Source organism: Uliginosibacterium sp. sgz301328 (assembly GCF_041807905.1).
Classification (GTDB): domain Bacteria; phylum Pseudomonadota; class Gammaproteobacteria; order Burkholderiales; family Rhodocyclaceae; genus JBGVSA01.
Map to the genome: position 1 here is coordinate 113,416 of NZ_JBGVSA010000002.1, position 115,046 is coordinate 228,461.

The window sequence follows — 115,046 nt, forward strand, 5'->3', positions numbered from 1 at the left end:
CCGGGCTCTTCGACGACGATGCTCAGCATGGAGTTTCCTTCTGGGTCGCTCGCTGGATGCATCGCCGCGTGCGCGTCTGCTTCGCGCACCGTATGTCCACTGGCATTGAGGGGTGCAGTGGTCTCCAATGAAACATCCGCGAGCAGGGCTGGTTGGTGAGGCAGATGATCGTGGAGGGATGCTGCCATACCAGAATGGAAGTGCCGTTTAACGGCTCTCAACCGTTTATGAAGCCGTTGTGAACCGGGCAGCACAGAGAAAGGGGGTGGTGGTGTCGGAAAACTCCGTGGCGCAACCTGGGCTGAAGATCGGCGTACTGCAATTCGATGCTGTGGTAGGGGACATTGCCGGCAATGCCGCCCGCATTCATGCGGCTGCCGTCGATGCGCGCAAGGCGGGCGCCGGCCTGCTGCTGACGCCCGAACTGGCGTTATGCGGCTACCCGCCCGACGATCTGCTATTGCGCGAGGCGTTCCTGCGCCGCTGCGAGCACGAGCTGGGTTTGCTGGCAATGGATTGCCAAGGCATCGACGTGGTGGTCGGACATCCCTGTCGCGATGGCGACCTGCGCTACAACGCGGCGTCCGTCCTGCGCGACGGCAAGGTGCTGGCGCGCTATCACAAGCATCGGTTGCCCAACTACGGCGTCTTCGACGAGGCGCGCTACTTCGCCTCGGGTGATGCACCGTGTGTATTCGAATCGCATGGCATGCGGATCGGAATCAACATCTGCGCCGACATCTGGGACGAGGGGGCGGCAGACGCGGCGCGCGAAGCGGGGGCCGAGCTATTGCTGGTACTCAATGCGTCGCCCTACCACGTCGGCAAGCTCGCGCAACGTCTGGCTGTGCTGGGAGAGTGCGTGGACCGCACGGGCATTCCCGCGCTGTACTGCAACCTCGTCGGCGGGCAGGACGATCTGCTCTTCGACGGTGGCTCGTTCGCGCTCCACCGCGACGGGACGCAGGTCTTCCAGGCTGCGCAGTTCGTCGACACGCTCGAATACGTCACCTACGCCGATGGCATGCTTGCAGGATCGGGTGACGAAGGGTCCGCGACCGAAGAGGCGGAGATCTACGCCGCGCTGGTTCTCGGCTTGCGCGACCACGTTGCCAAGAACAGTTTCGAGCACGTGTTGCTCGGTCTGTCCGGTGCGCTGGATTCGGCGCTGGCCCTGTGCGTGGCGGTCGATGCGGTGGGCGCGGCACGCGTGCACGCGCTGCTGGCGCCAGTGCCTGCAGATGCGCATGCCGCGGCGGCGGATGCCGCCTTGCATGCGGAACGCCTTGGCGTGCGATGCGATCCGCTGCCCCTGGAGCCGATGCTGCGCGTGTTCGACCGGATGCTCACGCAATGGACGCCAGCCCGCGCCGGGTTCGACTCCATGCCGTCCCTGCAGGCGCGCGCCCACGGCGCCAGCCTGAGCGCGCTGGCGCACCATCGTGGCGCGCTGCTTCTGTCGTACTCGACCAAGACCACGCTGGCGTTGGGCGTGCCGGGCGTGTATCACGAAACCGCCAGCGATTTCGCGTTGTTCAAGGACGTTTCGCTGAGTTGCGCGCAGCGGCTCGTCGCCTATCGCGCTGGCATATCGTCAGACGTGCCCGCCCGGATGCAGGGGCGCCAGCCAGCCGGTCTGCCAATGGTGGCCGGTGGCGTGGCCACGCTCGATGACATCATCCAGGCGTACTTGCAGTTCGAAGAAGGCCCGGCGCAGATCGTTGCCAGCGGCGTGCCGCCGGAGGATCTTCGCGCCGTGCTGGCGATGTTGCGGCAGGGCGAGCGCAACGGTGGTCGCCTGCCGCCAGGGCCATGCATCACGCGTCGCGGCTTCGGTCGCGGATGGCGCATGCCCCAGACACACGGGTTCGGGGCGTATCCCCCGTAGCCGGGCAGCGACAGGATATCGGCGAGGTTCGCGGGTTGCTCTCGCAGCCTTCGGCCCGACTGCGCTGAGAACCGGACTCGAGCTCGGCTATACTCGCGGACGAGTTTCCCTTTCGTCTCGACACCGGGGCGAAGCGCCCATTTTCCACGGAGAACGCAGTGAAAAAGATCGAAGCCGTCATCAAGCCCTTCAAACTCGACGAAGTGCGCGAGGCGCTGTCCGAAGTCGGCGTGACCGGCCTGACGGTGACCGAAGTCAAGGGCTTCGGCCGCCAGAAGGGCCACACGGAGCTGTATCGCGGCGCCGAGTACGTGGTCGACTTCCTGCCCAAGATCAAGATCGAGGTCGTCCTGGCCGACGGCATCGTGGAGCAGGCCATCGAAGCCATCCTGAAGTCGGCCCGTACCGGCAAGATCGGTGACGGCAAGATCTTCGTCACGCCGATCGAGCAGGTCATCCGCATCCGCACGGGCGAGCAGGGCGAATCCGCCGTCTGATCCCCGGGGGCGAGACCGTCGCCCCGACGAAGCGGTCCGCGCGTCATGCCGGACCGCCGCTCGCAAGCCGTATTACAGGTACGGAGCCAGTACGCTCATCATCGGCCGATCCACGCCATTGAGCGGTTCGAGCGTGAACATGTATTCCCCCCACCACGGGCCGCCGGCCCACCAGCTCCAACCCATCCAGACGTCGCCGTTGTCGCGCAGAAACCCGAGCAGATCGGTGATTGCGGCGCGGCAGGTGGGATTGTCCCCGCCCGCGAATTCGGCCAGAAAACCCCGCTTGCCATGAGCGCGCAGCCAGGCTGTGACCTCCGCCACGCGCTGCGAGCCGGTCGTTGCGCTGGAACAGGTCGAACGTGTGCCGGACGCGTCGCCGTCCAGATACTGATGCAGCTCGAACGCCATGTTGTTGGCCGGATCGGTGATGGCCAGCATGGTCGTGCCGTTGGGTGTGCCGTAGCTGCCGGTCTTGAGCCAACTGTGGGCGTTGCTCCAGTCGGTGCCCGGGACCAGGACGAGGTTGTTCGCCCCCGTGGCGCGGATCGTGGACAGCGCATCATTGGCTACCGCGGCCCAGGTTTCACCCGCGATGCCATGGGGCTCATTCATCAGGCCGAAGATCACGCGCGGATTGTCGCGGTAGTGCTCGGCCAACCGTCGCCAGAAATCCGGCAGCGCCGTGGTCGGCACGCCCGCGCTGCCGATGAGCTGGCCGCCATAGCGCGCGTAATTGTGCGGATCGAGGATCACGCGCATGCCGGCCGCCGTCGCGGGCGCGACAATCGCGTCGATGCATGCCAGTTCGTTGTCCGACAGCGCGCCGCCGATGGTGGGCTGGAGTCGTTCCCATCGGAACGGGATGCGCACCACCTTCATGCCTTCGGCGAGGTAATAGTCGACTTCTCTCTGGTTCGGGTAGATGTACCGGTAGCCGTAGGCATCGCCCACGCTGCCGAACTCTCCGCCGGCCAGATTCACGCCGTGCAGAAAGGTGGGCTGTTCGGCTGGCTCAGCTTGGCCGGGCGACTCGACCAACGCCGGTTCCGATGATGACGCACTGGTCGCGACCGACGGCGCGCTGGAAGACAACGCCGGCTCATTGGCGACGGCATCGGGCGTGCAGCCGCCCTGCGACGACGCCACCGAGGATGACGCCGAACTGGAACTCATGTCGGCCGCGCCGCCTCCGGCGCCTCCACCACCGCACGCGGCCAGCGCGAGCGACAGCGTCGTCATCGATGCGATGCGCGCAATTGCATGGGGAGGTGTCGGGAACTGCATGGCGTGCCTGCCGGAAGATCAGATCAATGCGCAAATATCGGGCGATTCCGCAGAGACTGAAAGTGCTACACGAAAATCTCACGTTTCATGCTGGCGGCATGAAAAAAGTGACGCCGATCAGCGACGGCCTGCACGCAGAAGGACGATGAGGGCGCCAGCGCCACCATCGGGGACGCGGGCCTGCGCATAGGCCAATACGTCGTCATAGTTCATCAGCCAGCCGGCCACCAGCCCCTTGAGCACGGGCTCCTTGCCGGGCGAGCCCAGACCCTTGCCGTGCACGATGCGCACGCAGCGCACGTCGCGCTTGCGGCAAAGCCCCATGAAGGCCGCCAGCATGTCGCGGGCCTGATCGCGGTTGGCGCCGTGCAGGTCGATTTCCTCCTGCACCACCCAGCGGCCGCGACGCAGGTCGCGCAGCATGGAGCGGGGCAGGTTGTCGCGCAGGTAGGCCAGTTCGTCACCCCCTTCCAGGCGCAGTTCGAGCGGCGTCGGCGCGTAGATCGACTCTGCCAGTGCGGCCTGTTCGTCCAGCTCGCGTTGCACGGGTAGCGGGCGCGGCTTGGGCGGCTCCAGCGTGACGCGATCGGTGGTGATCGGGGTGACGCCCTGCAGCGCTTGCGAGAACAGGCGTTGATCCGGATTGCCCGGTGCCGCGGGCGTGTCTTCGAACCACGAACTCGGCAGGTTCAACTCATTGCGCCGCGGCGCGGGAGCCTCCGGTTCCGGCTCGGCCTTGGGGCGGGGGCGCGGAATGGGCGGCGGCGCAGGCCTGGCGATCTCGATGCGCTGATTGTCGCGCAGCCGATTCGCGCCTGCGGTGGCTTGGCGGAAGGCGGCCACGTCATCGTCGGGCAGCGGGCGCGACGCGGCCGGCGCTGCCTTCAGGCGGCGCTTGATCTCTGCGAGGGGGACGCGTTTGTTGTTCGACACGATGGCGAGAGTGTACGCAAAAAGGGCCGCAGTGCGTCACTGCGGCCCCATGTGTGATGCAACGCCAGCGGCGGATCGCCGCCGCGCTGGCTTACTTCAGCGTGGTCAGGTAGCGCTCCGCGTCGAGCGCGGCCATGCAGCCCGTTCCGGCGCTGGTCACGGCCTGGCGATAGACGTGGTCCTGCACGTCGCCTGCGGCGAACACGCCTTCGATACTGGTCTGCGTGGCGTTGCCGTCGCGGCCGCCCTGCGTGACGAGATAGCCGGTCTCATCCATTTCGAGCTGGCCCTTGAAGATGTCGGTGTTCGGTGCGTGGCCGATGGCGATGAATACGCCGCGCAGCGTCACGTCCTTGGTCGCTCCCGACTTGACGTTCTTGACGCGCGCGCCGGTCACGCCCGAGGCGTCGCCCAGCACTTCGTCGAGGGTGGAATCCAGTTCCAGGGCGATGCGGCCTTCCTTCACGCGTTCCATCAGCTTGTCGACCATGATCGCTTCGGCGCGGAATTTGTCGCGACGATGGATCAGGGTGACCTTGCTGGCGATGTTGGCCAGGTACAGCGCTTCTTCCACGGCGGTGTTGCCGCCACCGACCACAGCGACTTCCTGGTTCTTGTAGAAGAAGCCGTCGCAGGTTGCGCACGCCGATACACCACGGCCGGCGAATTGCTCCTCAGACGGCAGGCCAAGGTATTTGGCGGTCGCGCCCGTGGCGATGATCAATGCGTCGCACGTGTAGGTGCCAGCGTCGCCGATCAGGGCGAACGGGCGTTGGTTGAGTTTCGCCGTATGGATGTGATCGAAGATCATCTCGGTGTTGAAGCGGCGGGCGTGCTTTTCGAAGCGCGCCATCAGGTCGGGGCCCATCACGCCGTCGGCATCCGCCGGCCAGTTGTCGACCTCGGTCGTCGTCATGAGCTGGCCGCCCTGCGCCAGGCCCGTGATCAGGACCGGCTTGAGGTTGGCGCGAGCGGCGTACACGGCGGCCGAATAACCCGCCGGGCCGGAGCCCAGGATGATGAGGGAATGGTGCTGGCTGGCATTGCTCATGATCTTTTTTCCTGCCTTCTGCAAAGGGACTCGAGAATTATATCCGACGACAACTTGGTGAATTTATAGCTTGAGACTATCGAACGCATAGGGCACTAATCAGTGGAATTGCCCAGAAGTGCAATTCGATGACGAATGCTGTTAAAAATTCCGTCATCACGATTCCAATTTCCCTATACTCCACGAAAAACAACAAAAACGAGTCAATTGCGATTCATCCGCTGGGCCCCAGCAACGGAGGAATAGATGCAGCCCAACACCGTTTCGGTGACCGCCCTGAAGACACTCTCGTTCTTCCAGGGTATTGCGAATGAACGGCTCGAAGCCATCGCCCGTGTCGCCATGCTGCGACGCGTGACGCGTGGCACGGCCGTGGTCCTGGCAGGCGACGACACGGACTACGTGTATTTCGTGCTCAACGGAAGCCTGAAGGTGGTGGTCAGCGACGAAGACGGGCGTGAGGTGATCCTGACCATGCTCGGCCAGGGAGACATCTTCGGCGAAATGAGCGTGGTCGACGAAGAACCCCGTTCGGCCACCGTCAGCGCGGTATCGCCCGGGGACTTGGTGATGATTGCGCAGGCCGACTTCCGCCGCATTCTCGAAGAGAACTTCGACATCAGCCTGCGCATCATGGGCAATCTTGCCCGCCGCCTGCGCGAAGCCGATCGCAAGATCGAAAGCCTGGCGCTGATGGATGTGTACGGCCGCGTGGCGCGCCTGTTGCTCGACATGGCAGAGAACACGCCGGAAGAGACCATCGTGCGCAAGAAAATCTCGAAGCAGGACATCGCCAAGATGATTGGCGCCTCGCGCGAGATGGTGTCGCGCGTGATGAAGGACCTGCAGAACCGCGGGCTCATCGAAGAGACCGAGCGCGGCGTCATCCTGCACGAGCACATCAGCGAAGTCTGACTGTCTGCCGATAGTCATGAAGATGCCGCCGCTTCGGCCGGCAGGCAGGGGCAATGGTAAGCGCGCGCTATAATCGCGCGTTCCCATTTTCAGCCGCGCCTATCCCACGCATGTTCTTCCGCGCGAGTCCCCGCCAGCCCGCCCAGCCACTGCCCGACAAGATCGCTTCGCTTGTGCGCGAGGCGCGCTGGCTGCTTCTCGGTGCCATGGGCGCCTATATCGCGATGATCCTGTTCGGCTACAACAAGGCCGACCCGGGATGGTCGCACGCAGTCGCCACCAACGCCGTCACCAATCCGGGCGGACGCTTCGGGGCCTGGCTCGCCGACGTCATGCTGCTGCTGTTCGGCGTGTCGGCGTGGTGGTGGGTGGTCTTCCTCGTATGGGGGCTGGCCATCGGCCATCATCGCTTCCATCACGAGATGAACGGCGACAAGCGCTCTTTCTTCATCGTCGTGGCCGGCTTCCTGGTGCTGATGCTGACCAGTTGCGGGCTGGAAGCGGTGCGCTTCTATTCCCATCAGTTCGCCTTGCCCGGCCAGCCGGGCGGCGTGGTCGGCGCCGAAATCGGCGAACTGTTCGTGCGTTATCTCGGCTTCACCGGCGGCACCTTGCTGATGCTGGCGCTGTGGGCCGGCGGGCTGTCGCTGTTCGGCAATTTCTCGTGGCTGTCGGCGGTTGAAAAGCTCGGCCATGCGCTCGAACGCGCCGGCCTGTGGGTCGTGGGGCAGGCCGGAGCCTGGCAGGATCGCCGCGCCGGCCAGCAGGTGGCCGTCAAGCGCGAAGAAAAGGTCAAGAAAGAACGCAAGAAGCGCGAAGACGCACCGCCCGTCGAAATCCACATCGAGCCCGTGCGCATCGAGCCGGTGATGAAGTCCGAGCGCGTCGAAAAAGAGCGCCAGCAAGTGTTGTTCGCTGACATGGCGACCGGTGCGCTGCCGGCGCTGTCACTGCTCGACGAGCCCAAGAACGACGTCGAGCCGCCGTCCGTTGAGTCGCTGGAGTACACCTCGCGCCTCATCGAACGCAAGCTGGCCGACTTCGGCGTGGAAGTAAAAGTGCTGTCGGCCTATCCGGGCCCGGTCATCACGCGCTACGAGATCGAACCGGCCGTGGGCGTGAAGGGTTCGCAGATCGTCAACCTCGTCAAGGACCTGGCCCGCGCGCTGTCGGTGATGAGCATCCGCGTGGTCGAGACCATCCCCGGCAAGAGCTGCATGGGGCTGGAAATTCCGAACCCGAAACGGCAGACCGTGCGCCTGTCCGAAATCATCGGCTCGCAGGTCTACCACAACATGGCCTCGCCGCTGACCGTGGCGCTGGGCAAGGACATCGCCGGCAATCCGGTGGTGGCCGACCTGGCCAAGATGCCTCACTTGCTGGTGGCCGGTACGACCGGCTCCGGCAAGTCGGTGGGTATCAACGCCATGATCCTGTCGCTGCTCTACAAGGCCGAAGCCGACAAGGTCCGCCTGATCCTGATCGACCCGAAGATGCTCGAACTGTCGGTGTACGAAGGCATTCCGCACCTGCTCGCGCCGGTGGTCACCGACATGAAACACGCCGCGCATGCGCTCAACTGGTGCGTGGGCGAAATGGAGCGCCGCTACAAACTGATGTCGGCGATGGGCGTGCGCAACCTGGCCGGCTACAACAAGGTCATCCAGGAGGCCGAAAAGGCCGGCACGCCCAAGACCAACCCGTTCAGCATCACGCCCGACAGCCCCGAACCCCTGGGCACCATGCCGATGATCGTGGTGGTCATCGACGAACTGGCCGACCTGATGATGGTGGTCGGCAAGAAGGTCGAAGAACTCATCGCCCGTCTGGCGCAAAAGGCGCGCGCGGCAGGTGTCCACCTCGTGCTGGCCACGCAGCGTCCGTCGGTGGATGTCATCACCGGCCTCATCAAGGCCAACATCCCGACGCGCATGGCCTTCCAGGTGTCGAGCAAGATCGATTCGCGCACCATCCTCGACCAGCAGGGCGCCGAATCGCTGCTCGGCATGGGCGACATGCTCTACCTCGCACCGGGCACCGGCCTGCCGACACGTGTGCACGGTGCCTTCGTCGATGACGGTGAAGTGCACAAGGTGGTCGAACATCTCAAGGCCGTGGGCGGCGAGCCGGACTACATCGAAGGCATTCTCTCCGGCGGCGGCGAAGACGGCGAAGGCAATTTCCTCGGCGCTGCCGATGGCGGCGACGCCGGTGACGGCGAGGCCGATCCGCTCTACGACCAGGCTGTCGACATCGTCACCAAAACGCGGCGTCCGTCGATTTCGCTGGTGCAGCGCCACCTGCGCATCGGCTACAACCGCGCTGCCCGCCTGATCGAACAAATGGAGCGTTCCGGAGTCGTATCGGCCATGAGCGCCAACGGCAACCGCGAAGTGATCGCGCCGCCGCCGCGCGAGGAGTAACCGGACGCGGCGCGAACGCTCAACGCGCCGCTTCACATGTCGGGTCCGGCGCATGGGCATGGTCGTTGCAGACCGTGCCTACGGCGTGCAGGTCCGCACATCGACTGGATGACTATGTATCGCAAACTGATCGCACTGATGTGCGCCGCGCTGCCCCTGACGGCAGCGCATGCTTCGGACTCGCTCGACCAGCTGCGGCAGTTCCTCTCCAACACCCGCACGGCGCGTGCAAATTTCGAGCAGAGCGTCGTGCTGCGCAATGGCAAGCCGGGTCAGCAGGCGTCGGGCAACATGCTGCTGCAGCGCCCGGGCAAATTCCGCTGGACTTACGAAAAGCCCTACAGCCAGTTGATCGTCGGCGACGGCACCAAACTGTGGTCGTACGACAAGGACCTGAACCAGGTCGTCGTAAAAGCCATGGGCCAGGCGCTCGGCGCCAGTCCGGCCGCGTTACTGGCGGGCGATAACGCGCTGGACAAGAACTTCGAGTTGTCGGATGCGGGCGAGGCCGACGGACTGGCGTGGCTCGACGCCAAGCCCAAGACCAACGAAGCGGGCTTCCAGCACGTGCGCATGGGCTTCAAGGGCGGCCTGCCGCAAGCCATGGAAGTGCAGGACGCCTTTGGTCAGACGACGCGTCTGCGCTTCACCTCCTTCGAGCGCAACCCATCGCTGCCGGCCGATTCGTTCCGCTTCACGCCGCCGAAGGGCGCCGACGTCGTCGGCGAATAACATCAGACACAGACAACGCTCGATGGACGACCTCTTTTCCGCCCAGGCCCCCGCCGGCCGCGTACCGCTGGCCGAATTGCTGCGTCCGGCCACGCTCGATGACGTCATCGGCCAGTCGCATCTGCTCGGCGAAGGCAAGCCGCTGCGGCTGGCGTTCCAGTCGGGCAAGCCGCATTCGATGATCCTGTGGGGGCCGCCCGGCGTGGGCAAGACCACCATCGCGCGGCTGACGGCCAACGCATTCGGCAGCGCCTTCATCGCTTTGTCGGCCGTATTTGCGGGCGTGAAAGACATCCGCGCCTCGATGGAGCAGGCGGAACAGACGCTGGCTACCAGCGGTCGCCACACGCTGCTGTTCGTCGACGAAATCCACCGCTTCAACAAGTCGCAGCAGGACGCCTTGCTGCCTTACGTCGAATCCGGTCTGGTGACCTTCATCGGCGCGACGACCGAGAACCCGTCGTTCGAAGTGAACGCCGCATTGCTCTCGCGCGCACAGGTCTACGTGCTGAAGAGCCTGACCGACGACGAACTCCGCCAACTGCTCTCGCGCGCACAAGAAAAAGCCCTGACGCATCTCGAATTCGACGATGCCGCGGTCACAACGCTGGTGGGCTACGCCGACGGCGATGCGAGACGCTTCCTCAATCTGCTCGAACAGACCGACACCGCGTCGCGCGCGGCCGGCGTGGCGCGCATCGATGCTCACTTTGTCGAAAACGCGCTGACGCTCAACGCGCGCCGTTTCGACAAGGGGGGCGACAACTTCTACGATCAGATCTCGGCCCTGCACAAATCCGTGCGCGGCTCGAATCCGGACGGTGCGTTGTACTGGCTGTGCCGCATGCTCGACGGCGGTGCGGACCCGCGCTACCTGGCGCGGCGCATCGTGCGCATGGCGTGGGAAGACATCGGCCTGGCCGACCCGCGCGCCATGCAGATCGCCAACGACGCGGCGCTTACCTACGAGCGTCTCGGCTCGCCGGAAGGCGAACTGGCGCTGGGGCAGGCCGTCATCTACCTTGCCGTGGCAGCCAAGAGCAATGCCGGCTATATGGCTTTTAACGAGGCGATGGCTTTCGTACGGCAGGACAAATCGCGCGAAGTGCCCGTGCATCTGCGCAACGCGCCGACCAAGCTCATGAAGGAGCTCGGTTACGGGCACGCTTATCGCTACGCCCACGACGAGCCCCACGCCTACGCGGCGGGCGAAACATACTTGCCGGACGGTATCGAAGATCCGGCCTGGTATCAGCCGGTGCCGCGCGGGCTGGAAAGCAAGATCGCCGAAAAAATGGCTTTCCTGCGCAAGCTCGACGACGAAGCCGGCAAGGGTTGAAGCCACGTCGTCATGTGACGACTTCCCCCGGAGGTTCAGCATGAGCAATTCCCCCTCGCTGCGCAGCTATGCGTATGTTCTGGCCGTGCCCGATCTGGTGCGTACCGCGGAGTACTTCCGCGACGTACTCGGTGTTGTTCCCGAATGGCAGGATGGCGACAACTGGCAGGCGCTCGCGCGCGACGGCGTGCGGGTGATGCTCGGTCACTGTCCGGACGCCTTGCCGCCGCGCGACCTGGGCGATCACAGTTACTTCGCTTACCTGCATGTCGACGACATCGATGCGCTGCACGCCGAACTACTGGGGCGCGGCGCACTCATTCGCCAGTCGCCGACCGACAAACCCTGGGGCATGCGCGAGATGGCGCTTGAGACGCCCGATGGGCATCGATTGATGGTGGGGCAGGAAATCCGCTAATCCGTTTTGGTGGGGCGGGGCGAGAAGCGTCATCCGCCCTCCGTATCTGGAAACCGATGGGACTCAGGAGTTTTCGGTTTCCATTCTGATGAGCACGGTCGGACGCAAATCGAGAGCCCCAATCAGGGCGTACAGACAGCGGATGACGCGCCGCTCGTCTGATGAGAACGCCGCCCCTGCATTGCACCGGGGGCGGCATTTTTCGCTGAACAGCGCCTAGGGCGTAAACCAGTAGCGGGTCAGGTGGAAGAAGATCGGCGCCGAAAATGCCAGCGAGTCCAACCGATCAAGCACGCCCCCGTGCCCGGGAATGCCATTGCCCCAATCCTTGGCCCCGAGCGAGCGTTTGACTGCAGAGAGAATCAGCCCGCCAAAGAAACCCGTAATCACGACGACCAGCGACAGCGCGCAGGCTTGCCAGGCCGTGAACGGGGTGACGCCGTGCAGTGCCGCGCCGACCAGTGTTGCCAGCACGCCTCCGCCGATGAGCCCTTCCCAGGTTTTGTTGGGGCTAAGGATCGGTGCAACTTTGCTTTTGCCAAAGAGCTTGCCGCACACGTATTGCAGGACGTCGGATAGTTGAGCCACGAGCAGGAAGTAGACCAGCAGCGTGCCGTTGGCGGTGTCGTACCCCGCAATCGGCAGGAAAAGCAGGGCGGGGATGTGGCTGACGCCGTAAACGCAGACCATGATCGCCCATTGGATCTTCGCGCAGCGTGAAAGATAGTCCTCCGTATCCTGTGCAAGCGTGCTTGCCGTCGGCAGCAGGAAGAAGCCATACACCGGCAGCAATATGGAAAACAGCCCGTACCAATCCATGGCAACAAGCGCGAATTGCACCGGGATGGCAACGAAAAACGCGCTGAACATCGCAAGCCTGTCTCCGGGGCGGGTCGGCGTCAGAGACAGAAATTCCCTCAATGCCAGGAACGAGGCAATCGCAAACAAGGCGGTGGCCGTCGTTCGCCCTATGGCAATAAAAGGCAGCGTGACTGCCACCAATATCCACCATGCATTGATGCGCTGGTTGAGGTTGACCACCGTGGCGTTGTCACCGCCTGCCTTCCAGGCAATGGCGCGACCGATGAGCGTGGCCATGGAGAGGAAAGCAACGATGCCAAATGCGAGCGACCAGAACGGCGTATTGATCATTTCGGGGATGACGAAAATTGATGTGGCGCCAACTCGCAGACCGCTTGTCGTGCGCGTGTGAGAAATGCCGGCTTCGATTCTTCTGCAATCCGCGACAGCGCTGCGCCGAAATGCACGCGATTGATCAGCGGCAGGACGAGCAGAGACCCCTTGGGAAGGGTGCGGTTGGGATTTTCCAGATAGGTCGGAACGAGTGCGATGCGCGGGAACTCCTCAGCCAATCGGAAAATTCCACTCTTGAACTCATCGGGCAATGCACCGTTGTGACGCGTGCCCTCCGGAAAGAAGATCAGCGAAGCGCCTTCTTGCAGGGCCTGGCGTACCGGGGCCAGGGCGTCCTCCCCAACCTTGCCATGGCGGTTAATAAAAACGACGTTCAGCACGCGTTCTGCGATCCAGCGTCGTATCCGCCCGTTCCCCCAGTAGTCCATGGCCGCCACCGGTCGTACGCGCATACGCCACCGCAACGGCAGCGCGGCAAGCAAGACCACTGTATCGAGATGACTGGAATGATTGGCGAAGAAGATGGCCTGTGCGGTGGTCGTGCTGACGCCGTTGGCGGGGACGGCGCCCACCAGCAACCGTACCAACGAGCACAGCAATTCTCGTGCGACGAGCTCCGAACGGGGACGAGGATTCATGCGTCTACTTTTCCCTTTTGTGGCGATGCGCGTGCCCGGCTGCGCCGTTCCGTACGTCAGCGTGCGACGAGTTGTTCGGCGATCGCGCGCGTGCGCCGCCAGCAGGTCCACGCGGAACCGACAACAATGGCCCAGAGCGCGCCTTGGGCGACGTACAGGCATGCTGCGGCCTGCAGGCCGGCCGCACCCACCAGCATGGCAATCAGTCCGAGGGTGACGGCGGCCATGCGGTGCTGTTTGGCCATCGGGCCGGAAAAGCTCTGAATCTGACCGAGCGCGCCACCAAAGACTCTGATGTAAGCGGTCAGGGCGGCGAGCAACGCGGCAAGCCAGCCGATGGGCGAAAGCTGTACGCCATAACCGAACGCAATCAGGATGATCGAATCGGCAATGCGGTCAGGAAACTCGTTGTAGAGCGCCCCCAGTGCGGTGCTCTTGCCGCCCTCGACGGCGACGAGGCCGTCGATGACGTTGGCAAGGAGCCGCAATTGCACGCCGGCAATCGCGAGCACGATGCCCATCATGCCGCCGATGACAAACAAGCCGATGGGTACGAGTGCGGCAAACACGCAGCTCGACACGGAAATCTGGTTCGGCGTTACCGCCGAGTTGGCCAAGCCACGGGCGATTGCGCGAATGACACCACTGTCGCGGGAAGAGACTTTTCTTCGTTCCATCATCGTTCAAAAGTATGACGTCCATGCGAACGGCATCTGCCTGTCGCCGCGTGCGCGAAGGCTGGCACGAGCGGGATGTTTTCACCGTCAGCACGGCGAGCCGACGAGCAGGCATCGGGAAGGACGCAACGGTCTGCAGATACAGATGTTGGCAAATGCCAGTTGCTATTTGCTGTGAAGTTCGCACTGCGGGAAACGCCGGAAAATTATCCCTAAACTCGGGCTGCTCGGGGCACGCGCGCCATTGCGACAAATCAAGGTACCGCTTACGCTGACTGGCGTCCGAGAGCCCGCTCTGGCCAAGGAAGATCGCGGCCGACTGGCTCGGCGCCCGAGCGCTGCGCGGCGTGTGCAGAGAAGCATGACGACGAAGACCTCCCTGACCCTGCAGCCGAACTGGCTGCCCCGATGCGGAGGGCCGGCGGGGCACGTATTGCAGTCGCGGCGGATCGGCGCTGCCTTGGCGTCAGGCCGACCTTGGTCGTACCCGCACGTCCGTCACGGCGAACAAATCAGGCGGCGGACTTCCTGCGCTCGATCCAGCGCTGCCGATTCACCACCATTGATGAAAGTGATGCACCGGCCCAATCCCATGGCCCACATCCAAGCGATCCGCCGCCTCCAGCGCTGACTGCAAATACGCCCGCGCGGCGACGACCGTTGTCACCCAATCCGCATGTTTCGGACGCAATGCTGCCAGTGCAGCCGACAAGGTGCACCCCGTGCCGTGCGTGTTGCGGGTGGCGACGCGGGGATGCACGATGCGCGCCTCGCCCTCGGGCGTGATCAGCCAGTCGGGGCTGTCGACGGCGTCGAGATGGCCGCCCTTCATCAGTACGGCCTGTGCGCCGGCTTCGATCAGTGCCAATCCCTGGCGATGCATCTCTTCTTCATCCTCTGCCACGTCGCAATCGAGCAGCGCGGCGGCTTCGGGCAGGTTGGGGGTGATGATCGATGCCAATGGCATCAGACGGTCGCGGATCGCGGCGACGGCGTCTGCCGCGAGCAGGCGATGTCCGCCCTTGGCGACCATGACCGTATCGAGCACGACGTACGCGGGGCGATGGCGTTCGATGCCTTCGGCCACGGCGTGCACGATGCCAGCGTTGGCCAGCATGCCGAACTTGACTGCATCGACACGAATGTCCGAGAACACGGCGTCCATCTGCGCGGCGACGAATTCCGGCGGAACCGGCTGCACGTCCGTCACGCCGCGCGTGTTCTGTGCAGTGAGCGCGGTCAGCACGCTCATGCCGTAGGCCCCCAGCGCCGAGAAGGTCTTGAGGTCGGCCTGGATGCCGGCGCCGCCGCCCGAATCCGAACCTGCGATGGTCAACGCGTGGGCGATCATGTTCTTGCTCCCGAAATGGCGTGTGCGAGTGCATGGGTTGCCGTCGGCACGTCCGGTTGGCCGCAGATGGCGGACACGACGGCGACGCCATCGGCGCCCGCAGCGATCAACGCTGCCGTATTGCCGGCATGGATGCCGCCGATGGCGACCACCGGGCACGGCTTGGCGCGCATGAGCGCGGCGAACGCATCCAGTCCAAGGGCGGGGGCGGCATCGGGCTTGGTGCTGGTGGGCAGCACCGGGCCGACGCCGAGGTAATCGATGAGATCGAGCGGGGCGCTGCTCCATTGCGCGGCGTCCGATACCGAAAAGCCGAGCAGCTTGTGCGGGCCGATGAGCGCGCGTGCGGCGTCAGGCGGTAGATCGTCCTGCCCGATGTGGATGCCGTCCGCATCCACGGCCAGCGCGACGTCGATCTGGTCATTGATGATGAGCGGCACGCCGCGCGGTGCGAGCAAAGCCTTGAGCCGCGTGGCGGCCTCGAACCATTGGCGTTTCTTCCAGTCGGGCGCGCGCAATTGCACGATGGTGACACCTGCGTCGATTGCATGGCGCGTCGTGTCGATCATGCCGTCGACGCCGCCGCACAGGTCGGGGTCGAGCACGAGGTAGAGCGAGAGATCGAATCGCATCACACGATCCGGCTGCGCAGTTCGTCCGGGTCCATGGCGTAGAGCGCATCGAGGAACGCGGCCTTGAATGAACCCGGACCGGCGCTCGTTGCCAGGGCGCGCTCGCCCGCGAGGCCGGCCATGGCACAGGCCGATGCAACCGCCGTGAGCCGATCCTGCGCGCCGGCGGTGAATGCCGCGACGAGCGCCGACAGGGCGCAGCCGGTGCCGACCACGCGTGTCATGAGCGGGTGCCCCCAAGGCGTGGCGAGTATGCGGTCGCCGTCGGTGATGTAATCGACTTCACCTGTCACCGCCACGATGGCGCCGGTGTCGCGTGCCAGTTCGCAGGCCGCCTCCAGCGCCGCGTTCGAGCCTGCCGTGCTGTCGACGCCGCGCCCCGCGCCGCCCAGTCCCGCAAGCGCGAGGATTTCTGAAGCATTGCCGCGGATGGCTGTGGCGCCCTGCGCGAGCAGGTCACGGCAGGCGTCGGTGCGATATGCCAGCACGCCGGCGGCGACCGGGTCGAGCGTCCACGGCACGCCAGCCGCATGCGCAGCGGCGACGGCCACGCGCATGGCGGCAAGGCGGGCAGGGTAGAGCGTGCCGACGTTGATGAGCACGGCGCCCGACATGGCGGCGAAGGTGGCGGCTTCTTCTTCGGCAACGATCATTGCCGGCGCCGCACCGGCCGCGAGCAGGACGTTGGCGGTGATCTCCTGCACCACTTCGTTGGTGAGGATATGCACGAGGGGCGAGGCCGCGCGCAGGCGTTCGAGTTCGCTGGCCAGTGTACCCAGCGCGAGCGTGGTAGGTGTCGAGTCTTGCATGATGGCTCCTGGCGTGTGCGGGAGCCGGTGAAGACTTCCCTACGCCGGCATGATCCGGATCAGGTGATGCGGGTGTGTCTCAGTCCTCGCATCAGCGAGGACACCCCGAGTCAGGTGCGCATTGTCCGCTTGTGCCGGCGGCTGGACAAGCTGCGTGGTCACCGATGTGACCACGCCTTGGCGGATATCAGAGGAAGCGATCCAGCAGCTTGCGGCTGTGGCGGTCGAGCGAGAGCAGGTCGCGCAGCAGAAACTGGATGCCGTGGATGTCGGCGATCAACAGCGTGGTGGCGGACAGGCGCCGGATGTCCTCTTCGCCCTTGAGCACCAGGCGCGTCGGGCCGCGATCGGTGTCGACGTCCCATGTGCTGGGCGTGGCGAAAGTCGACACGCTCTTGAGGCGCAGGATGCGTGGCATGAATTCGCGGCTGGCGAGTTCTTCTTCGACCAGCGTGCGGGTGTCGTCCGGCAGGTCGCCGAGCCTGTCGATCCACGCCAATTCGTGGCCGTCGCCGCTGACGATCGAGATGCTCTCCTGCGGCGCGGCGATGGGAAAGGCGCGCACCGGTGTGACGGCCTCCGAAACGGTGCCGTCGGCGGCAACGAAGTTGAGGCGACCGAGCGCGTCGCGCCGCAGTGTCCAATCGAGCGTCATGACGGCGTTCCTTCCAGCTTGGGCGCGTTCTTCCATTCGGGCGAAACCGCTTCGGTGTCGACGTTGCGCGCCTGCGCTTCGTACAGACGGTAGTAGGCGCCCTGCGCTTCCATCAGCGCTTCATGGGGGCCCACCTCGACGATCTTGCCGCGATCCATCACCACCAGCCGATCCGCGCGACGCAGCGTCGACAGGCGGTGCGCGATGGCGATCGTGGTGCGGCCGCGCACGAGGTTGTCGAGCGCCTTCTGGATTTCTTTTTCGGTTTCGGTATCCACCGACGAAGTGGCTTCGTCGAGGATGAGGATGCGCGGATCGATCAGCAGCGCACGGGCGATCGATATGCGCTGGCGCTCGCCGCCCGACAGACCTTGTCCCCGTTCGCCGACCAGCGAGTCATAGCCCTGCGGCAGGCGCAGAATGAATTCATGCGCATGCGCCGCGCGTGCCGCAGCGATGATTTCCTCGCGCGAGGCCCCCGGTTTGCCGTAGGCGATGTTCTCGGCGATGGTGCCGAAGAACAGGAACGGCTCCTGCAGCACCAGCCCGATGTTGCGGCGATAGTCGGCCACCGCGATGTCGCGGATGTCATGGCCGTCGATGCGGATCGCGCCCTGCGAGACGTCGTAGAAGCGGCAGATCAGGTTGACCAGCGTGCTCTTGCCCGAACCGCTGTGGCCGACCAGGCCGATCATTTCGCCCGGCGTGATGGTGAGGTCGACGCCGCGAATGACGGCGCGATTGCCATAACGGAAACCGACGTCATCGATTTCGATACGGCCTTCCACGCGCGGCAGCGGTTGCGGATTGGCAGGTTCCGGCACGCTCGATACGTGGTCGAGGATGTCGAAGATGCGCTTGGCGCCGGCGGCGGCCTTCTGCGTGACCGACACGATGCGGCTCATTGAATCGAGCCGCGTGTAGAAGCGGGTGATGTAGGCGAGGAAGGCCGTCAGTACACCGACGGTGATCTGGTCGTGCGCGACCTGCCAGATGCCGAACGCCCACACCACGAGGATGCCGATTTCCGTCAGCAGCGACACGGTCGGGCTGAACAGCGACCACACACGGTTAAGCTTGTCGTTGACCGCCAGGTTGTGGCGATTGGCGTCGCGGAAGCGCTGCGCTTCGCGGCGTTCCTGCGCGAAGGCCTTGACCACGCGGATGCCCGGGATGGTGTCGGCCAGCACGTTGGTGACTTCGGACCACACGCGGTCGATCTTCTCGAAACCGGTGCGCAGCTTGTCGCGCACGACGTGGATCATCCAGCCGATGAAGGGCAGCGGCAGCAGCGTGACCAAGGCCAGCCACGGATTGATCGAGAAGAGGATCACCGAGGTCATGACGATCATGAGCACGTCGGTGGCGAAATCGAGCAGGTGCAGCGACAGGAAGACGTTGATGCGGTCGGTCTCCGAACCGATGCGCGCCATCAGGTCGCCCGTGCGCTTGCCGCCGAAATATTCCAAGGACAGGTTCAGCAGGTGTTCGTACGTCGTGGTACGCAGGTCCGCGCCGATGCGCTCGCTGACCAGCGCCAATATGTAAGTGCGCGCCCAGCCCAGTCCCCATGCCACCAGTGCCGAAGCCGCGAGTCCGCCCAGGTACAGCGTTACCAGGTGCACGTCGATCGGCACGCCGTTCTGATAAGGAATCAGCACTTTGTCCATCAGCGGCATCGACAGATAAGGCGCCACCAGCGTCGCGGCGGTCGATGCCAGCGTCAGCAGGAAACCCGCCAGCAGCGGCCAGCGATACGGGCGCGCGAAGCGCCACAGGCGCAACAGGGTCCACGTCGACGGTGGTGCGGTGAGTTCCTGTGCGCAGTTAGGACATTCTTCGTCGTCCGGGTCGAGTGGCGCCTTGCAGGTGGGGCACAGCAGTTCGGCTTCGGGCGACTCCGACGTGCCGGAGGACAGCACATCCAGGAGCTGTTCGAAGCGCGACTGCAGGCGCGTGGCGGCGACGTTCTGCGCCAGCGTGAAACGCCAGCTTGCAAGACGGCGGGAAGCGTCCTGCAATTGGAGCGTGCCTACGCCGGCATGGTCGTGGTGCACCAGTTGCAGCGAAGACGCCAGCGCGCAATGTTGCCAGGCCTTGGTATCGGCATCGCGCCAGAGAATGCGGCGACCGGTCAGTGCGACGAAGCCCCCCGCAAAACGCAGACGCTCGTCGAGATCGGTTTCCAGCGTGGCGATGATTTCCTCCCCGGACATTAATTCGCTATCGAGCGAATTGCGCCACGGCTCGCCTGCCGGATTTGTTGTAACTGAGTGTGTCGTCATGAAATACGGCGAATCGGTTATGCGCCCGACGCCGGATTGAATTTGCCGTAATGGCGTGTCGCTTGCGAAGGGCTGCTGCGCCTTGTGACAAGGCCCTTGGGCGCGGCATTTGCTGTATTCTCGCGCGCTGTTCGGGGACCGTTGAAGGCGCTGGAGTATACCGCGCCACTGCGGAACATTGCCGTTACAAGGGGTAATTCAAGTCGTCGGCCAGTTACACGATATTGCATTACGTTTCTGCGGCCGTGATGTAATCGCCCCGCGTGATGCAATCACCCAATGAATATGAGTAAAAAAGACATCGAGCTTCTCCGCCTGAATTATCTGCGTGGTCCGAATATCTGGACTTACCGCCCGGTGATCGAGGCGCTGGTCGACATCGGCGAACTGGAGGATTTCCCCTCCAACACCTTGCCCGGGTTCAACGAACGTCTGTCGGCCTGGCTGCCGGGACTGATCGAACACCGTTGCAGCGAAGGGCGTCGCGGAGGCTTCTTGTCGCGTCTGGCCGAAGGCACATGGCCGGCGCACATCATGGAACACGTGGCCATCGAGCTGCAGAACCTCGCCGGCATGAAGGTCGGTTTCGGCAAGGCGCGCTCCACTTCGCAACGCGGCATCTATAAGGTCGCGGTGCGAGCGCGCAACGAACAGGTTGGCCGCGCCGCGCTGATGGCAGCGCGCGATCTCGTCATGGCCGCCATCAATGACAAACCGTATGACCTCGCGCCGGTGGTCGAACACCTGCGCGTCATGGTCGACGACCACTACCTCGGCCCGAGCACGGCGTGCATCGTCGAAGCGGCCACCGAACGCAGCATTCCCTGGATTCGCCTGACCGACGGCAACCTCGTGCAGTTGGGCCACAGCGCGCGCCAGCGTCGCATCTGGACGGCCGAGACCGACAAGACCAGCGCGATTGCCGAAGGCATTTCGAGCGACAAGGACCTGACCAAGAGCCTGCTGTCTTCCTGCGGCGTGCCGGTGCCCGAGGGGCGGATCGTCGAATCGCCCGAAGAAGCATGGGAAGCCGCGCAGGACATCGGCCTGCCGGTGGTGGTGAAGCCTTCCGACGCCAACCACGGGCGTGGCGTGTCGCTCGAGCTGGACGATCGCGCAACGATCGAGGCCGCGTTCCACCTGGCCGAACGCGAAGGCAGCGAAGTCATCGTCGAGCGCTTCATTCGTGGCGACGAACATCGCCTGCTGGTGGTCGGCTCGCGCGTGGTCGCGGCCGCACGGGGCGAATCCGTGTGGATGACCGGCGACGGCGTGTCCACCTGTGAGCAACTCATCGAGTCTCAGGTGAACTCCGATCCGCGCCGCGGCGACGCCGAAGAGTTTCCGCTCGAGACCATCGTTCTCGACCGCGACGCCAACGTCGTGCTCGAACTGCAACGCCAGGGGCTGACGCGCGACAGCGTGCCCGCCGCCGGGCGTCGCGTGTTGGTGCAGCGCAATGGCAACGTCGCCATGGACGTGACCGACAAAGTTCACCCCGAGGTCGCCGAGATCGTCGCGATGGCCGCCCGCGTGGTGGGCCTGGATATCGCCGGCATCGATCTCGTGGCGCAGGACATCAGCCGTCCGCTGGAAGAGCAGGGCGGTGCGATCGTCGAAGTCAACGCCGGCCCCGGCCTGCTGATGCATCTGAAGCCCTCCGTGGGCGAGCCGCGCCCGGTGGGCCGCGCCATCATCGAACATTTGTTCCCGGAAGGGGACGCCGCCCGCATTCCCATCGTCGGCGTGGCCGGCGGCACTGACGCCACGTTGGTGTCGCGGCTGATCGCGTGGCTCACGCATCTGGGCGGCCTGCATGTCGGTCTGGCTTGCCGTGCCGGCCTGTATCTGGATCGCCGTCTGGTCGAACACCGTAGCTGCGCGAACTGGACCGGCGGACAGCGTCTGCTGATGAACCGAGCCGTGCAGGCAGCCGTTTTCGAGAACGACGCGGAAATGATCCTGCGCGAGGGGCTGGCCTACGACCGCTGTCAGGTCGGGGTCGTGACGGACATGGGTTCTGTCAACGGACTTGCCCCGTATTACGTTGATCAGCCGGAGCAGCTCTTCAATGTGCTGCGCACGCAGGTCGACGTGGTGATGCCCGAAGGCGTGGCGGTGCTCAACGCCGACGACGCGGAAGTCCTCAAGATGGCCGAGCTGTGCGACGGCGACGTATTCCTCTACGGGCAGAAAGCCGATTCGCATGCCATGGTGGACCATCGGGAGCGCGGTGGTCGCGCACTCTTCGTGCGGGGGCGCGAAGTGATCCTGGCAACCGGCGCCGATGAAATCGTGCTGGTCAGCCTCGACGTGCTCGACCGCGCACCGGCCGCCGCTGTCGGCCTGCATGTAGAACACGCGCTGCCGGCGTTTGCCGCGGCGTTGTCATTGGGTATTGCCCCGGCGCTCATCCGCGCCGGCATGGAAACATTCGAACCCACCCAGGGGACTGCAGCGGGGGCTGGCAGTTTCTGATCGGTTGGGGGCGACTCGAACGAAGTTCACAAAAATGTCCGCCAGAGACAAACGAACAGGGAAGACGGGTTAAATGGAAGTATCGAGAATACGGGCGCTGCGCGGCCCCAATCTATGGAACCGCCGCACCGCCATCGAGGCGATCGTCACGTGCAGTGACGACGAATACGCGATCGACAGGATGGCGGGCTTTGAGCCGCGCCTGCGCGAACGCTTTCCCGAGATCGGCCACATCCTGCCGGTCGAGCTGGGCCAGCCGGTATCGCTGGCCGACGTGCTGGAATTTGCAGCACTGGGCCTGCAGGCCCAGGCCGGCTGCCCGGTGACCTTCAGCCGCACGGCGCGCACGCTGACGCCGGGCGTTTTCCAGGTCGTCGTGGAATACTCGGAAGAAGCCGTCGGCCGCCAGGCCTTCGAGCTGGCCGAGGCGCTCATCGAAGCGGCCCGCAACGACACGCCTTTTGATCTGGCCGACGCGCTGCATCGCTTGCGCGAGCTGGATGAAGACATCCGCCTGGGGCCGAGCACCGGCGCCATCGTCAACGCCGCCGTTGCGCGCGGCATTCCATTCCGCCGCATGACGTCCGGCAGCATGGTGCAGTTCGGCTGGGGCAGTCGCCAGCGTCGCATCCAGGCGGCCGAGACCGACCGTACCAGTGCGATCTCCGAATCCATCGCGCAGGACAAGGAACTCACCAAAACCCTGTTGCTCGCCGCCGGCGTACCCGTGCCGCATGGCCGTCCGGTCAGCGACATCAACGACGCCTGGGAAGCCATGCAGGAAATCGGCGGCCCGGTGGTCGTCAAGCCGCGCGACGGTAACCAGGGCAAGGGCGTGACGGTCAACGTCGTGACCCGCGAACACCTGGAAGTGGCCTACGCTGCTGCTTTCGAGATCAGCGACGAAGTGCTGATCGAGAGCTACATCCCCGGCAGCGACTTCCGCCTGCTGGTGGTCGGCAATCATCTGGTGGCCGCCGCGCGCCGCGATCCGCCGCATGTCATCGGCGACGGCACGAGCACCATTCGCCAACTGGTCGACATGGTGAACCTCGACCCGCGTCGCGGCGAAGGGCATGCCACCTCGCTGACCAAGATGCGCCTGGACGACATCGCTATCGCGCGTCTGGCCATGCAAGGCTTCGATCCTGAATCCGTGCCGCCCAAGGGCGCCCGCGTCGTGCTGCGCAACAACGCCAACCTGTCCACCGGCGGCACGGCCACCGACGTCACCGACGAGGTGCATCCGGAAGTCGCCGCGCGCGCCGTCGCTGCCGCGCAGATGATCGGCCTGGACGTGTGCGGCGTGGACGTGGTGTGCGAAACCGTGCTCAAGCCGCTCGAAGAACAGGGTGGCGGCGTGGTGGAAGTCAACGCCGCGCCGGGCCTGCGCATGCATCTGTCGCCTTCGTTCGGCAAGGGCCGCGCGGTGGGCGAGGCCATCGTCTCGAACATGTTCGCCGACGGCGACGACGGCCGCATTCCGGTCGTTGCCGTCACCGGCACCAACGGCAAGACCACGACGGTGCGCCTGATCGCGCACATCATCGCCACCAGCGGCAAGCGCGTGGGCATGACCAATACCGACGGCGTCTACATCAATGGCCGCCGCACCGACACGGGCGACTGTTCCGGCCCGCGCAGCGCGCGCAACGTGCTGATGCACCCGGACGTGGATGCCGCCGTGTTCGAAACCGCGCGCGGCGGTGTGCTGCGCGAAGGCCTGGCGTTCGACCGCTGCAAGGTGGCGGTGGTCACCAACATCGGGCTGGGCGACCACCTCGGACTGAACTTCATCACCACGGTCGAAGACCTCGCCGTGCTAAAGCGCGTCATCGTGCAGAACGTGGCGCCGGATGGCGTGGCCGTGCTCAACGCCAGCGATCCGAACGTCGCTGCCATGGCCGACAACTGCCCGGGCTCGGTGACCTTCTTCACGGCCGACCGTCATCATCCGCTGATGGCGACGCATCGTGCCCAGGGGCGTCGCGTGGTGTACGTGCAGGACGGCGACATCGTGGCGTGCGAAGGCAACACGACTTTCCGCGTGCCGCTGTCGGGCGTGCCGCTCACGCGTGGCGGCACCATCGGCTTCCAGGTCGACAACGCCATGGCCGCGGTGGGTGCGGCGTGGGCGCTGGGCGTGGATTGGGACGTGATGCGCGCCGGTCTGGCGACCTTCATGGGCCACGCCGACAACGCACCGGGGCGCTTTAACGTATTCGACTATCGCGGCGCAACCGTGATCGCCGATTACGGCCACAACCCGGACGCCATGCTGGCGCTGGTGCAGGCCGTCGAAGCCATGCCAGCCACGCGCCGCAGCGTGGTGATCAGCGGGGCGGGCGATCGTCGCGACGAGGACATCCGGCAGCAGACGCAGATCCTGGGGCGCGCGTTCGACGACGTGATCCTGTACCAGGACCAATGCCAGCGCGGCCGCGCCGACGGCGAAGTGCTGGCGCTCCTGCGCGAAGGTCTCGAAGGCGCGACGCGCACCAGCGCGGTCGACGAGATTCACGGCGAATTCGTCGCCATCGACACCGCGCTCGATCGTCTCAAGACGGGCGATCTGTGCCTGGTGCTGATCGATCAGGTCGAAGAAGCGCTTTCGCATATCCGCACGCGAGTGGCTGCGGGCTGACCCCATCCACGGCCAAAGACCAGAAACCAGGCGTCCTCGCCTGGTTTTTTTTCGTCTGTAGCGCTGCATCTGCCCTTTCGTCCGTGGCGGCGCGAGGGGTGCCGGTCTTCCAATAGCGCATCCATCCGGATGACGTCAGGGAGACAGCATGCGCAAGGGGTATGGGAGCGGTGTGGCTGAATGGCGGCGGGGGGCCTGAGCGATGTTCGGTTCCGCCACGCTGGAAGTCGCCGCCGGGCTGACGATCGTCTTTCTCGTGCTGAGCGTGGCCTGTACGGCGATGCGCGAGATCATCGAAGCCCGCATGAAGATGCGCGCCGTGACGCTGGAGCGCGCATTGCGCGAGATGTTCCAGGACCCGGACGGTCGCGGGCTCACGCGCGAATTCTTTGCGCACCCGCTGATCTTTGCGCTCTATCGCGGCGGCTACGACCCGACACGCCTGCGCAACGGCCGCATGCCGGCCAACAGCAATCTGCCTTCATACATTCCCAGTCGCAGTTTTGCACTGGCCTTGCTCGACATTGTGGCGCGTCCTGCGGGGCAGGCTTCGGTCGAACTCTCGCCAGAGTATCTTCGCACGGCCATCGCTTCGTTCGGATGCGCGCCCGTGCGCCGCATCATGCAAGGCGCATGCGATGCCTCGCGCGGCGACCTGGATGGCGTGCGGCGTTATCTCGAAACCTGGTATGACACGGCGATGGATCGCGCCTCCGGCTGGTACCGTCGTCGCACGCAGGGCGTCATCTTCGCGCTCGGCCTGACGATGGCGGTGGTGCTCAACGTCGACACGCTGCGCGTGGCGCGCACGCTCTACGAGCAGGCGGCGGTGCGCGTCGCGTTGGTGGAAGACGGTGCGCGCATTGCCGATCTGCTGAGCGGGCAGCCCGCGTCGGACGTGGTCGTCAGCACGCTCTTCGAGCGCTCGCTTCCGATGGGATGGTCTGCGCGCGAATTCCAGGGCGGCGCCCGCGATATCGTCCTGCGCCTTGCCTTGGCGATCCCCGGCTGGTTGCTGACCGCGTTGTCGATCTCGCTCGGCGCGCCGTTCTGGTTCGACGTGCTCAACCGCGTCACCGTCATCCGTTCGACCGTCAAACCGCATGAGAAAAGCCCCGAGGAGCCTTCTCAGGATGGTGGCCGGACATCCATTCAAGGAGAAGGGCGATGAAGATACTGTGCGTGCATGGCGTCGGCCACGAAGAGGCGGATGCCGAATTCCAGCCGTCGTGGCAGAAAGCGATCAGCGATGCGGTGCTGGGCGTGGCACCGGGCGCGCAGATCACCTATGAGTTTTTCCTGTATGACGATCTGTTCGCCAAGGCGGGCATCGGCGCGGCCGAAGTCGGCGAGGCGGCGCTGAGGCTGCTGACGAGTTCGGTCATCCACAGTGTGGGCGATCTCTTCCGTCGCGATCGCGGCATCGGCCAGTTCCCCGAGACCTTGCGCTGGAGCGCCGGCATGGTTGCGCAATGGGCGGCGGACGAAGCGCTGCGCAAAGCGTTGCGCGCCGCACTGGCAGAACGCGTGAGCGCCGTGCAGCCGGACATTGTGTGCGCGCACAGTCTGGGCACGCTGGTGGCCTATGACACTTTCAAGCTGACGCCCGGGCTGCTCGACAAGCGCGTGCTCGTGACGTTCGGTTCGCAGATCGGCAGCGCGGCCGTGCGCGAGACCTTCGGCGGCCGCATCGAAGGCATTCCGGGCGTGCGTCGGTGGTACCACCTCTTCAACGAATACGACCATGTGTTCACGGCGCCGCTGTACCTGCGCGACGACACCTTTCAGCAGATCGACACCACGTTCGACAAGCCGAATGACCCGCTCAACCACGACGCCACTTTGTATCTTGGTCACGTCGAGACGATTGCCAACGTGTGGTCGCCGCTGTTCCAGCCGGCGGCCTCGCGCGGCATCGAGCGTACCCTCGCGGCGGTGGACCGTTCGCTCGGACTGGCCGCACCGAAAGCCGCCAGGAAAGGCAGCAAGGCGAGAGCTTCGCGCGACAAGGCGCTGCTCATCGGCATCAACGACTACCCGAATCCCGCCGACCGGCTGGAAGGCTGTCTCAATGATGTCTTCATGATGAGTTCGCTGCTGCAGGAGTCGAAGTTCAACGCCGACGACATCCGCGTGGTGTTCAACGATCGCGCCACCACCGCCGGTATCAAGGATCGCCTGCACTGGCTGCTCGACGACGCCAAGGATGGCGATCGCCGCGTGCTGTTTTATTCCGGTCACGGGGCGCAGATTCCCAATACCAACGCGCAAGCCGAGGCCGATCGACTCGACGAATGCCTGTGCCCGTGGGACTTCGACTGGACCGCCGAGCACGCGATCGTCGACAACGATTTTCGCGACCTCTATATCCAGTTGCCGTACGAGACGCAGTTCATGGCCTTTTTCGATTGCTGCCACTCGGGCGGCATGACACGCGACGGTGCGCGCCGCGCACGCGGACTGACGCCGCCGGATGACATCCGCCACCGCGCGCTGCGCTGGGAGCCGAAGTACCAGATGTGGGTCGAGCGCGACTGGGTCAAGGCTGCACGCGAAAGCGCGGCCGCGGCGGAGGCGAAGAACACCACCAGCAACCGCGTCGGCGTGCGCCGGCTCGGGCAGGCGGTGGCGGTACGCGGCACCAACGACAAAACCTACGATGCGCGCCGCGCGGCGTATGGGCACCACGGACCGTACCTGCCGGTCCTCATCTACGCCTGTGGTGAATCGCAGCTTTCGTATGAATACCGGCACGGTGTCACGTCGTACGGCGCCTTCACCTACGCCTTCGCGCGTACGCTGCGTTCGGCCAGGACACGACCGAGCTTCCGCGCTGCCGTGCAGGCCACCGGAAAATTGCTGGCGGAATTGAACTACGACCAGAAACCGGTGCTGGTGGGGCCCGGTTCGGCGCTGGGCAAGGCTATGCCTTAGTCTGGGTGCGGCCAGGCGGGCGTCGGCAATGAGCGCCCGGATCTGCTTGATGGGGATGCCCCGCGACCGTCAAAGGCAATCGCGGGGCATGAGCGTCGAGCCGGAGGGTGGCTCGTCTGCGACGGCGTTATGGCGTCACGATCGGGAAGTTGAAGTCAAACGTATCGAGCAGCGCGAACAAGGCTTCGACCTTGCTCTGGTCGCCCTGTACCTTGGCCGTGCCTGCCTTGATCAGCTCGGCAATCGACGGACCGCCCATGATTGCACTAGCAAGCGCCGATCGACTGATTTCGAGCGTGGCGTCGGCCTTGGCGAGTTTTCGTTCCTTCGAATAGATCAGCGCGCCGTTGCGTACTTCGAGCGCGTAGGCTTCCTTGGCCTCGGGCAGCTTCCAGGTGATCGTCAGTGGCTGAACTGCGGCTTTGGGGCCATTCAGGCGGATACCCATGTAGTCGAGCAGCATGTCGGGCGTCATGGCCTGCACGGTATCGGCCGAGGCAACGCCGCCGATACTGAGCTTGAGTACACCGTGACGCAGTTCCTGCGCGCCGGCGAGGTACTCGTTGCGCCAGGTCGGATCTTCGGCCTGATAACCCATCTGCTCCAGCGCGTCGGCTTCCAGATTGCGGGCTTCGGCATTGTCGGGGTCGGCAAACACCACGTGGTTCATGATCTCCGCCACCCAGCGGTAATCGCCGTCGTCGAAGGACTTGCGGGCCGCCGCGATCATCTTGTCGGCGCCGCCCATGAGCGCCACGTAGCGCTTGCCCGCTTCTACCGGCGGCAGCCGATGCAGGTTGGCGGGGTTGGAGTCGTACCACCCCAGGTAGCGCTGATATACAGCCTTGGCATTGTGATTGACGGAACCGTAATAGCCGCGGTTGTACCACTGCTTGCCCGTGCTGTCGGGCAATTGGATCATCTCGGCGATCTCGACCATGGTGTAGCCCTTGTTCGCCAGGTTGAGCACCTGGTCGTGCAGGTACTTGTAGCCGTCGCGCTGGTTCTCAAGGAACGGCGTGATGCGTTTCTGATCCCACATCGGCCAGTGATGCTGAGCAATGACGACGTCGGTCTTGCTGGCATAGCGGGTAATGGCAGCGTCGAGCGTCTTCCACCACGTGCGCGCGTCGCGTGCCTGTGCGCCACGTAGCGTGTACAGATTGTGTAGCGTGTGCGTGGCGTCTTCGGCCGTGTCGAGCATGCGGAACTGCGGGAAGTAGATCAGGAATTCGGCAGGCGCCTCGGTATTGGGCGCCATGAGGAATTCCATCCGGATGCCGTCGACCGTGCGCGTCTCGCCGGTCATCTTGACCACGTCGGTGGGCGGAATGAGGGTGACGACGCCGGCGGATGTGGCTTTGCCCAGCCCGCCGCCGATAAGGCCCTTGGCGTTCTTGGGGAGAGTTACGCCATATTGGTAGAGCGCACGCCGGCCCATGGCATTGCCCGCGTAGACGTTCTCACTGACCGACTCTTCCAGGAAACCCTCGGGCGCCAGAATCTTGACCTTGCCCGCCTTGACATCAGCTTCGCTCACCACACCCTTGACGCCGCCGTAGTGGTCGACGTGACTGTGCGTGTAGATGACGGCAACGACGTTCCTGCGCGGGCGATGCTTGAAGTACAGCTCGAGCGCGACCTTGGCCGTCTCTTGCGAAATCAGCGGATCGATGAGGATTAGGCCGGTATCGCCCTCGATGATGGTCATGTTCGACATGTCGAAGCCGCGCACTTGGTAGACGCGGTCAATGACCTTGAACAGTCCGCTGAAATTGTTCAGTTGCTCTTGCCGCCATGCGCTGGGATTGACGGTGGCGGGGGCATCGCCCGTGATGAACGAGAACGACTTCAGGTCGTAGATCGGCACGCCCTTGTCGCTCTGGAGGAGCAGGTCGGGGACGGTGCCGATAAAGCCGCGCTGTGCATCTTCGAAGTCCTGCCTGTCCGCGAAAGGCAACTCATTCAGAACGGCGGCGTTTGCCTTGCGGGTGAAAGACGTTGCGTCTTTCGGATCGGTAGCTTTCTGCGCCAGCGCCTGCCCGCACATCATGGACATGGCGAGGGAACTCAGGACAGCGATGTGGCGTAACTTTGGATGAGACATGGCGACTCCAATAGTCGGGCGACCTTGTCCAACTGGATGTTGGTGTGGCCGCATTTGAGAAAGGTAAGCGCCGCACATACGAGACTGCAGCGCGCGCCCATGCTATGGAGCCAATGGCTGGCGAACTGGACAGCGATCAACCCGGTTCCCGGCGATCACCGCGCGGAATCACGTTGTCTGATCATGCTCATGACATTTCTGTGCGACTGAGGAGGCTCTCGGAATTGGATGGGGTGAATGCCCGGGGTTGTGCAGGCGAACTTGCGAGGCCGGGCATGTCAGTCAGGAATCATCCAAAAGAACTAGTCCCTCCCCTCCGACCGACCGAGGTGCACTCGTGCTTTTCGCAAGCCCCTGTTGTGCCAACCGGGGAATTCTGCCGCGCGGCCCGTTTGCTTAGTCTGGCGCCAATCGTCCTCACCGAAGGGTGCCAACATGACCACCGCCGTAATCGATCGCTGGAATCCGGAAGACTCCGCTTTCTGGTCGCAAACGGGTTCCGCCGTCGCACGGCGCAACCTGTGGATTTCAATTCCCTGCTTGCTGCTGGCGTTCTCGATCTCCGTGATGTGGAGCATCGTGGTGCTGAAGATGCCGCTGATCGGCTTTCAGTACACCAAGGACCAGTTGTTCCTGCTGACGGCGCTGCCGATGCTCTCGGGCGCCACGCTGCGTATCTTCTACAGTTTCATGCCGGCCATCTTCGGCGGGCGCACGTGGACGACGATGTCGACGGCGTCGTTGCTCATCCCCGCGATCTGGCTGGGCTTCGCCGTGCAGGACCCGACCACGCCCTACAGCACGATGCTGTGCATCGCGCTGGTCACAGGCCTGGGCAGCGGCAACTTCGCCAGCTCCATGGCCAACATCGCGTTCTTCTTTCCCAAGGCGCAGAAGGGCTACGCCAACGGCATGAACGCCGGGCTGGGCAACCTGGGCGTGTCGGTGGCGCAGTTCGTCATGCCGCTGGCGATCACCGCCGGCGTGTTCGGCGCTCTGGGCGGCGAGGCGCAGACGTTCGTCAAGGATGGCGTCGAACAGCACATCTGGCTGCAGAACGCCGGCTTCATCTGGGTGCCGTTCATCATCGTCTCGACGATTGCCGCGTGGTTCGGCATGAACGATCTGGCCGGCGCCAAGTCGTCCTTCGCCGAGCAGGCGGTGATCTTCCGCCGCACCGACAACTGGCTGATGTGCTGGCTGTACCTGGGCACCTTCGGCAGCTTCATCGGCTACTCGTCGGGCTTTGCGCTGCTCACCAAGACGCAGTTCCCGACGGTGGACGCCACGGCTTTCGTGTTCATCGGCCCGCTCATCGGTGCATTGATCCGCCCCGTGGGTGGCTGGATCTCCGACAAGATCGGTGGCGCGCAGGTCACGTTCTGGGTGTTCGTGCTCATGATCGTCGCGATGGTGTCGGCACTGGCTTTCCTGCCGGGGGAGCACTCGGCCGGCAACTTCTGGGGTTTCTTCGCTTCGTTCATGGCGCTGTTCCTGTTGGCCGGCGTCGGCAACGGTTCGACCTATCGCATGATCCCGACCATCTTCGTGACCTGTGCGCAGCGCGAGGCTCGCGAGACGGGACGTACGTCGCAACAGGCCGACGCCGACGGTGCGCGCCACTCGGCCGCTGCTGCCGGTTTCATCAGCGCGATTGGCGCGTATGGCGGCTTCCTGATTCCGCAGCTCTTCGGCTGGTCGATGAAGGCGCACGGGCAGGCCGAAATGGCGATGTACGTGCTGCTCGCCTTCTACGTCAGTTGCGTGTTCCTGACCTGGGTGCGCTACGCCAGCCGTGGCGCCCGCATGCCTTGCTGACAAGGGTCCGCTCGACCCGACAGAGAGAAAGCGCCGCCTCGTGCGGCGCTTTTCTTTTGTGCGTCGCCGGACCGCGTCATCACCCAAAAGAACTATCCGCACTAGTCCGCTTCGCCTTGCCTTTCTGTACCGACCGGCGAATTACGTCGGCGGGCCAGCCTCTCTAGCATCGGTAACCATGGTCTGGCCGCGATGGCTGCCCGACATTACCGCCACAGAACGGGGTTCGCATGAGTCACTTCCTGGATCGACTGAAGTTCCTCTCCCGCACGCGCGAGACATTCTCGGATGGCCACGGCGCCGTCGTCGAAGAAGACCGCAAATGGGAAGACGGATATCGCAACCGCTGGGCGCACGACAAGGAAGTGCGCTCCACGCATGGCGTCAATTGCACGGGTTCGTGCTCGTGGCGCATCTTCGTCAAGAACGGCCTCATCACCTGGGAGCTGCAGCAGGTCGACTACCCGCGCACACGCCCGGACCTGCCCAACCATGAGCCACGCGGCTGCGCACGGGGCGCGTCGTATTCGTGGTACGTGTATTCCGCCCAACGCGTGAAGTACCCGATGATGCGCGGCCGCCTCGCCAAGCTGTGGCGCGAGGCGCGCAAGACGCTGGGGCCGATCGATGCGTGGCGTTCCATCGTCGAGGACAAGGCCAAGTCGGCGTCATACAAGTCGGTGCGCGGGCAGGGCGGTTTCGTGCGCAGCAACTGGGACGAAGCCAACGAGATCATCGCTGCGGCCAACGCCTATACGGTCAAGCAGTACGGCCCGGATCGCGTCATCGGTTTTTCGCCGATTCCCGCCATGTCGATGGTGAGCTACGCGGCCGGCGCCCGCTACCTTGGGCTCATCGGCGGCGTGCCGCTGTCCTTCTACGACTGGTACTGCGATCTGCCGCCTGCCAGCCCGCAGGTGTGGGGCGAGCAGACCGACGTGCCCGAATCGGCCGATTGGTACAACTCTACCTACCTGATGGTGTGGGGCTCGAACATCCCCATGACGCGCACGCCCGATGCGCACTTCTATACCGAGGTCCGCTACAAGGGCACCAAGACGGTGGCCATCTCCAGCGACTTTGGCGAGATGGCCAAGTTCGGTGATATCTGGCTGGCACCCAAGCAGGGCACCGACGCTGCACTCGCGCTGGCGATGGGGCACGTGGCGCTCAACGAATTCCACAAGACGGGCGCGTCGGATTACTTCCGCGACTACGGCAAGCAGTACACGGACTTCCCGATGCTGGTCACGCTCAAACTGCAAGGCGACGGTTTGGTGCCGGATTACTTTCTGCGCGCATCGATGCTGCCGGGCGATCTAGGCGAGGAGAAGAACCCGGACTGGAAGACCGTCATCATCGACGCCCGCAACAACGCGCTGACCGTGCCCAACGGCACCATCGGTTCGCGCTGGAACGAAGCCGAAGGCCGCAAGGGAAAGTGGAACCTCGAGATGAAGAATCTCGCTGACGGCAGCGAGGTCGATCCGCTGCTGTCGCTCAAGGGCCGCAGCGACGAAATCGCCAGCGTTGGCTTTGACTACTTCGGCGGCGACAAGGACGATCTGCTGTTCCGCAACGTGCCGGTACGCCGTGTGGCGCTCAAGGACGGCACGACCGCGCTGGTCGCCACCGTCTATGACTTGATGCTCGCCAACTACGGTGTCGACAATGGTCACGGCGGCGGCAACGTGGCAACGTCGTATGAAGACGACGTGCCCTACACACCGAAGTGGCAGGAGGCACACACCGGCGTGAAGTGCGCCGACGTGGTGCGCGTGGCGCGCGAGTTCGCCCAGAACGCGCACGACACGCATGGCAAGAGCATGGTGGTCGTGGGCGCTGCGCTCAACCACTGGTACCACAACGACATGACCTATCGCGGCATCATCAACCTGTTGATGATGTGCGGCTGCGTCGGCCAAAGCGGTGGCGGCTGGGCCCACTACGTCGGTCAGGAGAAGCTGCGCCCGCAACCGGGCTGGGTACCGCTGGCGTTTGGCATGGACTGGCATCGCCCGGCACGCCAGATGAACGGCACCAGCTTCTGGTACGCGCACACGAGCCAGTGGCGCCACGAGAAGCTCGGCGTGAACGAAATCCTCGGGCCCAAGGCGGATACTTCGCAGTACAAGGACATGGCGCTGATCGACTTCAACGCCAAGGCTGAACGCATGGGCTGGTTGCCGTCCGCGCCGCAGCTCGAAACCAATCCGCTCGAAGTCACGCGCGCCGCCGAGGCCGCAGGGCGCAACCCTGTCGAATACGCGGTGGAGGGGCTCAAGGCCGGCACGCTCAACATGAGCTGCGAAGACCCCGACAACCCGAAGAACTTCCCGCGCAATCTGTTCGTGTGGCGCTCCAACCTGTTGGGCTCCAGCGGCAAGGGCCACGAGTACTTCCTCAAATACCTGCTCGGTACGCAGAACGCCGTGTTCGACAGCGAAGACGCTTCGATCAAGCCGAACGAGGTGAAGGTGCGCCCGGCAGTGGAGGGCAAGCTCGATCTGCTGACCGTGCTCGACTTCCGCATGTCGACCACCTGCCTGTATGGCGACATCGTGTTGCCGACGGCCACCTGGTACGAGAAGGACGATCTGAACACGTCCGACATGCACCCGTTCATCCACCCGCTGTCGGAGGCCGTCACGCCGCTGTGGGAGTCGCGCAGCGATTGGGAAATCTACAAGGGCATCGCACGCAAGTTCTCCGAAATCGCCGGCCCGTACCTTGGCGTGCAGAAGGACCTCGTGCTCACACCGTTGATGCACGACACCGCTGGCGAACTCGGTCAGCCTTTCGAGCCGCGCGACTGGAAGCACGGCGAATGTGACCTCATCCCAGGCAAGACGGCACCGAGCATGACGGTGGTGGAGCGCGACTACGGCCGCATCCACGAGAAGTTCACCACCATCGGCCCGCTGCTCAAGAACGCGGGCAACGGTGGCAAGGGCATCAATTGGCAGACTGGCCGCGAGATCGAAGAACTGGCCGCGCTGAACGGCGTGGCGGCCAACGGGCAGCCCAAGCTGGAAAGCGCCATCGACGCGGCCGAGATGATCCTGACGCTGGCCCCGGAGACCAATGGTCACGTTGCGGTGAAGGCATGGGAAGCGCTGTCGAAGGTGACTGGGCGCGACCATACGCATCTGGCGGAGGGGCGCGAGCACGACAAGATCCGCTTCCGCGACATCCAGGCGCAGCCGCGCAAGATCATCAGTTCGCCGACGTGGTCGGGGCTGGAGTCCGAAGAGGTCAGTTACAACGCCGGCTATACCAACGTGCATGAGCTGATCCCATGGCGCACGCTCACCGGCCGCCAGCAGTTCTATCAGGACCACCGCTGGATGCTGGACTTTGGCGAGGGCTTCTGCGTGTATCGCCCGCCGGTCGATCTTAAGACCGTCGCGCCGATGCTCGGCAAGTCGCCCAATGGCGAAACCGAGATCGTGCTGAACTTCATTACGCCACACCAGAAGTGGGGCATTCACTCGACATACTCGGACAATCTGCGCCTGCTGACGCTGAGTCGCGGCGGCCCGCACGTGTGGCTTTCCGAATCTGACGCCAAGCGCGCCGGCATCGTCGATAACGACTGGATCGAAGTCTTCAACAGCAACGGCACATTGACCGCCCGCGCCGTGGTAAGCCAGCGCGTACCCGATGGCATGACATTGATGTACCACGCGCAGGAAAAAATCGTGAACGTGCCGGGGGCGGAGACTTCGGGCAAGCGCGGCGGCATCCACAACTCGGTCACGCGCGCCATCGTCAAGCCGACCCACATGATTGGCGGCTACGCGCAGCAGGCCTACGGCTTCAACTACTACGGCACGACCGGCACCAACCGCGACGAATTCGTCATCGTGCGCAAGATGAAGAACGTGGATTGGCTCGAAGGGCCGCGCGCCACGGAAGGAGAACAGCAATGAAGATTCGCGCGCAAGTGGCGATGGTGCTGAACCTCGACAAGTGCATTGGGTGCCACACCTGTTCGGTCACCTGCAAGAACGTGTGGACCAGCCGCGACGGTGTCGAATATGCGTGGTTCAACAACGTCGAAACCAAGCCCGGCATCGGCTACCCCAAGGAATGGGAGAACCAGGACAAATGGCAGGGCGGCTGGGTGCGCAACGGCGCCGGCAAGCTGGAGCCGCGCCAGGGCGGCAAGATGAAGATCCTCGCCAGCATGTTCGCCAACCCGAACATGCCCGAGATCGACGATTACTACGAGCCTTTCACCTACGACTACGAACATCTGCAAAAGGCCAAGGAGTCGCAGACGCCGCCCACCGCGCGCCCGGTGTCGGTGCTGACCGGCAAGAAGATGGGCAAGATCCACTGGGGCCCGAATTGGGAAGACGACCTCGGTGGCGAGTTCGCCAAGCGCTCCCGCGACAAGCTCTTCGACAACGTGCAGAAAGAGATGTACTCGACTTTCGAGAACACCTTCATGATGTACCTGCCGCGCCTGTGCGAGCACTGCCTGAATCCGGCCTGCGTGGCATCGTGCCCGTCGGGCTCGGTCTACAAACGCGAAGACGACGGCATCGTGCTGGTCGACCAGGACAAGTGCCGTGGCTGGCGCATGTGCATCTCGGGCTGCCCGTACAAGAAGATCTACTTCAACTGGCAGTCGGGCAAGGCGGAGAAGTGCACCTTCTGCTTCCCGCGGATCGAAGGCGGCCAGCCGACGGTGTGCAGCGAATCGTGCGTGGGCCGCATCCGCTACCTGGGCGTGATGCTCTACGACGCGGACCGTATCGAAGCGGCGGCCTCTGTGGCCGACACCAAGGATCTGTACCAGGCGCAGCTCGACGTGTTCCTCGATCCGTCGCTGCCTGAAGTGCAGGCCCAGGCGCGCGAGCAGGGTATTCCGGAATCGTGGCTGCAGGCCGCCGTCAAGTCGCCGGTCTACAAGATGGCGATGGAATGGAAGATCGCTTTTCCGCTGCACCCGGAATACCGCACGCTGCCGATGGTGTGGTACGTGCCGCCGCTGTCGCCGATCCAGACCGCTGCGCAGTCGGGCTTGATGGGGCGCAACGGCATCCTGCCGGACGTGCGCGAACTGCGTATTCCGCTCAAGTACCTGGCCAACCTGCTGACAGCGGGCGACGAGGCCCCGGTGGTTTCCGCGCTCGAACGCATGCTCGCCATGCGCGCCTACATGCGCGACAAGACCGTGCACAAGCGCCAGAACCTCGAAGTGTTGCAGCAAGTGGGCCTGACCGCATCGCAGGTCGATGAGATGTACCAAGTGATGGCCATCGCCAATTACGAAGACCGCTTTGTCATCCCCGCCAGCCACAAGGAGATGGTGGAAGACAGCTTCAACGAAAAGGGCGCCTGCGGATTCACCTTCGGCAACGGCTGCTCGGGCGGCGACAGCAATGAAGGCTTGTTCGGCCAGCGCCGCGAGGGCTCGACGATCTTCGTCGATATGCCCAAGTCGCGCAAAGCGCAGCAGGAGGCCTGACATGGCGCGACCCGCAAGCACGCTTCACTTTCGCGTCATGTCGGCGCTGCTGCTGTACCCGGAGCAGGAACTGATCGACGCGCTGCCCGAACTGGATGCCGCCCTCGATGGCGCGCCGGGCGACATCCGCGCGCGACTTGCGCCGGTGCTGACGCATCTGGCGAGCGATGGGCTGATCCCGCTGCAGGAGTCCTATGTCGACACCTTTGATCGCGGCCGTAAGTTCTCGTTGCATCTGTTCGAACATCTGCATGGCGAATCGCGCGAGCGCGGCCCGGCATTGGTCGACCTGATGCAGGCGTACCGCGAGCATGGTTTCGTCATCGACGCGAGCGAACTGCCCGACTACCTGCCGCTGTTCCTGGAGTTCCTCGGCAGCGTGCCGATGGAAGTGGCGCAGTCGTTCCTCGACGATGCGATCCATGTCATCGCCGAGGTCGGCAAGCGCCTGTCGGAAATCGCATCGCCCTACGCCTGTGTGTTCGACGTGCTGGTCATGCTGGCAGGCGTGATGCCGCGGCCGCTGGTACAGCCGCCGGTGCGCGACATGGACGAAGCGATGGAAACCTTCGGGCCGAGCCGCGACGGCGTCGAGCCCTTGCTCAAGGAGGCGGCACAGACCGTCCGGTTCTATCCCCGCGGAGCCGCGCCGCACGCGGTCGGCGGTCATCGTGTGCACGGAAAGGCAATGACACCATGAACCACTTTCTCTTCGGCATCTACCCGTACATCGGGCTGGTGATTTTTCTGTTCGGCAGCCTCGTGCGGTTCGAGCGCGAGCAATACACGTGGCGCAGTGAATCGACGCAGTTGATCCGGCGTGGCCAGTTGCGCGCAGGCTCATACCTGTTCCACATCGGCGTGCTGATGGTGTTCCTCGGCCACTTGGGCGGCCTGCTCACGCCGCTGGCGGTGTGGGATGCGCTGGGCGTGTCGCACGGCGCCAAGCAGATGATCGCCATGGTGGCGGGCGGGGTGTTCGGCACGATGGCGCTGATCGGCCTGTTGATTCTCTTGTACCGTCGTTTCGCCGATGAACGCCTGCGCGCCATGACGCATTGGCGCGACAAGCTCACGCTCGGGTGGATTCTGGTTACGCTCGTGCTGGGCCTTTCCACCATCATCGTGTCCAAAGAACATACCGACGGCCACATGATGACGATGTTCATGGAATGGGCGCAGCGCATCGTGACCTTCCGTGGCGGGGCCTCGGACCTGGTCGCCGATACACCCCTGATCTTCCGCCTGCACATGTTCATGGGCATGTCGCTGTTCGTGCTGTTCCCCTTCACGCGGCTGGTGCACGTGTGGAGCGGTTTCGGTGCGGCGGCGTACGTGACGCGTCCGTGGCAGCTTGTGCGGCCGCGCGACTGAACCACATGACGCCGGTCGCGCGCATCATCGATAGCGGGCTCGCGCCGCAAGGCGGGGCCTGGCTGGTCGACCGCTTCGGGCGGTCGATCGACTATCTGCGCATTTCGGTCACCGACCGTTGCGACCTGCGTTGCACGTATTGCCTGCCGAAAGGGTTCAAGGGCAATCAAGAGCCGCGCCAGTGGCTTGATTTCGATGAACTCGAACGGCTCGTCGGGGCGTTTGCGCGGCTCGGCGTGCGGCGTGTGCGCCTGACCGGCGGCGAACCGCTCCTGCGGCGCGACCTGCCGGCGCTTGCGGCGCGCATCAAGGCGCTGCCGGGCATAGAGGATCTATCGCTGTCCACCAACGGTACGCAACTGGCGCAGCACGCGGCCACATTGCGCCGGGCGGGCGTGGACCGCCTGAATATCAGCCTCGATTCGCTCGACCGTGCATGCAACGCAGGCATTACTGGACGTGACGCGTTCGATGCGGTCATGCGCGGAATCGACGCCGCGCGCGGGCAGGGTTTTTCGCCGATCAAGCTCAACATGGTGGCGATGGGCGGCGTCAACGAACACGAAATCGAATCGATGGTCGAGTTCGCCTTCACGCGCGGGCTCATCCTGCGGCTGATCGAAGCGATGCCGATGGGCGACACCGGTCGCAGCGTGCGTCATGTCGATCTTGGCCCGGTGCGCGAACGCCTCGTGGCGCGTTATGGGTTGGTGCCCGAGGTGCTTGAACTCGGCGGCGGACCGGCGCGTTATTGGCGCACGGCCGACGGCGTCGGACGCATCGGCTTCATTACCGCCATGTCGCAGCACTTCTGCGCGAGCTGCAATCGTGTACGCTTGACGGTCGATGGCACCTTGCATACCTGCCTGGGGCAGGAGCATTCCTTCGCATTCCGCCCGTTGCTTCGCAGCGGCGCGGGCAGCGACGAAATAGAGGACGCCGTACGCCGTGCCGTGGAACTCAAACCGGAGCGGCATGAATTCATCGAAGCGCCGACACGCATCGTGCGCTTCATGTCGCAAACGGGAGGGTGAATGACGCGGGTCTTTGGCATTGCGGGGACATCGGGCAGCGGCAAGACGGTACTCATGGAGCGCTTGATCGCCACGCTGGTGGGGCAGGGCATCGCCGTCAATGCCATCAAGCATTCTCACCACGACGTGCAGATCGACCCGCCGGGCAAGGACAGCCATCGCTTTCGCGTGGCCGGGGCGAGCGAGGTCATGCTGGTGTCCCCCTGGCGCTTTGCCATCGTTCATGAACTGCGCGGCAGTGCCGAGCCGACCCTGACCGAACAATTGCAGCGCCTGTCGCCGGCCGAGCTGACGCTGGTCGAAGGCTTCAGCCGGCTGCCGATTCCCAAGCTCGAAGTCTGGCGCGACGAGAACGGCAAGCCGCCGCGTTATGTGGACGATCCGCACATCATTGCGCTGGCGACCGACGATGGCCTGCCGGCGACACACAGCCTTGCACGCTTTGGGCTCGACGATGTGGCCGCAATGGCACAATTCGTCCTCGATCACGCCGTGGACGCCGCCCACCTGCGCGGGCTCTGAGCGTCTCGATCGCCACGGCGGGCCGCGAACGATGGATGACACTTCTACCGACCTTTCCCGACTGCCCATGCGGCAACAATTGTCTTTCCGCGTGCTGGCGCTGCTCATGGCGGCGCTCGCCGTGGGCCTGCTCACGATTGGCGTGACGCTGTACCTGTCGTGGCAACTCGAAGGCGGCGGGGCTGCGATCAACGCGGCCGGCAGCCTGCGCATGCGCACGTACAAGATGGCGTTGACGCTGTCGCACTACGCCCGCAATCACGATCCGGCGCTGGCGGAGCGCATCGAGCGCGAACGCGCCGACTTTGCCGAGACCCTCGCGCTGCTGCGACATGGCGACCCGACGCGCCCCCTCTATCTGCCCAACGACGCGCGCGTGCGGCAGCAATTCACCCACATCGAAACCGAGTACGCCCGGCTCGACACAGCCTGGATCCAGCCGCTGCTGGGTGGTACGCGGCTCGAAAACTGGTATGGCTTCCGCCGTGATTTCGACGAGTTCGTCGATCACATCAACGAACTCGTACTGTCGATCGAGCAGCTCAACACCGAGCGCACGATGTGGCTGCGCCTGTCGCAGATGGTGCTGATCGCGCTGGCGATCGCCGGCACGGTCACGCAGATTTACTTGATGTTCCTGCTCATTTTCCGCCCGCTCGGACACCTGCGGCAGGCCATCGGCCGCATGGCGGAGAAGGACTTCACCGTGCGCCTGCCCGTGCAGACGCGCGACGAGTTCGGCGAAGTACAGGAAGGCTTCAACCGCATGGCGGATCGTCTGGCCGATGCCTATGGTTCGCTGGAACGTCGCGTCGAAGAGAAGACCTCTGCCCTCAATGCGCAGAATCGCGAGCTTGCCGTGCTGTACGACGTGGCCACTTTCTTGAATGGCGCACACACGCCGAACGGTTTGTGCCACGGAACGCTGGAACGCCTCGTGCAATGGACCGGTGCCGACGGCGGCAGCGTGCGCGTCATCGATCCGCTGCAGCAAAGTGCATGGCTCATCACCAGCATCGGCTTGCCTGAAGGATTGCGCGAGTCGCCCGTGTGCGCCATGCCGCGCGACTGCCTGTGCGGGCCGGCACAGGATGGCCGCGCCGTGATCCGCGTGCTCGCGTGCGACGCGGCCATGGAATCCGCCACGCCGTGTTCGCGCGCCGGCTTCGGCCAGGTCAGCGCATTTCCGGTCAGCGCCGGCGAATCGCAGGTGGGCATCCTGGCGCTGCACTTCATTGAGCCGCGCGAATTGGGCGAGCGCCAGCAGCAGCTCATCACCACGCTCGGCCAGCATCTGGGCATTGCGCTGGAAAACCAGCGCCTGGCCGCCCGCGACCGCGAACTGGCCGTGTCCGAAGAGCGCAACCTCATGGCGCAGGGGCTGCATGACAGCATCGCGCAGGGGCTCACATTCCTGAACCTGCAAGTGCAGTTGCTGGATGATTCGCTACGTCGCAATGCGCTGGATGAAGCGCGCGAGGTCGTGCCGCTGCTGCGCGCCGGTGTAAATGAAAGCTATGAAGACGTGCGCGAGCTGTTGCTCAATTTCCGCACGCGCCTGCAGGAGGGCGACCTTGCCGGCGCCATGCGGGCGGCCATCGACAAGCTGCGCCAGCAGACGGGCATCACGACTTCGCTCGCACTCACGGGGCACGGTGCGGTGTTGCCGACTGACATGCAACTGCAACTGCTGTTCATCCTGCAGGAGGCGTTGTCGAACGTACGCAAGCATTCGGGCGCGACGCGCGTAGACGTCACGCTCCACAACGGTCTGCCGCTGCGCCTGGAGATCCGCGACAATGGCCGCGGTTTCGACGAGGCCATCATGGCCGAGCGGGCAGGCACGCACGTGGGCCTGAGCATCATGCGCGAACGGGCCGAACGCCTGGGCGCGTCGCTCGAATTCATCGACGATGGCGGTGTCACCGTCGTGGTGACGATGAATCGCGCGGGCAATGACAAAGTCATCGATGGAGATACGCATGGACGGGACGATACGCGTCTTGCTGGTTGACGATCACACGCTGTTCCGCAGCGGCGTGAAGCTCTTGCTGTCGCGGCAGGCGGGCATCGACGTGGTGGGCGAAGCGGGCGACGGGGCGGAGGCCGTCAAGCTGGCGCGCGCGCTGCGCCCGGACGTGGTCTTGCTCGATCTGAACATGCCCGGGCTGTCAGGCGTCGAAGCGCTGCGCCTGATGTTGCAGGACCGCCCCGAGTTGGCCGTACTGATGCTGACCGTCTCGGAAGATGCGGAAGACCTCGCCACCGCGTTGCGCGCGGGGGCGCGCGGTTACTTGCTCAAGAACATCGATGCCGACTACCTGCTCGGCGCCATCCATCGCGCGCGCGAAGGCGAAGCCGTGGTGGCCGAGGCGATGATGGGCAAGTTGTTGCAGCAGTTCCGTGCTGGCGACACGCCGGCCCCGGCGCGGGAGGATGACAAGCTCACGGCTCGCGAACGCGAAATCCTCGGCTATCTTGCCTTGGGCGAGAGCAACAAGGTCATTGCACGGCGGCTGGATCTTTCGGAAAGCACGGTGAAGATCCACGTGCAGAACATTTTGAAGAAGCTGAATCTCTCCAGCCGCGTGCAGGCCGCGGTCTATGCCGTGGAGCATGGGCTTTCCGCGAGCGACGGCAGCCACTCGTAAGAGGTGATCGGACGCAGGGCCGGGAAGGCAGGGGGCGTTGCGTTGAAAGACAGCAACCGCGCCGGGTACGGGACTTCGTTTGCCCGGCGCGGCCGCCTGACACGCCCGGGGGAGGAGTGATGTCAGGCCAGGGGCTGCCAGCTCCGAAGGCGATGGAGCTGTATAAGACTATCGCCGATGCATAATGCCGGCCCTGATCCCGGACAGCGGCGTAAGTCGGATCGCATAACCAGCGCCCTCGTCATCGGCTGAGCGATGCTGCGGACAGTCTTATCCGTGGATCGTGGCAATCACATCGGACGCGCGAATCCGGCAATGCTCTGCGGCGCGATTCTGCGTCGGGCGCCGCGAGACGTCAGTGCCAGTCGGCCTCAGTCCGGCACGTTTCCCCGGTTCTTTTCCGCGATCCAGGCGCGCGTCTGCGCAAGGACTTCGTCGCCCAGTTCGGCATCATCCGTCACCCGCGCCAGCAACAGCGCGCCAACCATCGCCGCCCAGCCGCCAATGGCGGCGCGGCGGCGTTCGGCATCTGTCGTGCCGGGCGAGCCGAGCGCGAGTTTGTCGATCTGCGCTTTCACGCGTCGGGTGACCGCAGCGCGCGCTTCCGGCGACTGGTGAAGTGCCTCGGGGCCGAGTCCGGCGATGGTGCAGCCGCCGGCTTTGTCGTCGCAGTGCTGGCGCGAAAGGTAGCGGTGGGCATAGTCGACCAGGTTCAGCGCGGATGTGTCTTCGTTGCTGCGCGCGAGCGTTTGGGCGATCAGGTCGTCCTTGGACTTGAAGTGCCCGTAGAAACCGCCATGTGTCAGGCCGGCGGCTTTCATGACCTCGGCCACTGTCACGCGCTCGAAGCCGTGCTCGCGGAAAAGACGGCCGGCCGCATCCAGGATCTTCTCCCGGTTCTCGGCAAATTGCTCGCGGCTGACTTTCATGCGTGGCTCCAAATGATTGTTGACATTTTACATGACGGTTATCATGATTGCACAATGATGATGGCCATCATCAATAAACCCTATTCCCCCATTCCCCCGAGGGCTGATCATGACGACGCAAAAACCTGCAGTGCTGATCACCGGAGCTTCTTCAGGCATCGGCGCCACTTACGCCGACCGTTTTGCCCGTCGCGGACACGACCTTGTGCTGGTCGCACGCGACCGCGCACGCATGGAGTCGCTGGCCGAGCGTCTGCACGCCGAGCATGGAGTGAGCATTGGCGTGCTGCGAGCCGACCTCACGGTCGACGCCGACGTGCAGCAGGTCGAGCAGCGCCTGCGCGAGGACGGCCGCATCGGCGTGCTCATCAATAACGCTGGCGCGAGTCTTCCTGGTTCGCTTGTCGAACAAAGTCCCGAACAGGTCGCCGGACTCGTCACCCTGAATGCCACCACGCCGGCGCGTCTGGTGGCGGCGGTGGTGCCGCGCTGGGCGCAAGCCGGGCAGGGCGCGGTGGTGAACATTGCGTCGGTGGTCGGGCTGGCCCCGGAATTCGGGCTGACTGTCTATGGCGCCACCAAGGCGTTCATGCTGTTCCTGTCGCAGAGCATGCAGGTCGAACTGGGGCCGCGTGGAATCTACGTACAGGCCGTGCTGCCCGCCGCAACGCGCACCGAGATATGGGAACGCTCCGGCAAGGATGTGAACACGCTCACGGGTGTGATGGAGGTGGGCGAACTGGTCGACGCGGCGCTGGTGGGGTTCGACCGGCGCGAGTCCGTGACGATTCCGCCGCTGCCCGACGATGCCCAGTGGACGGCGCTCGAAGCCGCTCGCCGCGCCATGCTGCCGAATTTCGCCCAATCGCAGGCCGCCGCGCGTTATCGCACGGCGAACTGATAGCGGCCGGCCCAGTGGCCGATCTCTTTTACTGATGACTGATCTCGCAAAGGATATTTCATGACCACCCTGTTTGATCCCGTGCGCATCGGCGCGCTTGAATTGCCCAACCGCATTGTCATGGCGCCGCTCACGCGCATGCGAGCCCTCGATGGTCGCGTGCCCGGCCCTCTGACGGTCGAGTACTACGCCCAGCGCGCCAGCGCCGGGTTGATCCTGACGGAAGCGACCGCGGTCACGCCGCAGGGCGTGGGCTATCCCAACACGCCGGGCCTGTGGTCCGAAGAGCAGGTCGAAGGCTGGTCGACCGTGACGGCTGCGGTACACGCGGCGGGCGGTCGCATCGTGACGCAACTGTGGCATGTCGGCCGCATTTCCGATCCGATGTATCTGGGCGGCGAGTTGCCGGTGGCGCCGAGCGCCATCGCGCCCGAAGGCCACGTTGCGACGGTTCGCCCTTACAAATCCTATGAAGTGCCCCGTGCGCTGGAAACCGAAGAGATTCCCGCCATCGTCGAAGACTTCCGCAAGGCGGCCGTCAATGCCAGGCGGGCAGGTTTCGATGCGGTGGAACTGCACGCGGCCAATGGTTACCTGTTCGACCAGTTCCTGCATGATGGCTCGAACAAGCGTACCGACCGTTACGGCGGTTCGATCGAGAACCGTGCACGCTTCCTGCTCGAAGCCGTCGACGCCCTCTTGACGGTGTGGCCGGCGGACCTCATCGGCGTGCACCTGAACCTGATGTCGAATGCGCACTCGATGCACGACTCCAACCCCGAAGCGCTGTTCGCCTATGTGGCCGAACAGCTCAACGCGCGTGGCATCGCGTTCATCTTCGTGCGCGAAGCGCTGGACGGCGCCAAGCGACTGCTGCCGACGGTGCGCGCGCGCTTCAAGGGCGCCATCATCGCCAATGACGGCCTGACACGTGAGTCGGCTGAGAAGGTGCTGGCCAGCGGCGAAGCCGAAGCGGTCGCTTTCGGCAAGGCCTACATCGCCAACCCCGATCTGGTCGAGCGCTTCCGCGCCAATGCGGCGCTCAATTCCCTGGTCAGCGAGACAATCTATGCTGAAGGCGCCACGGGATATACCGACTACCCGGCGTTGTCGGCGGCATAAGGCACACTTCCTTCGCACCAGACAAAACGCCCGCATCGCGGGCGTTTTGTCTTTTGGGCCGGCATTCAGAACAGGCTCATTTGCGGCGTGTCGGGACGCGGCGGTGTGAACAATGTGGTGTCGAGTTCCACGCGACGTTGATTGAGGCCCAGCCGTTCAGCGATGAGACGCATGCGGCGCGAGTACATCTGTGCGAACACACCGTCGCCTCGCATCCGCTTGCCGAATTCGCTGCGATAGGTCTGGCCGCCATGCATCTGGCGCAACACGCTCATGACGTGGGCGGCGCGATCCGGGTAGTGCTGTTGTAGCCAGGCGGGGAAGATGTCCGCGAGTTCATGCGGCAGGCGCAGCAAAACGTAACCGGCCGCGTGCGCGCCGGCACCGGCGGCGGCTTCGCAGATGGCTTCGAGTTCGTGGTCGTTGAGTGCTGGAATGAGCGGCGCGACCAGCACGCTGACCGGCACGCCCGCCTCGTGAAGCATTCGCATTGCTTCCAGCCGGCGATGAGGCGCGGCGGCGCGCGGCTCCATCGTGCGTGCGAGTTCCTTGTCGAGCGTGGTGATGCTGAAGGCCACCGTGACGAGATTATCGCGCGCCATGTCGGCGAGCAGGTCGATGTCGCGCTCGGCGATCAACGCGCTTTTCGTGACGATGGTCACCGGGTGTCGGCATTCGGCCAGTACGGCGAGCAGGCCACGGGTCAGGCCCAGCTTGCGTTCGATGGGCTGCCAGCCGTCCGTGTTGATGCCCAGCGCGATGGTGCTGCATCGGTAGCCGGGCTTGGCGAGTTCGCGTTTGAGCTGGGCGACGGCGTCGGGCTTGTGCGCGATCTTGGTTTCGAAATCGAGCCCCGCGGACAGGCCGAGGTAGCTGTGTGTGGGGCGTGCGAAGCAATAGACGCAGCCATGTTCGCAGCCGCGATAGGGGTTGATGGACTGCGAGAAACCGACGTCGGGCGAATCGTTGTGCGAAATGACGGTCTTGCTGGTGTCGATCAGCAGTTCGGTGCGCGGCGCGGCTGAATCTTCCTCGTCTTCCGTCCAGCCGTCGTCGAAAGCTTCGCGCCGCTGCGATTCGTAGCGACCGTCCGGACGCGTGACCGCACCGCGTCCCCGGAATACGAGGGGCCGCGTGAGCACAGGTGCTTCGTGCTGGCAGCCGTCGTCCGGCACATCGGGTAACTGGCCGAATTCTTCATCAGGGGCGTACAACGGGGGCTCCGGTATTGCTGCGGATGGCGCCGGCGACGATGTCCGCCAGTCGCCCCAATGCGCGGCTGTGCGCAGCGGCAAGCCCTTCGTTGCCGCCGGTCGCGGGCTCGGTGATCGTCTCGCGTCCGTACAGGGTCTGCTTGTCGCCTTCGCGGCGCACCGTCCAGCGGACATCGAGCGTGGCGCTGGCGGTGGTCGATTCGAAGCGCTGCACGTCGAGCAGCACGGTGTATGTGGCATCGCGCGATGCGTATTGCGGATACGCGGCGATGCGCGCCGCCGGCAGGCGTTGCGCGAGATCATCGGCGAAGACCCGCGCGATGTCCTGCCGTAGCGGTTCGGCCCAGCGATCGTTGTCGAGGATGTCAACACGGTTGTCGGCGGTGCGCACCACGAGTTCGAAGCGGTCGACGCCTTCCGGCAGCGTTACCGGCGCCACCGCGATCGACAGTCCGGTGGCAGGCGCGGCGGCACCCTGCGGCGGTACTGGTGACAATGTGTAGTAGCGCGTGGGCGTACTGCTGCACGCGGCGAGCGCGCTCAGGGCGATGGCGGGCAGAATGCGTCGGATCATGGCTTGTCCTCGGGCTGGCGGCCCCGGATGAGGGCTTCCGGGTGGCGGTCCAGGTAGTCGGTGAGCGTGCGCAGCGAAGCGGCCGAGCGCGAGACCTCGCGCAGCGTGTCGCGCAATTCGGTTTGTGTCGGCGCGTCCTGCGAGAGCAGCACGTTGGCATGATCCAGCGTCTTGCGGGCGTCTTCCACGGCGCCCTTGATGGCGGGCAGCACGTCGCTGTTCACGCTGCGCAGCGTGCTGTCGGCGCTCTTGAGCGTGCCGTCCAGCGAGTTGATGGCGCGGCGCAGGTCGTTGACGATGTCCTGGAAGGGGATCTGATCGAGCTTGCGCGCGATGCTCGACAGGCTGGTCTGCAATTCCTGCAGGTCGCCTTGCACCGTGGGGATCTGTACCACGGTCTGTGTGGGGTCGATCTTCGTGCGGGGCGCGTTGGGGAAGAAATCCAGCGCTACGTAGAGTTGCCCCGTGATGAGGCTGCCCATGCGCAATTGACCGCGCAGGCCGGCTTCGATCATGCGGACGAACTCATGTTGGCGTTCGGCGGTCGAGTTGCCGACGGTGCTGCGCAGGCGCGATGTCAGCCGCTCGGGGTACAGGCGCACCGTGACGGGGATGTTCAGCCTGCGTGCCTCGCGGTCGTAGTCCAGCCCGATGTCGGTGACCTCGCCGATGGGGATGCCGCGGAACTCGACCGGTGCGCCGACCGTCAGGCCATGCACCGATTCGCGGAACAGCAGTTCGAAATACTCGACGCGGTTGTCATAGCGCTTGAACGCACTGTTGCGGTCGCCGTACAGCCGAAAGGACGCCATCGATTGGGCTTCCTTGCCCACGGCCTCGCCTTCGAGCGGTGCAAAGGCGATGCCGCCCAGCACGACCGACGCGAGCGATTGCGTGTTGACCTTCACGCCGGTAGCGTCCATCGAAAAGTCGATGCCCGACGCTTCCCAGAACCGCGCCGACTCGGTGACGTATTTGTCGTAGGGCGCGCGCACGAAGACTTCGATCGACACGCCGGAGCCATCGGGATCGAGCCGGTAGGCCACCACTTCGCCCACTGCAATGCGGCGGTAGTACACCGGCGATCCGTAGTCGATGGAACCGAGATCCTCCGCCTTGAGCACGAAGGTGCGCCCCGGCAGTCCTTCAGTCAGCACGGGTGGAACTTCCAGCCCGGTGAAATCGCTCCGCGACTGTTGCGATTTGCCCGCTTCCATGCCGACGTAGGCGCCCGACAGTAGCGTCGACAGACCCGACACGCCGCTGCCGGCGATGCGCGGCTTGACGACCCAGAACTTGGTGTCGTCGACCAGCATGGGTTCGACCTGCTTGTTGAGTTCGGCGGTCACCGTCACGCCAGGGCCGTTTTCGGCCAACCGGATCGATTTGATGACGCCGACATCGACGTCGCGGAACTTGATGCGCGTCTCGTCCGCCTGCAGGCCTTCGGCCGTGCGGAACTGGATGGTGACGGTCGGCCCCTGGTTCATGATGTTGCGCACGGCGAGCCAGCCGCCGACGACGATGGCAATCAGCGGGATGAGCCAGACGATGGAGAGCGACCATCGTCCGCGCCGCCGGGTGGTGGCCGTGGGCAGTGTGCTGTCAGGATCGGGGGTGTTCGGCTCGGTCATGGTTCTGGGTCTCGATGGCATCCCACATCAGGCGCGGGTCGAAGGATTTTGCTGCGAACATGGTAACCACAACCACGGCGCCGAACGCGATGGCGCCGGGGCCGGTGCGGATGGTCAATAGCGATCCGAAGTGGACCAGCGTGGCGAGCAGGGCGGCGACATAGATGTCGAGCATCGACCATTTGCCGACGATCTCCACCAGCCGGTACAGGCGCGTGCGTTGCTGGATCTGGTGCTGGCTGCGGCGCTGCACCGACAGCAACAAGGTGATCAGCGCGATGAGCTTGGCCATCGGCACCACGATGCTGGCGATGAACACGATGATGGCCAGGTCCCACGACCCAGTGTTCCACAGGTAGGCCGCGCCGGACAGGATGGTGTCGTTCTGCGTGGCGCCGAGCGTGGTGGTCTGCATGACGGGCAGTACGTTGGCCGGCACGTACAGAATGCAGGCCGTGATCACCAGCGCCCAGGTGCGGGCGATGCTATTGGGCTTGCGCAGATGCAGCGGCGCATCGCAACGCGGGCAGACCGTGTCGTGCGAATCGTGTGTCTGCTCTGGCATGCGCGCCAGCAGTCCGCACGCATGACATGAAGCCAGGCCCTGTGCGGCGGCCGATCCGGGCGGGAATGTGTTCTTGCGCCACGTCGTCATGCGCGCGCCTCGCGCAGGCGACCGTGCCGCAGCGCTTCGAAGCGTCGCCAGATGTCGGCCTGGTCCATGCTCGCGCTCATCGCGGCCATCAACAACATCGTGATGCCGAAGCTCCATAGACCGATGCCGGAGATGGCGGTCGCCATGTGCGCCAGTTTCACGAACGACACCACAACGCCGAGCATCATCACTTCGACCATCGCCCACGGCGAGACACTGATGAACAGGCGGAACAGGTGCGCAAAGCCGGGCGCCAGCCGTCCCAGTTCGAGCGGCAGCAGCAGGTAGGTAAGCGACAGCAGGATGGTCAGCGGGGCAATGAAGCCGGTGAACAGCACGAGTGCGCCGACCGCATCCATGTTGTCGGCATGCAATGCTCTGACGGCGCCCAGCAGCGTGGCGTGCGTCATGATGCCGCTGCTCTCCAGCGAGACGACCGGATAACAGTTGCCGATGATGAAGGTCGTCAGCGCGCCGAGTACGTAGGCCAGCGTGTGGTCCACGGGCGAGTAGGGATGCCGCCCCAGGCGCGCGCCGCAGCGCACGCAGCGCGCCTGCTGCCCGGCTTCCAGCACGGGGCGGCGCTGGAGCAGGTCGCAGTCGTGACAGGCGACGAGTGTGGGTTGGGTCATCAAGGGGCCTCAAGCAGGATTCGTGCACGAACTGCGCGACGACGCAGACTATGAATCATAGCTGGCAGTTCTTCTGCTGTATATCAATACAGTAGTCGCCCGGGGAGGCCTGCGGGCGGGCCTCGCCCACGCTGGCCGCGCTCGATGTGCCGCGTCTGTTTGGGCGGATGCATCACCCGGCCGTCATGCCGATTCGCCCGGCGCGCGCGCCCGGAACTCGCTTGGGGTCATTCCGGTGCACTTCTTGAAGAAACGACAAAAGTAGGCCGGATCTTCGAAACCGAGCTCGAAGGCGATCTTCGATACAGGTGCCGCAATATAGAGCAGTCGTCGCCGGGCTTCCATGAGGATGCGTTCGTGGATGAGCGCCGAGGCCGACTTGCCGGCGAGCCGTTCGCACAAGCGGGTAAGCCGGCTTTCGGTGATGTGGAGGCGCTCGGCGTAGAAGGCCACGCCGCGGGCCGAGGCGTAGTGTTCTTCGACGAGTGTGCGGAAGCGCACGAACGATTCAGTGTCGCGGGCCTGGCCGCGTGCCAAGACCTGGCTTTCGGCGTGCTGGCGCGCGAGCAGCATCAGCACGCAATGCACGAGCCAATCCAGCATCAACGTGTGGCCGGGCATCGGCCAGGCGGCCTCGGTCATGATCTGGGCGAGCAGGGATTCGATGCGCTCGGTGTGCTGGAGCAGAGACGTCAGCGATACGGCGCGAGGCATGAGCAGCAGCTCGCGCAACAGTGGGGTACGTGCATCCCCGCCCGCCTTGAAGAGCAGCGCTTCGGCAATCGTCAGCACATAACCGTGTGTCTCGGCCGAGAAACGGAATCCATGCGGCACGCCTTGCGGAATCATCAGCGCAAGCGGTGCTTCGACGGTCAGGCGCTCGTCGGCGACGACCGCATCGACGGAGCCGCCCAGCACGAATAGCACCTGGAATAGCCCGCGGTGCGCGTGCAGATCGATCTCCCAGTCGTAGAAGCGCGCCCGCGTTTCGATCAGTTCGATGTGGACGAACTCGGGTTCGGACTCTGGCCATTGTTCGCCGTACAGGGCGAAAACCGGAATCTGCGGAGCGCGGGGTTCGATGGCTGCGGCGGCGGAGGGCGGCATTTCGGAACGTCGATAAAGTACAAGGAAAAATGGGAATCATCCATTCGCGGAGTTGCTGGCGATCTCTACGATTCTGATATCAGGCGGGTGAGCCGGTTGCCATTTGACGCCCAAAGGCGCACCGACCGGCATTGGGGAAAGCATCGCTTTTGTCCAAGCGAATCCGTTGCCGTACAACAGAGGAGACGGGCGTCATGCGCACGCAAGTTGGAATCATCGGAGCTGGCCCGGCGGGCTTGCTCCTGTCGCACCTGCTGCATCTGCAGGGCATCGAATCGGTGGTGCTGGAGTGTCGTTCGCGCGAGGAGATCGAGGCCACCATCCGCGCCGGCGTGCTTGAACAAGGTTCGCGCGACCTGCTGATCGAGACCGGCGTGGGCGAGCGCATGCAGCGCGAGGGCTTCGTCCATCACGGAATTGAGCTGTCATTCGGCGGGCGGCGGCACCGCATCGATCTGACTGAACTGACCGGACGATCGATCACCGTGTATGCGCAGCATGAAGTGATCAAGGATCTGGTCGCGGCGCGACTCGCGGCGCAGGGACAACTGCTCTTTGAAGTATCGGACGTGAATATCGCCGATATCGACAGCGAGCGTCCGACGGTGAGTTTTGCGCACAAAGGCGAGGCGGCCCGCCTCGAATGCGACTACGTGATCGGCTGCGACGGCTTTCACGGCGTGTCGCGAGGGACGATTCCCCACCACGTGCGCAAGGATTATTCACGCGTATATCCGTTTGGCTGGTTCGGCATTTTGGTCGAAGCGCCACCGTCGTCGCACGAGCTCATCTACGCGCAGCATGAGCGGGGCTTCGCGTTGGTCAGTACGCGTTCGGCGACGGTGCAGCGCATGTACTTCCAGTGCGATCCGCATGACAAGGTCGAACACTGGTCGGACGACCGCATCTGGGCCGAACTCCATTCGCGTCTCGAGAACGACGATGGCTGGCGCCTCACCGAGGGACGCATCTTCCAGAAGAACATCGTGGCGATGCGCAGTTTCGTGGCGACGCCAATGCGGCACGGGCGCCTGTTCCTGGCGGGCGACGCCGCCCACATCGTTCCGCCCACCGGAGCCAAGGGCATGAATCTCGCCATCGCGGATGTGCGCTTGCTGGCCTTGGCGCTGGTGGAGGCCATTCGCAACGGCAAACAGGAAGGGCTGGAGCGCTACAGCGACACGGCGTTGCGCCGCGTGTGGCGCGCCGAGCATTTCTCGTGGTTCATGACGAGCTTGCTGCATTCGTTTGCCGACGCGTCGGATTTCCAGCGCCAGTTGCAGCGCTCGGAACTTGAATACGTGGTGAGTTCGCGTGCCGCGATGACCTCGCTGGCAGAGAACTACGTCGGACTGCCGTTCTGATCGACGCGGGCGCACGCGCTCATGGCGTGCGCCACGTGTGGTCAGCGGTGGGCGCGGGCGCTCCGGCCTGCCTTGCGGCTGGCTTTGTCGGCCTTGTTCTTCCTGGCAATCCTGGCCGGTGTCGCACGCGGGTCGGTGGCGTCTTCGACGATCTGGCCGGCCGGGGCCGGGGCATCCTGCATCGACGCCAGCGTCTCACGGACGCGCTGAACGACATCGCGCCAATCCCCGAAGCGCGCCTGCCGCACGATGTGGATCGAGTCATACCAGGGCGAGCGCAGTTCTTCCGTTCCCCAGACGAAGGAACCTGTGCGATCGAGCATCAGGAAGGTGCGCGCGCCCACGGCGCCCCCCAGATGTGCGACCGATGTGCAGGTCGTGACGACCGCGTCGGCCGCGAGCAGGAGTGCCGCGGTCGCGGAAAAATCATGCAGATCCGGGCTGGCGTCGATGATGTCGAAGCCTCGTTCGCGTAGCGCTGCGACCACTTCGCCAGCGCTCGGGTTGACCGAATGGAACACCACGTCGCGCGCCGCGAGCAGGTTTTCGAGCTGGTCCATCGGCAGCGAGCGCGCGTCGTTGCGAACTTGCCCCGGATTGCCCGTCCATGCCAGGGCGACGTGCAGCCTGCCGTCGCCGATGCCCATGCGCTCGCGCCAACGGGCCACCTGTTGATCGTCCGCCCGCAGATAGGCATGGCCTGGCAGCGTTGCGTTGCCGAATGCAAAGGGCGCGCCGCAGCTCATGAGGGGGATATGGAAATCTGTCGCGCGGAGAAAGTCGACGTTCAGCTCCACATCTTCGGGAATCAGAGGACGGAACAGCTCGACCAGCGGGCCGAAGCAGCCAAACACCAGCTTGCCGCCGAGCGCACGCACGCGTTCAGCGATCAGCGGCAGGAAGCGGATCAGCAGGATTGCATCGCCATAGCCTTGTTCGAGCCATACACCGAGCGTGCGACCTTCGAGCGACTCGCCGCGCCAGTGTGGAACGCCGCATGCTTGCTCGCGTGCCGCCAGTTGTTCGCGCAGTCCTGCCAGCGAAAAGCGCGCATGCAGGTTCGCCCAGCCGCTCTCCCACATGCCAAAGCGCAGTTCGAGTTCGCCCAGCGGCAGGCGGATGCGGTCGTCATGGGGGCGGTCGACGATGAGTGCCCGCAGCAGCGACAGGGCGTCTTCGAAACGCTGGCTGTCGATCAGGGCCAGCGCGAGGTTGATCGGGGCATGCTGGTGATCCGGAGCGATGCGCAGCGCTGTTTCACCCGCGATCACGGCTTCGTCCGGACGGTATTGCAGGCGCAGGGCGACGGCGAGATTGGAGTAGGCGTCGGCGTTGTCCGGCGCCCGCTCCAGCATCGTACGGCAGGCTTGCTCGGCTTCGACATAGCGTTTCTGGGCGATGAACGAGGCGGCGCGGCACAGCGGCAGCAGCGGATCGGCGTGAGGATCGAGCTTCCAGGCACGCTCCAGAGCGGGGCCCGCTTCCGGCGAGTCCCGATCGATGATCAGCAGGCTACGGCCGTAGAGGTAATGAGCCCGGGCATTCTGCCCTGAGCGTTCGGTGAGTCGGCGCGCCAGCGTGCGGGTGACGGATTGCATGCCCGGCAGGTCCATGAACTGCGCCACGGTGGCCAGTGCATCCGGCTCTGTCAGTCCGTCGAAGGCCCGCGTCAGATCGTCGAAGACCTGCCAGAGATCTGCCGCGTCGGGATGGCTGGCGAAGACGCCGACGCAGGCTTGCACTACGTCGGTGAATTTCTCGGCTTGGGTTACGTAGGGCGTTTCGGTCTGGGTCATGACGCAAACATCGGCAGGTGAGAGCGGTGATGTTACGAACCTGCCAAGGTATCGGGTTTAAGATAAGTCCCAAATTCAGTGCCCTATGTAAGCGCCCTACCCAAATAGCGACCGCGCTCGGAATCCGCTGTATCCCGTCCGCTGTACTACTGTCAAAAAATCAGACTCTCTGAGGACTGCGTATGCCCCCCCATCTTTTTTCGCCGATCGCGCTGCGCCAGTTGGAACTGCGCAACCGGATCGCCGTTTCGCCGATGTGCATGTACAGCTCGCAGGACGGGCTCGCCAATGAATGGCATCTGGTCCACTTGGGCGCGCGCGCGGCGGGCGGCGCCGGCCTTGTCATCTGTGAAGCGACCGCGGTGTCGCCCGAAGGGCGCATCAGCCCCAGCGATCTTGGCCTCTGGAATGACGCGCAAACCGACGCGCTCAAGCGCGTCGTGGATTTCGTGCGCGGACAGGGGGCGGTGGCAGGCGTGCAACTGGCGCATGCCGGTCGCAAGGCCAGCACCTGGCCGCCTGGCGCCGGCAACGGCGCGGTGCCCGAAGCGAAGGGCGGCTGGCAAGTCGTGGCGCCGTCCGCGATTCCCTTTGCCGACAGCTACCCGATGCCGGAGGCGCTCGACCATGCCGGCATACGCAAGGTGGTGGACGATTTCGTCGCCGCCGCGCACAGGGCGATCGCGGCGGGCTTCGAGGTGGTGGAGGTCCACGCGGCGCACGGCTATCTGCTGCACCAGTTCATGTCGCCGTTCTCGAACCAGCGCGATGACGACTATGGCGGCAGCTTCGACAACCGCGTGCGTCTTGCGCGCGAAGTGGTGCGCGCGGTGAGGGCCGTGTGGCCGGACGGTCTGCCGGTATTCGTGCGCCTGTCCGCTACCGATTGGGCCCAGGAGGGCGGCTGGACGCCGGACGATGCCGTGCGGCTGGCTGCCCTGCTGCGCGAAGACGGCGCCGACCTCATCGACACCTCATCCGGCGGCACGCTGGCGCGCGCCGATATTCCGCTCGGGCCGGGCTATCAGACGGCGTTTGCGGCGCGCGTGCGCCATGAAGCCGGCATCGCCAGTGGCGCAGTGGGCTTGATCACCGATCCTGCGCAGGCCGATCACATCATTCGAACAGGGCAGGCCGACATCGTCCTGCTGGCGCGCGAGTTGTTGCGCGACCCCTACTGGCCGCTGCATGCGGCCCAGGCGCTCGGACACGAACAATCGTGGCCCACGCAATACCTGCGCGCCGCACCCGCGCATACACCGGCGAGAAAGCCTCGCGCCTGATGTTGGCGCGATGAGCGGACGGCGGCTCGCGAGGCGATGCCCGCCGTACGATTCGCCTGCTCGTTCAGCGGGCTATTTCCATGTTGTCGATCAGCCGTGTGTTGCCAAGGCGCGCGGCCGCGACGACGACCAAAGGGGCGTCGCCTTCAGGCGCCTGCAGGTCCGCCTGCCGGCGAATGGCGATGTAGTCCGGCTTCCATCCGTGCTGGGAGAGCGCTTGTGTTGCGCTTTGTTCGAGCGCTGCGTAGTCACGTCGACCGGCGATGACAGCTTCGACGATGCGGCGCAGTTCGGCCGACAGGCGTGGCGCCTCCGCGCGCTCGGCTTCGCTCAGGTAGCCGTTGCGCGACGATAGCGCCAGACCGTCGTCGGCGCGCACGGTGTCGCAACCGATGATCTCGATACCCATATTGAGTTCGGCGACCATGTTGCGGATGACCATCAATTGCTGGTAATCCTTCTTGCCGAACAGTGCGGCGGTCGGGCGCACGATGTTGAACAGCTTGGCGACGACCGTGGCCACGCCCTGGAAATGTCCGGGGCGGAAGGCGCCCTCGAGAATGCTGTCGTGCGCGCTGGCCGGCTGAATCACATACCGCTGCGGTTGCGGATAGAGTTCCTTCTCGTCCGGTGCGAAGAGATGATCCACGCCGGCCTGGGCCAGCCGATCACAATCCTGCTGAAAGGTGCGCGGATATTTGTCGAAGTCTTCGTTGGGGCCGAACTGCAGACGGTTGACGAAGATGCTCGAGACGACCGCGTCACCGTGCCCGTGCGCCTGTCGCATCAGGCTGATGTGGCCGTCGTGGAGGTTGCCCATGGTCGGCGCAAAAGCGACGCGACCCGTGCCGGCGAGCGCGGCGCGCAGGCTGGCGATGGTGGTATGGATCTGCATGATGGCTGAGGGAGAGCTGCGGGAAAGCCACTCAGAATGCCGTAACGCAAAGGCTTGTGCAATGCGTCACGCCCCGGCCTGCGTGCGCTTGGGGCACAGGCTATAGTGGGTGTGCAATGTTGCCGTCATGATGGGCATTGGGGCTGTGTCGGCCGCGAAGTGTCCGACTACCACTGCGTCATGACGGCGTCCGTTCACTCACAGCATGAGGAAGCGCATGGCCAAGAGAGACCTGAAGAAAATGCTGGCGCCGTACAAGGTGACGCGCCCTGGCAAGTTCCGGCTCAAGGACGTCGATCCGGCCGATACCGCCGGTCTCAAGGCCGATAAGGCCGAAGCTCGTCAGATCCTGCAGACGGGCATTGCCGAGCTCGACGAACTGCAGCAGAAACTCTATGCGCAGGACCGTTGGTCTGTCCTGTTGATCTTCCAGGCGATGGACGCGGCGGGCAAGGATGGGACCATCCGCCACGTCATGTCAGGCGTCAATCCGCAGGGCTGCCAGGTGCACTCCTTCAAGGGGCCGTCGGCGGAAGAACTCGATCACGACTATCTCTGGCGTTGCCTGAAGGCACTGCCGGAACGTGGCCGGATCGGCATCTTCAATCGCTCGTACTATGAAGAGACACTCGTGGCGCGGGTGCATCCCGAAATCCTGCGCGCGCAGCACATGCCGCCGGAGCTTCTTTCCAAGAAGGTCTGGCAGGAACGTTTCGAAGACATCAACAGCGTGGAGCGTTACCTGGCCCGCAACGGCACGCTCATCCTCAAGTTCTTCCTGTACGTGTCGGCAGACGAACAGAAGCGCCGGTTCATGGAACGGCTGGATACGCCGGAAAAACACTGGAAGTTCTCGGCCTCCGACATCCGCGAACGCTCGTATTGGGACCAGTACATGAAGGCGTACGAGGACACCATCCGCAACACCAGTACCGAGTTCGCACCGTGGTATGTGATTCCGGCGGACAACAAGTGGTTTACGCGGCTGGCCGTGGCGGCTGCCATCATCGACGCGATGCGCGATATGAAGCTTGAGTATCCACGCGTGAGCAAGGCGCAACTCGAGCAACTTGCCGAAGCGCGCAGCCAACTGCTGGCGGAGAAACGTTGATCGTGGAGGAGGGCCGTGTCGCCGCGTTCAGCGCGCGGCGCGCGGCAGCTCGCCAAGGGCGAGCCGGATGCCCAGTCCGATGAAAACCAGTGCGCTGGCGTGATCTGTCCAGCGTGCGGCGCGCGGGTGGCGCGCCAGCCATTGGCCGATGCCGGCCGCACCCAGCGCCACGGCGCTGAAGACGATCCCGCTGACGACGCCGAAGATCACGCCCAGTACCAGTATCTGCCACGGCGCTGCCCAGCCATCTGCACGGACGAACTGCGGCAGCAAAGCCAGGAAGAACAGGCCAACCTTGGGGTTGATTGCATTGGCCAGCAGTCCGCGACGGAACTGCACGCCGAAGCGCGTCTGGCTGTCTGGCGCGCGCGCGGACAGCGCGCTACCCGGACTGCGCAGGATTCGTATGCCGAGCCACACGAGATAGGCCGCTCCGGCGTATTGCAGGACGGCAAAGGCGACGGGCGACGCGGCTATGAGCGCCGATACGCCAATGGCCGCCAGGAGCGTGTGATTCAGGCAGCCCGCCGCGCAACCCAGGCCGAAACCCAGGGCGGCAGGTCGCCCGTTGGAGACGCCCAGCGCCAGCACAGCGAGATTGTCCGGCCCCGGCGCGATCGCCAGCATGAACGCAAAAGGCACGAACAGCGCGAGCTGGTCCGGGGTCATGAGGTCTTACTTCGAGGCCGTCAGGAACTTGCTGTTGGGGAAGTTCTGGCGCAGCACGCGTTCGGCGTCGTTTCTCAGCGAGGTCAGGCCGAGCTGTTCATAGGACTTCACCATGATGCCGAGTGCTTCTTCGACGGCAGGCGACTCCGGGAACTGGCGCAGCACGACCTGGGCGCGATTGGCCGCCGCGAGCGGCGCACGGCGAGCCGAGTAGTAGCGGGCCACGTGCAATTCGTTGTCGGCCAGCGCCTGGACGAGTTTCTTCATGCGCTCGGTGGCGTCTGGCGTGTAACGGCTGTTCGGGTAACGGGTGATGAGTTCCTTGAACGTATCGAAGGCCTCGCGCGTGGCGATCGGGTCGCGGTCGGCCAGGTCCATCGAAACGATGTAGGTCATCCAGCTGTCGTCGGTGTTGTAGTACGACAAGCCCTTCAGGTAGTAGGCGTAATCGACGTTCGGATGGTTGGGGTGCGCCTTGATGAATCGGTCTGCCGCGGACACGGCCGACGGCACGTCGCGCAGCTTGTAGTAGGAATAGGCCACGTCCATTTCGGCCTGCTGGGCGTAGTTCCCGTACGGGAAACGCGCCTGCAGGCGTTCATACAGCTTGATGGCCTGTTCGTACGAGCCGGAATCCATCAAGTCCTTGGCTTCCGCGTACATTTGTTGCGGGGTGGCGTTAGGGTCGTCCTTGGGCTCGTTCGAGCCGCAGGCTGCGAGGCAAATCGCGAAAACAACCGGTACACTCCATTTGGTGAGCTTGAACATTCCAACACCGCAAAGAAAAGATCCAGCCGATTATAGCGAATCGGCGGCAGAGGGCCTGTGTCGTCTTACGGTTCCGCTCGATTTTGGTGGGCAGCGGCTCGACGCGGGCCTGGCCCGCCTGATGCCCGAGCACTCCCGGAGCCGTCTGCAGGGATGGATCCGCGAGGGGCGCGTGAGTCGCGCAGGGGTCGTCCTGACCGATACCAAGGCCAAGCTGCTCGGCGGAGAAGTGCTCGAAGTCGCCCCTGCCGAAAGCCGCCAGGCACTGGCCGACGCGCCAGAGGACATCCCACTCGAAACGGTCTTTGAGGATGAACACATCCTGGTCATCAACAAGCCGGCGGGGCTGGTGGTCCATCCGGGCAGCGGCAACTGGAGCGGCACGCTGCTCAACGCACTGCTGGCCCACGACGAAGACATGTCCGAACTGCCTCGTGCGGGGATCGTGCATCGACTGGACAAGGAAACCTCGGGTCTGATGGTGGTCGCCAAGACCCTGGAGGCACAGACCGATCTGGTCCGTCAGCTACAGGCCCGGACCGTCAAGCGCGTCTATCGCGCCGTTGTAGTTGGGGTCTCCCCTGCGTCGGGCACGGTGGATGCGCCGATCGGCCGACATCCGACCCAACGCACCAAGATGGCAGTGGTGGCAAATGGCCGCCCGGCGCGGACGCATTTCCGGCTGCTGCAGCGACTGGCGGGCGCCACGCTCGTTGAGTGCTCGCTGGAGACTGGCCGCACGCACCAGATCCGGGTCCATATGGCGCACATCGGGCATCCGCTGATCGGCGATCCGGTCTATGCCGGGCGGCGTGCGCAGCCCGCAGCGGCAGCCGGATTCGGTCGGCAGGCGCTGCATGCCTTCCGCCTTGGGCTACTGCATCCGGCGTCCGGCGAACATATGACCTGGGAGGCCGCAATGCCCGCCGATATGGAGCGACTCATCGCAGCACTCGGGCAGGGGGCGGAGAGCACATCGTGAAACAGGCCGCCCCTGTCCTGCTCGTACCTGAATGGCCGGCACCCGTTGGCGTGCACGCCCTGGTGACGACGCGGCGCGGCGGCAGCAGCGTGGCGCCGTACGACAGTTTCAATCTTGGCACGCACGTCGGCGACGATCCGGCCGCGGTTGCTGCCAATCGCGCTGCGCTGGAGCAGTTCCTGCCGGCCGAACCAGCGTGGCTTGCCCAGGTGCATGGCGTGAAGGTCGTCGACGCGGGCTGGGCGGCGCAGCAAGCGATCCCCGTCGAGGCCGATGCCTCGGTATCGCGCGACGCTGGCGCGGTGTGCGTGGTCATGACGGCGGATTGCCTCCCGGTTCTGTTCGCCAGTCGCGACGGCAGTGCAGTGGCCGCTGCCCATGCAGGGTGGCGCGGGCTGGCCGATGGTGTGCTCGAAAGAACGCTGACGGCCATGCAGCGCGCTCCGAAGGATGTGATCGCATGGCTCGGCCCAGCCATCGGGCCCGCGCATTTCGAGGTCGGACCCGAGGTCCGAGATATTTTCATGCGGCGCGACGCGCAGGCAGCGGCTGCATTCGAGCCGGGCAAGGGCGACCGCTGGATGGCGGATATCTTTACGCTGGCGCGTCAACGCCTTCATGCCTGCGGCATGCCGGTTGCGAGCATCTTCGGCGGGGGGCTATGTACCGTCGAGCGGGGCGACGATTTCTTTTCGTATCGTCGTGATCGCACCACCGGGCGCATGGCGGCACTTGTCTGGCGCGACTAGTCAGTCGGGCTTGTCGCCCTTGCGCTCACCTTTGCGTTTGCGCCGCCCGAACAGGTAGGTAATCAACCCGGCCGGCAATAATCCCCACATGATGAAGGTAATTGCTGCGCCGACCAGACTGGTCTGGCTGATGGCGAGCATGACGGCAACGAAAAGCCAGCCGATAATCACGATATGCATGAGCAGAACCCGCCTTGACGCTCTATTGGTGCGATGCAAAAATCGATTCGCCGCGCGCCGCACCGGGGCGTCGATTGCGCACTTGAAATTCCCTTGATGGAAGGACGCCGAAGTTCATGACGCCACAGCAGCCGCGTGAAGTATTCGAAAATCTGGTCCGGTCCGGGCAGGAAATGGCAAAGGTGTTTTTCGAGCAGCTTGGCAGGATCCCGCAGGGGACCGATCAGGCGGCGGTCCAGCATCCTCTTGCAGGGCTTGCGTCCCCCGCTTTGTCGGTCGACGCGCAGCATCTTGCGCAACTACAGCGCGAACATCTCGAACAGCACGCCCGCCTGTGGTCGACCATGGCAGCGTCCAGCGTGGAAGCCGGAGAGCGCGCGCAGGTCGCCAAGGCCAGTCCCGGCGACCGCCGCTTTTCGGCACCTGAATGGTCGACGAGCCCCTTCTACGACTACATTCGTCAAGCATACCTGATCAATGCGCACTATCTGATGGCCGTGGCCGATCTGGTGCCGGTGAGCGACAAACACGCGCGCCAGCGGCTCAAGTTCATGACGCGCCAATACATCGACGCGCTGTCGCCCGCCAACTTCGCCGCGACCAATCCCGAGTTCGTACAACGCGCGCTCGACACCAAGGGTGAGAGCATCACGGCCGGTCTGATGAATCTCATTGCCGACGTCGAGCGCGGGCGCATTTCCATGACGGATGAGAGCGCCTTCGAAGTGGGGCGCAATCTGGCGACGACACAGGGTTCGGTGGTCTATCAGAACGAACTCATCCAGCTTATCCAATACGCACCGCTGACCGACAAGGTGGCCGAAGTACCGTTGTTGATCGTGCCGCCGTGCATCAACAAGTACTACATCCTTGATCTGCAGCCCGAGAATTCGTTCGTCCGGTACGCGGTCGAGCAGGGCTTCACGGTCTTCCTGGTGTCGTGGCGCAACCCCAAGGCCGAACAGAGTGCGCTTGGGTGGGACGATTATCTCGATCAGGGAGTCCTCAAGGCGCTCGACGTGGTGCGCGAGATCACCAAGGTCGCCAAACCGAACATTCTGGGTTTCTGCGTGGGGGGGACGCTCGTTGGCAGCGCGCTGGCGGTGGCCCGTGCGCGTGGTGAAGACCCGGTGGGCTGCGTCACTTTCCTCACCACCATGCTGGATTTCGCCGATACCGGGGACATCGCCTGCTATGTTGACGAGGCTTCTGTCTCTGCGCGCGAGACAACCATCGGCAAGGGCGGACTCATCACCGGACAAGAGTTTACCAACATCTTCTCCAGCCTGCGGCCGAACGATCTGGTCTGGAACTACGTGGTCGACAACTACCTGCGGGGCAACAAGCCGCCGGCATTCGACCTGTTGTTCTGGAATGCCGATAGCACTAATCTGCCAGGGCCGTTCGCATCGTGGTACCTGCGCAACATGTACCTGGAGAATAGCCTCCGGGTGCCCGGCAAGCTGACCATGCTCGGTCAGCCGGTGGACCTGGGCAAGATCGATTGCCCGGCATATTTTTATGCTTCGCGCGAAGACCACATCGTACCGTGGAAGACTTCCTACCTCGGCGTGCGTCTGCTCGGCAGCAAGGATGCAACTTTCGTGCTCGGCGCGAGCGGGCATATTGCCGGCGTCATCAATCCGGCCGCAAAGAAGAAGCGCCACTACTGGACCGGCGACGTGGCAGCAACCGCCGAACAATGGCATCACAATACGACCGAAGTGCCCGGCAGCTGGTGGCCGCACTGGTCGGCGTGGCTCGTACAACGCAGCGGCGAACAGGTGCCGGCACGCGAGCGGCTGGGCAATCGTCGTTACAGGCAGATCGAGGCCGCGCCGGGCAGCTATGTCCGGGAGCCGGCCTGAGGGGGACGGCTTTGCGGTCCCGGTGATCCGCGCAGGCGGGTCGACAGCGCGGCGGTCAGCCCGGATCGTGGCGCTCGCACAAGAGGGCACTCACTGAGGAGATAGGACGATGGCTCGCGTTGCATTGATCACGGGTGGCATGGGCGGCCTGGGCGAAGCGATCTGCATGAAGATGGAAAAGCTCGGTTACAAGGTCATCACGACCTATTCGCCCAATAACCACAAGGCCGGCGAGTGGCTCTCCAACATGCGCCAGCAGGGCCACGACTTTGGCGCCTACGAGTGCGATGTCACCGACTTCGACTCGTGCCATGCCTGCGTGGCGAAGATCCAGAAAGAAGTCGGTGCGGTCGACGTGCTGGTCAACAACGCCGGCATTACGCGCGACATGACATTCAAGAAGATGACCAAGGCCGACTGGGACGCGGTCATGAACACCAATCTCGACAGCGTATTCAACATGACCAAGCAGGTCATGGAGGGCATGACCGAACGCAAGTGGGGCCGCATCATCAATGTCGCTTCGGTGAATGGCCAGAAAGGCGCCTTCGGCCAGACCAACTATTCCGCCGCCAAGGCCGGCATGCATGGTTTCACGAAGGCACTGGCGCTCGAGGTGGCCAAGCATGGCGTGACGGTCAATACCATTTCTCCGGGATACATCGGTACCAAGATGGTGACGCAGATTCCGGCCGAGATCCTCGAATCCAAGATCCTGCCGCAGATTCCCATCAGCCGTCTGGGCAAGCCAGAAGAAGTCGCAGGACTCGTCGCCTATCTTGCATCGGATGAAGCCGCGTTCCTGACGGGCGCGAATATCTCGATCAACGGTGGGCAGCACATGTACTGAAGCGGCGCGCCAGGAGTCTGGCGGCCACGAATTTCCGGGAGCGCCGACCCTGGCGGCGCAAGAACCGGCCCCGCATCCCCCGGCGGTCGGTGTGTGTCAACGATGAGAGGTGAAGACAATGACCAAGAAAGTTGCGCTCGTCACGGGCGGCATGGGTGGCCTTGGCACCGCAATCTGCAAGTCGCTGGCCAAAGACGGCTGGACAGTCGTCGCCAACTGCCTGCCGGATTTCCCGCCCAAGGACGAGTGGCTGGCCAAGACGCGCGCCGAAGGATTCCAGTTCATCGCGGGCGAAGCCGACGTGACGGATTTCGACCAATGCCAGGCCATGATCAAGAAGATCGAAGCCGAAGTCGGCCCGATCGATCTGCTGGTCAATAACGCCGGCATCACGCGCGACGCCACGTTCCGCAAGATGGATAAGAGCCAGTGGGATGCTGTCCTGTCGACCAACCTGGACAGTGTGTTCAACGTCACCCATGGCGTGCTGCAGGGAATGGCCGAGCGCGGCTTTGGTCGCGTCATCAATATTTCGTCGGTCAACGGGGTGAAGGGGCAGTTCGGTCAGGCCAACTATTCCGCAGCCAAGGCCGGCATCCTGGGCTTCACCAAGGCCATCGCGCAGGAAGTCGCCAAGAAGGGAGTCACGGTCAACGCCATCGCGCCGGGCTACATCGGCACCGACATGGTCATGGCCATCAAGGAAGAAGTGCGCGACCAGATCGTCGCCACCATCCCTGCCGGCCGCCTGGGCACGCCCGAAGAGATCGGCGACCTGTGTGCTTACCTGGCTTCCGACAAGGCCGGGTATATCACGGGCGCGACTATCAATATCAACGGCGGCCTGCACATGGTCTGAGCCTGTCGGCCTGCTGTCGCCGGCCCCGCGCCCGCCATCGGCGCCAAGGTCCGGCGGTGGTTGGCGGGCGGTCGGGACCGCCCGCTCGGTATGCCGAGCGGGATTTTACGCGACCCGATGGGCAGGTTCACCGATTTAGGTTGCTATAATCGCGCCCAACCGTCGCTCAGAACGGACGCATCGGAGGAGAAACTGAATGGCCGAGCAGCACTCGCGTCTCATCAAGAAGTACCCGAACCGCCGTCTTTACGACACGGCGTCCAGTTGTTACATCACGCTCGCGGACGTTCGCGATCTCGTCCTCGCGGGCGAGGAGTTCCAGGTGGTTGACGCCAAGAGCGGCGAAGACATCACCCGTTCCATCCTGCTGCAGATCATCCTGGAAGAAGAAAGCGGCGGCACGCCGATGTTCACCAGCGATCTGCTGGCCCAGATGATCCGCTTCTACGGCAATGCCATGCAGGGTTTCATGGGGCGTTACCTCGAAAACAACATCAAGGCCTTCACCGACATGCAGGTCAAGCTGCAGGAGCAGGCCAAGTCGCTCTACGGCGAGAACAGCCCGGCCAGCAAGGACATGTGGGCGCAGTTCCTCAGCTTCCAGGGCCCGGCGCTGCACAGCATGATGGGCGCCTACATGGAGCAGAGCAAACGCATGTTCGTGCAGATGCAGGAACAGGTGGAGTCCCAGGCCCGTAATCTGTTCTCCGGTTTCCAGTTTCCGAACTACCCGGTCCCATCGGCCACCGACAAGCCGAATGAAAAAGCCGGTGAAAAAACGGGCGAAAAGAAGTGATGCCTGCGCCCATCCGAGCCCATTAGTGCGATAATCCGCCCGCGCGAAGTCAATGCCGAACGCCCGCTCATGCGGGCGTTCGGCATTGTGCTGCCCCGAATTCAAGGCTCGCCCGTCGCGCAGGCTGCGCCCCACAGAGGTTCCTGTTTTGACTGCCACTACTGCCACGCCCCGCGTCGGGTTCGTCTCCCTCGGCTGCCCGAAAGCGACGTCCGACTCCGAAAGCATCCTCACCCGTCTGCGCGCGGAGGGTTACGAGGTTGCCTCCGACTACGATGGGGCTGACCTGGTCATCGTCAATACCTGCGGCTTCATCGACGCTGCCGTCGAAGAATCCCTGGACGCCATTGGCGAGGCGCTGAAGGAAAACGGCAAGGTCATCGTGACCGGCTGCCTGGGCGCCAAGAAAGACGGCGACGGTCGCGGTATCGTCGAGCAGGTGCACCCGAAGGTGCTCGCCGTGACGGGCCCGCACGCGACCGAAGAAGTCATGCTGGCGGTGCACGATCATCTGCCCAAGCCGCACGACCCATTCATCGATCTCGTGCCGCCTCAAGGTGTTCGCCTCACACCGCAACACTACGCGTATCTGAAGATTTCCGAAGGCTGCAACCATCGCTGCACTTTCTGCATCATCCCGTCGATGCGAGGTGATCTCGTGTCGCGCCCGATCCACGAGGTGATGCGCGAAGCTGAAGCGCTGGTCAAATCCGGCGTGAAGGAAATCCTCGTCATTTCGCAGGACACCAGCGCGTACGGCGTCGACACCAAGTACCGCACGGGCTTCTGGAATGGCCGTCCCCTGCGCACGAAGATGTACGACCTGTGCAAGGCGCTGTCGGAGCTCGACGTGTGGGTGCGCCTGCACTATGTCTATCCGTATCCGCACGTCGACGACATCCTGCCGCTGATGGCCGAGGGCAAGGTGCTGCCGTACCTGGACGTCCCTTTCCAGCACGCCAGCCCGCGCGTTCTCAAAGCCATGAAGCGTCCGGCCAGCGCCGAAAACAACCTCGAGCGCATCCGCCGCTGGCGCGAAATCTGCCCGGACCTGACCATCCGCAGCACGTTCATCACCGGCTTTCCTGGCGAGACGGAGGCGGAATTCCAGGAATTGCTCGACTTCCTTGACGAAGCGCGGCTCGATCGCGTGGGCGCCTTTGCCTATTCACCGGTCGAAGGCGCGACCGCCAATGACCTGCCGGGCGCGGTCGCGGACGAAGAGCGCGAAGACCGCCGCCTGCGCCTCATGGAGTACCAGGAAGAAATCAGCGTGCAGCGCCTGAAGGACAAAGTGGGGCGCGAACTGGTGGTGCTGGTCGATGAGGTCAGCGAAGAGGGCGCGGTGGCGCGTTCCGAAGGCGACGCTCCCGAAATCGACGGCCAGGTGATCATTCCCGACGGTTACGATATGCAGGTCGGCGGCTTCTACAAAGTGCGGGTCACCGACAGCGACGTGCACGATCTGTATGCAGAGCCGGTCTTCGCCGACGATTGATATGGTGTTGCCTTCAAACGAGTGACTGCGTTTTGGGAGCCGTGCCGGCTACGGCGCGCTGTCTGCGGCTTCCCGCCCTGGTCTGCGTGAATGCAACGCCGTTCGAATGCGTGGCGCGCTGAAGGAGCTGCCCATGTTCATCCTCGATCAACTTGCCGAACGCCAGATCGCAGAAGCCTGCGATCGTGGCGAGTTCGACGATCTTCCGGGCGCGGGGCAACCGTTGCCCGATGAGGACCTCTCGCTCGTCCCTCCGGAAATGCGGACCGCCTACCGGCTGCTCAAGACTTCCGGCTACATTCCGCCCGAGCTCGAAATGCACCGCGAAGCCGTCGAGATCGCATTGCAGTTGGCAACGGCGGGTGAGGGTGGCGAACGAGGTGCCTTGTACGCGCGCCTGTCGCGCATCAACCTGTGCCTGTCCGAATCCGGGCATCGCCAACTGGTGGTGCCGATCGAATATCTCGACAAGGTTGCCGAGCGGTTCTGACCGCGTGCATGGTGCTCGTGACGTCGCAGGCGTCTGCGTGCGATCATCGACGCTCCTCCTCCCGCCGTCCCATCAGAAGGGCTGCCCATGCAAGAACTGATTGCAGGTCTTCGCTGCATCGTTGGCGATGCCTATGTCGTCGACGCTCCCAATGACCTCGCACCGTATTTGTCCGACTGGCGTGGACGCTATACCGGACAGGCGTTGTGCGCCGTGCGTCCGGCCTCGACCGAAGAACTGGCGGCGGTCGTGCGCCTGTGTGCCGACCATGGCGTCGCAATCGTGCCGCAAGGTGGCAATACGGGTCTGGTAGGGGGGAGCGTGCCATGCCAGGGGGGCGAAGTGATCGTCTTGACCGGACGTCTGAATCGCGTGCGCGAGGTCGATACCGCCAACAACACCATCACTGTCGAGGCCGGCTGCACCCTGGCGGCCGTGCAAGAGGCCGCGCAGGACCACGATCGGTTGTTTCCGCTGTCGTTGGCCGCCGAAGGTACCTGCCAGATCGGCGGCAACCTCTCCACCAACGCGGGCGGCGTGCACGTGCTGCGCTATGGCAACACGCGCGAACTCACATTGGGGCTGGAGGTGGTGTTGCCAGACGGGCAGATCTGGAACGGCTTGCGCGGGCTACGTAAGGACAACACTGGCTACGACCTCAAGCACTTGTTCATCGGCGCCGAAGGTACGCTCGGCATCATCACTGCCGCGGTGCTCAAGCTGTTTCCCCTGCCGCGCTCGCGCAGCGTGGGCTGGGTGGCGTTGCGTGACGCCGATGCGGCCATCGAACTGCTGGCGCTCATGCGCGGGACGGCGGGCGATCGCTTGTCGGCTTTTGAGATCGTCGGCCGCCCGGCGCTCGAACTGGTCCTCAAGCACATGCCCGGCACGAGCGACCCGCTTTCCGATGCGCACGACTGGTATGCGCTGGTTGAACTGAGCGATCCGGCTGCGGGGGACATCACCGCGCCGTTGCTCGAAGAAGGGTTGGGCGAGGCCATGGAGAGCGGCCTCGTGCTCGATGCCGTGCTCGCTGCCAGCGAAGCGCAAGCCGCAGCATTGTGGTCACTGCGCGAGAACATTTCGGAAGCGCAGCGCGTGGAAGGCATCAGCATCAAGCATGATGTGTCGGTGCCGGTGAGCCGCATTCCTGACTTCCTGCGCGAAGCGGGGGCCGCTTTGCGCAGCGAGTTTCCGGATGTACGCATCGTTGCCTTCGGCCACGTCGGCGACGGTAACCTGCACTACAACATGTCCAAGCCGGACGCTTCGGACAACGCCACCTTCATCGCGCAGACGCCCCGCGTGAACCGCATCGTGCACGATTCGGTAGCAGCGAAGAACGGTTCGATTTCCGCCGAGCATGGGCTCGGACAGCTCAAGCGAGAGGAAATCCGGCGCTACAAACAGCCGCTTGAACTGGAACTGATGAAAGCCATCAAGCGTTCGCTCGATCCCAAGGGCCTGATGAATCCGCGTAAGTTGCTCTGATTTTTCCGTTCCAGCGCCCGACAAATGCGCAGGTACTACTCCAAATCAAATGGGGCGGGTTTGAGCGGCCTTAAACTGATTTGCTCGGTTTGTTGATCGTGGACATGCGATGACGGTAGTTGAAGTGGCAAAGGGGCGGGTCAAGCGCCTTCAGACCCTGGGCGAGGAAGTTGCAAACAGCATCAGTCACGGTGTCGGCTGCGTGGCGGCCATCGTCGGGGCTCCGTTCCTGGTATTCGCTGCACTCGATGGCGGTGTGCAGGAGATCATCGGTGCCAGTGTCTTCGCCGCCACGATGATCCTCATGTACCTGAGCTCCACGCTGTACCACGCCATGCCGCGCGGGCGCGTCAAAGAGTTCTTCCACCGCGTCGACCACGCCGCCATCTACCTGCTCATCGCGGGGACGTACACGCCTTTTACGCTTGGCGTACTCAGTGGCACCTGGGGCTGGACGCTGTTCGGTCTGGTCTGGGCGCTGGCCGCCATCGGGCTATTGCTGAAGGCTTTCAACCGGCTCAACCGCAAGTGGTTGTCGGTCAGCATCTACCTTGCCATGGGGTGGCTGATCGTCATCGCCGCCGCGCCGATGAGCGCCAAGGTGCCTCTCAATGGCCTACTGTGGTTGGCTGGCGGCGGGCTGGCCTATACCGTCGGTACGGTGTTCTACGCGCTCAGTTCGCGCCTGCGCTTCTTCCACTTCATCTGGCATTTGTTCGTACTGGCAGGGGCGACGTGCCATTTTTTCGCTGTGCTCTGGTACGCCGCCTGACGAGAACTGCGGAAATCCGGCCCTCTCGGGCCGGCCATTGATAGTGGTCAATCAATGCGGGTAAGAAAATTCTGATACTGCAACTTCACCTTACTGAGTTGCGGAGCCCCTATCATGGCAGTCGTTCGCTGGAGCGAGGACTTGCGCGTTGGCAATCGTGCCATCGATGATGACCACCAAGCGTTGTTCGAGATGCTGGACCGCCTGCATGACGCCATGCGTGTGGGGCAAGGGTCGTCGGCCGTGGGGCCCGTTCTGCAGGAACTCGTCCGCTACACCGAAATGCACTTCCGTCGCGAAGAGCACTACATGCGCCAGATCGGCTACGCCGGTTACGCTGCACACAAGGCCGAACATGATCGCCTGATTCGCGAGGTTCGTGAGCTGCAGGCCCGTTGCACGAGCGGCGCAGTCACCATGTCGCTCAAGGTGCACACCTTTCTGACCGACTGGCTGCGCAATCACATCATGGCGATGGACAAGCAACTGGCGTCCGAGATCGTGGCCGTCAGCGGCGGCGTCGAACGCGCCAGGCCCTGAACACATTCTTCGCAGTTCGACGGTTCGGGGCGCGGCGTATGCGGTGCCGCGGCACGTCCTGACTACTCGTGCGGCTTTCCTGATTCGTTGATTGGATCGCCGCCGGCAATATGGCGCTGCGCGATCGAGGGGCGCCGTGACCGACGCGTGCCGGTCACGGGTTGGGGATGGTCAGATGTTGGCGACGATGAAGTCCTTGACCTGCTGGGTGCTGACGTCGACCACTGTCGAGCGTTGTGGCAGGGCTTCGATGTTCTCGTAGGCCTTGGGGCGCCACGGACTCTGGTTCAGCGCTTCGCGGATGGTCTCTTCGAACTTGGCGGGCAGCGCGGTTTCCAGCACCACCAGGGGCACCCCGGCTTCGCGGTATTCCAGCCCCACTTTCAGACCGTCCGCCGTGTGCGTGTCGATCATCACGTTGTGATCTGCCCACACCTTGCGGATCGTCTCAAGACGGTCGGCGTGCGAGCTGCGGCCCGCCACGAAGCCGTAATCGGCGACCTTGGCGAAATGCGGGGTGCGGGTCAGATCGAACGCGCCGCCACGGTCGACTTCGCGCCACAGTTCGCGAACGGTGTCGGCGTCGCGTCCGACGAGGTCATAGACGAAGCGCTCGAAGTTCGAAGCCTTCGAGATATCCATCGACGGGCTCGACGTTTGCCTGGTTTCCGCCGAGGTGCGCGGGCGATAGACGCCGGTGCGGAAAAACTCTTCCAGCACGTTGTTCTCGTTGGTCGCCAGGATCAGGCGGCGGATCGGCAGCCCCATCATGCGCGCGATGTGGCCGGCGCAGATGTTGCCGAAGTTGCCCGACGGCACCGAGAAGGCCACTTCCTGGTCGTTCGAAGTCGTCGCCGCAAAGTAGCCCTTGAAGTAGTACACAACCTGCGCGACCACGCGAGCCCAGTTGATCGAATTGACCGTGCCGATGCGGTACTTGGCCTTGAAGTCCAGATCGTTCGACACCGCCTTGACGATGTCCTGGGCGTCGTCGAACACGCCACGTACGGCCAGGTTGAAGATGTTCGGGTCCTGCAACGAGAACATCTGCGCCGTCTGGAACGCGCTCATCTTGCCGTAAGGCGAGAGCATGAAAACCTTTACGCCCTGCTTGCCACGCATGGCGTATTCAGCCGACGAACCGGTGTCGCCCGAGGTGGCGCCCAGGATGTTCAGTGTCTCGCCGGTGCGGCCGAGCGCGTACTCGAACAGGTTGCCCAGCAACTGCATCGCCATGTCCTTGAAGGCCAGCGTCGGACCGTTGGACAGTTCCTGCAGGTACAGGCCGTCTTCAAGACGGCGCAGCGGCGTGATCTGTTCGAAATCCGAATCCGGGCGGCCGTTGCTGTACACGGCGGCCGTGTAGGTCTTGTCGATGATGCGCTTGAGGTCGTCCGCCGGAATGTCGTCGGCGAACTTCGACAGCACGGCAAAGGCCAGCTCTCGATAGTTCATGCCGCGCATGGCGGTCAGCTCGGCTTCGGTCAGCTTGGGGTAGTCGACCGGCAATGCCAGGCCGCCATCTTCCATCAGGCCGCCGAGCAGGATTTCGGTGAAGGTCTTGCGCGGCGCTTGGCCACGGGTGGACAAATATTGCATGAGCGTACTCGAAGGTTCGCGCCCCGTCCGCTGCATCGAATCCGCTGCGGACGGGGCAGGGGCCGTGGCCCCGGTTCGGCTTTAGTTGAGTTCTTCCAGGCGGATGCGCGTGACCTTGCTGACCACGGTCGGCAGGTCTTCGATGCGCGCGATCGCGGCGTTGACGTTCTTCTCGATGGCGCGATGCGTCAAGGTGATGATGTCGGCCTGCGATTCGCCCTCACCTGGCTCCTGTTGCAGCATGGCGTCGATCGAAATGTTGTGATCGGCCAGCACGCGCGTGATGTCGGCCAGCACGCCCGGTTTGTCTTCGACCCGCATGCGCAGGTAGTAGGCGGTTTCCACCTCGTCGATCGGCAGGATCGGCAGATCGACCAACTGGTCGGCCTGGAACGCCAGATGCGGTACGCGGTTTTCCGGGTCGGCGGTATGCAGGCGGGTTACGTCCACGAGGTCGGCGATCACGGCCGAAGCAGTGGGCTCCGCGCCCGCGCCCTTACCGTAATACAGCGTCGAGCCCACGGCGTCACCCTGTACGACGACGGCGTTCATCGCGCCTTCGACGTTGGCGATCAGGCGCTTGGACGGGATCAGCGTCGGGTGCACGCGCAGTTCCACGCCTTGCTGGCGGCGGCGCGCGATGCCCAGCAGCTTGATGCGATAACCCAGACGCTCGGCATACTTGATGTCGGTCGCCTCCAGCTTGGTGATGCCTTCGACGTAAGCCTTGTCGAACTGCACCGGGATGCCGAAGGCGATGGCCGACATGATGGTGGCCTTGTGCGCGGCGTCCACGCCTTCGATGTCGAAAGTCGGGTCGGCTTCAGCGTAGCCCAGGCGCTGGGCTTCTTTCAGCACGTCGGCAAAGGGCAGGCCCTTGTCGCGCATTTCCGACAGGATGAAGTTCGTGGTGCCGTTGATGATGCCGGCGATCCACTGGATGCGGTTGGCCGACAGGCCTTCTCGCAGCGCTTTGATGATGGGGATGCCACCGGCCACGGCGGCCTCGAACGCCACCATCACGCCCTTGGCTTGCGCCGCGCGGAAGATCTCGGTGCCGTGCACGGCCAGCAGCGCCTTGTTGGCGGTGACCACGTGCTTGCCGTTCGCAATCGCTTCCAGCACCAGGTCCTTGGCGATGGTATAGCCGCCGATCAGTTCGACGACGATGTCGATCTCGGGGTCGCGCACGAGTTCGAATGCATCCGACGTGATGCGTGCCGCACCGCCCGTGACCTGCTTGGCCAGATCAACGTTGCGATCCGCCACGGCCGTAATTCGAATCGGGCGCCCCGCGCGACGGGTGATTTCTTCCTCGTTGCGGGCCAGCACCGTCCAGGTGCCGCCGCCGACGGTGCCGATACCGAGCAGGCCAACGTTGATAGGTTTCATACAAGCGGTTTCTTGAAGTTGTGGGAGATGATCGCGAAGCCTTCGCGAAAGTAGAACCTGTGCGCGCCATGGCGTTGCACGCCGGAGTCGAGCACGAGGTTGTCCGCGCCCCGCGCCCGCGCCTTGTCGGCCAGCAACCCGAGAAGGGCCTGGCCGACACCGCGGGAACGGTGCGCTGCGTCGGTGACGAGGTCATCGACGTAGAACTTGGTTCCGTTGTGGGTATCTTCAAAGCAGCGCCAGACGGCCACACCGCGCACGGCGTCGTCTTCGACCGCTATCGTCATGCGGCCGCCGTCGGCGAATATGCGCGCCAAGCGCGCCGCGTATTCGGCGGGCAGATTTGGGCGAAGTTGCCGGTGCACCCCTTCGGCCTTCGCCAGCCATTCCGGCTGGGCGATGTTGCCTTGGTCGTCACAGATGTCGATGAGGGTGAGCGACATTCCGGCCGTGCCTTATGCGACCCGTTTTCGGTAGCCATCGAGGAAGCGTGCGATGCGCGAGATCGCCTCGCGCAGATCGTCCTCGTGCGGCAGGAACACGACACGGAAGTGATCCGGTGCGATCCAGTTGAAACCGGTGCCCTGCACCAGCAGTACGCGCTCGGCCTCCAGCAGTTCGAGCACGAACTTCTGGTCGTCGGCGATCGGGTACATCTTCGGGTCCAGGCGCGGGAAGCAATACAGCGCCGCCTGCGGCTTGACCAGGCTCACGCCCGGAATGGCGCTGAGCAGGTCGTAGGCCAGATCGCGCTGGCGGGACAACCGGCCGCCCGGTGCGACCAGGTCATCGATGCTCTGGTAGCCGCCCAGTGCGGTCTGGATCGCCAGTTGCCCCGGCGTGTTGGCGCACAGGCGCATCGAGGCCAGCATGTTCAGGCCTTCGATGTAGTCTCGCGCGTGGCGCTTTTCGCCCGACACCACCATCCACCCCGAGCGGTAGCCACAGGAGCGGTAGTTCTTCGACAGGCCGTTGAAGGTGAGGAACAGTACGTCGTCGGCCAGCGAGGCGATGCTCGTGTGCGTGGCGCCGTCGTACAGCGTCTTGTCGTAGATCTCGTCGGCAAACACCACCAGTTGATGTTCGCGGGCCACCTGCACGATGTCTTCCAGCACCTCGCGCGGGTAGAGCGCGCCAGTGGGGTTGTTCGGGTTGATGACGACGATCGCCTTGGTGTTCGACGTGATCTTGCGGCGGATGTCGGCGATGTCCGGCATCCAGCCCGATTGCTCGTCGCAGATGTAATGCACCGGCGTGCCGCCGGACAGTGCCACGACACCCGTGTACAACGGATAGTCCGGCGCCGGGATCAGCACTTCGTCGCCGTTGTTGAGCAGCGCGTTCATCGACAGCGCGATGAGTTCGGAGGCGCCGTTGCCGAGATACACATCATCGACCGTCACTCCCGGGATCTTCTTTTGCTGCGTGTAGTGCACGACCGCGCGGCGCGGCGCGAAGAGCCCCTTGGAGTCGGTGTACGCGGCGGCATCCGGCAAGTTGCGGATCATGTCCTGCACGATCTCGTCGGGCGGCTCGAAACCGAACACGGCCACGTTGCCGATGTTCAGCTTCATGATGCGATGGCCTTCTTCCTCCATCTGCCGAGCACGGTCGAGAACGGGCCCACGGATGTCGTAGCAGACGTTGGCCAGCTTGGCGGACTTGCGGAAAGTCCGCGCGCGCGGTTCGGTCGTGGTCTGCTGTTCGCCGCCTTCGGCGATGCGGAGTGGAGTGCCCTGCTTCATGATCGGCCCCTCGGATGGCCTGCTTCCGGCCGGGCGCCAGCGCGCCGCAGCCATGCGACAAAAAGACCTGCAATGATATCAAGACCCACCGCCCATTTGGGTCCGGCGAGTCGCAGTGGAGGCAAACCATGCGTTCTTTTGCAAAAAAACGCGCCTTTGGGCTGTCTGCTCGCGATGAAACGCCCTTCCCAAGGCCATTCCGTATGGCTTGCGTGATCGAACGGAATGAGCGATAAGGCCCGTTCAAAGCGCCACGGCGCTGTCCCGCCATTTCCAGCGTCGCACCATGCGACGCGCCATGCCTTCAGACATCATGAAACTGACCCGCGACGCCGCTTCGAACGACAACATGGTCACCTCGTATGACGCCACGCATGTTTCCATCAACCGGCAGCGTCATGAGGGAAATCTCGTCGTCACGCCCGAGACAGTCGTCGATTCATGGGCTGCGCGCGGCTTTGACGGGCTGGCCGAGGCCGATATGCAGACGCTGGTCGATCTGGCGCCCGCATTGGTGATCATCGGCACGGGAGCGCGCCAGCGCTTCCCGCATCCTTCGCTGCTTCGGCCACTGATCGAGGCCCAGATCGGCTTTGAAGTCATGGATACCGGCTCGGCCTGCCGGACGTACAACATCCTCGCTTCAGAAGGTCGCAAGGTCGCAGCTGCGTTGATCCTCGACACGCCTGCAAACTGAAACATGGGCGGTTTCGCACGTATCCACGTTCTGGGCGCTTCCTGTTGCGGCACCACGACGTTGGGGCGTGCGCTGGCGACGCAATCGGGTGCGCAGCACCTGGATACTGACGATTTCTACTGGGCGCCCACCGATCCACCTTATCGCCAAGCGCGTCCTTTGCAGGATCGCGTGTCGCTGCTGCGTGCGGCCATGGAGGAGACGCCCGCATGGGTGCTGTCCGGATCGATGGTGCCGTGGGGCGATGTGTTCATCGAGCGACTGGATCTGGTGATTTTCCTGACGGTGCCCACCGAAGAACGCGTGCGGCGCCTGCGTGCCCGCGAAGTCGCCCGCTACGGCGTCGCCACGCTGGCACCGGGCGGGGCGATGCACGAGCAGCATCTGGCATTCGTGGAATGGGCGGCTGCCTACGACGAAGGAGGCCTCCAGATGCGCAGCCGCGCGCGACATGAGGACTGGCTCGGAAAGCTTGCCTGTCCCGTGATCCGGCTCGACGGAGAACTGCCGACGGCGGTGCAGGTTCAGGTTGTCGGCGACTGGATGGCAGCCGGCTAGCGCCGTCAAAGCGTCAAAAGATACGCCCAAAATCGCAGCCGTGCGTGCATGGCGCATATATTTCGGTCCAAGGTTGCGACGCTCCGGGATTGTCGATACGCTGGTATCGCCAGTCCGAACAAGGAGACCCTGATGCTGGATCAACCGGTTCCGGATTTCTCGCTGCCTGCCACGGGCGGCGATTCCGTTACCCTCTCGTCGCTACGCGGCAAGAAAGTCGTTCTCTACTTCTATCCCAAGGACAACACCCCCGGCTGTACTACCGAGGGGCAGGACTTCACGGCGCTCAATGATGAGTTCGACCGTGCCGGGGCCGTCGTCTATGGCGTCTCGCGCGACAGCCTCAAGTCGCACGAGGGCTTCAAGTCCAAGTTGTGCATGCCCTTTGAGCTTCTCTCCGATGCGGACGAAACCGTCTGCAATCTGTTCGGCGTCATCAAGATGAAGAACATGTACGGCAAGCAGGTGCGCGGCATCGAGCGCAGCACCTTTGTCATCGACCGGGACGGAGTGCTGCGCCGTGAATGGCGCGGCGTGAAAGTCGCAGGTCACGCACAGGAGGTGCTCGACTTCATCAAAACACTCAAATGAGGCGGGCGTGCTGGCGGCTGCCCGCCAGCGCGTTCCCTGGTGTGAACCGGCCCGGCCGGGCGTAGTAGCGAAACCGTGGCGCCCGGCCCGTTGATCGACGTTTATCGCGGAAACCCATATCCATGGCCACCAAGCGCACCCCGGCAAAGCTCCAATCGACGCTGCAGACCAAGCTGTTCGTCCTCGACACCAACGTGCTCATGCACGACCCCACCAGCCTGTACCGCTTCGAGGAGCACGATCTGTTCGTGCCGATCATGACCCTCGAAGAACTCGACAACAACAAGAAGGGCATGTCCGAAGTCGCGCGCAACGCCCGCCAGGCGAGCCGCATGATGGACGAGATCGTCTCGGCCTGCCCGGACGAAATCAGTGCCGGCATCCCGCTGGCGGTGCCATCCAAAGAGCTCGCCACCGGTCGCCTGTTCCTCCAGACCGAGGCCATTCCGCCCGAACTTCCGGAAGGTATTCCCACAGGCAAGGCAGATAACCAGATCCTGGCCGTGACCATGTTCCTGTCGCGCCGCTACTCCGAGCGGCAGGTCATCCTGGTGTCCAAGGACATCAACATGCGTATCAAGGCCCGTGCGCTGGGGCTGGATGCGCAGGATTACTTCAACGACAAGGTTCTCGAAGACACCGACCTCCTCTATACCGGCATGCGTGAGTTGCCGGAGGACTTCTGGGACACCCATGGCAAGGACATGGAGGTCTGGAAGGACGGCGGACGCACCTACTACCGTGTGCGTGGCCCGCTGTGCGCCGATCTGTACATCAACGAGCTGGTCTTCCAGGAAGGCGAAAAGCCGCTCTACGCCATCGTCCGAGAGAAAAGCGGCCCGACCGCCGTGCTCGAAACGCTCATCGACTACTCACACCAGAAGAACAACGTCTGGGGGATCATTGCCCGTAACCGTGAGCAGAATTTCGCGCTCAACCTGCTCATGAATCCCGAGATCGATTTCATCTCGTTGCTCGGGCAGGCCGGCACTGGCAAGACGCTGCTGACACTGGCGGCCAGTCTGACGCAGGTGCTGGAGACCAAGCGCTATTCCGAAATCATCATGACCCGTGTGACCGTGCCGGTCGGCGAAGACATCGGTTTCCTGCCCGGTACCGAAGAAGAAAAGATGGCGCCGTGGATGGGCGCGCTGGAAGACAACCTCGATGTCCTCAATGGCAGCGCCGATGAGGCTGGCGGCTACGGCGGGGAATGGGGCAGGGCGGCCACGCGCGACCTGATTCGCACGCGCATCAAGATCAAATCGCTCAATTTCATGCGCGGGCGCACCTTCATCAACAAGTTCTTGATCATCGATGAGGCGCAGAACCTGACGCCCAAGCAGATGAAAACCTTGATCACCCGCGCCGGCCCCGGCACCAAGGTGGTCTGTCTCGGCAACATCGCTCAGATCGACACGCCGTACCTCACGGAGGGCAGTTCAGGCCTCACGTACGTGGTCGATCGCTTCAAGGGCTGGCCACATGGCGGCCACATCACGCTGCAGCGAGGCGAACGCTCGCGGTTGGCCGACTACGCAGCCGAAACGCTCTGAATCTGCCTGCATCAGCGAAAACGCGGCATTCGTGCCGCGTTTTTTATGTCTGAAGTACAGCCGCGCGCTAGACGGCCGCCATGCCAAGCACCGCGCCACGCATCTCCTGCCGTTTCGGCAGCGCGGCCACAGGCCAGCGCAGCACTCGCAGTCCCGTCTGTGCCAATTGCTGCGCGGCACGCTCGCGCAGCGGATCGTCATCGACCGAACGCAGCAGCATGATGACCGCCGCCGGGGTGAAATCCTTGCGACAGACGACAAAATCGAGCATTGCGCGCGGCGGAATCACCGACCCCATGCCGGTCAGTGCAGCAGGGTCGACGCGCGCCAGGATCTCATGGTCCGGCAAGGTCAGCTTGAGGTTGAAATAGACGATCCGCTCGGCAGCGTCCAGCAGCGCGACGCGAGCGCCCGGCGATTCGATCCTGGCGCTGGCCACCACGGGCGAGGGGCCGGCGGCCTGCGCTTCGGCCACGAAGGCTGCGTAACGCGAAGTTTCACTTTCACGGAGGCTCGAAAAGCGCGTCCGATAGATGCTCCACGCGTGGTAGACCAGCCAGCCCATCAGACACACAATCATCAAGATAACAATGGCTTGCACATGATCTCCCAGTCTTTTCCTGGATTGTAGGCGCACCCGCAGAAGCTGCCCGGCGCGTTTGTCGGGCGCATTGAACCTCCAATCGTGCTTTGATAATTCCGGGTTTACAGTTCGCACTTTTGGCAGATATAGTCCGGCGCTATGCGTTGCGTCCGGAAACCATTCGTTGCCTGTGCTCTGTGCGTGCTGACCAGCATGGCACTGGCCGATGAGCCTACCCAGCAGGGTTTGCTCTCGCGCAATGCTGCGTCCTCTCAAAGCGCCCCGGACGCTGGTTCCACGGGCGTGCAGTCGCTTCTCGACAAAGGCTTGTCCTTCCTCGGCATCAAATACCGCTTCGGTGGCAACGGCCCCGAAAATGGCGGCTTTGATTGCAGCGGACTGGTGCGGCGCGTCTTTGGCGATGCGATGGGGTTGAACCTGCCGCGCACCGCGGCGGACATGGCCAAGCTGGGAGACAAGGTCAATCGCAACGAGCTCAAGCCCGGTGACTTGGTGTTCTTCAACACCATGCGCCGCTCGTTCTCGCACGTCGGTATCTACCTGGGCGACAACCGCTTCCTGCATGCTCCGTCAAAGGGCAGCGTGGTGCGGGTCGAAGAGATTGACGGACGGTACTGGCAGAAGCGTTTCAACGGCGCCCGCCGCCTGTTGCCGGAAGCCAACGCTGCCGTCGTGAACGCCATCAATCCGGCGATCACTGCCGCGCAGAAACAGCAGGGTCTGACTCCCTCGGCCGCCGCGGCGCTCTCGCAATCGCCTCTGCTGCAGTCCTACATGAACAATCCGCCGTCCGACGGCAAGCCGCAGAACTGAGCCCCACGGCTCGCCCCGCCACTCCCACTGTTTTCCCCCAATAGTCTTTTTCAGTTGGTCGCGCCCTGCGCATTGCGCGCGAGGTAAGCCGTCTTGACTGCGTCCGCCAGTGCCATGACGCTCATCGCGTAGAAGCTGCTGCGGTTGTAGCGCGTGATCACGTAGAAGTTCTGATAGCCGAGCCAGAATTCGGTGGCCGCACCCGGCGTGGCCAGATCGATCAGCGCCGCGGCTGCGTCGGGTGCTGCAGCATCGACCGGCCGCACGCCTTGGCGCGCGAAATCTTCCAGTTTGAACTGGGGCAGGATGCCCGCTTCGATCAGCGCCCCGACATTGGCGCCCTGGGCCACCATCGCGCGGGCCGCGATCGGGCCACCTTTCTCCCAGCCATGCTGGACGAGGAAATTCGCCACACTCCCGATGGCATCCGATGGGCTCGTCAGCAAGTCGACACGGCCGTCGTCGTCGAAGTCCACCGCAAAGCCGCGCTCGCTGCTCGGCAGGAATTGCGGCAAACCGAGCGCGCCCGCGTACGAGCCCTTGTAGTCTGTGATCTCGCGCCCTTGCTCACGCGACAGCAGGATCAGCGCTTCCAGTTCGCGGCGGAAGAGATCCGCGCGCGGCGGATAGTCGAACGCCAACGTGGTCAGTGCCGACAGGGTATTGAAGTTGCCTGTGTTGCGGCCGTAGATGGTCTCCACGCCGATGATGGCGACGATGATCTCGGCCGGCACGCCGTACTTGGCTTCCGCCCGCGCCAGCGTCGCCGCATTCTGCTGCCAGAACTGCACACCCCCATTGATGCGCACTTTGTCGAGGAAGCGCTCGCGGTAGCGTTGCCACGACCGCACACCGGGCTGGGTGGGCGGCTTGATGTAGTCGATGACTTTCGGGATCCGCTGCGCCTGCGACAGGACCGCGGAGATCTCTTCGATGGGGATGTCGTTACGCGTTGCGACGTCGGCCATGAAAATGCGCACGTCATCGCGCTCGGTATAGGGCAGGGGTTCCGATTGTGCGATGGCAGGCAGGGTCGCGCAAACGCACGCGATGGCGATCAGGCGTCGGGCAAAACGGTGAATCACTGTCGATGGGCCTTCTGTGGTGGGGCCGCGGACCGCGTCCCCTAAATTGAGAGTCGATCGATGTCGCGCCGGAGGCTTGCCAGATCGGCAGCGCTCACCGTTGCGGCACCATAGCGCAGTGTGGCATATCGCTCCGCGATGCGTCGAATTTCATCGGCGATGTCTGGCCGCTTGCGGCCGATCCGTTGCGCGTACCGCGTTGCCGGTTCCCAGTCGTGTTGCGGCAGACCTTCGTGGCGCAGGCGCCTGACAAGCCGTCGCCACACGCGCTCCAGCGCATCCGGCCGATGGCGCGCAGGCCACGAGCGCCACGCCAGCCAGGACATCCAGCCGGCAATGGCGAATGCCATCAATGCCACCAGCATGCGCCAGTCAGTGTCTGACAGTCCCACGTTGCGCAGCAACTCGCTCTGGCGTGAGGTGTTGTAGCCAAGCACCCATTGGTTCCATGTGTTGGAGAGCGCTTCCCAGCGGTAGCGAATATCGCGCAGCAGCGGCCAGTCCTGTCGGGCCACGAAGGGTAGCGGCTCGCCCGCGCCCAGCGTCTGTCCGATGCCGCCATCGATGCGTTGGGGGAAAGTCGCCGCCGTCGGATCCACGCGTACCCAGCCGCGTCGCGGCATCCAGACTTCTGCCCATGCGTGTGCGTCCGACTGACGGACGACCAGCGTTCCGTCGATCGGATTCAGCTCGCCGCCCTGGTAACCCGTCACGACGCGGGCGGGGACGCCGGCGGCACGCATCAACACCACGAAGGCCGAGGCGAAGTGCTCACAGAAGCCACGCCGCGAGTCGAACAGGAACTCGTCGACGCTGTTGTCGCCGAGCAGCGGCGGGTAGAGCGTGTACTGCAGGCCCTGCTTGCGCATGAAGCCCAGCGCCTGCTGCAGGCGTTCGGCCGGATCGCGCAAGGCACGCCATTGCGCAGCCAGCGCCAGTGCGCGCGGATTGCGGTCCGGCGGCAGACGTAGCGACTGGCCGAGCGCGCGAGCGCTTTCTTCCATTCCCACCCGCGTCTGGGGGTACGACTGCACGGCGTAGCGCTGGCGGGCGCGCACCGGTTGGCGGCTGATCAGTGCGAAGTCATCGCTGATGCGGCCCTCGGGCGTGGCGGCCGGGTAGTCCAGTGCAAGCAACCAGCGTTCGTTGCTGGCTTCCATGGTCATCACGTAGTCGTAAACAGGGCCTTCGACTTCATATGGTGGCTCGAGGCTGCTGGCCTGCCAGCGCTGCGTCCATTCGCGTCCATCGAAATTGGTCAACACGGGACCGCGCCAATAGCGTTCCGACGGTGGCGGTGGCGGGCCCTTGAATTCGGCCCGGAAGGCGATCTCGCCCGACTCGATCAGTGTGCTGATGGTCCCCGGCGACATGTGGTCCGACAGTCCCGTCATGCCGCCGAAGGCGTCCAGCGGCAGTCCCCATAGTGGGCCGCTTACGCGCGGAAAAAGCACGAACAGCACGATCATCAGCGGCACGCCCTGGCCACAGAGCGACAAGGCCTGGCGCGCCGAATGCCGGAACGAGACGGTTTCGTCCTGGATGCGTGCGAGCGAGGAGATGACGCCCAGTGTTGCCAGGCCTACGCACAGTGCGACCCATGGTGTCTGGGCGTGCAAGAACAGACCCATCATCAGAAAGCACGCCAGCAACAGAGCGGCGCGCGCATCGCGCAAGTCGCGCGACTCCAGCAGCTTGAGCGGCAGTAGCAGCGACAGGATCGCCAGCCCGGGCAGCTTGCCCAGCAACTGCCCGTATGCCAGCCAGGTCAGCCCAACGCCGGCGAGTGCTAGCGGCACCAGCAACCATTTGGGCGGAGCGGCCCGATCATGCCAGGCCGTGTAGGCGCGCCAGCCCACCAACAAGGCAGACAGCGCGCTGACCGCGATTGGCTGGAACAGGGTGAACGGCAGCAAGATCACCGCAGCCAGGGCGGAGAGCTGCAGCAGCAAGGGGCGCGGCAAGGAGCGCTGACCGGTGTTCATGCGCGTCCGTCCGGCAAGAACAACGCCAGCGCCGCAAGGCACTCGCGTGCGTGCACTTCGCCGGAATCCGGGCCGATATCCTCTTTCGGCAATACCAGCTGCCAACGGGCACCATCGGCCTGCGCCTGCACGACCCATAGCGCAAGCTGCGACAGGCGGCGTTCGGCATCCCAATTCGTCGGCAGGCTCGACCAGTCGATGACGCGTTCGGGCGCGACGGCGCCGGAGAACTCCTTCACCAGCAACTCACCGCTGGACGCCATGCGTTTCCACGCGATGCGGCTCGCGCTGTCCTGAGGATTGCGGTTGCGCAGACCGGCAAAGTCCTCGTCGCCGCGCTCGGTCACCAGTCCGCTTTCGAGGACGCCGTGCGGCGAGGGCGGTTGTGGCAGCGGGCCTTCGGCGCGTGGATAGGCCAGCATCTGCGCGTCTGGCTGGATGTAACTCCAGGCGCGGATCCAGCCCAGCGGCTGGCGCGATTCGATCGTCAGCTTGCCCACCGGGAGCCAGCCGCGGGCCTGCGCGGGAATACCGATGGATACCTCGGCATTGCCCCGCGCGGGCACGTTGCAGGTGGCAAGGCGCTGCCCATCATGAGTGAGGACCGTGAGGCCCGGTCGAAGGCGGCCGGTTGTATCGGTCAGCCGCATGACGAAGCTCGCGGCCTCACCGACGAAGACCTCGCCGTCGCCACGCACGAATATCTCCAGCCCGACCAAAGTCCGCCAGGACTGGAGGATATGGGCCAGCCCGACGCCGCTCAGCAGGAACACCAGCGCAAATCCCAGCGCCAGGTTGTAGTTGATGGAGGCCACCAGCATGATCGCGAGCGTCGCCAGCATTGCTGCGCCTGCGCGCGAAGGCAACACGTACACACGCGACTGCGGCAACCGGATCGGCTGCGGCTCCGGACCCGTCACGCGCTGCATCCATGCACGCGCCTGCGCGCGCAAACGGCGGGTGTCGATCACGGCACCGGCACGGCTTCGATCAAGTGGCGGACGACTTCGCCGCTGCGGCCGTTGCGACCGCCCGCATGCAGAAGGCGGTGCGTGGCCACGGCAGGCAGCACCGCCTGCACGTCTTCGGGGCGAAGATGGTCGCGCCCGGCGATCAACGCCCAGGCACGGGCCGCACCCAGGAGGCCGATGCCGCAACGTGGACTCAGCCCCTGCGGCACGTCCGGCAGGTTACGGCTGGCTGTTAGCAGCGCCTGAACGTAATCGAGCACGCGGTCGCCGGCATGAATGCCCGCCGCTGCCGCCTGCATTGCCGCGAGACCTGCGCCATCCGTGCTGGCGGGCAGTTCGGCCAGCATTTCGCGGCGGTCGCGCCCGGCCAGCAGCTCACGTTCGGCGCGGGCATCGGGCAGGCCGACGCTGATGCGCATCAGGAAGCGATCGAGCTGCGATTCTGGCAACGGGAAGGTGCCGATCTGGTGCTGCGGGTTTTGTGTGGCGATGACGAAGAACGGGCGCGGCAGGGCGTGCGTGTGGCCGTCCACGGTGACTTGCCGTTCTTCCATGGCTTCAAGCAGCGCGCTTTGTGTCTTGGGGGTGGTGCGATTGATCTCGTCAGCCAGCAGCACCTGTGTAAAGAGCGGCCCCGGATGGAAGCGGAAGACGTGCTGGCCGGCATCGAAGATCGATACGCCGATGAGGTCGGCCGGCAACAGATCGCTCGTGAACTGTACGCGCTGGAACTTCAGCCCCAGGGTCACCGCCAGCGCATGCGCCATGGTCGTCTTGCCCACACCCGGCTGGTCTTCGATCAGCAGATGCCCACGCGCGACGAGACATGACAATGCCTGCGTGAGCGCCAGTTCCTTGCCCAGCACCACGGTGCTCAACTGCGCCAGTACAGAACGAGCCAGCTCGCTGGCCGCCCGTCGGTCCGAATCTGTCCGATCGTTCATCGCATCCATCACGCAAGAAATATCCGGCAATGATAAAGGCGCCGCCCTTGGCGCCGGCCGTGGCGGGCGACAACCGCCGTCCGGCAGGGCGGGGAAACTTCCGCAGGCTCATTGCGGCGCAGCATTGTCGGAATGTGTGTCGAAAGCCTGTGGTTATTGACCACACTCAGGAAGTCCTCATCCGACATCCTCTATTTTCCGAGGTCAGCCTTGTCCGTCCGACCCGCCTCGGACCCCGTCAGACAGGGTGCTCGAACTCAACGGGAGATCAGATGTTCCAGGTTCGCATACATGGCCGCGGCGGCCAGGGCGTCGTCACAGGCGCCGAGATGCTCTCAATCGCCGCTTTTCTCGAAGGCCATCACGCCCAGGCATTCCCCAGTTTCGGTTCTGAACGCACCGGCGCGCCGGTCGTAGCGTTCTGTCGCATCTCGGATCGCGAGATCCGGCTGCGCGAACCGGTCATGCAACCCGACGCACTCATCATCCAGGACACTACGCTGCTGTTGACAGTAGACGTCTTTGCCGGCCTGGCAGAGGACGGCTATGTGATCCTCAACACCAAGCACAGTCTCGAGGAACTGGGGCTGTCGCAGTACGCCAAGCGTTTCAAGCCGGGGCGGGTCGTTTCCGTGCCCGCTACGGAACTCGCGCTCAAGCACGTCGGTCGGCCGGTTCCCAACGTGCCCCTGCTGGGCGCGTTCGCCGCAGCCTCCGGCATGCTCAAGCTCGACGCCGTCATCTCGGCGATCAACGACAAGTTCTCGGGCAAGATCGCTGCCGCCAACGTGGCGGCCGCTACCGAAGCCTACGAGGCCGCACTGGCGGCTCGTCCCCAACAAAACCAGGAGGCTGCCCATGCTTAAGCAGACCGAAGGCTCTCACGCCGTAGCCGAAGCGGTCGGCCTGTGCCGCCCCGAAGTCATTTGTGCTTACCCCATCTCCCCGCAAACGCACATCGTCGAAGCGCTGGGCGAGATGGCCACTTCCGGCGAGATCGCCAACTGCGAGTACATCAACGTCGAATCCGAATTCGCCGCCATGTCGGTGGCGATCGGCTCTTCGGCCGCGGGGGCGCGCACCTATACCGCCACTGCGAGCCAGGGTCTGTTGTTCATGGCCGAGGCGGTCTACAACGCTTCCGGCCTGGGCCTTCCCATCGTCATGACGGTCGCCAACCGTGCGATCGGCGCGCCGATCAATATCTGGAACGACCACACCGATTCGATGAGCCAGCGCGATTGCGGCTGGATCCAGCTCTTCGCCGAGACCAACCAGGAAGCCGCCGATCTCCACATCCAGGCCTTCAAGCTGGGCGAGGAACTCTCGTTGCCGGTGATGGTGTGCATGGATGGCTTCATCCTCACGCACGCCTACGAACGCGTCGACATCCCTTCGCAAGAGCAGGTCGATGCCTTCCTGCCGCCGTATTCGCCGCGCCAGGTGCTCGATCCGGCTCGCCCCGTTTCGATTGGCGCCATGGTGGGTCCGGAAGCTTTCTCCGAAGTTCGTTACCTCGCGCATGCCAAGCAGATGCAGGCGCTCGATCTGATCCCGCGCATCGCTTCGGAATTCAAGGACATTTTCGGTCGCGACGCCGGCGGTCTGGTTCGCCCGTACCGCCTTGAAGACGCCGACACCGTCGTCATTGCGCTGGGTTCGGTACTCGGCACCATCAAGGACACCATCGACGAGATGCGTGCCGATGGCATCAAGATCGGCGCGCTGGGCATCAATTCTTTCCGCCCGTTCCCCATCGCCGCGGTCCGCCGCGCACTGTCGCATGCGCATCGCATCGTCGTGCTCGAAAAGAGCCTCGCGGTCGGCATCGGCGGTGTGGTCGCGACGGACGTGCGACTCGCCCTCGACGGGCTCGATCACAACTTCTACACGATCATCGCCGGCCTCGGCGGTCGCCCGATCACGCGTGCGTCGTTGCATCGCGCCTTCCGCCTGGCAATGCACGATCAGCTCGAACGGCTGCACTTCCTCGACCTGTCGTGGGACGTGGTCAATCGCGAGCTGGACCGCGAGCGCACTTCGCGCATGTCTGGCCCCATCGCCGAGAACATCCTGCGCGACATCAACAGCAAGCCCCGTGCCGCTTGAGGAGGGAACATGGCTCACGAACCGATAAAGTTTTACCAGACCGGCACCTTTACCGTTGGCAACCGGCTGCTGCCCGAAGATCAGCGTTCCGTCCAGTCCGACATCGGACGCACCAACTCGCTGAACTCCGGCCATCGTGCCTGTCAAGGCTGCGGTGAAGCACTGGGTGCGCGCTACGCCATCGACGCCGCCATGCGCGCCACCGGCAACCAGATGATCGCGTGCAACGCCACGGGCTGCCTCGAAGTGTTCTCCACACCGTACCCCGAGACTTCCTGGCAAGTGCCCTGGATTCACTCGTTGTTCGGCAACACCGCAGCAGTGGCCACCGGCGTGGCCGCGGCGATGAAGGTCAAGGGCCGCAACGACGTGCGCGTCGTTGCCCAGGGCGGCGACGGCGGCACCACCGACATCGGCTTTGGCTGTCTGTCGGGTATGTTCGAACGTAATGACGATGTCCTGTACATCTGTTACGACAACCAGGCCTACATGAACACAGGCGTGCAGCGCTCGTCGGCAACGCCGCCGGCCGCGCGCACCGCCACCACCATGCCGGCCAAGGGGCATCCGGGCAACGTCTTCGGCCAGGGCAAGAACCTGCCGTTGATCGCCATGGCGCACAACATTCCATACGTCGCCACGGCCACCGTCGCAGACCTGCATGATCTGGAACACAAGGTTGAGCACGCCATGTCCATGCGCGGCGCGCGTTACATCCACATCTTCGTGCCGTGCCCGCTGGGTTGGGGCTCTGCTTCGCAAGACACCATCAAACTCGCGCGGCTGGCGAAGGAAACCGGGCTGTTCCCGGTTTTCGAAGCCGAACACGGTGTGGTCACGAACGTGCTGCCGATCCGCCGCAAGCAACCGGTCGAGGAATACCTCAAGCTCCAGCGCCGCTTCGCCCACCTGTTCGGCAAGACGCCCGAGACCGAAATCCTCGCGCGTTTCCAGCAGATCGCCGACGAGAACATCCGTCGCTTCGGTCTGCTGCAACCCGAGCAACAAGAGCAACCGGCCACCGTCTGAACGCCATCGGGGCGGGGCGCTCGGAGCGCGCCGCCCGCAAGAAGAGGTCATACATGGAAAAACCATTTGCCATTACGCTCGACGTCGGCTCATCGCTTGCCAACAAGACCGGCTCGTGGCGTACCAATCGTCCCGTCTATGTCAAGCGCCTGCCTCCGTGCAACAACGCCTGCCCGGCGGGTGAAGACACCCAGGGCTGGCTGTACTTTGCCGAGTCCGGCGAATACGAAACCGCGTGGCGCGTGCTGACGGCCGAAAACCCGATGCCTGCCGTCATGGGCCGCGTCTGCTACCACCCGTGCGAGAAAGCCTGCAATCGCGGGCAGCTCGATTCCGCCGTCGGCATCAACTCGGTGGAACGCTTCCTTGGCGACGAAGCCATCAAGCGCGGCTGGAAGTTCGATGCGCCCAGCGCCGAATCGGGCAAGCGCGTTCTCGTCGTGGGCGCCGGCCCGTCAGGCCTGTCAGCGGCCTATCACCTGCGCCGCCTCGGTCACCAGGTCACCATTCGCGAAGCAGGCCCGATGGCGGGCGGCATGATGCGGTTTGGTATTCCCAAGTACCGCCTGCCGCGCGAAGTGCTCGACGCCGAAGTCCAGCGCATTCTCGACATGGGCGTGAAGCTGGAGCTCGATACCAAGGTCACGCACATTCTCGATGCCATGCAGGAAGGCTTCGACGCCACGTTCCTGGCAGTCGGTGCGCATCGCGCCCGCCGCGCATTCATTCCGGCCGGCCAGTCCGCCCGAATCATGGATGCCGTCACCATGCTGCGCAGCATGGAGGGTGAAGAAAAGCCCATGCTCGGCCGTCGTGTCGTGATCTATGGCGGCGGCAACACCGCCATCGATGCTGCGCGTACCGCCAAGCGCCTCGGCGCGGAAGAAGCCATCATCGTCTATCGCCGCACCCGCGAAAAAATGCCTGCGCACGACTTCGAAGTCGAAGAAGCCCTGCAGGAAGGCATCATGATGAAGTGGCTGTCCACCATCAAGGAAGTCTCCGACGGCGGCGCCATCACCATCGAAAAGGTCTCGCTCGATGCTGACGGCAAGGTTGTGCCGACAGGCGAATACGAGACCCTCGAGGCAGACTCGGTCGTGCTCGCGCTGGGCCAGGACGTCGATCTTTCCCTGCTCGACAACGTTCCGAATCTTGTCATCAACGACGGCGTCGTCGAGGTTGCGCCGAACATGATGACCGGCTATCCCGGCATCTTCGCAGGGGGCGACATGGTCCCGTCCGAGCGTACCGTTACGGTTGCGGTTGGTCACGGCAAGGTCGCCGCGCGCCATATCGACGCCTGGTTGCGCGATCAGGAAGAGAAAGACCCCGAGCCGCGTCAGCTCGCGACCTTCGACATGCTCAATCCGTGGTACTACACGGACGCCTCCAAGACAGTACGTCCGATGCTCGACATCATTCGTCGCCAAAGCACGTTCGACGAAGTGCAGGGTGGACTGGACGAAACCACTGCCTTGTTCGAGGCGCGCCGTTGCCTGTCGTGCGGCAACTGCTTCGAGTGCGATAACTGCTACGGGGTCTGTCCCGACAACGCCGTCATCAAACTCGGTCCGGGCAAGAAGTTCGAGTTCAACTACGAGTACTGCAAGGGCTGCGGCATTTGCGCTGAAGAGTGTCCGTGCGGCGCCATCACGATGGAACCCGAGATCGTCTGATCGTTCGCGGTAACGTCGTGACAAAAAAACGCCCCTCGAGCAGGGGCGTTTTCTTTTGCTGATTTTCGTCTTGAGCGCATCAAGATCGCAGACCCTCGAGGCTGGGTTTTCGCTCCGAGGGCCCTGCGCCAGATCGTGACGTCAGTCAGCTACCTACGGTGCGGCAGGGCACTCGCTGGTCCGGCACTGTTCAGAGGCAGGCGAAAGCCTTTTCGATTCTGCACGCGCCATGCACCCGTCCGGCATGACGCCGCGCCAAGGTTTCCTCTTCCGCTTGTCTTGTGCCTGAACGGCCATAGACCTGATTCTGTTTCGGAAAACTGTTGATCGAACAAAGAAAGCGCCGAGTTGTGACGAGATGTCGCGGCCCGTAAAGTCGGTCGGATTCCACGAATTCGTGCTGCCCAATGGGTGAGCGCACACACCACATGGCCCATACACGACAAGGCATTCCCATCGCACGTTCAATCATTCGCCACGCGTTCGAATCGGAGCTGGTGCACTTCGTCTCCCGGCAGCCCGGCTGCCCAGCGGATTCCTTTCCCGGAGGCGAGTAAGAATGTGCGTTCGAATCGTCCTTGCAGATGGTCGCGCGGTAGCGCGCGAAGGTGTCGTTTCCGCGCTGGCGGCCACCTCGGAGATTGTCGTTGCTGCAGAGGCCGGAACCACCGATGAGTTGGTGGAAGCCGTCGCGCATACCAGGCCGGATGTCATCGTGACGGACATCTCATTGCCCGGCAAACAAGCGCCAGATGGCCTGCATCTGATTGCCCTGTTGCGTCGGCGTTACGCCGACAGGCCGGTCGTCGTCGTCACCGGCGCGGATCATCCCACCCTGCTCGTTCAGCTTCTTCGCTCCGGCTGCAACTCCATTGTTCTCAACGAATGCGGCGTAGATTGCCTGCGTGCCGCGATTCTCGCCGCGCATCGACGGCTTCGGTACGTGTCTCCGGGCGTGCGCAGTCGCATGCAGATGCTCATTGAGCAGGGCAGCGAACGCAAGAAGCCTCTCACGGCGCGCGAGATCGACGTGCTCAGACATGTCGCACGCGGTGCCACCGTCACGGCCATCGCCGAATTGACCGAGCGCAGCGTCAAGACCGTGAGCCGCCAGAAACGCACCGCGATGCAGAAGATCGGCGTCACCGGCGAGGCGGAATTGCGCGACTACCTCCACGAACACGGCTTGCTCTGACAAGCCCACATCGACCAGCGTTACATCCTCCATCCTCATTGCAGGCGGTCGCCAAGAACCCGCCCGCTCGCTGCGGCCGAAGCGCCTGGCTTGGCGCCGCGAACCTGTCGATGACGCACACCTCCTGGCCGCCAAGCCGCGGATCTTTGCAGGCAAGGCGGGGTGCGACCAACTCACAGAGCAGGCGACTGCACTCGTTGCGGGCTGGGACGACGACGCCAATCATTCGCGCGCCTCGCGCTCCATGACCGAACGTCCATCGGGCGACCACATCTCCAGCAGAAAGTCTCGCTCTTCATGTCGCGCGAGCTTGTGCAGGCTTTCGCAGACATCGAACAGCGAATGGATCTGCTCTGTGGTGGCGGAGCGGTCGGCGGAGTCCGGCCGCCAATGGCAAGCGACGATCACCCCCTGTTCGCTCAGCGATCCGGTTGCCTGATGGACGAGGCCGGGGAGCTTTTCGATGGCGACGTAGTAGAGGAATTCGCTCAGGACGATGAGATCGAAATTGCCTTCGGGCCAATCGGAGGGAACCTCGCGCACGTCGATTTCCACATTGCTCAGATGGCCCGTGCGCTGGCGCGCGATGGCGACGGCATCGGCCGTCAGGTCGCCGGCGATCACCCGATCGCAGCGGCGAGCCAGCTCAAGCGTCAGTTCGCCATTGCCGCAAGCGGGTTCGAACGCGCGTCTGAACTGCGCTCGCGGCAGCATCGCCAGTAACGCCGCGCGCTTGCGTCGTTCATACCAACGCGTGCAGACCTGCCACGGGTCGGCGCTGGCGCGGTAGAGCGACGAAAAATGTTCGTGTCGAGTATTCAAAAGAACACCTCGAAAGGGCGCACCCATCGTGCGGGGCCTGTGTGCCGGCACGCAAATACCTGCAAGGCAGGGCGCTTGAGTACAAGTGCTGCGTCGTCCAAGGCGAGCCGGCAGACGCCGGGCCACGGGCTGCTCGCCGTCCCGGTCTTGCTATATGCGTCGCCAGATCGGCATCACCCGTCGAGCGGGGGACGATCGGCTTGCCATGCCGCGCTTGCCGCAAGGAATGTACCCGTGCGCGCAGCCTCAAGGCCCGAAGTGGGTGCCTGCCAAGCTTTTGCTGCCCGAAGTCTGATGAATCCCTTCAACTGCGATAAAGCGGATGCGGTGTGGTGAGATTTTCTGGCCTGAGTATTTCGTCGAGTGCTTCGCGAGTGAGCAGGCCGCGCGCCAGCACAATGTCGTAGACGCTGCCGCCGGTCTGGTGCGCCTCGGCCGCTACGGCGGTAGCGTTAGCGTAGCCAATGTACGGATTGAGTGCCGTGACGATGCCAATTGAGTTGGTGACGGTCGCGCGCAAATGTTCGCGGTTGGCCGTGATGCCCCGCACGCAGCGGGCGGTGAGCGTGCGGCAGCCATGCGTAAGGTGGCCGACGCTCTTGAAAATGCTATGGGCGATGATCGGCTCGAAGGCGTTCAATTGCAGTTGACCGGCCTCGGCGGCAAAGCTCACCGTCACGTCGTTGCCGATGACTTCGAACGCGATCTGGTTGACCACTTCCGGGATCACCGGATTGACCTTGCCCGGCATGATCGACGAGCCCGCCTGCATTGGCGGCAGATTGATCTCGTTGAAACCGGCACGCGGGCCCGACGACAGCAGGCGCAGGTCGTTGCAGACCTTCGACAGTTTGACCGCCACGCGCTTGAGCACGCCCGACAGTTGCACGAAGGCGCCGCAGTCCTGCGTCGCCTCGATGAGATTGGGCGCCGTGATGAGCGTGGTGCCGGTGATGCGTGAGAGGTGATCGCGCACACGCTCGGCATATTCCGGCGGGGCCGTGATGCCGGTGCCGATCGCCGTGGCACCGAGGTTGATCTCGCAAATCAGTTCGATCGCCTCGGCCAGACGTGCTTCGTCCTCCCCCAGCATGACGGCGTAGGTGGAGAACTCCTGGCCGAGCGTCATCGGCACGGCTTCCTGTAATTGCGTGCGGCCCATCTTGAGTACATCGCGGAATTCCTCGGCCTTTGCTGCAAATGCGCCGCGCAATTCGGCCATCGCCGCGATCAGCACCCGGATGCCGGCATGCGTGGCGACCTTGAGAGCGGTGGGATACACGTCATTGGTGCTCTGGCTCATGTTGACGTGCTCGTTGGGATGCAGATGCACGTACTCGCCGCGCGCATGGCCCATCAGTTCAAGCGCGCGATTGGCGATCACCTCATTGGCGTTCATGTTGGTCGAAGTACCCGCGCCGCCCTGGATCACGTCGACCACGAACTGCTCGTGCAGCGCGCCATTGCGGATCTCTTCGCATGCGGCCACGATGGCATCGCGCCGTGCGGTGTCCAGCAGGCCGAGATCATGATTGGCGAGAGCCGCCGCCTGCTTGATGCTGGCCAGCGCCCGGATCAGGCCCGGATAGACCGAGATGGGGATGCCGGTGATGGGAAAGTTCTCAAGTGCGCGCAGGGTGTGCACGCCGTAATAGACGGCGGCGGGGACTTCGCGATCGCCGAGAAGATCGTGTTCGATGCGGACTTCGGGCATGGCCGGCTCCTGGCTGACGACACAACGCTACAGGGTGCCTTGTGACGGCGACATGGCGCGACTAGGACAACACCTGATCAAAAATCAGGAAGACGCTGATACCTGCCGGGCAGTTTGCCCCTCAGAATCAAGCACGATCATTGCGGTCGAACGCATGGGCGCGGGGCGTCCACAATGCTGCCGCACCGGCAACTCAGGAGGTAATCATGACAACACTCAGGCTTTGGGTAAGCGCTTTGTCGCTTGCGGTACTGGCGGGCTGCGCAGGTATCTCGCAGTCGGGCAGTTGGCGCGACCCGCAGTTCTCCGGTCCCGCATTCCGCAAGCTGCTGGTGGTCGTCGCAAGCGACGCGCAGACCAACCGCCGCATCGTGGAAGACACCTTCGCCAATACCCTTCGGCAGTGGGGTGTGGGGGCGGCGGTCAGTTATCCGGCAGGCGACAGCGTGCCGCCGGACGATGTCGCCCGCATCGTGGCCATGCCTTCGGTGCAAGGCAGCGCCCGTACAGCCGCAGCCGACGGAATCGTGACGATCCGTCTGCTGCGTGTTGATCGCGGCTATTTCAACAATAGCCCCACCGTCGGCGTCGGGGTCGGGGGCGGAAGCGGTGGATGGGGCGGCTGGAGCGGCGGCGGCATCGGCATGTCGTTCCCTGTCGGGGGCTCGGCGTCGAACAGCGTCGATACCTTGACGGTCGAAGCCGCGCTTACGTCGCTTGCCACCAGCCGGCTCGTGTGGTCGGCGACTTACAGCATGAACGATCCGGGCAACACCGCGGCCGGCGCCGAAAGCCTTTCGACGCAGATCGTGACCGACATGCGCAAGGCCGGCGTCATCTGACGCGGTCGCTGTTCAGTAGACAAAAAAAGCAGGCCCTCGGGCCTGCTTCTTTTTTGTGCGCAATCTTCAGCGCTTGGCGATGGAGTTTTCCGCCTTGGTGACCAGATCGGGACCGATCTGTTTTTTCCACTTGTCATAGACCTTGGCCGTGGCCTTGCGGAAGGCTTCGTGCTCGTCGGGCGTAAGGCGCGTGATCTTCACGCCTTGCGATTCCATGGCTTTCCACGCCGGAGCGCCCGGTTCATCCAGACCCTTGCGGGCGATGGCGACTTCTTGCTTGCCGGCATCGATGGCAGCCTGGCGCACGATCTCGCGGTCGGCAGGCGTCCAGCTCTCCCACACTTGCTTATTGACGACGAAGATCAGCGGGTCGGCCACGTAGCCCCACAGCGTCACGTACTTCTGTCCGACGGTGTAGAGCTTGGCGGCTGCGAACACGGATTGCGGATTTTCCTGCCCGTCTACAGCGCCCGAGGCCATGGCCGGCTGAGCGTCCGCCCAGCTCATCTGAGTGGGGTTTGCGCCCAGCGCGTTGAAGGTCTCCAGATACAGCGGCGAGCCGACCACGCGCAGCTTCAGGCCCTTGAGATCTTCAGGCTTGCGGATTTCGTGCTTGGAATTCGATACCTCGCGGAAACCGTTCTCACCCCAGGCCAGGGGCACCACGCCGGCCTTGTCGAGCGTGGCGAACAGCGATTTGCCGACTTCGCCCTGCGTGAGCGAATCGAGAGCCTTGTAATCGGGCATCAGGAAAGGCAGCGAGAACAGGTTCAGTTCTTTTACCTGCGGCGACCAGTTGATGGTCGAGCCGACCGCCATGTCGATGACGCCCTGGCGAATGGCCGAAAATTCGCGCGTCTGGTCGCCTGCGACCAGCGACACACCCGGATACAGCTTGATGTTGATGCGGCCGTTGGTGCGCTGGCGCACCAGGTCAGCCCAGATCTCACCGCCCTTGCCCCAGGCGAAGGCCGGGCCCAGCACCAGCGACATCTTGTATTCGGACTTGTAGTTCTGCGCCAATGCAGTGGCGGGTGCCAATGCCGACAGGGCCAGTGTGGCGGCGGCCGTCAGCATGAGTGTGCGGCGTTTCATGAGTCTCTCCTCGTGTGGTTGTACGTATATGGCAAATTCATCATGCGATCAGTAACCCAGTTTGTTGGGCAGCCAGGTCGCCAGCGGCGGGAAGGCCAGCACCGCCACCATGGCGATGAACATGGCGAACAGCATCCAGACCACCCAAGGCACGGTTTCCTCCATCCGCACACGGGCGATGCGGCAAGACACCATCAGGTTCACCGCCAGCGGCGGCGTGAACTGGCCGAGTGCCACCTTGAGCGTGAGCACCACGCCGAACCACACCGGGTCCCACTTGTAGGCTTGTGCGATGGGCAGCAGCAGCGGCACGAAAATGAGGAAGATCGATATGCCGTCGAGGAACATGCCCACCGTCATCAGCAGCAGCACGATGAGCGCGAGCACGGCGTATTCGCTCAGACCCGATGCGGCGATGGCGTGGGCGAGCGGGTCGATCACGCCGAGCGTCGACAGCGCGTAGGCAAAGATACCGGCGAGCGCCACGACGATGAGGATCAGCGCCGAGATCTCCGCCGCCTCGCGGAAGATGACGAACAGATCGCGCAGGCTGATGCTGCGATAGATGACCATCCCGACGAACAGGCCATAGACCACCGCCACGACCGCGGCCTCGGTGGGTGTGAACCAGCCGGCGCGCATGCCGCCGAGGATCAGGAACGGGGCGACCAGGCCCCACATCGCCTCGCGCAGACTCTTCCAGAACGGCGGCCGGGGCAGGGAGGCTTCGGCCGCACCCATGTTGTGGCGCCGCGCCAGCCACACGGCCGGCACGATCAGTGCGATGCCAGCCAGCACGCCGGGCACCATGCCGGCGGCGAACAGGGCCGGAACCGACGCGCCCGGCACCAGCACGCTGTAGATGATGAACGCAACCGATGGCGGAATCAGAATGTCGGTCGCTGCCGCCGCGCCCACCACCGATGCGCTGTAGGCAGCCGGATAACCGGCACGTGACATGGCGGCGATCATCACCCCGCCGACGGCCGCGGCGTTGGCCGGGCCGGAGCCCGAAATACCACCGAGGAACATCGCCACCAGGATCGCCACCAGCGGCAGCATGCCGGGCCCGCGCCCGACTACCGCAATGGCGAGCGTGACGAGTCGTTGCGCCACGCCGGATCGATCGAAGATCGAGCCAACCAGTACGAACATCGGGATCGCCAACAGCGGATACTTGGCAAGCCCCGCGTAGAAGTTCTGCGGCACGGCCAGCAGGCCGAACATCTGCGTGTCGAGGTTCGACAGCGCGATGGCGACGAAGCCGCCCAGCCCCAGTGCCACGCCAATGGGTACGCCGGCCAGCATCAGCCCGATGAAGATGACGAAGAGAGCGATCGCGATGCCGGTCATGCGTCACCCCGCTCGCGTCGTTGCGCCGCCAGCGCCTTGAGCTGGCGTACGTGGCGCACCATCACGCCGCCTGCGCGCAGCGCAATGGCCGCCGAGAACACCGGCAGCCACACCGAATACCACCAGCTCGGCACTCCGATGCCAGGCGAGGTTTCTTCAAAGCGGTATTCATCCCAGGCGACGCGGCCGCCCAGGATGGCGAGCGCGACGAACATGGCCGCCACGCACAGCGCTGAAAAAATCGCCAGCCGATGCTGGCGCGCCTTGCTGCCGCGTTCGAAGAAGAACTCGATGCGGATATGCCGATCTCGCGCCACGGCGGCGCTGCCGGCAACGAGCGCCAGCACGATCATGAGGAAGACCGAGAACTCCTCGGTCCAGGCGAACGAATCGTTGGTGAAGTAGCGGACGACGACATTGGCGAAAGTGATGAGCACCAACAGGCCCATCACGATGACGCCGATCCAGTCTTCGATCTTCGGTGAAATGCGGAATGCCGCGTCTTCCGGCGAATCCGGGTGGCCGCCGTCATGCGCAGCCTGCCCGGGCGCCGTGGTGCGCGCCTGACCCTGGTCCTGCATGGATTGTCTCCTTCGTTGTGGCAGGCGCAGTCACGTCGCGATGCCATTAGCCTTGTTCTTGTCTGACAAGCCCGGAGCGATTATGCACGAAGCGCAGGCTCCGCCAAGGGGGCAGGATCAGCGAGAGAGTTGTGGAAACCCGCAGTCGCGCAGGCATCCAGGTGATGCGTGGGGAAGGAAACAGCCAAGCTGCAGCGCGAGTCAGGATGACTCGCGCGATTGGGGGGGGCGGCAAAGCGGGGCGCCCGGTTGCGCCCCATGCCATCAAAACGCCGGGACGACGGCGCCCTTGTACTTGTCCTGGATGAACTTCTTCACGGCCGGGCTGTGGAGCGCTGCGACCAGCTTCTTCATGGCCGGCGAATCCTTGTTGTCTTCGCGGGCGACGACGATGTTCACATACGGCGACTTGGAGTCTTCCATCGCCAGCGCGTCCTTGGTCGGTACCAGCTTGGCCTGCAGCGCATAGTTGGTGTTGATCAGCGCGAGGTCCACTTCGTCGAGGATGCGCGGCAGCGTGGCGGCTTCGAGTTCGCGGATCTTCAGGTTCTTGGGGTTCGACACGATGTCCTTCGGCGTGGCGAGAATGTCGTTCGGGTTCTTCAGCTTGATGACACCGGCCTTGTCGAGCAACAGCAGTGCGCGGCCGCCGTTGGTGGCGTCATTGGGGATCGCCACGGTGCCGCCCGACTTCAGGTCGGCCAGCTTCTTGACCTTCTTGGAGTAGATGCCGAACGGCTCGATGTGCACGCCCACCACGCTCACCAGCTTGGTGCCGCGCGCCTTGTTAAATTCGTCCAGGTAGGGCTGGTGCTGGAAGAAGTTGGCGTCCAGGCGTTTTTCGGCGACCTGCAGGTTCGGTTGCACGTAGTCGTTGAAGATCTTCACGTCGAGATTCACGCCATCCTTGGCCAGCATTGGCTTGACTACTTCGAGGATCTCGGCGTGCGGCACGGCGGTGGCGCCGATCGTCAGAGTGTCGGCAGCGTGGGCGCTGAAGGCCAGCGCAGACGCCAGCAGAACGAGCAGTTTCTTCATTATGGTTCCTGTCAAAAAGCGCGGCGGGTTCGTGGCCCGCGCGGGATAACAAAAAGCAGCTGCGAGGTTCGCAGCGCAAAGCACTCAGTCTATGCGGCGCCGGCCATGCGGGTGATGCGTTTTTCGACAATGCTTGGCGCGGATTGGAATAAGGCGCGCCTGGCGATTGTCATTTGCGCGAAAAGTGCACCACCATCCGATCGCCGATCATCTGCAGGATCTGCACGAGAATCAGCAGCAACACCACGGTCACGATCATCACGTCGGTCTCGAAGCGCTGGTAACCGTAGCGGATCGCCAGATCGCCCAGACCGCCACCACCAATGACGCCCGACATGGCGGCATACGACACCAGCGTAATGGCCGTCACCGTCGCGCCCGCCAGGATGCCCGGACGGGCTTCGGGCAGCAGCGCGCCAAAAATGATCTGTTGCGTGGTCGCGCCCATCGCCTGCGTGGCCTCGATGATGCCGCGATCGACTTCGCGCAGGGCGGTTTCGGTCAGGCGTGCGAAGAACGGCGTGGCGCCCACCACCAGCGGCGGGATGGCGCCGGCCACCCCAAGCGAGGTGCCGGTGATGAACTTGGTCACCGGCATCATCACGATCAGCAGGATCACAAAGGGCACCGAGCGCAGCACGTTCACGATGAACGACAGCACGTTATAGACGGCGGATTGCTCCAGGAGCTGACGCTTGCCGGTGAGGAACAGCAATACGCCCAGCGGCAGGCCAAGCAGCAGCGTGAACAGCAGCGAGCCGCCAAGCATCATGAGCGTGTCGAGCGTGGCGAGCCAGATATCGGCCCAGTCGACGTTGGCGAAGAGTTCGGTCATTCGCGCAGTATCTCCACGGTCAGGCCGGCATCGACAAAGCGCGAAAGCGCCTCGCGCGGCGCGCCGTCGTTGAGGGCGATGATGAGCTGCCCGTAGGGCGTGTCCTTGATGCGGTCGATACGTCCGGAAAGGATCGAAAAGTTCACGCCGGTCTGGCGCGCCACCTCGCCAAGGATCGGGTCGAAAGTCTGCTCGCCGCGGAAAGTCAGCCGCACCAGCGTACCCCTGACGTGCGAGAACGCGTCGTACTGGTCGGCGTCGTCGACGTGCTCGGCTTCCTGCACGAAGCGTTGTGTCGTGACGTGGCGCGGGTGAAGGAACACATCGGCCACCGGCCCCATCTCGACCACCTTGCCGGCATCGAGCACGGCCACGCGGTCGGCGATGCGGCGTACCACGTCCATCTCGTGCGTGATGACGACGATGGTCAGCCTGAATTCACGCTGGATATCGGCCAGCAATTGCAGTACCGATTGCGTGGTCTGCGGATCGAGTGCGCTCGTGGCTTCGTCGCACAGCAGGATCTTGGGGCGTGTGGCCAGCGCGCGTGCAATGCCCACGCGCTGTTTTTGTCCGCCGGACAACTGCGCCGGATACTTGCCGGCCTGGTCTGCGAGACCGACTCGATCGAGCAACAACGCTACGCGCTCGTCGATTTCGCGGGACGTCATGCGTCCCGCAAGGCGCAGTGGAAACGCCACATTGTCGGCCACAGTCTTGCTCGACAGCAGGTTGAAGTGCTGGAAGATCATGCCGATCTGCTGGCGCTGGGCGCGCAGTTCGGCGGAGGACAGTGCGGCCATGTCGCGCCCGTCAACCAACACGCTGCCGCGCCCGGGGCGCTCCAGCAGGTTGATCAGGCGCACCAGCGTCGATTTGCCGGCGCCGGAGTGGCCGATGATGCCAAAGACCTCGCCGGCCTCGATGCGCAGGCTGACGCCATTGAGCGCAGGAACCTGGCGGCCGTCCACGACGTAGGATTTATGAACGTCGATGAAATCGATCATCGGTGAAAAAGGAACCCTGGGGACAGAGGCGAGGGTAAATCCCTCGTCGGATCAATGAATTGCGAGGCGGGGATTATACACGGCATCGCCCCCCGCACTTGAGCGGGGACAAATGCGAGCCATTCCCAATCGACCCGGAATCCTTCAATCAGACCACGGCCGCGCTGGGCTGGCGATGGTGCGGCCACATGCGCACGGCGAAGGCCGCGAGTGCTGCGCCTGCCGAGAACATGCACACACCTCTCCATCCGAAGTGGTCGAGCATCTGGCTGCCGATGGCCGAACCGCTGGCCATCCCGACGAACATGGCCCCGATGAGCAGCGCGTTGAGTCGTGCGCGAGCGGCTGCGTCGAGACTGTAGATGATCGTCTGATGGCCGATCAGGGTGGCCTGCATGCCCAGATCGAACACCACGGTGGCGAGCACCAGCAACCACAGATTGCCGGGCCATGCGGCCAGCGACGCGAAACTCGCAAATACCAGCAGCGTGCCAATGCGGGTTACGCGCTCCGGGCCGTGACGGTCGGAAATGCCTCCGGCGACGGGGGCGGCCAGCGCGCCGGCAGCACCGATGAGGCCAAAGGCGCCGGCCACTGAACTGCCAAGCCCGAACGGCGGTTGATGCAGCATCACGGCCAGCGTCGACCAGAAAGCGCTGAAGCTTGCCGACAGGAAGCACTGCGCCAGTGCCGCGCGGCGCATGTCAGCGTGACGGCGCCATAGCGTGCCAAGCGACGCCAGCAGCGACGTGTAGGGGAGGGTGGTGCTGGGCGGAAAGTGCGGCAGCCGCCGTGCCACGACCACCGCAAGTGCTGCCATCAAGACGGCTGCAGCGGCGAACATGATGCGCCAGCCGAGGAACTGGCCGACCACGCCGCTGACCACACGCGACAGCAGAATGCCGAGCAGCAAACCCATCATGACCATGCCCACGATCTTGCCGCGCCGGGCATCGGGCGCCAGCATGGCCGCCGCTGGCACGCAATCCTGCGCCAGTGAAGCGGCAACGCCCACGCCGACGCTCAGCACACATAACTGCACCAGGGACTGGGCCATGGCCATGCCCAGCAGCAAGCCGCTCAATACGATAGCCTTGGCAACGATCATGTTGCGGCGATCCACCCGGTCGCCCGCGGGCGACAGAAACAGAATGCCGACCGCATAGCCGATCTGCGTCAGCGTGGGCACCCAGCCGATAGCCGAGGGCGACGCGCCGAAGGTTGCCGCGAGCAGATTGAGAATGGGCTGGTTGTAATAGAGCGCGGCAACGCCGAGGCCGGCCGCGACGGCCAGCAGCAGAACGAGCGTGAAGGGCGGCTCTTGCCCCGTGGCAGAAGTGGTGTTGCTCATGTTGGGCTGCGATGTATTTTTGTTTGAGCGCGCAGTGTGCCGCGTCCGCCATCTGTGCGAAAGCGTGGCAGCGTGGCTCGCATCGCCGCCGCGCAGACGGGGACGGCGGGCGAACGTAGTAAAATGCCGGATTCACCATCAGTCAGTGCATGCCCGCGGGGCATACCGACAGCCAGACGATGTCCCAATATTTCGAAGTCCATCCGGTCAATCCGCAGCCGCGCCTCATCCATCAGGCGGCGGAAGTCCTGCGCAGCGGCGGCCTGCTGGCGGTGCCCACGGACGCGTCGTATTCGCTCGTCGGCCACATCGGTGACGCCAAGGTGCTTGACCGCATCCGGCGAATCCGAGGCGTGGATGAGCGCCATCACTTCACGCTGATGTGCTGCGATCTCAAGCAGATCGCTACCTACGCCCGTGTGGACAATGCTCAGTACCGTCTGCTGAAGGCCACCACGCCCGGCCCGTACACGTTCATCCTCGAAGGCACCAAGGAACTGCCGCGTCGCGTGCTGCACCCCAAGCGCAAGACCATCGGCCTGCGCGTGCCCGATCACCCGGTGATGAGCCTGTTGCTCGAAGAGATGGGCGAACCGATCATTGCGTCCACCGTGCTATTGCCCGGCGATGAAGACCCGCTGACCGAGGCGTCCGACATCGACGCCCGCATCGGCCACGACATTGATCTGGTGATCGACGCAGGGGCTTGCGGCATGGACATGACCACGGTGGTCGACCTCACGCATGGTACGCCTGAGATCATTCGCGAAGGCAAGGGGCCGCTCGAACCCTTCGGCTTGTGATCGCAGCTCCGGAGTCGCGTGATTAGGCGCGCAGGAATCCATCTACTAGAATCTGGCCTCCATGGAATTCTCATTCGTCTCGCTCGCGCTGTGGGCCGTGCCCGTGATCCTCGCCATCACTTTGCATGAGGCGGCGCACGGCTACGTCGCGCGCATGTTCGGAGACCCGACTGCGCACGAAGCGGGGCGGATAACGCTCAACCCGCTGCGGCATGTCGACCCGATCGGCACGCTGCTGGTGCCGGGTGGCATCCTGGCCGTCAATGCGCTGACCGGCACGCAGTTCCCGCCCTTTGGCTGGGCCAAGCCGGTGCCGGTCAACTTCGGCCGCCTGCGCCATCCCAAGCAAGACATGCTGTGGGTGGCTGCCGCCGGACCGGGCAGCAACTTCGTGCAGGCGCTGGTGTGGGGCTTTGCTGCCTCGGCCGTCCTGCATAGTGGCGGCAATGGCACGGTGGCGCAGATCGTTTATGTCATGGCGCAGGCCGGCATCATCGTCAATATTGCGCTGGCGCTGCTCAATCTCGTGCCCGTGCCGCCGCTCGATGGCGGCCGCATCCTCGTCAGCCTGTTGCCCGTGCGGCAGGCCATCGCCGTGTCGCGCATCGAACCATACGGTTTTCCGATTCTCATCGCGCTGCTGTATTTCGGCGTGCTCGATCGCGTGCTGTGGCCGATGATCCCGTTTTTCCGTCGAATCATTACCTTGCTCACCGGAGCCTGATTTTTATGCACGCAGAACGCGTCCTTTCCGGCATGCGCCCCACCGGGCGACTGCACCTCGGCCACTACCACGGCGTACTCAAGAACTGGGTCAAGCTGCAAAGCGAAATGCCCTGCCTGTTCTTTGTGGCCGACTGGCATGCGCTGACCACAGCGTACGACGACGTTTCGGTGATCGGTGACTCTGTATGGGAAATGGTCATCGACTGGCTTGCCGCGGGCGTCGATCCGAAGCAGGCGACCGTATTCATCCAGTCGCGCGTGCTCGAACACGCCGAACTGCACCTGCTCATGTCGATGATGACGCCGCTGGGCTGGCTCGAACGCGTGCCGACCTACAAGGACCAGCAGGAAAAGCTCGCCAACAAGGATCTGTCGACCTACGGCTTTCTTGGCTATCCGCTGTTGATGAGTTCGGACATCCTGATCTACCGCGCCAGCCACGTGCCAGTCGGCGAAGACCAGGTTCCGCACATCGAATTCACGCGCGAACTGGCTCGTCGCTTCAACCATTTGTATGGCCGCGAGCCGAATTTCGAGGAAAAGGCCAAAGAGGCCGTCAAGAAGCTCGGTGGCAAGGCCGGCAAGCTCTACCTGCAATTGCGCACGCGCTTCCAGCAGGACGGCGACAAGCAAGCGCTCGAAGAGGGCAAGGCGCTGCTGGACGAGGCCAAGAGCCTGTCCCAGAGCGATCGCGAGCGCCTGTATGGCTACCTGGAAGGCAGCGGCAAGACGATTCTCGTCGAGCCCGAAGCCAAGCTGACGGAGGCCTCGCGCATGGTCGGCCTGGACGGACAGAAGATGTCCAAGTCGTACAACAACACCATTTATCTGCGCGAAGAACCCGAAGTCATCACCAAGAAAATCCGCACCATGCCGACCGATCCGGCGCGCGTGCGTCGTACCGATCCGGGCGAGCCGACGCGTTGCCCGGTGTGGAACTTCCACCAGATCTACTCGGATCAACCGACTCAGGAATGGGTGCTGAAGGGTTGCCGCTCGGCCGGCATCGGCTGCCTGGAATGCAAGCAACCGATCGTAGACGCCATGATCAAGGAGCAGGAACCGATCCGCGAGCGAGCCCAGCAGTACCTGGACGACCCAGGGCTGGTGCGGGCAGTCGTGGACGATGGCTGCGAACGCGCCCGCAAGCTGGCTCAAGAGACCATGCGTGACGTGCGTGAGGCGATGGGGTTGGGATACTGACGATGTCGCAGGGCGGCGCCGGATGCGTCTGGCTGCCGGATATGAGGCCTCGTGCCAGAAGTGCGCCCGTTTCCCATGAGAACCAATGAGGTATGTTGCGCCAAGACAACGAAAACCCACGTGCTCGTGTTGCCAAGCGAGTACGTGGGTTTTTTGTTGTTTGATCGCATTAACGCATTGATATAAAAGGGTTTGCTTTTTCCGGTGTGCCCTGAGGGGTAGTCTTTGTTGACGATTTTTCTAGGCCGTAACTGTCTGAGATATAAGGAAAATCCTGCTGTAATATCGACAAAATCCTCTTGCGCTGTCCTCTGCCGCCTGTCGTAAAGCTGCGATTTCCTCATATAGCGTCAGGAGTATCTCCCGTATCATTCGCACCCTTCGAATCTGTTGCTTTTGGCAATCTGGGTGCTTTTGTGACGAACTTGGTAGTTCGCTCCTGGCGGGTATGCTTGGGGCTGGCAGTGTGTGCGCTGCTGACGACTTCGATGGTTGCGGCGCAGGAAATAGGTGCAAGCGCTGCTCTGGCTCGACCCGATGCGACGACGCTGCAGCGTGTGACGATTGCCAATGTCCCTGTCCAATCCGAGCCAGTAGCGCGACCAGATGCAGGTGCGAGCGCTGACAAGGCGCCCGCTTTGCAGGAGTCCAACAAGGCCGTCCCTGCGGGCGATGCCGCCCCGACCGAATTCCAGCGTTTCGTACAGACGTCCACGGGCTCATTGCTGCCGATCTTCGGGCGCGATCTGTTTTCCAAGGCCGCCAACTTTGCACCGGTCGAGAATGTTGCTGCGCCTGCCGACCACATCGTAGGTCCGGGAGATGAAATATTCATTCGTGGCTGGGGCCAGATCGACGTCGAGGTGCGCTCCGTCGTCAGCCCCGAGGGCACGATTTCCATTCCCCGTGTAGGCATCGTCAAGGTGGCGGGTGTCCGCTATCAGAACCTGCAGGATCACATTGCCGCCGCAGTCGGCCGTTATTACCGGAACTTCGAGCTCGACGTTTCGCTCGGCAAGCTCGGTGCGCTGCAGGTGTTTGTCGTCGGGCAGGCCGAGCGCCCGGGCCTATACACCATCAGTTCGCTGTCGACGCTCACCAACGCGCTGTTCGCAGCCGGCGGCCCTTCTTCGATGGGGTCGATGCGCCACATCCAGCTACGTCGCGGCGACAAGACCGTGGCCGAGCTCGACCTGTACGACATCCTGCTAAAGGGCGACAAGTCGAGCGACCAACGTCTGCAATCGGGCGATGTCATTTTCATTCCTCCCGTTGGCCCGGTGGCCGCGGTATCTGGCGCAGTGAAGGCGCCTGCCATTTACGAGCTCAAGGGCAAGAACTCCACTATCGGCGAGCTTGTCGGCTTCGCCGGCGGCATTACCACTACCGCAAGCACCAAGCGTCTGTTGCTCGAACGCCTCGACGGCATCAAGGGGCGTCAGGTAAGCGACACCGCCTTTGACGACTCATCGCTCTCACGCACGTTGCGCGACGGCGATATCGTCCGTATCGACAGCCAATCCCAGAAGTATGACAACGCCATCACGTTGCGTGGCAACGTTGCGCAGCCGCTGCGCACCGAATGGCGCCAGGGACTGCGCGTTTCCGACGTAGTGCCCGATCGTTCCATGCTCATCGATGAAGCCTACTGGCAGCGCGCTGCTGGCCGTGCGTATTCGACAGGCCCGCGTTCCACGGACGCCGTTCGCAACGACATCCAGCACCTGCTCGATGAAGTGAACTGGGACTATGCCGTGGTAGAGCGACTCAATCGCCAGACGCTCAATACCACATTGCTGCCGTTCAACCTCGCCAAGGCGCTGGAGAAAGATGAGCAGAACAACGTCGTTCTGCAGCCGGGCGACATCATCACCATTTTCTCGAAGAAAGACGTACGCGTACCCGTCGACAAGCGTTCGGCCTACGTACGCGTCGAAGGCGAAGTGCAAGTGCCCGGCGTGTATCAGGTCCTGCCCGGCGAGACGCTGCAGGACGTCGTCAAGCGCGCAGGAGGCCTGACGTCGCGTGCCTATCTGTTCGGTTCTGAATTCACGCGCGAGTCAGTGCGCATCGACCAGCAACGCCGTCTGGAAGAGGTGATCGACCGCGCCGAGCGTGACCTGCAGGCCTCCGTCGCCCAGCGTTCCGCGCGCGCCAGTTCCGCTGAAGAACTCGCTTCCGTTCGTGCGCAGGAGGAGAACCAGCGCAACACACTGCAGCGCATGCGCAACCTGCGCTCCAGCGGTCGCATCGTGCTGGAACTCGATCCCGACGCCAATCTGGCGGCCTTGCCTGCACTGCGCCTGGAGGATGGCGATCGCTACTACGTGCCGCCCGCAGGCGCCACCGTAGGCGTCTATGGCGCGACCTACCAGCAGACCGCGCTCATCTACAAGCCGAACAAGACAGTCAATGACTACCTGGAACAAGCCGGCGGTCCGACCCGCAACGCTGACTCCGGCAGCACGTATGTGCTGCGTGCGGACGGCTCAGTGATCTCCAAGCGCCAGAGCGGCTGGTTCGGCAGCTTCGGCGGTACGCACTTGATGCCTGATGACAGCGTCGTCGTGCCAGAAGACTACAACCCGTTCTCGTGGATCAAGGAGCTGAAGGACTGGTCGCAGATCTTCTATCAGTTCGGTCTGGGTGTTTCGGCGATCAAGGTTCTGCGGGATTGAGGGTAATTGAGAGTCCCGAAGTGGGAATCTCTCAACCATACATAATGGACACTCCATATGAATGCGAGCAGCGCTGTTGTACGAGACGGTGACGTCCTAGCTTCCGGTCGTATCGCTGCAAATAACTCAGTGATGGAAACTGAGGAAACGCTGCGGCAGCGCGACTGGCGTGCCCAGTTCGAGGCATCGATCCGGCACTATCGTCCTATCGTCAATCGCGCCGTCTTGGTCGCTGGCGATGTATTGGCAATCTGGCTGGCATCGGAGATCGGACGCCTCTGGATTGCGTTCATGGCGAGAGGAGTCAAGAACGCTGCGGTCCCTAGCAACGGCGTTTTCTGGTTGCTTGGATTATCTGCGATCGGCGTTCTTTGGTATCGCGCCCACTACGATCGTCGGATGCCGATGTGGGACGAAACGCTTCAGGTTATTAAGGTTGCGCTTTGCGGTGCGATGCTGAATGGCGCTCTGGTCTTTTTCGGATCGGTGTGGACGTCTCGCGGCGCAGTTCTATTGGCTTGGGTAAGCCTGATCGTACTGTTTCCGCTGGCTAGATGGTTCGCCCGAAAAACGCTGATCTCCGCCGGATGCTGGACCCGTCCGACGATTATCATTGGCGTCGGAAACAACGCTGTCGAGACTGCTAAAGCGGTTGCAACGGAACGGCAGATGGGGCTGCGAATCAGCGCATTTGTCGTTCCTCCGGGAGACGTGTCGTCCCGTGCATTCATCAAAATTGCCGATCGCCAGGTGCCGGTGTTGCCGTACGAGGCGATCGAGTCGCTGTCCGTCGCCGAAGCGCAAAAAGCCCAACTGATTGTCGCCATGAACACTGGGGGCCTTCGCCGTCGCGAGTGGATGGTGGGCATGCTGTCGCGTGAGCGCAGGGAAATCGCAGTGGTACCCGATTTTCGGGGGCTTCCGCTGCACGGCCTGACGGTCAATCATTTCTTGGCCGAAGAATTTCTCATGTTGCGCGTCAATAACGTCCTGGCGCAGCCGCTGGCGCGGTGGATGAAGCGTGCGATGGATATTGCTCTATCCATCGCGATCATGCTGCTTCTTGCTCCGTTGTTCTTGTACCTGTTCAGCCGCATCCGCGCCGACGGCGGTCCCGCCGTATTTGCGCACTTCCGGATAGGCAAGGGAGGGAAAGAGTTCCCTTGCTACAAGTTCCGGACAATGGTTACCAATTCGGCCGAAGTCTTACGCAACATTCTCGAAACCGATCCGGAACGCAGGGTCGAATGGGAGCGTGATTTCAAGCTCAAGGACGATCCCCGTGTGACGCGAATCGGAGCGTTCTTGCGTAGAACCAGTCTGGACGAACTTCCCCAGTTGTGGAACGTATTTCTCGGGCATATGAGCCTCGTTGGTCCTCGCCCCATCGTGCGGGCGGAGCTTGAGCGCTACGGTGACCATCAGGGGCTGTACCTGTCTGCTCGGCCCGGGATGACGGGGTTATGGCAGGTCAGTGGCCGAAGCGATACCAGCTATGCCCATCGTGTCGCGCTAGATGGGCGATACGTCAAAAATTGGTCCGTCTGGAGCGATTTGATCATCCTTGTTCGTACGGCCTGGGTCGTTTTCAAGGGACAAGGGGCGTACTAACGCGCCTGGCGGCTTGCCTCTTTTCAGTAGCCTCGTATTTTTGGAAAAACAGATGAAAGCAGTGATTCTGGTCGGGGGCTGGGGAGTCGCATCAGCGAAGAGACGACGGTCAGCCCAAGCCTATGGCGGATATCGGCGACAAGCCCATCCTCTGGCACATCATGAAAATCTAGTCATCCTATGGGGTGAATTGTGGATACCGCCGAGAACTCCATGACCGGATCCCGGTGCGGCGCGTGAAGATCACGTCAAGAATGAAGAACTCTTCTGCTTCACGTACGGCGACGGCGTGGCCGATGTGAATATCGGCGTCTTATTGAATTCCAAAAACGCAATGACAGTTGATTTACACCGAAACCTGACCCCGGGGCGGCGGCCATTTGTCTTTGGGGCAGCTGGCTTTAAATCCTGAAAGACTAGGAGCGCTTTTGGCAAGACAGCCTTGCTGCACGCTTATCCCTGCTGACGCACTGCGTTATATGGAAATAAAATGCAAACTGTAATTTCGTCGGGCGCAGACGCCCAGCTATCGAGCTCCGAGCCGATTTTTTTCCTCGATTATCTGATTATGCTGGCTCGGCACAAGAGTTCCCTCATCGGTCTACCGCTCGTGGCCGGTTCGCTTGCCGCCGCAATCACGTTCGCAATGCCCAATGTCTATACCGGCAGCGTACGCATCCTGCCGCCGCAAGGACAATCGGGAGCCGCCTCAGCGCTGCTGGGGCAACTCGGGGCCCTAGGCGGTCTTGGAGGTGGCGCGCTGAGCGGTAAAACGCCTAATGAGACGTATATCGGAATGCTCAGTAGCAGGACCGTCAGCGATGAACTGATTGCGCGTTTCAAACTCGACAAGGTCTACGAAACAGAATTTCCCAGCGATTCCCGCAGGGCATTGAAAAACGCCACGACGTTCACGAATGGACGCGACGGCATGATTCTCATCGAAGTGAATGACAAAAACCCGGAGCGCGCAGCTGACATTGCCAATGCCTATGCAGAATCCTTGCGACGACTCACGCAAACGCTCGCAGTCACGGAAGCCGGTCGCAGGCGTCTGTTCTTTCAGACTCAGCTGAACCAGGCCAAGGAGTCACTGGCAAACGCCGAGGTAGCCTTGAAAAATACCCAGGAGCGCACCGGGTTGATCCAGTTAAGTGGGCAGGCACAAGGCATCATCGAAGCAGCTGCTAACCTTAAGGCAAACATCGCGGCCAAGGAGGTAGCATTGCGTGCGATGCGTACATTCGCTGCTGCCAGCAACCCGGAGTATTTGCGGGCGCAGGAGGAATTGGCTGGCTTGCGTGCAGAGCTTGCCAAGGTTGAGCGTTCGCCTAATTCAGGTAATGGCGATATCAGCATTGCGACCGCTAAAGTTCCAGGCGTTGCGCTCGAATATGCACGCAGACTCCGCGACGTAAAATATTTCGAATCGATGTTCGAACTCTTGGCCAAGCAGGTCGAGCTGGCGAAGATCGACGAAGCCAAAGACAGCGCTGTCGTCCAGGTGCTGGACCCGGCGGTCATACCCGATAAGAAATCGACTCCCCGGCGTAGTCTGATTGTCCTGATCACCATGTTCGTGACATTTGTGTTCGCAGCAGGCCGCGCACTGTTCAAGGAACTGGTCCGCGAGGCGGAACAGACGCCAGGTACGGCGCAACGCATTCAGGAATTGCGTGCAGCACTGCGGTTGCGCAGCGTCAAATAGTCGGGCCGACAAATTTCCAGCACACCGGTCATGACGTCGGTGGAGGCCGTTAGCGCTGCGCGTTCAGGCTCGCGATCGCCAGCCTCGCAATTAGTTTTCCATGTTCAAAACGAAAATTCAATCTCAAACGGTCCGCGATATTGTTAAGGTATTGACGGGCAATATCGTTGCTCAAGGGCTCGCGTTTCTTGCAACTGTGCTGGTGTCGCGTGACCTCGGTCCGGCCCGCTATGGCGATTTTGCCCTGATCGTCGCCATCTTTACCTTCTGCACACAGCTATCGGATTTCGGTACCTCCACCTCCTATGTCCGTTTCCTGGCGCGTCATCGTGACGCTACCGACCGGGCACTCAATTCGTTGGTGACCTTCAAGCTACTTACCGGCAGCGCGTTAGGTGTCCTGATTTGGTTTTCGGCGCCGATGGTATCGGAGTACTTTTTCAACACCGGTGTGTATGTCAAGTATTTCCGGTGTACTGCACTTGCGTTGGTGTTCCATTCCATACTAACCAGTTTCATCGCGCACCTGCAGGGACTGGAGCGCTTCCGCAGTTATTCGCTGCTGAGCATTGCCCATCATGGCATCCGTCTCGTCAGCATGCTCGCCATTACCTTTGGTCTTCACGCGAGTGCACATTTCCAGTATTTCTTGTATGCCTACTTCTTTGTCGCGGCATTGCTGGTCATCGTTCTGGTGGTGCGCTGGCGTGTCAGGCCGGTCATGCATTGGGCCTATATTCGCGAGATTTATTCACTCGGCTTCTGGATATTTCTTTCCTCGGTCGCAGTCATCCTGATGATGCGCATCGACGTCGTTATGCTGCAAAAGCTGGGCGATCCGGTCCAGACGGGGCTGTATTCGGCCGCGTCGAATCTCGCGATGGTGTTCCCCCTGATCACGATGTCAATCACCGCGACCCTCATGCCGAAGATGGACGGATTCCTCCGCGACCACAGCGTCCGCGATTTCATACGCCGGACCGGCCGCCTGACGAAGTACGTGCTGGGAGTGTGCTTGGCACTGGAACTGGCTTCGCCGCTAGTCATCAAGCTCATGTTTGGCGAAGCATACCGGGACAGTACCTCGGTATTCGGCATTCTGCTGGTGTCGTATATGTTTGGGATCGTGATCAACCCGATCTCGCTCATCTATTACCAAGTCAGCCGGGCTTACATCCTTACGCTCGTGAATTGGGGCCAGTTGCTGATCGGTTACGTATGCAACTTGATCCTGATACCGCGTTTTGGTGCGGACGGCGCTGCTATGTCATCGGTGCTGCTACATGTCTTCAGTAGCAGCATCATCGTCGGCTATTTGTATGTAGTACAGCCCACACTGCCCGCTACCGCAGCAAAACATGCCTGAAGACAATGTGGAAAGAACGATGAAACTGGCTTTTATCAGCGAGTACGAGGAAATCGGCGGTGGTGAATCGAACCTGATGAACCTGTGCGAAGAATTGTCGAAAACGCATGAGGTTGTCCTGTTTTGCAGCGGCAAGCTCTACACGCACGCGACAGCGCGCGGCATATCCTGCCGCCAGTTTTCCCTCGGAGGAAGGCGGTGGCTGCGTTTCCTGCCCTTGCTGAGTTTTCCAGGAACTCTGCGCCGAGAGCTGGCTGGTTTCGACTTGGTTCATGCCTATTCGGTGAATATCCTTCCGCGCCTGTTCATGCTTGGCAGGCCCGTTGTCTGGACTACCCATGGGTATTGGGAACGGCCAAGTGGAGGTCGTGCGCGCATGATCGACCTGATTGTCCGGCGCGTCGTCGCGGTATCGACAGGCGTGTATGACGCGGCGCAGTTTAGTGCGGACAAAAAGTGCAAGATCTTTCTCGGGACATCCCTGCCACACTGCGAGCTAGCAGGCCAGTCGTCCAACCGCCATGATCTCCGTCTTGTCTGCGTGGGTCGTTTTCAGGACATCAAGGGCCAGGATGTCTTGCTCGAAGCGCTGGGCGCATGTGCACGCGCCCAGCCTGGCCGGCACTTCATCCTGGAGCTGGTCGGCGACGTCAACGGGAACTCACCTGCGGACTTCCAATACAAGGCCAGGCTGGAGGCGCTCGCGGATACGGTACGCGCTCCGAACCTGAGCATCGATTTCAAGGGCTTCCAGCCAAACCCGACGCAGTTCATGCGAAACGCGGATCTTGTCGTCATTCCGTCGCGCTACGAATCCTTCAGCATGGTAGCGATCGAGGCACTGGCTTGCGGCAAGCCAGTGATCGCTCCTGACATTGGAGGACCGAAGGACATCATCGACAGTGCCGACGTGGGGCTGCGCTTCGAGCCAGGCAATGTGAGTTCACTGGCTCAAGCGATTCTCGACATGGCAGCCGGCCTGTCGCGTTATTGTCCGGAAACGTGCGCGCGTCGTGCCCAGGACTTTTCAGTGGCCCGCCAGGCGCAGGAACACGTCCTGATGTACGAGGAAATTCTCAGTGCTTAAGGTTCTCATCGTTGCCGGATCCTATCCGTATCCTGAGCACCGGGATGGCCTTGCCAAGATCAATGCAAACTTGCTGGTAACAAATTCGTCGTTTCGTGCCGACATGTTGTGCGTGCAAGACGTGGATTATCCCGAGCCGCCAATGTCGGCATTCTACAAAATGCCGGCGCTTCCCGCGCTGTCGCGCGCCGCGCAGGCAGGCGCCTACCTGTTCTCCTCCATGCCGATCGGCTTGGTCAGGCTCGCGCCGTATTTCGATTCGTTCAGCCGCTTCATCATCAACAATCATCATCGCTACGACGTGATTCACCTCAGCTCGGCCTACATGGCTGGACTGGTGCGCCACTTGCCTCCCGAAGTAATCGCCAAAACGATCCTGTTTCCGATCGATTCAGTATCTCTGTTCTGGGCACGACGTCGCGACGCGGAACAGGGCTTTCTCAAGCGTCAGTTGTACGGCGAGGAACTGCTGCGCAATCGCCGCCTTGAGCGCGAACTGTATCCACTATTTCGCAAGGCCGTCTTCGTTTCCGATGTCGATGCTCGCCATGCCCAGAAGCTGGCGCCGCGGGCGCATTGCACGTCGATTCCGAACGGTGTCGATATCGCCTATTTCCATCCCATGAGCGTGCAGCGCACCGCGTCGATCGTTTTCACAGGAGACATGTCGTACGCACCGAATCGTGACGCGGCATATTTCCTGCTCGACGAAATTTTGCCGCGCATTCCGCCCGAGTTGGCGCCGCATGTCTATTTGGTCGGTCAGCGCCCGTGCAAGCGGCTGCAAAGTCTGAATATGAAAGGCCTGACTGTGACCGGATTCGTCGACGACCTGCGTCCCTACCTGGCCGAAGCAGCCGCGTACGTGTCGCCATTGAGGTTCGGGAGCGGCATCAAGAACAAGGTTCTCGAAGCGATGGCAATGGGGCAGGTCGTCGTGGGCACCCCGGTCAGCTTCGAGGGAATTGCCTGTAAATCGGGCAAACACTGTATCAGTACCACCACTACGCCAGATGACTTTGCCGCGGCACTCACGGAGGTGTTGCGCGACCGCGCGGCGTTCGAGCCGATGGGGGCGCAAGCCCGTGCTCTGGTCGAACAGGAATACTCCTGGGATTCAATCAGAAAGGCTTACGGAAAATTATATGAAAGTTGCGCTGCTCACCGATAAATTCGCAACCGGCGGCGGGCTCGAGCATATCTACCAATTATGTAGGGGGATGCCTGATGTCCAGTTCGGCGTCTTCGGGAAAGATGGTGAGGCGCGCGAGAAGTTCGCGGCCATGCCGAATATCCAGCTGTTCTTCGACACGGAAGTGCGGACCGTGAACGCATTCGGTCCCGATATCGTGCACTACCATCATTTGCGTCCGCTGCTGAGCACCTCGATGCCGCGCGCGCGATCGTTGTTTACAGTGCATGGTGTACACCTACATAAATTCGAGTTTCAATCCGGCCTTCGCGCCAAGCTAGGACGCATGGCAAGGCTGGTTCTGGAAAAATTCCTCTATCGTCGCGTCGACAGGTTCATCACGGTGTCGACGGAAGACCGCGCCTTCCTGCTCCAGCATTATGGCGTGGACAGTACAACGATCTACAACGGCATCGATTTCGCTCCGATCGAACAGGCGCGGGGGCCCAAGGAAGCACTGCGCCGCTGCTTAGGCCTGCCGCTCAACAAGCAAATCTACTTGACAGTCGCACGATTCGACTTTCCCAAAGGCTACGACGTCCTTGTTCACGCAATTGCGCAATTGCAGCGCGAAAACGCGGCAAACGATCGGGTATTTGTGTTTGCGGGCGACGGCGCCTTGCTGGAGGCGACACAGGCTCTTGCCGCGTCGCTTGGCGTCAGCGGGCACATCATGTTTCTCGGAAGGCGCACCGATGTGTACAAGCTGATGACGGCGGCGGACGTGTTCGTGTTGCCGAGCCGTTGGGAAGGCCTGCCCTTGACCCTGATCGAGGCACTGGTGGCGCGCCTGCCCGCTGTGGCAAGCCGTACGTATGGTAACGCGACGGTTCAGCGGGAAACCGGAGACAACGTCCGGTTGTTCGAGAACGAAAATCCGTCCGATCTAGCGCATGCCCTGCAGCACCCTCCAAGCTTTACGCCGTGCGACCTAGCACCTTTCCAGCTTGCCAAAATGGTCGAATCTACCCGGAAAGTCTATCTTGACCAATAACGACATTCGGGCGCCGTTCCCCAAGCTCTTGCT

At 63.4% G+C, this 115,046-nt stretch carries 102 protein-coding genes and 1 riboswitch (2 of these 103 only partly in view); of the genes, 59 read left to right on the forward strand and 43 right to left on the reverse strand.

All coding sequences use genetic code 11. The features are described 5' to 3' along the window. Nucleotides 1-29 carry the 5' end (the start) of a Zn-dependent oxidoreductase gene (locus ACDA63_RS01975; protein WP_373661483.1) on the reverse strand. It extends 988 nt beyond the left edge of the window, so only the first 29 of its 1,017 coding nucleotides appear in the window; it begins with the start codon at nt 27-29; its stop codon lies off the left edge, out of view. A gap of 257 nt (nt 30-286) precedes the next feature. Between ACDA63_RS01975 and ACDA63_RS01980 the strand changes: the two genes are divergently transcribed. Together ACDA63_RS01980 and ACDA63_RS01985 are read left to right on the forward strand one after the other, a co-directional pair. Continuing rightward, on the forward strand, nt 287-1,888 hold the full coding sequence (locus ACDA63_RS01980; RefSeq protein WP_373661484.1) for a nitrilase-related carbon-nitrogen hydrolase: 1,602 nt from the start codon (nt 287-289) through the stop codon (nt 1,886-1,888). 158 nt (nt 1,889-2,046) lie between these two features. Then, the gene (locus ACDA63_RS01985) at nt 2,047-2,385 is read left to right on the forward strand and encodes a P-II family nitrogen regulator (protein WP_373661485.1); all 339 of its coding nucleotides are present in this window, start codon (nt 2,047-2,049) and stop codon (nt 2,383-2,385) included. Between the two features lie 72 nt (nt 2,386-2,457). Here the strand turns inward: ACDA63_RS01985 and ACDA63_RS01990 are convergent, their stop codons facing one another. From ACDA63_RS01990 to trxB, 3 genes are all read right to left on the reverse strand, one after another. Then, the gene (locus ACDA63_RS01990; protein ID WP_373661486.1) at nt 2,458-3,672 is read right to left on the reverse strand and encodes a glycoside hydrolase family 5 protein; all 1,215 of its coding nucleotides are present in this window, start codon (nt 3,670-3,672) and stop codon (nt 2,458-2,460) included. A gap of 117 nt (nt 3,673-3,789) precedes the next feature. Beyond that, nucleotides 3,790-4,605 carry a Smr/MutS family protein gene (locus tag ACDA63_RS01995; protein WP_373661487.1) on the reverse strand — a complete coding sequence of 272 codons (816 nt, stop codon included), beginning with the start codon at nt 4,603-4,605 and terminating at the stop codon, nt 3,790-3,792. Nucleotides 4,606-4,696: 91 nt separating this feature from the next. Continuing rightward, nucleotides 4,697-5,656: a thioredoxin-disulfide reductase gene (trxB, locus tag ACDA63_RS02000; protein ID WP_373661488.1), complete on the reverse strand. Its 960-nt coding sequence runs from the start codon at nt 5,654-5,656 to the stop codon at nt 4,697-4,699. A gap of 246 nt (nt 5,657-5,902) precedes the next feature. Here trxB and ACDA63_RS02005 point away from each other — a divergent pair, with 246 nt between their 5' ends. From ACDA63_RS02005 to ACDA63_RS02025, 5 genes are all read left to right on the forward strand, one after another. After that, entirely contained in the window at nt 5,903-6,571 is a 669-nt protein-coding gene (locus ACDA63_RS02005; protein WP_373661489.1) for a Crp/Fnr family transcriptional regulator, read from the forward strand. A 110-nt stretch (nt 6,572-6,681) separates the two neighbouring features. After that, nucleotides 6,682-8,994, forward strand: a complete 2,313-nt coding sequence (locus ACDA63_RS02010) for a DNA translocase FtsK (RefSeq protein WP_373661490.1) — start codon at nt 6,682-6,684, stop codon at nt 8,992-8,994. Nucleotides 8,995-9,102: 108 nt separating this feature from the next. Beyond that, complete coding sequence (lolA, locus tag ACDA63_RS02015) at nt 9,103-9,726, forward strand: outer membrane lipoprotein chaperone LolA (protein WP_373661491.1); 624 nt, start codon at nt 9,103-9,105, stop codon at nt 9,724-9,726. A 22-nt stretch (nt 9,727-9,748) separates the two neighbouring features. After that, the gene (locus tag ACDA63_RS02020) at nt 9,749-11,065 is read left to right on the forward strand and encodes a replication-associated recombination protein A (RefSeq protein WP_373661492.1); all 1,317 of its coding nucleotides are present in this window, start codon (nt 9,749-9,751) and stop codon (nt 11,063-11,065) included. 40 nt (nt 11,066-11,105) lie between these two features. Beyond that, complete coding sequence (locus tag ACDA63_RS02025; RefSeq protein ID WP_373661493.1) at nt 11,106-11,483, forward strand: VOC family protein; 378 nt, start codon at nt 11,106-11,108, stop codon at nt 11,481-11,483. A gap of 216 nt (nt 11,484-11,699) precedes the next feature. Here the strand turns inward: ACDA63_RS02025 and ACDA63_RS02030 are convergent, their stop codons facing one another. The 3 genes from ACDA63_RS02030 to ACDA63_RS02040 are packed head-to-tail and all read right to left on the reverse strand — an operon-like array spanning nt 11,700 to nt 13,800. Further along, nucleotides 11,700-12,635: a phosphatidate cytidylyltransferase gene (locus ACDA63_RS02030; RefSeq protein WP_373661494.1), complete on the reverse strand. Its 936-nt coding sequence runs from the start codon at nt 12,633-12,635 to the stop codon at nt 11,700-11,702. Beyond that, nucleotides 12,632-13,276: a lysophospholipid acyltransferase family protein gene (locus ACDA63_RS02035; RefSeq protein WP_373661495.1), complete on the reverse strand. Its 645-nt coding sequence runs from the start codon at nt 13,274-13,276 to the stop codon at nt 12,632-12,634. Before ACDA63_RS02035 ends, ACDA63_RS02030 begins: the two co-directional genes overlap by 4 nt. A 56-nt stretch (nt 13,277-13,332) precedes the next feature. Continuing rightward, complete coding sequence (locus ACDA63_RS02040) at nt 13,333-13,800, reverse strand: CDP-alcohol phosphatidyltransferase family protein (RefSeq protein ID WP_373661496.1); 468 nt, start codon at nt 13,798-13,800, stop codon at nt 13,333-13,335. Between ACDA63_RS02040 and ACDA63_RS02045 the strand changes: the two genes are divergently transcribed. Continuing rightward, nucleotides 13,799-14,131: a hypothetical protein gene (locus ACDA63_RS02045; protein ID WP_373661497.1), complete on the forward strand. Its 333-nt coding sequence runs from the start codon at nt 13,799-13,801 to the stop codon at nt 14,129-14,131. The genes ACDA63_RS02040 and ACDA63_RS02045 overlap by 2 nt on opposite strands. Before the next feature lie 375 nt (nt 14,132-14,506). Here ACDA63_RS02045 and thiD read toward each other — a convergent pair whose 3' ends face one another. From thiD to ACDA63_RS02070, 5 genes are all read right to left on the reverse strand, one after another. Then, nucleotides 14,507-15,304: a bifunctional hydroxymethylpyrimidine kinase/phosphomethylpyrimidine kinase gene (gene thiD, locus ACDA63_RS02050; protein WP_373661498.1), complete on the reverse strand. Its 798-nt coding sequence runs from the start codon at nt 15,302-15,304 to the stop codon at nt 14,507-14,509. After that, a complete protein-coding gene (gene thiE / locus ACDA63_RS02055) occupies nt 15,301-15,936 on the reverse strand; it encodes a thiamine phosphate synthase (RefSeq protein WP_373661499.1) in 636 nt (211 codons plus the stop codon). Before thiE ends, thiD begins: the two co-directional genes overlap by 4 nt. Further along, complete coding sequence (gene thiM, locus ACDA63_RS02060) at nt 15,936-16,745, reverse strand: hydroxyethylthiazole kinase (protein WP_373661500.1); 810 nt, start codon at nt 16,743-16,745, stop codon at nt 15,936-15,938. Before thiM ends, thiE begins: the two co-directional genes overlap by 1 nt. 19 nt (nt 16,746-16,764) lie before the next feature. Continuing rightward, a riboswitch (TPP riboswitch) is annotated at nt 16,765-16,863 on the reverse strand. Nucleotides 16,864-16,932: 69 nt separating this feature from the next. Next, on the reverse strand, nt 16,933-17,400 hold the full coding sequence (locus tag ACDA63_RS02065; RefSeq protein WP_373661501.1) for a DUF1854 domain-containing protein: 468 nt from the start codon (nt 17,398-17,400) through the stop codon (nt 16,933-16,935). Next, nucleotides 17,397-19,616: an ABC transporter transmembrane domain-containing protein gene (locus ACDA63_RS02070; protein WP_373661502.1), complete on the reverse strand. Its 2,220-nt coding sequence runs from the start codon at nt 19,614-19,616 to the stop codon at nt 17,397-17,399. Before ACDA63_RS02070 ends, ACDA63_RS02065 begins: the two co-directional genes overlap by 4 nt. 348 nt (nt 19,617-19,964) lie before the next feature. Between ACDA63_RS02070 and cphA (ACDA63_RS02075) the strand changes: the two genes are divergently transcribed. From cphA (ACDA63_RS02075) to ACDA63_RS02090, 4 genes are all read left to right on the forward strand, one after another. Beyond that, on the forward strand, nt 19,965-22,163 hold the full coding sequence (gene cphA / locus ACDA63_RS02075; protein WP_373661503.1) for a cyanophycin synthetase: 2,199 nt from the start codon (nt 19,965-19,967) through the stop codon (nt 22,161-22,163). A gap of 73 nt (nt 22,164-22,236) precedes the next feature. Beyond that, nucleotides 22,237-24,807 (forward strand): cyanophycin synthetase, encoded by a 2,571-nt coding sequence (cphA, locus tag ACDA63_RS02080; RefSeq protein WP_373661504.1) that lies wholly within the window; start codon nt 22,237-22,239, stop codon nt 24,805-24,807. A 202-nt stretch (nt 24,808-25,009) separates the two neighbouring features. Next, nucleotides 25,010-25,978 (forward strand): hypothetical protein, encoded by a 969-nt coding sequence (locus ACDA63_RS02085; RefSeq protein WP_373661505.1) that lies wholly within the window; start codon nt 25,010-25,012, stop codon nt 25,976-25,978. Then, nucleotides 25,975-27,741: a caspase domain-containing protein gene (locus tag ACDA63_RS02090; protein ID WP_373661506.1), complete on the forward strand. Its 1,767-nt coding sequence runs from the start codon at nt 25,975-25,977 to the stop codon at nt 27,739-27,741. The genes ACDA63_RS02085 and ACDA63_RS02090 overlap by 4 nt, the downstream gene beginning before the upstream one ends. Before the next feature lie 127 nt (nt 27,742-27,868). On the opposite strand, the gene ACDA63_RS02095 is transcribed toward ACDA63_RS02090, so the two are convergent. Next, nucleotides 27,869-29,848, reverse strand: a complete 1,980-nt coding sequence (locus ACDA63_RS02095) for an alkyl/aryl-sulfatase (protein ID WP_373661507.1) — start codon at nt 29,846-29,848, stop codon at nt 27,869-27,871. Between the two features lie 435 nt (nt 29,849-30,283). Here ACDA63_RS02095 and ACDA63_RS02100 point away from each other — a divergent pair, with 435 nt between their 5' ends. The 9 genes from ACDA63_RS02100 (at nt 30,284) to ACDA63_RS02140 (ending at nt 42,726) form a co-directional block, all read left to right on the forward strand. Next, on the forward strand, nt 30,284-31,666 hold the full coding sequence (locus tag ACDA63_RS02100; protein ID WP_373661508.1) for a NarK family nitrate/nitrite MFS transporter: 1,383 nt from the start codon (nt 30,284-30,286) through the stop codon (nt 31,664-31,666). Between the two features lie 230 nt (nt 31,667-31,896). Further along, entirely contained in the window at nt 31,897-35,598 is a 3,702-nt protein-coding gene (locus tag ACDA63_RS02105; protein WP_373661509.1) for a nitrate reductase subunit alpha, read from the forward strand. Next, a complete protein-coding gene (gene narH / locus ACDA63_RS02110) occupies nt 35,595-37,145 on the forward strand; it encodes a nitrate reductase subunit beta (RefSeq protein ID WP_373661510.1) in 1,551 nt (516 codons plus the stop codon). The genes ACDA63_RS02105 and narH overlap by 4 nt, the downstream gene beginning before the upstream one ends. Before the next feature lies 1 nt (nt 37,146). Further along, nucleotides 37,147-37,845, forward strand: a complete 699-nt coding sequence (gene narJ / locus ACDA63_RS02115; RefSeq protein WP_373661511.1) for a nitrate reductase molybdenum cofactor assembly chaperone — start codon at nt 37,147-37,149, stop codon at nt 37,843-37,845. Then, on the forward strand, nt 37,842-38,519 hold the full coding sequence (gene narI, locus ACDA63_RS02120) for a respiratory nitrate reductase subunit gamma (protein ID WP_373661512.1): 678 nt from the start codon (nt 37,842-37,844) through the stop codon (nt 38,517-38,519). Before narJ ends, narI begins: the two co-directional genes overlap by 4 nt. A gap of 5 nt (nt 38,520-38,524) precedes the next feature. Continuing rightward, complete coding sequence (gene moaA / locus ACDA63_RS02125; RefSeq protein ID WP_373661513.1) at nt 38,525-39,553, forward strand: GTP 3',8-cyclase MoaA; 1,029 nt, start codon at nt 38,525-38,527, stop codon at nt 39,551-39,553. Continuing rightward, nucleotides 39,554-40,075 (forward strand): molybdopterin-guanine dinucleotide biosynthesis protein B, encoded by a 522-nt coding sequence (gene mobB / locus ACDA63_RS02130; protein ID WP_373661514.1) that lies wholly within the window; start codon nt 39,554-39,556, stop codon nt 40,073-40,075. Between the two features lie 31 nt (nt 40,076-40,106). Further along, nucleotides 40,107-42,089 (forward strand): type IV pili methyl-accepting chemotaxis transducer N-terminal domain-containing protein, encoded by a 1,983-nt coding sequence (locus tag ACDA63_RS02135; RefSeq protein WP_373661515.1) that lies wholly within the window; start codon nt 40,107-40,109, stop codon nt 42,087-42,089. Then, nucleotides 42,058-42,726 (forward strand): response regulator, encoded by a 669-nt coding sequence (locus ACDA63_RS02140; protein ID WP_373661516.1) that lies wholly within the window; start codon nt 42,058-42,060, stop codon nt 42,724-42,726. The genes ACDA63_RS02135 and ACDA63_RS02140 overlap by 32 nt, the downstream gene beginning before the upstream one ends. 371 nt (nt 42,727-43,097) lie before the next feature. Here ACDA63_RS02140 and ACDA63_RS02145 read toward each other — a convergent pair whose 3' ends face one another. Beyond that, a complete protein-coding gene (locus tag ACDA63_RS02145) occupies nt 43,098-43,655 on the reverse strand; it encodes a TetR/AcrR family transcriptional regulator (protein ID WP_373661517.1) in 558 nt (185 codons plus the stop codon). A 109-nt stretch (nt 43,656-43,764) separates the two neighbouring features. On the opposite strand from ACDA63_RS02145, the gene ACDA63_RS02150 reads away from it, so the two are divergent. After that, entirely contained in the window at nt 43,765-44,556 is a 792-nt protein-coding gene (locus ACDA63_RS02150; RefSeq protein ID WP_373661518.1) for an SDR family NAD(P)-dependent oxidoreductase, read from the forward strand. 60 nt (nt 44,557-44,616) lie between these two features. Then, nucleotides 44,617-45,678: an alkene reductase gene (locus ACDA63_RS02155; protein ID WP_373661519.1), complete on the forward strand. Its 1,062-nt coding sequence runs from the start codon at nt 44,617-44,619 to the stop codon at nt 45,676-45,678. A 65-nt stretch (nt 45,679-45,743) separates the two neighbouring features. Here ACDA63_RS02155 and ACDA63_RS02160 read toward each other — a convergent pair whose 3' ends face one another. The 6 genes from ACDA63_RS02160 to ACDA63_RS02185 all read right to left on the reverse strand — a co-directional run bounded on the left by ACDA63_RS02160 (nt 45,744) and on the right by ACDA63_RS02185 (nt 51,494). Continuing rightward, nucleotides 45,744-46,892 carry a PA0069 family radical SAM protein gene (locus ACDA63_RS02160; protein WP_373661520.1) on the reverse strand — a complete coding sequence of 383 codons (1,149 nt, stop codon included), beginning with the start codon at nt 46,890-46,892 and terminating at the stop codon, nt 45,744-45,746. Next, on the reverse strand, nt 46,879-47,466 hold the full coding sequence (locus ACDA63_RS02165) for a membrane integrity-associated transporter subunit PqiC (RefSeq protein ID WP_373661521.1): 588 nt from the start codon (nt 47,464-47,466) through the stop codon (nt 46,879-46,881). Before ACDA63_RS02165 ends, ACDA63_RS02160 begins: the two co-directional genes overlap by 14 nt. Continuing rightward, the gene (locus ACDA63_RS02170) at nt 47,463-49,100 is read right to left on the reverse strand and encodes an intermembrane transport protein PqiB (RefSeq protein ID WP_373661522.1); all 1,638 of its coding nucleotides are present in this window, start codon (nt 49,098-49,100) and stop codon (nt 47,463-47,465) included. Before ACDA63_RS02170 ends, ACDA63_RS02165 begins: the two co-directional genes overlap by 4 nt. Next, nucleotides 49,072-49,755: a paraquat-inducible protein A gene (locus ACDA63_RS02175; RefSeq protein WP_373661523.1), complete on the reverse strand. Its 684-nt coding sequence runs from the start codon at nt 49,753-49,755 to the stop codon at nt 49,072-49,074. Before ACDA63_RS02175 ends, ACDA63_RS02170 begins: the two co-directional genes overlap by 29 nt. Then, a complete protein-coding gene (locus ACDA63_RS02180) occupies nt 49,752-50,387 on the reverse strand; it encodes a paraquat-inducible protein A (protein ID WP_373661524.1) in 636 nt (211 codons plus the stop codon). Before ACDA63_RS02180 ends, ACDA63_RS02175 begins: the two co-directional genes overlap by 4 nt. Nucleotides 50,388-50,570: 183 nt before the next feature. Beyond that, complete coding sequence (locus ACDA63_RS02185) at nt 50,571-51,494, reverse strand: helix-turn-helix domain-containing protein (RefSeq protein ID WP_373661525.1); 924 nt, start codon at nt 51,492-51,494, stop codon at nt 50,571-50,573. Between the two features lie 194 nt (nt 51,495-51,688). Here ACDA63_RS02185 and pobA point away from each other — a divergent pair, with 194 nt between their 5' ends. Further along, the gene (gene pobA / locus ACDA63_RS02190; protein WP_373661526.1) at nt 51,689-52,858 is read left to right on the forward strand and encodes a 4-hydroxybenzoate 3-monooxygenase; all 1,170 of its coding nucleotides are present in this window, start codon (nt 51,689-51,691) and stop codon (nt 52,856-52,858) included. 41 nt (nt 52,859-52,899) lie between these two features. Here pobA and ACDA63_RS02195 read toward each other — a convergent pair whose 3' ends face one another. After that, nucleotides 52,900-54,654 (reverse strand): tetratricopeptide repeat protein, encoded by a 1,755-nt coding sequence (locus ACDA63_RS02195; RefSeq protein ID WP_373661527.1) that lies wholly within the window; start codon nt 54,652-54,654, stop codon nt 52,900-52,902. Nucleotides 54,655-54,836: 182 nt separating this feature from the next. On the opposite strand from ACDA63_RS02195, the gene ACDA63_RS02200 reads away from it, so the two are divergent. Beyond that, nucleotides 54,837-55,937 carry an NADH:flavin oxidoreductase/NADH oxidase gene (locus tag ACDA63_RS02200; RefSeq protein ID WP_373661528.1) on the forward strand — a complete coding sequence of 367 codons (1,101 nt, stop codon included), beginning with the start codon at nt 54,837-54,839 and terminating at the stop codon, nt 55,935-55,937. A gap of 64 nt (nt 55,938-56,001) precedes the next feature. On the opposite strand, the gene panC is transcribed toward ACDA63_RS02200, so the two are convergent. Next, complete coding sequence (panC, locus tag ACDA63_RS02205; protein ID WP_373661529.1) at nt 56,002-56,832, reverse strand: pantoate--beta-alanine ligase; 831 nt, start codon at nt 56,830-56,832, stop codon at nt 56,002-56,004. Nucleotides 56,833-57,049: 217 nt separating this feature from the next. On the opposite strand from panC, the gene ACDA63_RS02210 reads away from it, so the two are divergent. Continuing rightward, a complete protein-coding gene (locus tag ACDA63_RS02210; RefSeq protein ID WP_373661530.1) occupies nt 57,050-57,943 on the forward strand; it encodes a polyphosphate kinase 2 family protein in 894 nt (297 codons plus the stop codon). A 27-nt stretch (nt 57,944-57,970) separates the two neighbouring features. Here the strand turns inward: ACDA63_RS02210 and ACDA63_RS02215 are convergent, their stop codons facing one another. Both ACDA63_RS02215 and ACDA63_RS02220 read right to left on the reverse strand, forming a co-directional pair. Then, a complete protein-coding gene (locus ACDA63_RS02215; protein WP_373661531.1) occupies nt 57,971-58,612 on the reverse strand; it encodes a LysE family translocator in 642 nt (213 codons plus the stop codon). A gap of 6 nt (nt 58,613-58,618) precedes the next feature. After that, nucleotides 58,619-59,380, reverse strand: a complete 762-nt coding sequence (locus tag ACDA63_RS02220) for an outer membrane protein assembly factor BamD (RefSeq protein WP_373661532.1) — start codon at nt 59,378-59,380, stop codon at nt 58,619-58,621. On the opposite strand from ACDA63_RS02220, the gene rluD reads away from it, so the two are divergent. Next, nucleotides 59,367-60,362 (forward strand): 23S rRNA pseudouridine(1911/1915/1917) synthase RluD, encoded by a 996-nt coding sequence (gene rluD / locus ACDA63_RS02225; protein WP_373661533.1) that lies wholly within the window; start codon nt 59,367-59,369, stop codon nt 60,360-60,362. The two genes, ACDA63_RS02220 and rluD, sit on opposite strands and share 14 nt — an antisense overlap. Then, nucleotides 60,359-61,111, forward strand: a complete 753-nt coding sequence (gene pgeF, locus ACDA63_RS02230) for a peptidoglycan editing factor PgeF (RefSeq protein ID WP_373661534.1) — start codon at nt 60,359-60,361, stop codon at nt 61,109-61,111. The genes rluD and pgeF overlap by 4 nt, the downstream gene beginning before the upstream one ends. Here the strand turns inward: pgeF and ACDA63_RS02235 are convergent, their stop codons facing one another. Further along, nucleotides 61,112-61,291, reverse strand: coding sequence for a hypothetical protein (locus ACDA63_RS02235; RefSeq protein WP_373661535.1), 180 nt, complete (start codon nt 61,289-61,291; stop codon nt 61,112-61,114). Nucleotides 61,292-61,407: 116 nt separating this feature from the next. Between ACDA63_RS02235 and ACDA63_RS02240 the strand changes: the two genes are divergently transcribed. The 9 genes from ACDA63_RS02240 to ACDA63_RS02280 all read left to right on the forward strand — a co-directional run bounded on the left by ACDA63_RS02240 (nt 61,408) and on the right by ACDA63_RS02280 (nt 70,455). After that, complete coding sequence (locus ACDA63_RS02240; protein ID WP_373661536.1) at nt 61,408-63,159, forward strand: PHA/PHB synthase family protein; 1,752 nt, start codon at nt 61,408-61,410, stop codon at nt 63,157-63,159. Between the two features lie 109 nt (nt 63,160-63,268). Then, nucleotides 63,269-64,009, forward strand: a complete 741-nt coding sequence (gene phbB / locus ACDA63_RS02245) for an acetoacetyl-CoA reductase (protein ID WP_373661537.1) — start codon at nt 63,269-63,271, stop codon at nt 64,007-64,009. A 118-nt stretch (nt 64,010-64,127) separates the two neighbouring features. Next, complete coding sequence (locus ACDA63_RS02250) at nt 64,128-64,868, forward strand: beta-ketoacyl-ACP reductase (RefSeq protein ID WP_373661538.1); 741 nt, start codon at nt 64,128-64,130, stop codon at nt 64,866-64,868. Between the two features lie 196 nt (nt 64,869-65,064). After that, entirely contained in the window at nt 65,065-65,664 is a 600-nt protein-coding gene (gene phaR, locus ACDA63_RS02255) for a polyhydroxyalkanoate synthesis repressor PhaR (RefSeq protein WP_373661539.1), read from the forward strand. A 148-nt stretch (nt 65,665-65,812) separates the two neighbouring features. Next, complete coding sequence (gene rimO / locus ACDA63_RS02260; protein WP_373661540.1) at nt 65,813-67,162, forward strand: 30S ribosomal protein S12 methylthiotransferase RimO; 1,350 nt, start codon at nt 65,813-65,815, stop codon at nt 67,160-67,162. A 133-nt stretch (nt 67,163-67,295) separates the two neighbouring features. Next, nucleotides 67,296-67,652 carry a DnaJ family domain-containing protein gene (locus tag ACDA63_RS02265; RefSeq protein ID WP_373661541.1) on the forward strand — a complete coding sequence of 119 codons (357 nt, stop codon included), beginning with the start codon at nt 67,296-67,298 and terminating at the stop codon, nt 67,650-67,652. Between the two features lie 87 nt (nt 67,653-67,739). Next, complete coding sequence (locus tag ACDA63_RS02270; RefSeq protein WP_373661542.1) at nt 67,740-69,143, forward strand: FAD-binding oxidoreductase; 1,404 nt, start codon at nt 67,740-67,742, stop codon at nt 69,141-69,143. A 109-nt stretch (nt 69,144-69,252) separates the two neighbouring features. Further along, complete coding sequence (locus ACDA63_RS02275; protein WP_373661543.1) at nt 69,253-69,915, forward strand: hemolysin III family protein; 663 nt, start codon at nt 69,253-69,255, stop codon at nt 69,913-69,915. 114 nt (nt 69,916-70,029) lie between these two features. After that, nucleotides 70,030-70,455, forward strand: a complete 426-nt coding sequence (locus tag ACDA63_RS02280) for a bacteriohemerythrin (RefSeq protein WP_373661544.1) — start codon at nt 70,030-70,032, stop codon at nt 70,453-70,455. A 171-nt stretch (nt 70,456-70,626) separates the two neighbouring features. Here the strand turns inward: ACDA63_RS02280 and thrC are convergent, their stop codons facing one another. The 4 genes from thrC to ACDA63_RS02300 all read right to left on the reverse strand — a co-directional run bounded on the left by thrC (nt 70,627) and on the right by ACDA63_RS02300 (nt 75,191). Next, on the reverse strand, nt 70,627-72,054 hold the full coding sequence (thrC, locus tag ACDA63_RS02285; RefSeq protein WP_373661545.1) for a threonine synthase: 1,428 nt from the start codon (nt 72,052-72,054) through the stop codon (nt 70,627-70,629). An 81-nt stretch (nt 72,055-72,135) separates the two neighbouring features. Beyond that, on the reverse strand, nt 72,136-73,446 hold the full coding sequence (locus ACDA63_RS02290; RefSeq protein WP_373661546.1) for a homoserine dehydrogenase: 1,311 nt from the start codon (nt 73,444-73,446) through the stop codon (nt 72,136-72,138). Then, complete coding sequence (locus tag ACDA63_RS02295; RefSeq protein WP_373661547.1) at nt 73,443-73,889, reverse strand: N-acetyltransferase family protein; 447 nt, start codon at nt 73,887-73,889, stop codon at nt 73,443-73,445. The genes ACDA63_RS02290 and ACDA63_RS02295 overlap by 4 nt, the downstream gene beginning before the upstream one ends. A 12-nt stretch (nt 73,890-73,901) precedes the next feature. Continuing rightward, nucleotides 73,902-75,191, reverse strand: a complete 1,290-nt coding sequence (locus ACDA63_RS02300; RefSeq protein WP_373661548.1) for a pyridoxal phosphate-dependent aminotransferase — start codon at nt 75,189-75,191, stop codon at nt 73,902-73,904. A gap of 313 nt (nt 75,192-75,504) precedes the next feature. Here ACDA63_RS02300 and ACDA63_RS02305 point away from each other — a divergent pair, with 313 nt between their 5' ends. From ACDA63_RS02305 to ACDA63_RS02320, 4 genes are all read left to right on the forward strand, one after another. After that, entirely contained in the window at nt 75,505-75,888 is a 384-nt protein-coding gene (locus ACDA63_RS02305) for an Mth938-like domain-containing protein (protein WP_373661549.1), read from the forward strand. A 3-nt stretch (nt 75,889-75,891) separates the two neighbouring features. After that, a complete protein-coding gene (locus tag ACDA63_RS02310; RefSeq protein ID WP_373661550.1) occupies nt 75,892-76,446 on the forward strand; it encodes an AAA family ATPase in 555 nt (184 codons plus the stop codon). Between the two features lie 132 nt (nt 76,447-76,578). Beyond that, on the forward strand, nt 76,579-77,037 hold the full coding sequence (locus tag ACDA63_RS02315) for a peroxiredoxin (protein ID WP_373661551.1): 459 nt from the start codon (nt 76,579-76,581) through the stop codon (nt 77,035-77,037). 122 nt (nt 77,038-77,159) lie between these two features. Beyond that, nucleotides 77,160-78,593, forward strand: coding sequence for a PhoH family protein (locus tag ACDA63_RS02320; protein ID WP_373661552.1), 1,434 nt, complete (start codon nt 77,160-77,162; stop codon nt 78,591-78,593). A gap of 67 nt (nt 78,594-78,660) precedes the next feature. Here ACDA63_RS02320 and ACDA63_RS02325 read toward each other — a convergent pair whose 3' ends face one another. After that, on the reverse strand, nt 78,661-79,194 hold the full coding sequence (locus tag ACDA63_RS02325) for a hypothetical protein (RefSeq protein ID WP_373661553.1): 534 nt from the start codon (nt 79,192-79,194) through the stop codon (nt 78,661-78,663). A 195-nt stretch (nt 79,195-79,389) separates the two neighbouring features. On the opposite strand from ACDA63_RS02325, the gene ACDA63_RS02330 reads away from it, so the two are divergent. Beyond that, nucleotides 79,390-80,010 (forward strand): C40 family peptidase, encoded by a 621-nt coding sequence (locus ACDA63_RS02330; RefSeq protein WP_373661554.1) that lies wholly within the window; start codon nt 79,390-79,392, stop codon nt 80,008-80,010. Between the two features lie 50 nt (nt 80,011-80,060). On the opposite strand, the gene mltB is transcribed toward ACDA63_RS02330, so the two are convergent. The 4 genes from mltB to ACDA63_RS02350 are packed head-to-tail and all read right to left on the reverse strand — an operon-like array spanning nt 80,061 to nt 84,995. Further along, complete coding sequence (mltB, locus tag ACDA63_RS02335; protein ID WP_373661555.1) at nt 80,061-81,095, reverse strand: lytic murein transglycosylase B; 1,035 nt, start codon at nt 81,093-81,095, stop codon at nt 80,061-80,063. A gap of 41 nt (nt 81,096-81,136) precedes the next feature. Further along, a complete protein-coding gene (locus tag ACDA63_RS02340) occupies nt 81,137-83,080 on the reverse strand; it encodes a DUF3488 and DUF4129 domain-containing transglutaminase family protein (protein ID WP_373661556.1) in 1,944 nt (647 codons plus the stop codon). Then, nucleotides 83,077-84,051: a DUF58 domain-containing protein gene (locus tag ACDA63_RS02345; protein WP_373661557.1), complete on the reverse strand. Its 975-nt coding sequence runs from the start codon at nt 84,049-84,051 to the stop codon at nt 83,077-83,079. The genes ACDA63_RS02340 and ACDA63_RS02345 overlap by 4 nt, the downstream gene beginning before the upstream one ends. Then, complete coding sequence (locus tag ACDA63_RS02350; protein WP_373661558.1) at nt 84,048-84,995, reverse strand: AAA family ATPase; 948 nt, start codon at nt 84,993-84,995, stop codon at nt 84,048-84,050. The genes ACDA63_RS02345 and ACDA63_RS02350 overlap by 4 nt, the downstream gene beginning before the upstream one ends. Nucleotides 84,996-85,267: 272 nt before the next feature. Here ACDA63_RS02350 and ACDA63_RS02355 point away from each other — a divergent pair, with 272 nt between their 5' ends. From ACDA63_RS02355 to ACDA63_RS02375, 5 genes are all read left to right on the forward strand, one after another. Further along, on the forward strand, nt 85,268-85,861 hold the full coding sequence (locus ACDA63_RS02355; RefSeq protein WP_373661559.1) for a 2-oxoacid:acceptor oxidoreductase family protein: 594 nt from the start codon (nt 85,268-85,270) through the stop codon (nt 85,859-85,861). Then, complete coding sequence (locus ACDA63_RS02360) at nt 85,854-87,104, forward strand: transketolase C-terminal domain-containing protein (RefSeq protein WP_373661560.1); 1,251 nt, start codon at nt 85,854-85,856, stop codon at nt 87,102-87,104. Before ACDA63_RS02355 ends, ACDA63_RS02360 begins: the two co-directional genes overlap by 8 nt. Nucleotides 87,105-87,113: 9 nt before the next feature. Next, nucleotides 87,114-88,133 (forward strand): thiamine pyrophosphate-dependent enzyme, encoded by a 1,020-nt coding sequence (locus tag ACDA63_RS02365; RefSeq protein WP_373661561.1) that lies wholly within the window; start codon nt 87,114-87,116, stop codon nt 88,131-88,133. Nucleotides 88,134-88,138: 5 nt separating this feature from the next. Beyond that, nucleotides 88,139-89,812 (forward strand): NAD(P)-binding protein, encoded by a 1,674-nt coding sequence (locus ACDA63_RS02370; protein WP_373661631.1) that lies wholly within the window; start codon nt 88,139-88,141, stop codon nt 89,810-89,812. Nucleotides 89,813-90,371: 559 nt separating this feature from the next. Beyond that, complete coding sequence (locus tag ACDA63_RS02375) at nt 90,372-91,007, forward strand: response regulator (protein ID WP_373661562.1); 636 nt, start codon at nt 90,372-90,374, stop codon at nt 91,005-91,007. A 222-nt stretch (nt 91,008-91,229) separates the two neighbouring features. Here the strand turns inward: ACDA63_RS02375 and ACDA63_RS02380 are convergent, their stop codons facing one another. Both ACDA63_RS02380 and aspA read right to left on the reverse strand, forming a co-directional pair. Continuing rightward, on the reverse strand, nt 91,230-91,829 hold the full coding sequence (locus ACDA63_RS02380; RefSeq protein ID WP_373661563.1) for a class I SAM-dependent methyltransferase: 600 nt from the start codon (nt 91,827-91,829) through the stop codon (nt 91,230-91,232). 304 nt (nt 91,830-92,133) lie between these two features. Then, nucleotides 92,134-93,543 carry an aspartate ammonia-lyase gene (gene aspA, locus ACDA63_RS02385; RefSeq protein WP_373661564.1) on the reverse strand — a complete coding sequence of 470 codons (1,410 nt, stop codon included), beginning with the start codon at nt 93,541-93,543 and terminating at the stop codon, nt 92,134-92,136. 206 nt (nt 93,544-93,749) lie between these two features. Between aspA and ACDA63_RS02390 the strand changes: the two genes are divergently transcribed. Further along, nucleotides 93,750-94,385: a hypothetical protein gene (locus tag ACDA63_RS02390; RefSeq protein WP_373661565.1), complete on the forward strand. Its 636-nt coding sequence runs from the start codon at nt 93,750-93,752 to the stop codon at nt 94,383-94,385. Nucleotides 94,386-94,451: 66 nt separating this feature from the next. Here the strand turns inward: ACDA63_RS02390 and ACDA63_RS02395 are convergent, their stop codons facing one another. The 7 genes from ACDA63_RS02395 to ACDA63_RS02425 form a co-directional block, all read right to left on the reverse strand. After that, on the reverse strand, nt 94,452-95,480 hold the full coding sequence (locus ACDA63_RS02395; protein ID WP_373661566.1) for a DctP family TRAP transporter solute-binding subunit: 1,029 nt from the start codon (nt 95,478-95,480) through the stop codon (nt 94,452-94,454). 48 nt (nt 95,481-95,528) lie between these two features. Next, nucleotides 95,529-96,833 carry a TRAP transporter large permease gene (locus ACDA63_RS02400; protein ID WP_373661567.1) on the reverse strand — a complete coding sequence of 435 codons (1,305 nt, stop codon included), beginning with the start codon at nt 96,831-96,833 and terminating at the stop codon, nt 95,529-95,531. Beyond that, nucleotides 96,830-97,414 (reverse strand): TRAP transporter small permease, encoded by a 585-nt coding sequence (locus ACDA63_RS02405; protein ID WP_373661568.1) that lies wholly within the window; start codon nt 97,412-97,414, stop codon nt 96,830-96,832. Before ACDA63_RS02405 ends, ACDA63_RS02400 begins: the two co-directional genes overlap by 4 nt. A gap of 264 nt (nt 97,415-97,678) precedes the next feature. Further along, nucleotides 97,679-98,452, reverse strand: coding sequence for a MetQ/NlpA family ABC transporter substrate-binding protein (locus ACDA63_RS02410; RefSeq protein WP_373661569.1), 774 nt, complete (start codon nt 98,450-98,452; stop codon nt 97,679-97,681). A gap of 169 nt (nt 98,453-98,621) precedes the next feature. Further along, on the reverse strand, nt 98,622-99,287 hold the full coding sequence (locus ACDA63_RS02415; RefSeq protein ID WP_373661570.1) for a methionine ABC transporter permease: 666 nt from the start codon (nt 99,285-99,287) through the stop codon (nt 98,622-98,624). Beyond that, nucleotides 99,284-100,294, reverse strand: coding sequence for a methionine ABC transporter ATP-binding protein (locus tag ACDA63_RS02420; RefSeq protein ID WP_373661571.1), 1,011 nt, complete (start codon nt 100,292-100,294; stop codon nt 99,284-99,286). Before ACDA63_RS02420 ends, ACDA63_RS02415 begins: the two co-directional genes overlap by 4 nt. A gap of 148 nt (nt 100,295-100,442) precedes the next feature. Further along, nucleotides 100,443-101,645: an MFS transporter gene (locus ACDA63_RS02425; RefSeq protein WP_373661572.1), complete on the reverse strand. Its 1,203-nt coding sequence runs from the start codon at nt 101,643-101,645 to the stop codon at nt 100,443-100,445. 179 nt (nt 101,646-101,824) lie between these two features. Between ACDA63_RS02425 and ACDA63_RS02430 the strand changes: the two genes are divergently transcribed. The 11 genes from ACDA63_RS02430 to ACDA63_RS02480 form a co-directional block, all read left to right on the forward strand. Continuing rightward, complete coding sequence (locus ACDA63_RS02430) at nt 101,825-102,448, forward strand: L-threonylcarbamoyladenylate synthase (RefSeq protein ID WP_373661573.1); 624 nt, start codon at nt 101,825-101,827, stop codon at nt 102,446-102,448. A 61-nt stretch (nt 102,449-102,509) separates the two neighbouring features. Further along, a complete protein-coding gene (locus ACDA63_RS02435; protein WP_373661574.1) occupies nt 102,510-103,172 on the forward strand; it encodes a site-2 protease family protein in 663 nt (220 codons plus the stop codon). A gap of 5 nt (nt 103,173-103,177) precedes the next feature. After that, the gene (locus tag ACDA63_RS02440) at nt 103,178-104,377 is read left to right on the forward strand and encodes a tryptophan--tRNA ligase (RefSeq protein ID WP_373661575.1); all 1,200 of its coding nucleotides are present in this window, start codon (nt 103,178-103,180) and stop codon (nt 104,375-104,377) included. Nucleotides 104,378-105,015: 638 nt separating this feature from the next. Beyond that, complete coding sequence (locus ACDA63_RS02445; protein ID WP_373661576.1) at nt 105,016-107,055, forward strand: SLBB domain-containing protein; 2,040 nt, start codon at nt 105,016-105,018, stop codon at nt 107,053-107,055. A gap of 57 nt (nt 107,056-107,112) precedes the next feature. Further along, the gene (gene wbaP, locus ACDA63_RS02450) at nt 107,113-108,666 is read left to right on the forward strand and encodes an undecaprenyl-phosphate galactose phosphotransferase WbaP (RefSeq protein WP_373661577.1); all 1,554 of its coding nucleotides are present in this window, start codon (nt 107,113-107,115) and stop codon (nt 108,664-108,666) included. 490 nt (nt 108,667-109,156) lie between these two features. Then, entirely contained in the window at nt 109,157-110,374 is a 1,218-nt protein-coding gene (locus ACDA63_RS02455; RefSeq protein ID WP_373661578.1) for a GumC family protein, read from the forward strand. 100 nt (nt 110,375-110,474) lie between these two features. Continuing rightward, nucleotides 110,475-111,740, forward strand: a complete 1,266-nt coding sequence (locus ACDA63_RS02460) for a flippase (protein WP_373661579.1) — start codon at nt 110,475-110,477, stop codon at nt 111,738-111,740. After that, nucleotides 111,733-112,827, forward strand: a complete 1,095-nt coding sequence (locus tag ACDA63_RS02465; RefSeq protein ID WP_373661580.1) for a glycosyltransferase family 4 protein — start codon at nt 111,733-111,735, stop codon at nt 112,825-112,827. Before ACDA63_RS02460 ends, ACDA63_RS02465 begins: the two co-directional genes overlap by 8 nt. Then, the gene (locus ACDA63_RS02470; RefSeq protein WP_373661581.1) at nt 112,820-113,998 is read left to right on the forward strand and encodes a glycosyltransferase; all 1,179 of its coding nucleotides are present in this window, start codon (nt 112,820-112,822) and stop codon (nt 113,996-113,998) included. Before ACDA63_RS02465 ends, ACDA63_RS02470 begins: the two co-directional genes overlap by 8 nt. Beyond that, on the forward strand, nt 113,973-115,013 hold the full coding sequence (locus tag ACDA63_RS02475; RefSeq protein WP_373661582.1) for a glycosyltransferase family 4 protein: 1,041 nt from the start codon (nt 113,973-113,975) through the stop codon (nt 115,011-115,013). The genes ACDA63_RS02470 and ACDA63_RS02475 overlap by 26 nt, the downstream gene beginning before the upstream one ends. After that, on the forward strand, nt 115,003-115,046 hold the beginning of the coding sequence (locus ACDA63_RS02480) for an O-antigen ligase family protein (protein WP_373661583.1). The gene runs 1,162 nt beyond the window's last position; 44 of the gene's 1,206 nt are visible here — the first part of the coding sequence; the start codon lies at nt 115,003-115,005; its stop codon lies off the right edge, out of view. The genes ACDA63_RS02475 and ACDA63_RS02480 overlap by 11 nt, the downstream gene beginning before the upstream one ends.

Excerpts from the sequence above, each read along its gene's own strand:
- ACDA63_RS01990 (WP_373661486.1), bottom strand. The coding sequence starts at position 3,672 with ATGCAGTTCCCGACACCTCCCCATGCAATTGCGCGCATCGCATCGATG.
- trxB (WP_373661488.1), bottom strand. The coding sequence starts at position 5,656 with ATGAGCAATGCCAGCCAGCACCATTCCCTCATCATCCTGGGCTCCGGC.
- ACDA63_RS02005 (WP_373661489.1), top strand. The coding sequence starts at position 5,903 with ATGCAGCCCAACACCGTTTCGGTGACCGCCCTGAAGACACTCTCGTTC.
- ACDA63_RS02010 (WP_373661490.1), top strand. The coding sequence starts at position 6,682 with ATGTTCTTCCGCGCGAGTCCCCGCCAGCCCGCCCAGCCACTGCCCGAC.
- lolA (WP_373661491.1), top strand. The coding sequence starts at position 9,103 with ATGACTATGTATCGCAAACTGATCGCACTGATGTGCGCCGCGCTGCCC.
- ACDA63_RS02020 (WP_373661492.1), top strand. The coding sequence starts at position 9,749 with ATGGACGACCTCTTTTCCGCCCAGGCCCCCGCCGGCCGCGTACCGCTG.
- ACDA63_RS02025 (WP_373661493.1), top strand. The coding sequence starts at position 11,106 with ATGAGCAATTCCCCCTCGCTGCGCAGCTATGCGTATGTTCTGGCCGTG.
- ACDA63_RS02030 (WP_373661494.1), bottom strand. The coding sequence starts at position 12,635 with ATGATCAATACGCCGTTCTGGTCGCTCGCATTTGGCATCGTTGCTTTC.
- ACDA63_RS02035 (WP_373661495.1), bottom strand. The coding sequence starts at position 13,276 with ATGAATCCTCGTCCCCGTTCGGAGCTCGTCGCACGAGAATTGCTGTGC.
- ACDA63_RS02045 (WP_373661497.1), top strand. The coding sequence starts at position 13,799 with ATGCCGCCGATGACAAACAAGCCGATGGGTACGAGTGCGGCAAACACG.
- ACDA63_RS02040 (WP_373661496.1), bottom strand. The coding sequence starts at position 13,800 with ATGATGGGCATCGTGCTCGCGATTGCCGGCGTGCAATTGCGGCTCCTT.
- thiD (WP_373661498.1), bottom strand. The coding sequence starts at position 15,304 with ATGATCGCCCACGCGTTGACCATCGCAGGTTCGGATTCGGGCGGCGGC.
- thiE (WP_373661499.1), bottom strand. The coding sequence starts at position 15,936 with ATGCGATTCGATCTCTCGCTCTACCTCGTGCTCGACCCCGACCTGTGC.
- thiM (WP_373661500.1), bottom strand. The coding sequence starts at position 16,745 with ATGCAAGACTCGACACCTACCACGCTCGCGCTGGGTACACTGGCCAGC.
- ACDA63_RS02065 (WP_373661501.1), bottom strand. The coding sequence starts at position 17,400 with ATGACGCTCGATTGGACACTGCGGCGCGACGCGCTCGGTCGCCTCAAC.
- ACDA63_RS02070 (WP_373661502.1), bottom strand. The coding sequence starts at position 19,616 with ATGTCCGGGGAGGAAATCATCGCCACGCTGGAAACCGATCTCGACGAG.
- cphA (WP_373661503.1), top strand. The coding sequence starts at position 19,965 with ATGAATATGAGTAAAAAAGACATCGAGCTTCTCCGCCTGAATTATCTG.
- cphA (WP_373661504.1), top strand. The coding sequence starts at position 22,237 with ATGGAAGTATCGAGAATACGGGCGCTGCGCGGCCCCAATCTATGGAAC.
- ACDA63_RS02085 (WP_373661505.1), top strand. The coding sequence starts at position 25,010 with ATGTTCGGTTCCGCCACGCTGGAAGTCGCCGCCGGGCTGACGATCGTC.
- ACDA63_RS02090 (WP_373661506.1), top strand. The coding sequence starts at position 25,975 with ATGAAGATACTGTGCGTGCATGGCGTCGGCCACGAAGAGGCGGATGCC.
- ACDA63_RS02095 (WP_373661507.1), bottom strand. The coding sequence starts at position 29,848 with ATGTCTCATCCAAAGTTACGCCACATCGCTGTCCTGAGTTCCCTCGCC.
- ACDA63_RS02100 (WP_373661508.1), top strand. The coding sequence starts at position 30,284 with ATGACCACCGCCGTAATCGATCGCTGGAATCCGGAAGACTCCGCTTTC.
- ACDA63_RS02105 (WP_373661509.1), top strand. The coding sequence starts at position 31,897 with ATGAGTCACTTCCTGGATCGACTGAAGTTCCTCTCCCGCACGCGCGAG.
- narH (WP_373661510.1), top strand. The coding sequence starts at position 35,595 with ATGAAGATTCGCGCGCAAGTGGCGATGGTGCTGAACCTCGACAAGTGC.
- narJ (WP_373661511.1), top strand. The coding sequence starts at position 37,147 with ATGGCGCGACCCGCAAGCACGCTTCACTTTCGCGTCATGTCGGCGCTG.
- narI (WP_373661512.1), top strand. The coding sequence starts at position 37,842 with ATGAACCACTTTCTCTTCGGCATCTACCCGTACATCGGGCTGGTGATT.
- moaA (WP_373661513.1), top strand. The coding sequence starts at position 38,525 with ATGACGCCGGTCGCGCGCATCATCGATAGCGGGCTCGCGCCGCAAGGC.
- mobB (WP_373661514.1), top strand. The coding sequence starts at position 39,554 with ATGACGCGGGTCTTTGGCATTGCGGGGACATCGGGCAGCGGCAAGACG.
- ACDA63_RS02135 (WP_373661515.1), top strand. The coding sequence starts at position 40,107 with ATGGATGACACTTCTACCGACCTTTCCCGACTGCCCATGCGGCAACAA.
- ACDA63_RS02140 (WP_373661516.1), top strand. The coding sequence starts at position 42,058 with ATGGACGGGACGATACGCGTCTTGCTGGTTGACGATCACACGCTGTTC.
- ACDA63_RS02145 (WP_373661517.1), bottom strand. The coding sequence starts at position 43,655 with ATGAAAGTCAGCCGCGAGCAATTTGCCGAGAACCGGGAGAAGATCCTG.
- ACDA63_RS02150 (WP_373661518.1), top strand. The coding sequence starts at position 43,765 with ATGACGACGCAAAAACCTGCAGTGCTGATCACCGGAGCTTCTTCAGGC.
- ACDA63_RS02155 (WP_373661519.1), top strand. The coding sequence starts at position 44,617 with ATGACCACCCTGTTTGATCCCGTGCGCATCGGCGCGCTTGAATTGCCC.
- ACDA63_RS02165 (WP_373661521.1), bottom strand. The coding sequence starts at position 47,466 with ATGATCCGACGCATTCTGCCCGCCATCGCCCTGAGCGCGCTCGCCGCG.
- ACDA63_RS02170 (WP_373661522.1), bottom strand. The coding sequence starts at position 49,100 with ATGACCGAGCCGAACACCCCCGATCCTGACAGCACACTGCCCACGGCC.
- ACDA63_RS02175 (WP_373661523.1), bottom strand. The coding sequence starts at position 49,755 with ATGACGACGTGGCGCAAGAACACATTCCCGCCCGGATCGGCCGCCGCA.
- ACDA63_RS02180 (WP_373661524.1), bottom strand. The coding sequence starts at position 50,387 with ATGACCCAACCCACACTCGTCGCCTGTCACGACTGCGACCTGCTCCAG.
- ACDA63_RS02185 (WP_373661525.1), bottom strand. The coding sequence starts at position 51,494 with ATGCCGCCCTCCGCCGCCGCAGCCATCGAACCCCGCGCTCCGCAGATT.
- pobA (WP_373661526.1), top strand. The coding sequence starts at position 51,689 with ATGCGCACGCAAGTTGGAATCATCGGAGCTGGCCCGGCGGGCTTGCTC.
- ACDA63_RS02195 (WP_373661527.1), bottom strand. The coding sequence starts at position 54,654 with ATGACCCAGACCGAAACGCCCTACGTAACCCAAGCCGAGAAATTCACC.
- ACDA63_RS02200 (WP_373661528.1), top strand. The coding sequence starts at position 54,837 with ATGCCCCCCCATCTTTTTTCGCCGATCGCGCTGCGCCAGTTGGAACTG.
- panC (WP_373661529.1), bottom strand. The coding sequence starts at position 56,832 with ATGCAGATCCATACCACCATCGCCAGCCTGCGCGCCGCGCTCGCCGGC.
- ACDA63_RS02210 (WP_373661530.1), top strand. The coding sequence starts at position 57,050 with ATGGCCAAGAGAGACCTGAAGAAAATGCTGGCGCCGTACAAGGTGACG.
- ACDA63_RS02215 (WP_373661531.1), bottom strand. The coding sequence starts at position 58,612 with ATGACCCCGGACCAGCTCGCGCTGTTCGTGCCTTTTGCGTTCATGCTG.
- ACDA63_RS02220 (WP_373661532.1), bottom strand. The coding sequence starts at position 59,380 with ATGTTCAAGCTCACCAAATGGAGTGTACCGGTTGTTTTCGCGATTTGC.
- ACDA63_RS02235 (WP_373661535.1), bottom strand. The coding sequence starts at position 61,291 with ATGCATATCGTGATTATCGGCTGGCTTTTCGTTGCCGTCATGCTCGCC.
- ACDA63_RS02240 (WP_373661536.1), top strand. The coding sequence starts at position 61,408 with ATGACGCCACAGCAGCCGCGTGAAGTATTCGAAAATCTGGTCCGGTCC.
- phbB (WP_373661537.1), top strand. The coding sequence starts at position 63,269 with ATGGCTCGCGTTGCATTGATCACGGGTGGCATGGGCGGCCTGGGCGAA.
- ACDA63_RS02250 (WP_373661538.1), top strand. The coding sequence starts at position 64,128 with ATGACCAAGAAAGTTGCGCTCGTCACGGGCGGCATGGGTGGCCTTGGC.
- phaR (WP_373661539.1), top strand. The coding sequence starts at position 65,065 with ATGGCCGAGCAGCACTCGCGTCTCATCAAGAAGTACCCGAACCGCCGT.
- ACDA63_RS02265 (WP_373661541.1), top strand. The coding sequence starts at position 67,296 with ATGTTCATCCTCGATCAACTTGCCGAACGCCAGATCGCAGAAGCCTGC.
- ACDA63_RS02270 (WP_373661542.1), top strand. The coding sequence starts at position 67,740 with ATGCAAGAACTGATTGCAGGTCTTCGCTGCATCGTTGGCGATGCCTAT.
- ACDA63_RS02275 (WP_373661543.1), top strand. The coding sequence starts at position 69,253 with ATGACGGTAGTTGAAGTGGCAAAGGGGCGGGTCAAGCGCCTTCAGACC.
- ACDA63_RS02280 (WP_373661544.1), top strand. The coding sequence starts at position 70,030 with ATGGCAGTCGTTCGCTGGAGCGAGGACTTGCGCGTTGGCAATCGTGCC.
- thrC (WP_373661545.1), bottom strand. The coding sequence starts at position 72,054 with ATGCAATATTTGTCCACCCGTGGCCAAGCGCCGCGCAAGACCTTCACC.
- ACDA63_RS02290 (WP_373661546.1), bottom strand. The coding sequence starts at position 73,446 with ATGAAACCTATCAACGTTGGCCTGCTCGGTATCGGCACCGTCGGCGGC.
- ACDA63_RS02295 (WP_373661547.1), bottom strand. The coding sequence starts at position 73,889 with ATGTCGCTCACCCTCATCGACATCTGTGACGACCAAGGCAACATCGCC.
- ACDA63_RS02300 (WP_373661548.1), bottom strand. The coding sequence starts at position 75,191 with ATGAAGCAGGGCACTCCACTCCGCATCGCCGAAGGCGGCGAACAGCAG.
- ACDA63_RS02305 (WP_373661549.1), top strand. The coding sequence starts at position 75,505 with ATGAAACTGACCCGCGACGCCGCTTCGAACGACAACATGGTCACCTCG.
- ACDA63_RS02310 (WP_373661550.1), top strand. The coding sequence starts at position 75,892 with ATGGGCGGTTTCGCACGTATCCACGTTCTGGGCGCTTCCTGTTGCGGC.
- ACDA63_RS02315 (WP_373661551.1), top strand. The coding sequence starts at position 76,579 with ATGCTGGATCAACCGGTTCCGGATTTCTCGCTGCCTGCCACGGGCGGC.
- ACDA63_RS02320 (WP_373661552.1), top strand. The coding sequence starts at position 77,160 with ATGGCCACCAAGCGCACCCCGGCAAAGCTCCAATCGACGCTGCAGACC.
- ACDA63_RS02330 (WP_373661554.1), top strand. The coding sequence starts at position 79,390 with ATGGCACTGGCCGATGAGCCTACCCAGCAGGGTTTGCTCTCGCGCAAT.
- ACDA63_RS02340 (WP_373661556.1), bottom strand. The coding sequence starts at position 83,080 with ATGAACACCGGTCAGCGCTCCTTGCCGCGCCCCTTGCTGCTGCAGCTC.
- ACDA63_RS02350 (WP_373661558.1), bottom strand. The coding sequence starts at position 84,995 with ATGAACGATCGGACAGATTCGGACCGACGGGCGGCCAGCGAGCTGGCT.
- ACDA63_RS02355 (WP_373661559.1), top strand. The coding sequence starts at position 85,268 with ATGTTCCAGGTTCGCATACATGGCCGCGGCGGCCAGGGCGTCGTCACA.
- ACDA63_RS02360 (WP_373661560.1), top strand. The coding sequence starts at position 85,854 with ATGCTTAAGCAGACCGAAGGCTCTCACGCCGTAGCCGAAGCGGTCGGC.
- ACDA63_RS02365 (WP_373661561.1), top strand. The coding sequence starts at position 87,114 with ATGGCTCACGAACCGATAAAGTTTTACCAGACCGGCACCTTTACCGTT.
- ACDA63_RS02375 (WP_373661562.1), top strand. The coding sequence starts at position 90,372 with ATGTGCGTTCGAATCGTCCTTGCAGATGGTCGCGCGGTAGCGCGCGAA.
- aspA (WP_373661564.1), bottom strand. The coding sequence starts at position 93,543 with ATGCCCGAAGTCCGCATCGAACACGATCTTCTCGGCGATCGCGAAGTC.
- ACDA63_RS02390 (WP_373661565.1), top strand. The coding sequence starts at position 93,750 with ATGACAACACTCAGGCTTTGGGTAAGCGCTTTGTCGCTTGCGGTACTG.
- ACDA63_RS02395 (WP_373661566.1), bottom strand. The coding sequence starts at position 95,480 with ATGAAACGCCGCACACTCATGCTGACGGCCGCCGCCACACTGGCCCTG.
- ACDA63_RS02400 (WP_373661567.1), bottom strand. The coding sequence starts at position 96,833 with ATGACCGGCATCGCGATCGCTCTCTTCGTCATCTTCATCGGGCTGATG.
- ACDA63_RS02405 (WP_373661568.1), bottom strand. The coding sequence starts at position 97,414 with ATGCAGGACCAGGGTCAGGCGCGCACCACGGCGCCCGGGCAGGCTGCG.
- ACDA63_RS02410 (WP_373661569.1), bottom strand. The coding sequence starts at position 98,452 with ATGAAGAAACTGCTCGTTCTGCTGGCGTCTGCGCTGGCCTTCAGCGCC.
- ACDA63_RS02415 (WP_373661570.1), bottom strand. The coding sequence starts at position 99,287 with ATGACCGAACTCTTCGCCAACGTCGACTGGGCCGATATCTGGCTCGCC.
- ACDA63_RS02420 (WP_373661571.1), bottom strand. The coding sequence starts at position 100,294 with ATGATCGATTTCATCGACGTTCATAAATCCTACGTCGTGGACGGCCGC.
- ACDA63_RS02425 (WP_373661572.1), bottom strand. The coding sequence starts at position 101,645 with ATGAGCAACACCACTTCTGCCACGGGGCAAGAGCCGCCCTTCACGCTC.
- ACDA63_RS02430 (WP_373661573.1), top strand. The coding sequence starts at position 101,825 with ATGTCCCAATATTTCGAAGTCCATCCGGTCAATCCGCAGCCGCGCCTC.
- ACDA63_RS02435 (WP_373661574.1), top strand. The coding sequence starts at position 102,510 with ATGGAATTCTCATTCGTCTCGCTCGCGCTGTGGGCCGTGCCCGTGATC.
- ACDA63_RS02440 (WP_373661575.1), top strand. The coding sequence starts at position 103,178 with ATGCACGCAGAACGCGTCCTTTCCGGCATGCGCCCCACCGGGCGACTG.
- wbaP (WP_373661577.1), top strand. The coding sequence starts at position 107,113 with ATGAATGCGAGCAGCGCTGTTGTACGAGACGGTGACGTCCTAGCTTCC.
- ACDA63_RS02455 (WP_373661578.1), top strand. The coding sequence starts at position 109,157 with ATGCAAACTGTAATTTCGTCGGGCGCAGACGCCCAGCTATCGAGCTCC.
- ACDA63_RS02460 (WP_373661579.1), top strand. The coding sequence starts at position 110,475 with ATGTTCAAAACGAAAATTCAATCTCAAACGGTCCGCGATATTGTTAAG.
- ACDA63_RS02465 (WP_373661580.1), top strand. The coding sequence starts at position 111,733 with ATGCCTGAAGACAATGTGGAAAGAACGATGAAACTGGCTTTTATCAGC.
- ACDA63_RS02475 (WP_373661582.1), top strand. The coding sequence starts at position 113,973 with ATGAAAGTTGCGCTGCTCACCGATAAATTCGCAACCGGCGGCGGGCTC.